General features: G+C 67.6%; 109 protein-coding genes (1 of these 109 only partly in view). 38 read left to right on the top strand and 71 right to left on the bottom strand.

Translation table 11 applies throughout. The features are described 5' to 3' along the window. The 16 genes from BN948_RS01940 to BN948_RS01865 form a co-directional block, all read right to left on the bottom strand. Positions 1–470 carry the 5' portion of an MlaA family lipoprotein gene (locus BN948_RS01940; protein WP_009516466.1) on the bottom strand. The gene continues 265 nt to the left of window position 1, outside the view, so the window shows 470 of its 735 coding nt (coding positions 1–470); it begins with the start codon at positions 468–470; its stop codon lies beyond the left edge, outside the window. 29 nt (positions 471–499) lie between these two features. Next, on the bottom strand, positions 500–988 hold the full coding sequence (gene mlaD / locus BN948_RS01935; protein ID WP_009516465.1) for an outer membrane lipid asymmetry maintenance protein MlaD: 489 nt from the start codon (positions 986–988) through the stop codon (positions 500–502). A gap of 20 nt (positions 989–1,008) precedes the next feature. Beyond that, positions 1,009–1,794: a lipid asymmetry maintenance ABC transporter permease subunit MlaE gene (gene mlaE / locus BN948_RS01930; RefSeq protein WP_009516464.1), complete on the bottom strand. Its 786-nt coding sequence runs from the start codon at positions 1,792–1,794 to the stop codon at positions 1,009–1,011. Continuing rightward, positions 1,794–2,609, bottom strand: a complete 816-nt coding sequence (locus tag BN948_RS01925; protein ID WP_169803271.1) for an ABC transporter ATP-binding protein — start codon at positions 2,607–2,609, stop codon at positions 1,794–1,796. The genes mlaE and BN948_RS01925 overlap by 1 nt, the downstream gene beginning before the upstream one ends. Before the next feature lie 95 nt (positions 2,610–2,704). Then, positions 2,705–4,171 carry a glutamate synthase subunit beta gene (locus BN948_RS01920; protein ID WP_009516462.1) on the bottom strand — a complete coding sequence of 489 codons (1,467 nt, stop codon included), beginning with the start codon at positions 4,169–4,171 and terminating at the stop codon, positions 2,705–2,707. A gap of 39 nt (positions 4,172–4,210) precedes the next feature. Further along, positions 4,211–8,989, bottom strand: a complete 4,779-nt coding sequence (locus BN948_RS01915) for a glutamate synthase-related protein (protein ID WP_009516461.1) — start codon at positions 8,987–8,989, stop codon at positions 4,211–4,213. Positions 8,990–9,174: 185 nt separating this feature from the next. Then, positions 9,175–9,882, bottom strand: coding sequence for an REP-associated tyrosine transposase (locus BN948_RS01910; protein ID WP_009516460.1), 708 nt, complete (start codon positions 9,880–9,882; stop codon positions 9,175–9,177). A gap of 37 nt (positions 9,883–9,919) precedes the next feature. Beyond that, positions 9,920–11,113 (bottom strand): MFS transporter, encoded by a 1,194-nt coding sequence (locus BN948_RS01905; RefSeq protein WP_009516459.1) that lies wholly within the window; start codon positions 11,111–11,113, stop codon positions 9,920–9,922. Beyond that, on the bottom strand, positions 11,110–12,273 hold the full coding sequence (locus tag BN948_RS01900) for a deoxyguanosinetriphosphate triphosphohydrolase (RefSeq protein WP_009516458.1): 1,164 nt from the start codon (positions 12,271–12,273) through the stop codon (positions 11,110–11,112). Before BN948_RS01900 ends, BN948_RS01905 begins: the two co-directional genes overlap by 4 nt. A gap of 60 nt (positions 12,274–12,333) precedes the next feature. Beyond that, positions 12,334–13,458 (bottom strand): 3-dehydroquinate synthase, encoded by a 1,125-nt coding sequence (gene aroB / locus BN948_RS01895; RefSeq protein ID WP_009516457.1) that lies wholly within the window; start codon positions 13,456–13,458, stop codon positions 12,334–12,336. A gap of 45 nt (positions 13,459–13,503) precedes the next feature. After that, on the bottom strand, positions 13,504–14,067 hold the full coding sequence (locus BN948_RS25990) for a shikimate kinase (protein ID WP_081921855.1): 564 nt from the start codon (positions 14,065–14,067) through the stop codon (positions 13,504–13,506). Then, positions 14,068–16,197 (bottom strand): type IV pilus secretin PilQ, encoded by a 2,130-nt coding sequence (locus BN948_RS01885; protein WP_009516455.1) that lies wholly within the window; start codon positions 16,195–16,197, stop codon positions 14,068–14,070. Next, complete coding sequence (locus tag BN948_RS01880) at positions 16,194–16,736, bottom strand: pilus assembly protein PilP (protein ID WP_035620168.1); 543 nt, start codon at positions 16,734–16,736, stop codon at positions 16,194–16,196. Before BN948_RS01880 ends, BN948_RS01885 begins: the two co-directional genes overlap by 4 nt. Further along, on the bottom strand, positions 16,733–17,404 hold the full coding sequence (locus tag BN948_RS01875; RefSeq protein ID WP_009516453.1) for a type IV pilus inner membrane component PilO: 672 nt from the start codon (positions 17,402–17,404) through the stop codon (positions 16,733–16,735). Before BN948_RS01875 ends, BN948_RS01880 begins: the two co-directional genes overlap by 4 nt. Before the next feature lie 14 nt (positions 17,405–17,418). Continuing rightward, the gene (locus tag BN948_RS01870; protein WP_009516452.1) at positions 17,419–18,036 is read right to left on the bottom strand and encodes a PilN domain-containing protein; all 618 of its coding nucleotides are present in this window, start codon (positions 18,034–18,036) and stop codon (positions 17,419–17,421) included. Further along, entirely contained in the window at positions 18,033–19,112 is a 1,080-nt protein-coding gene (locus tag BN948_RS01865; protein ID WP_035620287.1) for a pilus assembly protein PilM, read from the bottom strand. Before BN948_RS01865 ends, BN948_RS01870 begins: the two co-directional genes overlap by 4 nt. A 266-nt stretch (positions 19,113–19,378) precedes the next feature. Between BN948_RS01865 and BN948_RS01860 the strand changes: the two genes are divergently transcribed. Further along, complete coding sequence (locus BN948_RS01860) at positions 19,379–21,799, top strand: penicillin-binding protein 1A (protein ID WP_050980592.1); 2,421 nt, start codon at positions 19,379–19,381, stop codon at positions 21,797–21,799. Here the strand turns inward: BN948_RS01860 and cyaY are convergent. Then, positions 21,789–22,118 (bottom strand): iron donor protein CyaY, encoded by a 330-nt coding sequence (gene cyaY / locus BN948_RS01855; protein WP_035620284.1) that lies wholly within the window; start codon positions 22,116–22,118, stop codon positions 21,789–21,791. The two genes, BN948_RS01860 and cyaY, sit on opposite strands and share 11 nt — an antisense overlap. Here cyaY and lptM point away from each other — a divergent pair. Together lptM and lysA are read left to right on the top strand one after the other, a co-directional pair. Next, on the top strand, positions 22,000–22,323 hold the full coding sequence (gene lptM, locus BN948_RS27530) for an LPS translocon maturation chaperone LptM (RefSeq protein WP_335589143.1): 324 nt from the start codon (positions 22,000–22,002) through the stop codon (positions 22,321–22,323). The genes cyaY and lptM overlap by 119 nt on opposite strands. Next, complete coding sequence (gene lysA / locus BN948_RS01850; RefSeq protein WP_009516448.1) at positions 22,286–23,551, top strand: diaminopimelate decarboxylase; 1,266 nt, start codon at positions 22,286–22,288, stop codon at positions 23,549–23,551. Before lptM ends, lysA begins: the two co-directional genes overlap by 38 nt. Here the strand turns inward: lysA and BN948_RS01845 are convergent. From BN948_RS01845 to BN948_RS01825, 5 genes are all read right to left on the bottom strand, one after another. After that, positions 23,521–24,162 carry a protein-methionine-sulfoxide reductase heme-binding subunit MsrQ gene (locus BN948_RS01845; protein ID WP_009516447.1) on the bottom strand — a complete coding sequence of 214 codons (642 nt, stop codon included), beginning with the start codon at positions 24,160–24,162 and terminating at the stop codon, positions 23,521–23,523. The two genes, lysA and BN948_RS01845, sit on opposite strands and share 31 nt — an antisense overlap. An 88-nt stretch (positions 24,163–24,250) precedes the next feature. Continuing rightward, positions 24,251–25,237 carry a protein-methionine-sulfoxide reductase catalytic subunit MsrP gene (msrP, locus tag BN948_RS01840; protein WP_009516446.1) on the bottom strand — a complete coding sequence of 329 codons (987 nt, stop codon included), beginning with the start codon at positions 25,235–25,237 and terminating at the stop codon, positions 24,251–24,253. 94 nt (positions 25,238–25,331) lie between these two features. Beyond that, on the bottom strand, positions 25,332–26,699 hold the full coding sequence (gene ccsB, locus BN948_RS01835) for a c-type cytochrome biogenesis protein CcsB (RefSeq protein WP_009516445.1): 1,368 nt from the start codon (positions 26,697–26,699) through the stop codon (positions 25,332–25,334). Between the two features lie 4 nt (positions 26,700–26,703). Beyond that, positions 26,704–28,863, bottom strand: coding sequence for a cytochrome c biogenesis protein ResB (locus BN948_RS01830; protein ID WP_009516444.1), 2,160 nt, complete (start codon positions 28,861–28,863; stop codon positions 26,704–26,706). Positions 28,864–29,041: 178 nt separating this feature from the next. Next, positions 29,042–29,656 (bottom strand): c-type cytochrome, encoded by a 615-nt coding sequence (locus tag BN948_RS01825; RefSeq protein WP_009516443.1) that lies wholly within the window; start codon positions 29,654–29,656, stop codon positions 29,042–29,044. A gap of 101 nt (positions 29,657–29,757) precedes the next feature. On the opposite strand from BN948_RS01825, the gene yihA reads away from it, so the two are divergent. Beyond that, positions 29,758–30,459, top strand: coding sequence for a ribosome biogenesis GTP-binding protein YihA/YsxC (gene yihA, locus BN948_RS01820; RefSeq protein WP_009516442.1), 702 nt, complete (start codon positions 29,758–29,760; stop codon positions 30,457–30,459). Between the two features lie 82 nt (positions 30,460–30,541). On the opposite strand, the gene BN948_RS01815 is transcribed toward yihA, so the two are convergent. Together BN948_RS01815 and BN948_RS01810 are read right to left on the bottom strand one after the other, a co-directional pair. After that, positions 30,542–31,465, bottom strand: coding sequence for an LpxL/LpxP family acyltransferase (locus tag BN948_RS01815; protein WP_009516441.1), 924 nt, complete (start codon positions 31,463–31,465; stop codon positions 30,542–30,544). Further along, positions 31,465–32,295, bottom strand: a complete 831-nt coding sequence (locus tag BN948_RS01810; RefSeq protein WP_009516440.1) for a lysophospholipid acyltransferase family protein — start codon at positions 32,293–32,295, stop codon at positions 31,465–31,467. The genes BN948_RS01815 and BN948_RS01810 overlap by 1 nt, the downstream gene beginning before the upstream one ends. Positions 32,296–32,443: 148 nt before the next feature. On the opposite strand from BN948_RS01810, the gene metK reads away from it, so the two are divergent. The 5 genes from metK to groL all read left to right on the top strand — a co-directional run bounded on the left by metK (position 32,444) and on the right by groL (position 38,748). Beyond that, positions 32,444–33,628 (top strand): methionine adenosyltransferase, encoded by a 1,185-nt coding sequence (gene metK / locus BN948_RS01805; protein ID WP_009516439.1) that lies wholly within the window; start codon positions 32,444–32,446, stop codon positions 33,626–33,628. Between the two features lie 173 nt (positions 33,629–33,801). Then, on the top strand, positions 33,802–35,820 hold the full coding sequence (locus tag BN948_RS01800; protein ID WP_035620163.1) for a PAS domain-containing sensor histidine kinase: 2,019 nt from the start codon (positions 33,802–33,804) through the stop codon (positions 35,818–35,820). A gap of 44 nt (positions 35,821–35,864) precedes the next feature. Then, the gene (locus BN948_RS01795; RefSeq protein WP_009516437.1) at positions 35,865–36,629 is read left to right on the top strand and encodes an SDR family oxidoreductase; all 765 of its coding nucleotides are present in this window, start codon (positions 35,865–35,867) and stop codon (positions 36,627–36,629) included. A gap of 149 nt (positions 36,630–36,778) precedes the next feature. Beyond that, entirely contained in the window at positions 36,779–37,069 is a 291-nt protein-coding gene (gene groES, locus BN948_RS01790; protein ID WP_009516436.1) for a co-chaperone GroES, read from the top strand. Positions 37,070–37,101: 32 nt separating this feature from the next. Beyond that, the gene (groL, locus tag BN948_RS01785) at positions 37,102–38,748 is read left to right on the top strand and encodes a chaperonin GroEL (protein ID WP_009516435.1); all 1,647 of its coding nucleotides are present in this window, start codon (positions 37,102–37,104) and stop codon (positions 38,746–38,748) included. Between the two features lie 106 nt (positions 38,749–38,854). Here groL and tal read toward each other — a convergent pair whose 3' ends face one another. Next, a complete protein-coding gene (tal, locus tag BN948_RS01780; RefSeq protein WP_009516434.1) occupies positions 38,855–39,796 on the bottom strand; it encodes a transaldolase in 942 nt (313 codons plus the stop codon). Positions 39,797–39,859: 63 nt separating this feature from the next. Between tal and BN948_RS01775 the strand changes: the two genes are divergently transcribed. Beyond that, complete coding sequence (locus BN948_RS01775) at positions 39,860–40,708, top strand: MurR/RpiR family transcriptional regulator (protein WP_009516433.1); 849 nt, start codon at positions 39,860–39,862, stop codon at positions 40,706–40,708. Between the two features lie 3 nt (positions 40,709–40,711). On the opposite strand, the gene BN948_RS01770 is transcribed toward BN948_RS01775, so the two are convergent. The 7 genes from BN948_RS01770 to BN948_RS01740 all read right to left on the bottom strand — a co-directional run bounded on the left by BN948_RS01770 (position 40,712) and on the right by BN948_RS01740 (position 49,309). Next, positions 40,712–41,725, bottom strand: a complete 1,014-nt coding sequence (locus BN948_RS01770; protein WP_009516365.1) for an ABC transporter ATP-binding protein — start codon at positions 41,723–41,725, stop codon at positions 40,712–40,714. Beyond that, positions 41,722–42,690, bottom strand: coding sequence for an ABC transporter ATP-binding protein (locus BN948_RS01765; protein ID WP_009516366.1), 969 nt, complete (start codon positions 42,688–42,690; stop codon positions 41,722–41,724). The genes BN948_RS01770 and BN948_RS01765 overlap by 4 nt, the downstream gene beginning before the upstream one ends. A gap of 2 nt (positions 42,691–42,692) precedes the next feature. Continuing rightward, on the bottom strand, positions 42,693–43,604 hold the full coding sequence (locus tag BN948_RS01760) for an ABC transporter permease (protein ID WP_035620160.1): 912 nt from the start codon (positions 43,602–43,604) through the stop codon (positions 42,693–42,695). A gap of 119 nt (positions 43,605–43,723) precedes the next feature. Then, positions 43,724–45,298 (bottom strand): ABC transporter substrate-binding protein, encoded by a 1,575-nt coding sequence (locus tag BN948_RS01755; protein ID WP_009519997.1) that lies wholly within the window; start codon positions 45,296–45,298, stop codon positions 43,724–43,726. Next, the gene (locus BN948_RS01750) at positions 45,295–46,584 is read right to left on the bottom strand and encodes a M20 aminoacylase family protein (RefSeq protein WP_009519998.1); all 1,290 of its coding nucleotides are present in this window, start codon (positions 46,582–46,584) and stop codon (positions 45,295–45,297) included. The genes BN948_RS01755 and BN948_RS01750 overlap by 4 nt, the downstream gene beginning before the upstream one ends. 88 nt (positions 46,585–46,672) lie before the next feature. After that, a complete protein-coding gene (locus BN948_RS01745) occupies positions 46,673–47,653 on the bottom strand; it encodes an ABC transporter permease (RefSeq protein ID WP_009520000.1) in 981 nt (326 codons plus the stop codon). A gap of 63 nt (positions 47,654–47,716) precedes the next feature. Beyond that, positions 47,717–49,309: an ABC transporter substrate-binding protein gene (locus tag BN948_RS01740; protein ID WP_009520001.1), complete on the bottom strand. Its 1,593-nt coding sequence runs from the start codon at positions 49,307–49,309 to the stop codon at positions 47,717–47,719. A 267-nt stretch (positions 49,310–49,576) separates the two neighbouring features. Between BN948_RS01740 and BN948_RS01735 the strand changes: the two genes are divergently transcribed. Beyond that, on the top strand, positions 49,577–49,879 hold the full coding sequence (locus tag BN948_RS01735; RefSeq protein ID WP_009520002.1) for a ComEA family DNA-binding protein: 303 nt from the start codon (positions 49,577–49,579) through the stop codon (positions 49,877–49,879). Between the two features lie 81 nt (positions 49,880–49,960). Here BN948_RS01735 and BN948_RS01730 read toward each other — a convergent pair whose 3' ends face one another. Beyond that, positions 49,961–51,034 (bottom strand): porin, encoded by a 1,074-nt coding sequence (locus tag BN948_RS01730; protein WP_009520003.1) that lies wholly within the window; start codon positions 51,032–51,034, stop codon positions 49,961–49,963. A gap of 116 nt (positions 51,035–51,150) precedes the next feature. Between BN948_RS01730 and BN948_RS26495 the strand changes: the two genes are divergently transcribed. Continuing rightward, complete coding sequence (locus tag BN948_RS26495) at positions 51,151–51,315, top strand: hypothetical protein (protein WP_156037819.1); 165 nt, start codon at positions 51,151–51,153, stop codon at positions 51,313–51,315. Here BN948_RS26495 and BN948_RS01725 read toward each other — a convergent pair. Then, positions 51,303–52,304, bottom strand: coding sequence for a porin (locus BN948_RS01725; RefSeq protein WP_009520004.1), 1,002 nt, complete (start codon positions 52,302–52,304; stop codon positions 51,303–51,305). The genes BN948_RS26495 and BN948_RS01725 overlap by 13 nt on opposite strands. A gap of 231 nt (positions 52,305–52,535) precedes the next feature. On the opposite strand from BN948_RS01725, the gene coq7 reads away from it, so the two are divergent. Beyond that, positions 52,536–53,198, top strand: coding sequence for a 2-polyprenyl-3-methyl-6-methoxy-1,4-benzoquinone monooxygenase (gene coq7, locus BN948_RS01720; RefSeq protein WP_009520005.1), 663 nt, complete (start codon positions 52,536–52,538; stop codon positions 53,196–53,198). Positions 53,199–53,206: 8 nt separating this feature from the next. Here the strand turns inward: coq7 and BN948_RS01715 are convergent, their stop codons facing one another. Further along, complete coding sequence (locus BN948_RS01715) at positions 53,207–53,656, bottom strand: OsmC family protein (protein ID WP_035620156.1); 450 nt, start codon at positions 53,654–53,656, stop codon at positions 53,207–53,209. A 210-nt stretch (positions 53,657–53,866) separates the two neighbouring features. On the opposite strand from BN948_RS01715, the gene ilvA reads away from it, so the two are divergent. Both ilvA and BN948_RS01705 read left to right on the top strand, forming a co-directional pair. Further along, positions 53,867–55,432: a threonine ammonia-lyase, biosynthetic gene (gene ilvA / locus BN948_RS01710; RefSeq protein WP_009520007.1), complete on the top strand. Its 1,566-nt coding sequence runs from the start codon at positions 53,867–53,869 to the stop codon at positions 55,430–55,432. A 7-nt stretch (positions 55,433–55,439) separates the two neighbouring features. Continuing rightward, positions 55,440–56,546, top strand: coding sequence for a nicotinate-nucleotide--dimethylbenzimidazole phosphoribosyltransferase (locus tag BN948_RS01705; protein ID WP_009520008.1), 1,107 nt, complete (start codon positions 55,440–55,442; stop codon positions 56,544–56,546). A gap of 13 nt (positions 56,547–56,559) precedes the next feature. Here the strand turns inward: BN948_RS01705 and BN948_RS01700 are convergent, their stop codons facing one another. From BN948_RS01700 to BN948_RS01690, 3 genes are read right to left on the bottom strand one after another with little or no spacing between them, the layout of a single operon-like run. Next, positions 56,560–57,213: a 3'-5' exonuclease gene (locus BN948_RS01700; protein ID WP_009520009.1), complete on the bottom strand. Its 654-nt coding sequence runs from the start codon at positions 57,211–57,213 to the stop codon at positions 56,560–56,562. Beyond that, complete coding sequence (locus BN948_RS01695; protein WP_009520010.1) at positions 57,210–59,132, bottom strand: DUF294 nucleotidyltransferase-like domain-containing protein; 1,923 nt, start codon at positions 59,130–59,132, stop codon at positions 57,210–57,212. Before BN948_RS01695 ends, BN948_RS01700 begins: the two co-directional genes overlap by 4 nt. A 19-nt stretch (positions 59,133–59,151) precedes the next feature. Continuing rightward, positions 59,152–59,667: a type II secretion system protein N gene (locus BN948_RS01690; RefSeq protein ID WP_009520011.1), complete on the bottom strand. Its 516-nt coding sequence runs from the start codon at positions 59,665–59,667 to the stop codon at positions 59,152–59,154. Between the two features lie 62 nt (positions 59,668–59,729). Here BN948_RS01690 and gspG point away from each other — a divergent pair, with 62 nt between their 5' ends. From gspG to BN948_RS01620, 14 genes are all read left to right on the top strand, one after another. Beyond that, a complete protein-coding gene (gene gspG, locus BN948_RS01685; protein ID WP_009520012.1) occupies positions 59,730–60,182 on the top strand; it encodes a type II secretion system major pseudopilin GspG in 453 nt (150 codons plus the stop codon). Positions 60,183–60,217: 35 nt separating this feature from the next. After that, positions 60,218–60,682: a prepilin-type N-terminal cleavage/methylation domain-containing protein gene (locus BN948_RS01680; protein WP_009520013.1), complete on the top strand. Its 465-nt coding sequence runs from the start codon at positions 60,218–60,220 to the stop codon at positions 60,680–60,682. Then, positions 60,679–61,047 carry a type II secretion system minor pseudopilin GspI gene (gene gspI / locus BN948_RS01675; RefSeq protein ID WP_009520014.1) on the top strand — a complete coding sequence of 123 codons (369 nt, stop codon included), beginning with the start codon at positions 60,679–60,681 and terminating at the stop codon, positions 61,045–61,047. The genes BN948_RS01680 and gspI overlap by 4 nt, the downstream gene beginning before the upstream one ends. Before the next feature lie 12 nt (positions 61,048–61,059). Then, complete coding sequence (locus BN948_RS27125) at positions 61,060–61,782, top strand: PulJ/GspJ family protein (RefSeq protein WP_158515823.1); 723 nt, start codon at positions 61,060–61,062, stop codon at positions 61,780–61,782. Continuing rightward, complete coding sequence (gene gspK, locus BN948_RS01665) at positions 61,779–62,777, top strand: type II secretion system minor pseudopilin GspK (protein ID WP_009520016.1); 999 nt, start codon at positions 61,779–61,781, stop codon at positions 62,775–62,777. Before BN948_RS27125 ends, gspK begins: the two co-directional genes overlap by 4 nt. 111 nt (positions 62,778–62,888) lie before the next feature. After that, on the top strand, positions 62,889–64,172 hold the full coding sequence (gene gspL, locus BN948_RS01660) for a type II secretion system protein GspL (RefSeq protein ID WP_009520017.1): 1,284 nt from the start codon (positions 62,889–62,891) through the stop codon (positions 64,170–64,172). Between the two features lie 5 nt (positions 64,173–64,177). Beyond that, the gene (gene gspM, locus BN948_RS01655; protein WP_009520018.1) at positions 64,178–64,708 is read left to right on the top strand and encodes a type II secretion system protein GspM; all 531 of its coding nucleotides are present in this window, start codon (positions 64,178–64,180) and stop codon (positions 64,706–64,708) included. A 2-nt stretch (positions 64,709–64,710) separates the two neighbouring features. Next, a complete protein-coding gene (gspN, locus tag BN948_RS01650) occupies positions 64,711–65,505 on the top strand; it encodes a type II secretion system protein N (protein ID WP_009520019.1) in 795 nt (264 codons plus the stop codon). A 23-nt stretch (positions 65,506–65,528) separates the two neighbouring features. Beyond that, on the top strand, positions 65,529–67,757 hold the full coding sequence (gene gspD / locus BN948_RS01645) for a type II secretion system secretin GspD (RefSeq protein ID WP_009520020.1): 2,229 nt from the start codon (positions 65,529–65,531) through the stop codon (positions 67,755–67,757). 10 nt (positions 67,758–67,767) lie between these two features. Further along, the gene (gene gspE, locus BN948_RS01640; protein ID WP_009520021.1) at positions 67,768–69,210 is read left to right on the top strand and encodes a type II secretion system ATPase GspE; all 1,443 of its coding nucleotides are present in this window, start codon (positions 67,768–67,770) and stop codon (positions 69,208–69,210) included. A 10-nt stretch (positions 69,211–69,220) separates the two neighbouring features. Next, positions 69,221–70,453: a type II secretion system inner membrane protein GspF gene (gene gspF / locus BN948_RS01635; protein ID WP_009520022.1), complete on the top strand. Its 1,233-nt coding sequence runs from the start codon at positions 69,221–69,223 to the stop codon at positions 70,451–70,453. 1 nt (position 70,454) lies between these two features. Beyond that, the gene (locus BN948_RS01630) at positions 70,455–71,351 is read left to right on the top strand and encodes a 5'-nucleotidase (protein WP_009520023.1); all 897 of its coding nucleotides are present in this window, start codon (positions 70,455–70,457) and stop codon (positions 71,349–71,351) included. Positions 71,352–71,362: 11 nt separating this feature from the next. After that, entirely contained in the window at positions 71,363–72,271 is a 909-nt protein-coding gene (locus BN948_RS01625) for a D-hexose-6-phosphate mutarotase (protein ID WP_009520024.1), read from the top strand. Further along, positions 72,268–74,046 (top strand): ABC transporter ATP-binding protein/permease, encoded by a 1,779-nt coding sequence (locus BN948_RS01620; RefSeq protein WP_009520025.1) that lies wholly within the window; start codon positions 72,268–72,270, stop codon positions 74,044–74,046. Before BN948_RS01625 ends, BN948_RS01620 begins: the two co-directional genes overlap by 4 nt. 29 nt (positions 74,047–74,075) lie before the next feature. Here BN948_RS01620 and bla read toward each other — a convergent pair whose 3' ends face one another. Further along, the gene (bla, locus tag BN948_RS01615; protein ID WP_009520026.1) at positions 74,076–74,951 is read right to left on the bottom strand and encodes a class A beta-lactamase; all 876 of its coding nucleotides are present in this window, start codon (positions 74,949–74,951) and stop codon (positions 74,076–74,078) included. 98 nt (positions 74,952–75,049) lie between these two features. Here bla and gcvA point away from each other — a divergent pair, with 98 nt between their 5' ends. Further along, positions 75,050–75,913, top strand: coding sequence for a transcriptional regulator GcvA (gcvA, locus tag BN948_RS01610; RefSeq protein WP_009520027.1), 864 nt, complete (start codon positions 75,050–75,052; stop codon positions 75,911–75,913). A gap of 13 nt (positions 75,914–75,926) precedes the next feature. Here gcvA and BN948_RS01605 read toward each other — a convergent pair whose 3' ends face one another. From BN948_RS01605 to BN948_RS01585, 5 genes are all read right to left on the bottom strand, one after another. Next, complete coding sequence (locus tag BN948_RS01605) at positions 75,927–76,391, bottom strand: GNAT family N-acetyltransferase (protein ID WP_009520028.1); 465 nt, start codon at positions 76,389–76,391, stop codon at positions 75,927–75,929. Next, positions 76,388–77,107, bottom strand: a complete 720-nt coding sequence (gene queC, locus BN948_RS01600; protein WP_009520029.1) for a 7-cyano-7-deazaguanine synthase QueC — start codon at positions 77,105–77,107, stop codon at positions 76,388–76,390. Before queC ends, BN948_RS01605 begins: the two co-directional genes overlap by 4 nt. A 17-nt stretch (positions 77,108–77,124) precedes the next feature. Beyond that, positions 77,125–77,628 (bottom strand): GNAT family N-acetyltransferase, encoded by a 504-nt coding sequence (locus tag BN948_RS01595; protein WP_009520030.1) that lies wholly within the window; start codon positions 77,626–77,628, stop codon positions 77,125–77,127. Positions 77,629–77,644: 16 nt separating this feature from the next. Further along, positions 77,645–77,890 (bottom strand): hypothetical protein, encoded by a 246-nt coding sequence (locus tag BN948_RS26490; protein ID WP_050980719.1) that lies wholly within the window; start codon positions 77,888–77,890, stop codon positions 77,645–77,647. Between the two features lie 303 nt (positions 77,891–78,193). Next, positions 78,194–78,601 (bottom strand): GNAT family N-acetyltransferase, encoded by a 408-nt coding sequence (locus BN948_RS01585; protein WP_009520032.1) that lies wholly within the window; start codon positions 78,599–78,601, stop codon positions 78,194–78,196. Positions 78,602–78,671: 70 nt separating this feature from the next. On the opposite strand from BN948_RS01585, the gene BN948_RS01580 reads away from it, so the two are divergent. Both BN948_RS01580 and BN948_RS01575 read left to right on the top strand, forming a co-directional pair. Further along, positions 78,672–79,169, top strand: coding sequence for a helix-turn-helix domain-containing protein (locus BN948_RS01580; protein ID WP_009520033.1), 498 nt, complete (start codon positions 78,672–78,674; stop codon positions 79,167–79,169). Beyond that, positions 79,156–79,866, top strand: coding sequence for a nucleotidyl transferase AbiEii/AbiGii toxin family protein (locus BN948_RS01575; RefSeq protein WP_009520034.1), 711 nt, complete (start codon positions 79,156–79,158; stop codon positions 79,864–79,866). The genes BN948_RS01580 and BN948_RS01575 overlap by 14 nt, the downstream gene beginning before the upstream one ends. Positions 79,867–79,873: 7 nt before the next feature. Here the strand turns inward: BN948_RS01575 and BN948_RS01570 are convergent, their stop codons facing one another. From BN948_RS01570 to flgB, 14 genes are all read right to left on the bottom strand, one after another. After that, positions 79,874–81,073, bottom strand: coding sequence for an HDOD domain-containing protein (locus BN948_RS01570; RefSeq protein WP_035620146.1), 1,200 nt, complete (start codon positions 81,071–81,073; stop codon positions 79,874–79,876). Between the two features lie 53 nt (positions 81,074–81,126). Continuing rightward, complete coding sequence (gene flgL, locus BN948_RS01565; RefSeq protein WP_009520036.1) at positions 81,127–82,350, bottom strand: flagellar hook-associated protein FlgL; 1,224 nt, start codon at positions 82,348–82,350, stop codon at positions 81,127–81,129. A 5-nt stretch (positions 82,351–82,355) separates the two neighbouring features. Further along, positions 82,356–84,269: a flagellar hook-associated protein FlgK gene (flgK, locus tag BN948_RS01560; protein ID WP_009520037.1), complete on the bottom strand. Its 1,914-nt coding sequence runs from the start codon at positions 84,267–84,269 to the stop codon at positions 82,356–82,358. Between the two features lie 13 nt (positions 84,270–84,282). After that, positions 84,283–85,137, bottom strand: coding sequence for a flagellar assembly peptidoglycan hydrolase FlgJ (gene flgJ, locus BN948_RS01555; protein ID WP_009520038.1), 855 nt, complete (start codon positions 85,135–85,137; stop codon positions 84,283–84,285). Positions 85,138–85,142: 5 nt separating this feature from the next. Then, positions 85,143–86,258: a flagellar basal body P-ring protein FlgI gene (locus BN948_RS01550; RefSeq protein ID WP_009520039.1), complete on the bottom strand. Its 1,116-nt coding sequence runs from the start codon at positions 86,256–86,258 to the stop codon at positions 85,143–85,145. A 118-nt stretch (positions 86,259–86,376) separates the two neighbouring features. Next, entirely contained in the window at positions 86,377–87,075 is a 699-nt protein-coding gene (locus BN948_RS01545; RefSeq protein ID WP_009520040.1) for a flagellar basal body L-ring protein FlgH, read from the bottom strand. Positions 87,076–87,083: 8 nt separating this feature from the next. Beyond that, positions 87,084–87,866 (bottom strand): flagellar basal-body rod protein FlgG, encoded by a 783-nt coding sequence (flgG, locus tag BN948_RS01540; protein WP_009520041.1) that lies wholly within the window; start codon positions 87,864–87,866, stop codon positions 87,084–87,086. Between the two features lie 26 nt (positions 87,867–87,892). After that, positions 87,893–88,630 carry a flagellar basal-body rod protein FlgF gene (gene flgF, locus BN948_RS01535; protein ID WP_035620139.1) on the bottom strand — a complete coding sequence of 246 codons (738 nt, stop codon included), beginning with the start codon at positions 88,628–88,630 and terminating at the stop codon, positions 87,893–87,895. 188 nt (positions 88,631–88,818) lie between these two features. Then, on the bottom strand, positions 88,819–89,415 hold the full coding sequence (locus BN948_RS01530) for a DUF6891 domain-containing protein (RefSeq protein ID WP_009520043.1): 597 nt from the start codon (positions 89,413–89,415) through the stop codon (positions 88,819–88,821). A gap of 66 nt (positions 89,416–89,481) precedes the next feature. Next, entirely contained in the window at positions 89,482–90,531 is a 1,050-nt protein-coding gene (locus BN948_RS25440) for a DUF6891 domain-containing protein (RefSeq protein WP_009520044.1), read from the bottom strand. A 143-nt stretch (positions 90,532–90,674) separates the two neighbouring features. Next, complete coding sequence (gene flgE, locus BN948_RS01520) at positions 90,675–91,889, bottom strand: flagellar hook protein FlgE (RefSeq protein WP_009520045.1); 1,215 nt, start codon at positions 91,887–91,889, stop codon at positions 90,675–90,677. A gap of 29 nt (positions 91,890–91,918) precedes the next feature. Further along, positions 91,919–92,581, bottom strand: a complete 663-nt coding sequence (locus BN948_RS01515) for a flagellar hook assembly protein FlgD (RefSeq protein ID WP_009520046.1) — start codon at positions 92,579–92,581, stop codon at positions 91,919–91,921. 22 nt (positions 92,582–92,603) lie between these two features. Then, positions 92,604–93,008 carry a flagellar basal body rod protein FlgC gene (gene flgC / locus BN948_RS01510; protein ID WP_009520047.1) on the bottom strand — a complete coding sequence of 135 codons (405 nt, stop codon included), beginning with the start codon at positions 93,006–93,008 and terminating at the stop codon, positions 92,604–92,606. A gap of 16 nt (positions 93,009–93,024) precedes the next feature. Continuing rightward, on the bottom strand, positions 93,025–93,423 hold the full coding sequence (gene flgB / locus BN948_RS01505) for a flagellar basal body rod protein FlgB (protein ID WP_009520048.1): 399 nt from the start codon (positions 93,421–93,423) through the stop codon (positions 93,025–93,027). Between the two features lie 239 nt (positions 93,424–93,662). Here flgB and BN948_RS01500 point away from each other — a divergent pair, with 239 nt between their 5' ends. The 4 genes from BN948_RS01500 (at position 93,663) to BN948_RS01485 (ending at position 96,246) form a co-directional block, all read left to right on the top strand. Next, positions 93,663–94,652 (top strand): hypothetical protein, encoded by a 990-nt coding sequence (locus BN948_RS01500; protein ID WP_009520049.1) that lies wholly within the window; start codon positions 93,663–93,665, stop codon positions 94,650–94,652. Positions 94,653–94,755: 103 nt separating this feature from the next. Then, entirely contained in the window at positions 94,756–95,481 is a 726-nt protein-coding gene (gene flgA / locus BN948_RS01495) for a flagellar basal body P-ring formation chaperone FlgA (protein WP_009520050.1), read from the top strand. A 112-nt stretch (positions 95,482–95,593) separates the two neighbouring features. Then, a complete protein-coding gene (gene flgM, locus BN948_RS01490) occupies positions 95,594–95,899 on the top strand; it encodes a flagellar biosynthesis anti-sigma factor FlgM (RefSeq protein ID WP_009520051.1) in 306 nt (101 codons plus the stop codon). Between the two features lie 5 nt (positions 95,900–95,904). Further along, on the top strand, positions 95,905–96,246 hold the full coding sequence (locus tag BN948_RS01485; protein WP_009520052.1) for a hypothetical protein: 342 nt from the start codon (positions 95,905–95,907) through the stop codon (positions 96,244–96,246). A 22-nt stretch (positions 96,247–96,268) separates the two neighbouring features. Here BN948_RS01485 and BN948_RS01480 read toward each other — a convergent pair whose 3' ends face one another. After that, the gene (locus BN948_RS01480) at positions 96,269–97,387 is read right to left on the bottom strand and encodes an acyltransferase family protein (protein ID WP_009520053.1); all 1,119 of its coding nucleotides are present in this window, start codon (positions 97,385–97,387) and stop codon (positions 96,269–96,271) included. A gap of 114 nt (positions 97,388–97,501) precedes the next feature. Continuing rightward, positions 97,502–97,909 carry a VOC family protein gene (locus BN948_RS01475; protein WP_009520054.1) on the bottom strand — a complete coding sequence of 136 codons (408 nt, stop codon included), beginning with the start codon at positions 97,907–97,909 and terminating at the stop codon, positions 97,502–97,504. Between the two features lie 170 nt (positions 97,910–98,079). On the opposite strand from BN948_RS01475, the gene BN948_RS01470 reads away from it, so the two are divergent. Both BN948_RS01470 and BN948_RS01465 read left to right on the top strand, forming a co-directional pair. Continuing rightward, a complete protein-coding gene (locus BN948_RS01470; RefSeq protein WP_138820011.1) occupies positions 98,080–98,820 on the top strand; it encodes a hypothetical protein in 741 nt (246 codons plus the stop codon). A gap of 3 nt (positions 98,821–98,823) precedes the next feature. Next, positions 98,824–100,131 carry a hypothetical protein gene (locus BN948_RS01465; RefSeq protein WP_009520057.1) on the top strand — a complete coding sequence of 436 codons (1,308 nt, stop codon included), beginning with the start codon at positions 98,824–98,826 and terminating at the stop codon, positions 100,129–100,131. Between the two features lie 21 nt (positions 100,132–100,152). Here the strand turns inward: BN948_RS01465 and BN948_RS01460 are convergent, their stop codons facing one another. The 11 genes from BN948_RS01460 to flhD form a co-directional block, all read right to left on the bottom strand. Then, complete coding sequence (locus BN948_RS01460) at positions 100,153–100,872, bottom strand: RNA polymerase sigma factor FliA (RefSeq protein ID WP_009520058.1); 720 nt, start codon at positions 100,870–100,872, stop codon at positions 100,153–100,155. Positions 100,873–100,874: 2 nt separating this feature from the next. Beyond that, on the bottom strand, positions 100,875–101,636 hold the full coding sequence (locus BN948_RS01455) for a hypothetical protein (RefSeq protein WP_009520059.1): 762 nt from the start codon (positions 101,634–101,636) through the stop codon (positions 100,875–100,877). After that, positions 101,629–103,137 carry a flagellar biosynthesis GTPase FlhF gene (gene flhF, locus BN948_RS01450; RefSeq protein ID WP_009520060.1) on the bottom strand — a complete coding sequence of 503 codons (1,509 nt, stop codon included), beginning with the start codon at positions 103,135–103,137 and terminating at the stop codon, positions 101,629–101,631. The genes BN948_RS01455 and flhF overlap by 8 nt, the downstream gene beginning before the upstream one ends. 32 nt (positions 103,138–103,169) lie before the next feature. Then, positions 103,170–105,248 carry a flagellar biosynthesis protein FlhA gene (flhA, locus tag BN948_RS01445; protein WP_009520061.1) on the bottom strand — a complete coding sequence of 693 codons (2,079 nt, stop codon included), beginning with the start codon at positions 105,246–105,248 and terminating at the stop codon, positions 103,170–103,172. Then, positions 105,245–106,399 (bottom strand): EscU/YscU/HrcU family type III secretion system export apparatus switch protein, encoded by a 1,155-nt coding sequence (locus BN948_RS01440; RefSeq protein ID WP_009520062.1) that lies wholly within the window; start codon positions 106,397–106,399, stop codon positions 105,245–105,247. Before BN948_RS01440 ends, flhA begins: the two co-directional genes overlap by 4 nt. A 457-nt stretch (positions 106,400–106,856) precedes the next feature. Beyond that, the gene (locus tag BN948_RS01435) at positions 106,857–107,468 is read right to left on the bottom strand and encodes a protein phosphatase CheZ (RefSeq protein ID WP_009516292.1); all 612 of its coding nucleotides are present in this window, start codon (positions 107,466–107,468) and stop codon (positions 106,857–106,859) included. Between the two features lie 21 nt (positions 107,469–107,489). Continuing rightward, positions 107,490–107,876: a chemotaxis response regulator CheY gene (cheY, locus tag BN948_RS01430; protein WP_009516291.1), complete on the bottom strand. Its 387-nt coding sequence runs from the start codon at positions 107,874–107,876 to the stop codon at positions 107,490–107,492. 42 nt (positions 107,877–107,918) lie between these two features. Beyond that, positions 107,919–108,914, bottom strand: coding sequence for a flagellar motor protein MotB (motB, locus tag BN948_RS01425; protein ID WP_009516290.1), 996 nt, complete (start codon positions 108,912–108,914; stop codon positions 107,919–107,921). Positions 108,915–108,924: 10 nt separating this feature from the next. Beyond that, positions 108,925–109,788 carry a flagellar motor stator protein MotA gene (motA, locus tag BN948_RS01420; RefSeq protein ID WP_009516289.1) on the bottom strand — a complete coding sequence of 288 codons (864 nt, stop codon included), beginning with the start codon at positions 109,786–109,788 and terminating at the stop codon, positions 108,925–108,927. Positions 109,789–109,913: 125 nt separating this feature from the next. Beyond that, entirely contained in the window at positions 109,914–110,453 is a 540-nt protein-coding gene (gene flhC / locus BN948_RS01415) for a flagellar transcriptional regulator FlhC (protein WP_009516288.1), read from the bottom strand. A 125-nt stretch (positions 110,454–110,578) separates the two neighbouring features. Beyond that, positions 110,579–110,920 carry a flagellar transcriptional regulator FlhD gene (gene flhD, locus BN948_RS01410; protein ID WP_009516287.1) on the bottom strand — a complete coding sequence of 114 codons (342 nt, stop codon included), beginning with the start codon at positions 110,918–110,920 and terminating at the stop codon, positions 110,579–110,581. Positions 110,921–111,165 lie beyond the last annotated feature (245 nt).

The raw sequence follows: 111,165 nt of genomic DNA, 5'->3' as shown, positions 1-111,165 counted from the left end.
GTGGACGGACCGAAGAATGGCAGCACCAGGTAGGCGCCCGAGGGTACGCCCCAGCGGCCCAGGGTCTGGCCGAAGTCGATACGGGTTCGCTCGATGCCGGCCTCGCTGGCGATGTCGAGCAGGCCACCGAAGCCCAGCACGGTGTTGACGCCGAAGCGCAGCAGGTTGTCGGCGGTTTCGCGGGGGCGCAACTGCAGGCCGGCGTTGACGGCGGACCACAGGTCCCCCAGGTTACCGAAGAAATTGTTGACCCCGGTGCGCACGGGACTGGGCGTGATGTCGACGTAGGCCGTGGCCACGGGCTTGAGGACCGCCGTGTCGACCGCGTCGTTGAAACGGTAGACGCCGCGGTTGAAGGGCTCCAGCGGGTCCTTGGGGTTGGCGTCGGGGCCGGTGGCGCAGCCGGCCAGCAGCGCCAGGGCCGCGGCCGCCGCCAGCGCGGGGCGGGGGGTGAATCGTGGGGTGGTCATGGGGCGAACTCCCGGGGGGGACGAGGGGCTTATTGGGTGCCCGCTTCGGGTTTCTTTTCGGCGCCTTCGGCCGCGCGGTTGAACAGGAACTGGCCGATCAGGTTTTCCAGCACCAGCGCCGACTGCGTCTGCGTCACCAGCGCGCCATCGGCCAGGTTCTCCGGGTCACCACCCGGCTCGATACCCACGTACTGCTCGCCGAGCAGGCCGCTGGTGAGTATCTTCATGGAGCTGTCGCGCGGGAAGGCGTAGCGCTTCTCGAGCGTGAGCGCGACACTGGCCTGGAAGGTCTTGTCGTCGAAGCCGATGGTTTCGACCCGGCCCACCACCACACCCGCCGAGCGCACCGCGGCACCGGCCTTGAGGCCGCCCGCGTTGTCGAAGCGCGCGACCACACGGTAGGTGGGCTCGAAGCTGATCTGCAGCAGGTTGGCCGACTGCAGCGCGAGGAACAGAATGGCCGCGCCGCCGATGAGCACGAACAGGCCGACCCAGAAATCGTTTTTGGAAGAAGTCATGGTGGTTCTCCGGTGAACCCTCAGATGCTGAACATCATGGCGGTGAGCACGAAATCGAGGCCCAGCACGGTGAGCGAGGCCATCACCACCGTGCGGGTGGTGGCGCGCGACACGCCCTCGGGCGTGGGTTGCGCCAGGTAGCCCTGCAGCAGGGCGATGAAGGTGACGGCGAAGCCGAACACAACGCTTTTGATGACGCCGTTGCCGACGTCGGCCCAGACATCGACGCCGCCCTGCATCTGGCTCCAGAAGGCGCCGCCGTCCAGGCCGATGAGACCGACACCGACGACCCAGCCGCCGATGACGCCGACCGCGCTGAACACGGCGGCCAGCAAGGGCATGGCGATGACGCCGGCCCAGAAGCGCGGAGCCAGCACGCGGCGCACCGGGTCCACGGCCATCATCTCCATGGCGCTGAGCTGCTCCCCGGCCTTCATGAGACCGATCTCGGCGGTAAGCGAGGTGCCCGCGCGGCCGGCGAACAGCAAGGCGCTGACCACGGGGCCCAGTTCGCGCACCAGCGAGAGTGCCACCAGCAGGCCCAGCGCCTCGGTGGCGCCGTAGATGCGCAGCGTGTAGTAGCCCTGCAGTCCCAGCACGAAGCCCACGAAGAGGCCCGAGACGCCGATGATGGACAGAGAGTGGTTGCCCAGGAAATGGATCTGGTCACGCACCAGGCCGAAACGGCGCATTGCGCTCCCACCCAAGGCGAGCAAGCGCAGGAACAGGCGAGCGCCATACCCCAGCGCAGTGATCTGCTGGCGCACGGCGCGGCCGACGTTGGCGGGGTACAGGGCCTTGAACATCAGACGCCGTCCTTGCCGAAGTCCTCGGCCAGCGTGGGGGCTGGGTGGTGGAAGTGCACCGGGCCGTCGGGCCGGGCGTTGACGAACTGCGACACCAGCGGATCGGTGCTGTGGCGCACCTCGTCGGGCGTGCCCTGCGCGGCGATCTTGCCGTTGGCCAGCACGATCACCTGGTCGGCGATGCCGAAGGTCTCGTCCAGGTCGTGCGACACCACGATGCTGGTGAGGCCCAGGGCGCCGTTGAGTTCGCGGATCAGGCGCGCGGCCGTGCCGAGCGAGATCGGGTCCAGGCCAGCGAAGGGCTCGTCGTACATGACGAGATCGGGGTCGAGCGCGATGGCACGCGCCAGCGCCACCCGTCGCGCCATGCCGCCAGAGAGTTCGCTGGGCATCAGGTTGCGCGCGCCGCGCAAGCCCACGGCGTTGAGCTTGAGCAGCACGATGTCACGCACCAGCGCCTCAGGCAGTTTCGTGTGCTCGCGCAGCGGAAAGGCCACGTTGTCGAACACGCTCATGTCGGTGAACAGCGCACCGAACTGGAACAGCATGCCCATGCGGCGGCGTGCGGCGTAGAGCGCGCGCTGGTCCATGGTGGTGACGTCGGCACCGTCGAACAGGGTCTGACCGCGCTGGGCGCGGATCTGGCCGCCGATGAGGCGCAGCACCGTGGTTTTGCCGCCGCCCGAGGCGCCCATGAGCGCCGTGACCTTGCCGCGCGGCACGGTCAGCGAAATGTCGTCGAGGATGACCCGCGCGCCGTACCCGAAAGTCAGGTTGCGCAGTTCGACGAGGGGGGTGGACGGTGTGGTGCTCATCAAGCAAAAGCCGGGCATGGACCCGGCCGCCGCATGATACGGGATCCCGACTTACCGGAATCCCGTCGCACCCTTACGTTTTGGTAATGGAGTGTTCAGCGCGGCAGGTCCGAATACCCCATGAGGAATTCATCCACCGAGCGGGCCGCCTGACGGCCTTCGCGGATGGCCCAGACCACCAGCGACTGGCCCCGGCGCATGTCGCCGGCGGCGAAGACCTTGGACACGTTGGTCGCGTAACCACCGGTGAAATCGGTCGTGGCCTTGGCGTTGCCGCGAGCGTTCTTGTCGACACCGAAGGCCTCGAGCACGGTGGCCACGGGGTTGGTGAAGCCCATGGCGAGCAGCACCAGATCGGCCTGGTACTCCTTCTCGGTGCCAGGCACCTCGACGAACTTACCGTCCTTGAACTCCACGTGCACGGTCTTCAGGCCGGTGACCTTGCCGTTCTTGCCGACGAATTCCTTGGTGGACACCGCGAACTCACGCACGCAACCTTCTTCATGGCTGGAGCTGGTGCGCAGCTTGAGCGGCCAGTAGGGCCACACCAGGGGCTTGTTCTCCTGCTCGGGCGGCTGGGGCATCACCTCGAACTGAGTGACGCTGAGCGCGCCGTGGCGGTTGCTGGTGCCCACGCAGTCGGATCCGGTGTCGCCGCCGCCGATGACGATGACGTGTTTGCCGTCGGCGCGCAGTTGGCCCTTGAGCTTGTCGCCCGCGTTCACCTTGTTCTGCTGCGGCAGGAACTCCATGGCGAAGTGGATGCCGTCGAGGTCACGGCCAGGCACGGGCAGGTCGCGGCTCTGCTCCGAACCGCCGGTGAGCAGCACGGCATCGAACTCGGCCTTGAGCTCCTCGGCGCTGACGGTTTCCTTGGCCCAGTTGGTGACCTTGCTGCCGGCGGGCAGAGCGCCCACCAGCACGCCGGTGCGGAACACCACGCCTTCGGCCTCCATCTGCGCCACGCGGCGGTCGATGTGCGACTTCTCCATCTTGAAGTCGGGAATGCCGTAGCGCAGCAGGCCACCGATGCGGTCGTTCTTCTCGAACACGGTCACGTCGTGGCCGGCGCGCGCCAGTTGCTGCGCGGCGGCCATGCCAGCCGGACCGGAGCCCACCACGGCCACCTTCTTGCCGGTCTTGTGCTTGGGCGCTTGCGCCGGCACCCAGCCTTCGGCCCAGGCGCGGTCGATGATGGCGTGCTCGATGGACTTGATGCCCACCGGATCGTCGTTCACGTTGAGCACGCAGGCCGCCTCACAGGGCGCCGGGCAGATGCGGCCGGTGAACTCGGGGAAGTTGTTGGTGCTGTGCAGCACCGTGATGGCATTCTTCCAGTCGCCCTGGTACACGAGGTCGTTGAAGTCCGGGATGATGTTGTTCACCGGGCAACCGCTGTTGCAGAACGGCGTGCCGCAGTCCATGCAGCGCGCGCCCTGGACCTTGGCCTGCTGGTCATCGAGCCCGACGACGAATTCCTTGTAGTGCTTCAGGCGATCGGGCACGGGCGCGTAGCCCTCCTCGATGCGCTCGTATTCCATGAAGCCGGTGACTTTTCCCATGGTGCTGTCCTGTATCTCGTGGGGCTGTATCTCGTGGGCTTATTTGGCGGGCGCGATGGCCTTCTTGGCCGAGCCCTGCGCCTTGGTGGTCGCGGCGGCGGCCGTCTGCTTCGCGGCCATCTCACCCAGCGCGCGCTTGTACTCGTTCGGGAACACCTTCACAAACTTGCCACGCGCCGTGGCCCAGTTGTCCAGCAGTTCGCGGGCGCGCTTGCTGCCGGTCCAGCGGTTGTGGTCTTCCAGCAGCTTCTTCAGCAGGGCTTCGTCGGTCTGGCCGCGGTGCCAGGCGCCGGCGGCGGACGCGGCCTCCTGCTCCTTGGCAGGGAGCACGGGCTCCAGGCTCACCATGGCGGTGTTGCAGCGCTCGGCGAAGCGGCCGTCCTCGTCGTAGACGTAGGCCACACCGCCGCTCATGCCGGCGGCGAAGTTGCGGCCGGTCTTGCCCAGCACCACCACGGTGCCGCCGGTCATGTACTCGCAGCCGTGGTCGCCGGTGCCTTCCACCACCGCGGTGGCGCCGGACAGGCGCACCGCGAAGCGCTCGCCGGCCACGCCGGAGAAGTAGGCCTCGCCCGTCGTCGCACCATAGAGCACGGTGTTGCCGACGATGATGTTGCGCGTGGCCTCGCCGCGGAAGTCGATGCTGGGGCGCACCACCACGCGACCGCCCGACAGGCCCTTGCCGGTGTAGTCGTTGGCGTCGCCGATCAGGTACATCGTGATGCCCTTGGCCAGGAAGGCGCCGAAGGACTGGCCGCCCGTGCCTTCGAGCTGGATGCGGATGGAGTCGTCCGGCAGGCCTTCGGGGTGGTGCTTGGTGAGCTCGCCCGAGAGCATGGCGCCCACGGAGCGGTTCACGTTGCGGGCGACCTCGATGAACTGCACGCGCTCGCCCTTCTCGATGGCGGGGCGGCACTTCTCGATCAGCACCTTGTCCAACGCCTTCTCCAGGCCGTGCTCCTGCTGCTCGGTGTGCTTGCGCGGCACCTCGGCCGGCACGGCGGGCAGGGCCAGCAGGCGGCTGAAGTCCAGGCCACGCGCCTTCCAGTGCGCGATGCCGGCGCGCGTGTCGAGCAGATCGGCGCGGCCGATCAGTTCGTCGAACGTGCGGATGCCCAGCTGCGCCATGATCTGGCGCGCCTCTTCCGCGACGAAGAAGAAGTAGTTGACGACGTGCTCGGGCTTGCCCGAGAACTTCTTGCGCAGCACCGGGTCCTGCGTGGCCACGCCCACCGGGCAGGTGTTCAGGTGGCACTTGCGCATCATGATGCAGCCCTCCACCACCAGCGGCGCGGTAGCGAAGCCGAACTCATCGGCACCCAGCAGGGCGCCGATGACCACGTCGCGACCGGTCTTCATCTGGCCGTCGGCCTGCACGCGGATGCGGCTGCGCAGGCGGTTGAGCACCAGGGTCTGCTGGGTCTCGGCCAGGCCGATCTCCCAGGGACTGCCGGCGTGCTTGATGGACGACCAGGGCGAGGCGCCCGTACCACCGTCGTGACCGGCAATCACCACGTGGTCGGCCTTGCACTTGGCCACGCCCGCGGCGATGGTGCCCACACCCACTTCCGACACCAGCTTGACGCTGATGCTGGCGTGCGGTGCCACGTTCTTCAGGTCGTGGATGAGCTGGGCCAGGTCCTCGATGGAATAGATGTCGTGGTGCGGCGGCGGGCTGATGAGGCCCACGCCGGGCACCGAATAGCGCAGCTTGCCGATGTAGGTGGACACCTTGCCGCCAGGCAATTGGCCGCCCTCGCCGGGCTTGGCGCCCTGGGCCATCTTGATCTGCACCTGGTCCGCGCTCTGCAGGTATTCCGCGGTGACACCGAAGCGGCCCGAGGCCACCTGCTTGATCCTGGAGCGCAGGCTGTCGCCGGCTTCCAGCGGCAGGTCGACCTCGACCACGTCCTCGCCGATGATGCTCTTGAGGGTTTCGCCCTTGGTGATCTTGATGCCCTTGAGCTCGTTGCGGTAGCGGCGCTCGTCCTCACCGCCTTCGCCCGTGTTGCTCTTGCCGCCAATGCGGTTCATGGCCACGGCCAGCGTCGCATGGGCCTCGGTGCTGATGGAGCCCAGCGACATGGCGCCCGTGGCGAAGCGCTTGACGATCTCTTTGGCGGACTCCACCTCGTCGATCGGAATCGCCTTGCTCGGGTCCAGCTTGAACTCGAACAGGCCGCGCAGCGTCATCTGGCGGCGGCTCTGGTCGTTGATGATCTGGGCGTATTCCTTGTAGGTATTCCAGCTGTTGGCGCGCGTGCTGTGCTGCAGCTTGGCGATGGCATCGGGCGACCACATGTGCTCCTCGCCGCGCGTGCGCCAGGCGTATTCGCCGCCGGCATCCAGCATGCTGGCCAGCACCGGGTCGTCGCCGAAGGCGGCCTTGTGCATGCGGATGGCTTCCTCGGCGATCTCGAACACGCCGATGCCTTCCACGCGGCTGGCGGTGCCGGTGAAGTACTTGGCCACCGTGTCGCTGTTGAGGCCGATGGCCTCGAACAGCTGGGCGCCGCAGTAGCTCATGTACGTGCTCACGCCCATCTTGGACATGATCTTGGACAGGCCCTTGCCGATCGCCTTGGTGTAGTTGTAGATGGCCTTGTCGGCGCTGAGATCGCCCGGCAGATCCTTGTGGATGGCGACCAGGGTCTCCATCGCCAGGTAGGGGTGCACGGCTTCGGCACCGTAGCCGGCCAGCACGGCGAAGTGGTGCACCTCGCGCGCGGTGCCGGTCTCCACCACCAGGCCGGCGCTGGTGCGCAGGCCCTCACGCACCAGGTGCTGGTGGATGGCCGAGAGTGCCAGCAGCGCGGGAATGGCCACCTGCGCCGGGCCGACACCGCGGTCGCTGATGATGAGGATGTTCTTGCCGCCCTTGATCGCGTCCACCGCGGCCGCGCACAGCGAGGCCAGCTTGGCCTCCACGCCCTCGCGGCCCCAGCTTGCGGGGTAGGTGATGTCCAGCGTGACGCTGCGGAACTTGCCCTGCGTCACGGCTTCGATGTTGCGCAGCTTGGCCATGTCGGCGAAGTCCAGCACGGGCTGGCTCACCTCCAGGCGCATGGGCGGGTTCACCTGGTTGATGTCGAGCAGGTTGGGCTTGGGCCCGATGAAAGACACCAGCGACATCACGATGGCTTCGCGAATCGGGTCGATCGGCGGGTTTGTGACCTGCGCGAACAGCTGCTTGAAGTAGTTGTAGAGCGGCTTGTTCTTGTCCGACAGCACGGCCAGCGGGCTGTCGTTGCCCATGGAGCCGATGCCCTCCTCGCCATTGGCGGCCATGGGGCTCATGAGGAACTTGATGTCCTCCTGCGTGTAGCCGAAGGCCTGCTGACGATCCAACAGCTCGGGCGAGACGCGCTCCATGCCGGCCGACTGCGGCTCGGTCTGGGCCACGGGGAGCTCCTGGGCGTCCTCGCCAGCGACGGGATGTTCCACGTCGTCCAGGCGGATGCGCAGGTTGTCGATCCACTGCTTGTAGGGCTTGCTGTTGGCGAGGTTGGCCTTGAGCTCCTCGTCGTCGATCATGCGGCCCTGCTCCAGGTCGATCAGGAACATCTTGCCGGGCTGCAGGCGCCACTTGCGCACGATCTTGTTCTCGGGCACGGGCAGCACGCCGGATTCCGAGGCCATGATGACCAGGTCGTCGTCGGTGACGCAGTAGCGCGAGGGGCGCAGGCCGTTGCGGTCGAGCGTGGCGCCGATCTGGCGACCGTCGGTGAACACGATAGAGGCCGAGCCGTCCCAGGGCTCCAGCATGGCCGCGTGGTATTCATAGAACGCGCGGCGGCGCGGGTCCATGGTGGTGTGCTGCTCCCAGGGCTCCGGGATCATCATCATCACGGCCTGCGACAGCGGGTAGCCCGCCATGGTGAGCAGTTCGAGGCAGTTGTCGAAGGTGGCGGTGTCAGACTGGTGCGCGAAGCTGATCGGGTAGAGCTTCTGCAAATCGGCGCCCAGCACGGGCGAGCTCATCACGCCTTCGCGCGCCTTCATCCAGTTGTAGTTGCCCTTGACCGTGTTGATCTCGCCGTTGTGCGCGACGTAACGGTACGGGTGCGCCAGCGGCCACTCGGGGAAGGTGTTGGTGGAGAAGCGCTGGTGCACCAGGCCCAGGGCAGACACGCAGCGCGGGTCCTGCAGGTCCTTGAAGTAGGTGCCCACCTGATCGGCCAGCAGCAGGCCCTTGTAGACCACGGTGCGGCTGCTCATGCTCACCACGTAGTACTCCTTGGAGTGCGTGAGCTTGAGGCGCTGGATGGCCGCGCTGGCGGTCTTGCGGATCACGTACAGCTTGCGCTCCAGCGCGTCCTGCACGATGACGTCGTTGCCACGGCCGATGAAGACCTGGCGGATGATGGGTTCCTTGGCGCGCACCGTGGGCGACATGGGCATGTCCATGTTCACCGGCACCTCGCGCCACCCCAGCAGCACCTGGCCTTCGGCGGCGATCGCGCGCTCCATTTCCTGTTCGCAGGCCAGGCGGCTGGCGTGCTCCTTGGGCATGAAGATCATGCCCACGCCGTATTCGCCGGCGGGCGGCAACGTCACGCCCTGCGCGGCCATTTCCTCGCGGTACAGCGCGTCGGGCATCTGGATCAGCAGGCCCGCGCCGTCGCCCATGAGCTTGTCGGCACCCACCGCACCGCGGTGGTCGAGGTTCTCGAGGATCTTGAGCGCCTGCTCGACGATGGCGTGGCTCTTCTCGCCCTTGATGTGCGCCACGAAGCCGACGCCGCAGGCGTCGTGCTCGTTGGCCGGGTCGTACAGACCGTGCTGTTGCAGGTGCTCTTTTTCAGCGGCCGTGTTCATGGCGCTCGTCCTTCTCGTCTGTGGGGCAAATCCGTCGGGATCGGGAGCTTATTGCATTGCACCATGCGTGCCAAGCATTTTAAATAGGGTCAGATTCCATTTATTTTCTGATTCGTTTGACCAACATTTAAATGGGGACATATTAAAAGCAGGCGCAGCGTCGCAAGAGCAAGCTCGTGGCCGCCTCAGGTACCGGCTTTGTCCACGGGCACTGCGGCTGGGCGCCCCTTAGCAGCACGCGACACCCGACGGCTGGTCTGCTTCTGCAGTTCCCCCGCAAAACCCTCGTCGCCCAGGGCCCAGCCATGCAGCGCGGCGTCCGTGATGGCCTTCTGCTGCTGCGCGCTGAGGCCCGAGCGCACCCACTCAGCGTAGGCGGCTTCGCGGGCGAAAGGGGTGTTGCCCAGGGCCCAGTACACGGGGTGGGCGCTGAGGTAGCGGTCCACGCGCTGACCAATGTGGTGCAGGTGGCTCGACCAGGGGTACTGGCGCGGCTCGGCCACCATGCCGGCGCGCACCGGATTGAGCTCGATGTAGGCCATACAGGCCAGGAAGTAGCGCTCGGTCTGGATCAAGGTGGACTTGTAGCGGCCTTCCCACAGGGTGCCGGAGCGCTGGTGGCGGTCGTTGAAGCGGCGCACGTAGCTGCGGCCAACGTCCTGCATCCACCGCGGCACGCCCTCGGCCGTCTCGGGCGTGGCCAGCAGGTGGAAGTGGTTGTCCATCAGCACCCAGGCGTGCAGCGCCACGCCGTGTTGGCGCGCCCGGGTCGTGATCAGCTCCAGCAGGGCCTCACGGTCTTCGTCGTCGCGAACGATGGCCTGGCGGTTGTTGCCGCGCTGGATGATGTGGTGCGGGTAACCGGCGACGGTCAGGCGCGGCAGTCGGGCCATGGGGCAAGAAACCTGGAATCTGACCCCAATTAAAGCATCAGGCCGGCAGGGTGCGTTGGATGCGGTGCGCGACCCAGAGGCCGAGCAACGAAGCGGCGCCGGTGACGACCCAGGTGAGTTGCCAGCCGCCCATCTGCGTGGCCACCCAGGCCACGAAGGGCGGCCCGACGAACTGACCGAGGGCGGAGAACTGCTGCATCCAGCCCACGGTGGTGGAGATGGTGTCCTCGCCCGGCGCCAAACGGATCGCCAAGCCGAACAGCGTGCCCGGGATGAGACCGCCCAGACCGGAGAACGCGAGGATGGCGAGGTACTGCACCACCGGCACGTCCCGCAGACCGAAGGCCAGCATCGCGCCGAACCCCATGGCGAGGTAGGCGAACCCCATGACGAAGCGGGGACGCCCACCGCGCGCGATCCATCGGCCGGCACCGATGTTGCCAGCCATGTTAACTGCGGCGGCGCCCGCGCTGAGCACGCCGGCCGCCAGGCCCCCAAAGCCCGCCTGTGACAGGATGGTGGGCAGAAATCCCACGACGGCCAGCCACTGTCCCGAATACAGGAAGAACGCCAGGGCGACGAGCCAGGGGCCGGGCGCTGCGAGCGTGCGGCGCACCCGGGGGCCCAGGGGCGCGCCCTGCCCTGCCAGCGCCATGTCGGGTGGCAGGCCGCGCCACAGTGCGACGAGCGCCAGCAGCGAGCACGCGGTCAGGCCCAGCCACACGGCGCGCCACCCCAGCCATTCGATCACTGGCGCCCCCAGCAGCAGCGCCAGCGCGGTACCCAGGGGCATGTAGGCCCCCCACCAGCCCAGGGCTTTGGCCAGCAGGCGCTGATCGGCCACGTGGCGGCGAATCAGGCCCGGCGCCGGCAGCACGGCTAGCAGGAAGCCCAGGCCCTCCAGGGCCCGCGACGCCAACAGGTCGGTGGGTGACAACGCCATCGCGCCCCAGGCACTCCCCACGGCCAGCCCCATCAATCCGAACAACATCACCCGACGCGGCCCGAGGCGGTCGGCAGCCAGGCCCACGAAGAGGCCCAGGGCCATGCCCGCCAGTTGCACCAGCGACAGCAGGAACCCCGCCTGCACCAGACTCACGCCCAGGCCGGATTGCAGGGCGGGAATGGCGACGGGCAGCTTGCCGATGTGCAAGGCGCAGGTGACGCCCACGGCCACCACCAGGGCGGCGGCGCGGACGGCGGCGGGCGAAGACGGGGGCAGGGATGTCATGGGAAGAGAACCGCGCCGAACAGGCGCTCGTGCTCGCGGATGGCGAATCGGTCGGTCATGCCAGCGATGTAGTCCGCCACCGCGCGCTCCAGGTGGCGGCGCTGGCCGTGAGCGTCGGGCATCTCGCCGGGGTCGACGAGGTAGCGGTCGAACAGGTCCTGGATCACCCGGCGCGCGCGGCCGGTGGTTTCGACCACCTGAGGATGGCGGTAGAGGTTGCGGAAAAGGAAGGTTTTGAGCGCCTGGCTGCGCTCACGCATCGAATCCGAGAACGCCACGAGCGCTGGCAAGGCACGCGCTTCGTCGGCGCTGTGCACGCCCGAGCACTCCAGCCGATCGCGCGTCGCCGCGATTACGTCGTACACCTGATCGCTGAGCATGCGCCGGATGCTTTCGAACAGCAACCGCCGTCCCTGCAGGTGAGGGTGTTCCTGCAGAGCCTGGCGCCGGTAGTGGTCGAACAGCTCCACGGTCTCGAGCTGCTCCAGCGTGAGGAGGCCGGAGCGCACGCCGTCGTCAATGTCGTGCGCGTTGTAGGCGATCTCGTCGGCCAGGTTGCACAACTGCGCTTCCAGCGAGGGCGAGCCACCGCGCAGAAAGCGCGTGGCGACGCCGCCTGGCTCCAGACGCTCCAGCCGCTCGGCGTTGCGGCGCGAACAGTGTTTGAGGATGCCCTCGCGCGTTTCAAAGGACAGGTTCAAGCCATCGAACGCGGGGTATCGCTCCTCGAGTTCATCTACCACGCGCAGGCTCTGCAGGTTGTGCTCGAAACCCCAGCCATCGGGAGCGCGACCATCAGGGCTCAGCGCCTGCAGGGCCTCATGCAGCGCGTCCTGGCCCGCGTGGCCGAACGGTGTGTGCCCGAGGTCGTGCGCCAGCGCCACCGCCTCGACCAGGTCTTCGTTGAGACGCAGCGATCGGGCAATGCTGCGGCCGAGTTGGGCGACTTCCAACGAGTGCGTGAGGCGGGTGCGAAACAGATCACCCTCGTGGTTGAGGAAAACCTGCGTCTTGTAGACCAGCCGGCGAAAGGCGGTGGAATGGATGACCCGGTCACGGTCGCGCTGGTAGTCGGTGCGCGTGGGCGCAGGCGGCTCCGGGTGACGCCGTCCGCGGCTGCGCGCCGGGTCGCTCGCGTACGGCGCGAGGTCAAAGTTCACCGAAAGACCTCCGTGCTGCGCACTGCGGAGCTGAGCGCCCTGGGAACGGCCCGGCGGCACTCATGCTGGCTGGCAACTGCGCGCAATCACGTCGGCCACCACTGCGTCGCTGGCCGGCCTGAGCGAAGCATGACCCGGCGGGTCGATCAGTACGAAGCGGATCTCGCCTGCCTCGGCCTTCTTGTCGACGCGCATGAGTTCCAGGTAGCGATCGGCGTTGCGCGAAGGGTCGAGCACCGGTGCGACCACCGGAAGCCCGGCCCGCTTGACCAGGGTGTTCAGCCGCGTCACGAAGGCCGCATCGACCAGGCCCAGGGCCTGCGACAGCCGCGCGGCCATCACCATGCCACAGCCCACGGCCTCACCATGCAACCAGGCGCCATACCCCATGCCGGCCTCGATCGCATGGCCGAAGGTGTGGCCGAAGTTCAGGACGGCGCGCACACCTGACTCACGCTCATCGGCCCCCACCACCTGGGCCTTGATCTCACAGCTTCGCCGCACGGCGTGCGCCAGGCTCATCGGATCGCGCAACATGAGCGCATCGATGTTGTCTTCGATCCAGTCGAGGAAGGCCATATCAGCGATCGGCCCGTACTTGATGATCTCGGCCATGCCGGCACTGAACTCGCGATCGGGTAGCGAACGCAGCACGTCCAGGTCGCACACCACCTTCAAGGGTTGGTGGAAGGCGCCGATCATGTTCTTGCCCATGGGGTGGTTGATGCCCGTCTTGCCTCCCACCGACGAATCCACCTGCGCCAGCAAGGTGGTGGGCACCTGAACGAAGGACACGCCACGCATGTAGCAGGCAGCTGCGAACCCGGTCATGTCGCCCACCACGCCGCCGCCGAGCGCGTAGAGCACGGTCTTGCGGTCGCAACCGGCCTCAAGCAGGTGATCAAATATGGTCTGCAAGGTGAGCCACTGCTTGTGAGACTCGCCATCGGGCAGTACCACGTTCAGCACGCGCTCGTGGCGCGACTGAAGTGCCCCACGCAGGGTCGACAGGTACAAGGGCGCCACCACCTCATTGGTAACGATCACACCCGTACTCGCGCGGGGCACATCGGCGAAGGTTTCGCTCCGACCGATCAGGTCGGCACCGATGTCAATGTCGTAGCTGCGATCGCCCAGGTCGATGCGAACGCGTTGTGTCTTGGTGATCGGAGCAGCGGGCAGCATGTTCCGAGTGTATGCCGGCCCTCGTCGTGCCCCGATGCGAGACGTTCAAGGAGCCGGCGGCTGGCCGCTGTGTGAGCCGTTGGACACCCATCCGGCCAATTCCAGCTGCATCAGGATCATGTTGACCAGTGTCGCCACGGAAGGGCGACCCGTGTCGATGGCAAAGTGCGACGTCTCGGCATACAGAGGATGCCGCAGGGTGTACAGATCCTTGAGCCTGACCAGAGGATCGGCCACTTGCAGCAGGGGGCGGTGACGATCATTGCGCAAGCGGCGGAAGAGATCTTCCGGCGTTGAGCGCAAGTACACCACACGACCGCGGTCGTGCAGACAGGCACGGTTTTCCGGACGCAATACGGCACCGCCGCCAGTGGCCACCACCGCCTGGGGGCCACCGGTGACTTCGTCAATGACCTGAGCTTCAAGGTCCCGGAACGCCGCCTCCCCTTCACGATCGAAATACGCCCGGATGCTCGATCCGATGCGCTGTTCGATCACCTGATCGGAGTCGATGAAGGGCAAACCCAGTCGACGGGCCAGTTGGCGCCCGACGGTGGATTTGCCTGATCCTGGCAGCCCGACCAGAAAAACCGACTGCGAGGCGTTCAATTAGTTGATGGCGGTGCGCCCCAGAACGCGCGGGGTGATGAAGATCAGCAACTCGGAGCGCTGATCCAGCTGGTTGCGCGACTTGAACAGGTTGCCCACGCCAGGGAGGTCGCCCAGCAGCGGCACCTTCTGGATCTCGTTGCGCTCGGTACGCTCGAAGATGCCGCCGATCACTACCGTACCGCCATTCTCGACCAGCACTTGCGTTTGCACATGTTTGGTATCGATCGCAATACCTTCCGCCGTGGTCTCGCCTCGGGTGTCCTTGTTCACGTCGAGGTCGAGAATGATGTTGCCTTCAGGGGTGATCTGCGGCGTCACTTCGAGCTTGAGGTTGGCCTTGCGGAACGCGATGGCCGTCGCGCCACTGGAGGTGGCCGTCTGGTACGGGAATTCCGTGCCCTGCTCGATGAGCGCCTTGACCTGATCGGCCGTGACTACGCGGGGGCTGGACACCACTCGCCCCTTGCCGTCGGATTCGAGGGCCGAGATCTCCAGGGCCAGGAAGCGCGACGCGTTCGGGCTGAACAGCGACAGGGCATAGGACGCGGCTTGGCCGGACGGCGGCAGAGCAGGCAGATTCACAAAGGGCGAGGACGTCAGCGCTGGGCCGGTTGTCACGGCCGAGTAGTTGCTGCCGAAGTTGCCCCGCACGGGATTGCCATTGGCGGAGCCGGCGCTGAAATCTCGGACGCCGCCGCCCAGGCGCACACCGATGGACTTGCTGAAGTCGTCGTCGGCCTCCACGATGCGCGCCTCGATCAGCACCTGGCGAATCGGGATGTCAAGTTTGGTAATCAGCCCCTGTACCTGCTCCAAGCGCGAAGGGATGTCCGTCACAAACAACTGATTGGTGCGCGGTTCGGCGATCACACTGCCCCGAGGAGACAGAATGCGCGCATTGCCAGAGCCGCTCGATGAACCACTGGCGGACCCCGTCCCTGAGGTCAGTTGCGTGGCGATATCAGCCGCCTTGGCGTAGTTCATCTGGAACGACTGCGTACGGACTTGCTCCAGGCTCTCCACCGTGGCGCGCGCCTCAAGTTCTTGCTTCTCTCTCGCCGCGATCTCGTCGCGCGGTGCAATCCATAGCACGTTGCCCGACTTGCGAAGACCCAGACCTTTGGCCTGCATGATGATGTCAAGCGCCTGATCCCAGGGCACGTCCTTCAGGCGCAAGGTCACCGAACCAGAGACGGAGTCGGACGTCACGATATTGAAGTTCGTGAAATCGGCGATGACCTGCAACAAGGCGCGAACCTCGATGTTCTGGAAATTCAGCGACAGCTTCTCGCCTGTGTAACCGGGACCCTGGCTGAGCTTGTTCGGATCGACCCGCTGCTCGCGCACCTCGAGCACGAACTGGTTGTCGCTTTGGTACGCTGAGTGCTCCCAATTACCCACCGACGACACCACCATGCGCACACGATCACCGGTCTGCGTGGTCGTCACCGATTGCACCGGCGTACCGAAGTCGGTCACGTCCAGCCGACGACGCAAACCCTCAGGCAGGGAGCTCTTCAGGAACTCCACGACCAATCCAGTACCTTGTTGCCGAATGTCAACGCCCACCTGGTTGTTCGGCAACTCGACCACCACGCGGCCGGTGTTGCCGGTACCGCGACGGAAGTCGATGTCGCGCAAGGCGCTAACGTCCAGATTGCGGCTCTCCGCAAAATGGGTCGGCGGATTGGTTTGCGCCGTAACCGCCTCCGGACGCTCCATCACCACGAGCAGACTGCTGCCTTCCACGCGCGTCTGGAACTGCGCGGGTTGCTTGAGGTTGATCACCACGCGCGTGCGGTCACCGGCCTGGACCACCGTGGCAGAGCGGAGATTGCCCTCGTTGATGTCCACCGTGCTGCGCCCCATGGCATTGGCGACGCCCGGGAAATCAAGCGCAATGCGGGCTGGTGATTGCACCGAAAAACTCGACGGCGTCGCCTTCAGTGGTTCCGACAGATTGATCCGGATCACCTCGGCACCACTCTGGATGCCACCGGTCACGGACTGGATGGCGGTTTGCGCCTGAGCCCAGCACGCCGACAAGACGAGACCGAGAACCAGCCCCCCCTTGACCATCCTCCGCCCCCACGCTGTTCCAGCGGTCGCCTGTTCTGGCTTGTTCATTTAGCGTCCTCTACTAACTGCAGCGCCGTGGGGCGCTCGATCCATTCACCCGACGGGTCTTGAACGATTTCGCGCAAGGCAATCTCGGTTTCGGTGATGCGGGTCACGCGCCCGAAGTTCTGTCCAAGGTACTGCCCCTGACGAACTTGGTACAGCAAACGATCCACTTTGATGAGCGCCACCAACTGGCCAGAGCGGTCCAGGCTGCCGACCATGGTCATGGAGTCCAGGGGAAATGCTTCAAGCGGTTGCCGCCGGCGTGCCAGTTCCGGTTCGATCAGCGCGGCGTTCGCTGCGGTTGCCGTTTGTGTACCGCGCAGCAAGCTGGCCAGCTTCTCCGTGCTGAACGGCGGGGTCTCACGTTCAACACTATACGGCTGGGGCTCGAAGCGCGTGGGCTCGGGAATGGGTTTTACCGAAGGTTTGATTGAATTGCGCTCAGCCTGCATCCAGGACCGCAACTCGTCCTGACCGGACGACGTGCATCCGGCAAGAACAACGACCGAAGCACACAGGAAGTACGGTGCGAGGCGCTTCACTTCTTCGCCCCTTTCGCTTTTTGCTGCGCGGCCACTTCCTCGGGATCGAGATACCGGAAGGTCTTGGCCACGCCATCCATCGTCAGATACCCCTCGCGATTGGCAATGGGCGCGAGGCTGAGGTTGTTCAAGGTGACGATTCGAGACAGATTGGCGATATCCGCAGCAAAGAGGCCGATGTCGTGGTAGCTCCCGGTAACGCGAATGGCAATGGGGAGTTCGGCGTAGTACTCCCGCACCACGATCTGCCCCGGACGGAACAACTCGAACTGCAGGCTGCGGCCAAGGCCAGCCTGGTTGATATCGGAGAGCAAGGCATCCATTTCGGCTTTGCTGGGCAGTTGCTTTTCCAACTGCGTCACGTACTGCTGCACCTGCTCCAGTTGCTTGCGCAGGGCGTCCAGGTTGACCGCTTGCACCAGCTTGCTTCGATAGGAGGTGCGCAGCTGTTCCTCCCGCGCCTTCTCCGCGACCAGCTCCTCGTCAACCCCTTTGAGCCAGAAGAACCAGAGTGCCGCCACAACGCCCACGCAGACCGCCACGAACAGCAGATTGCGTGGCAGCGCTGGCCACATGGACGGGTCGTTCGGATCAAGCCCCGTGAACTGGGCGCGCAGCCTGTCCTGCACGCCCTTCAGGTCAATATTTATGTTCGGTTTCTTCGCCATTACGCCACCCTGGATCAGACTTTGCCTGCGGCAGGCGCCGTGGCTGGCGTTGCGGGCGTCGCCGGCGCTGCCGCTGGTTTGCGCAATGTCACGCGCATGGTGAAGTTGGCCACGCGGCGCGCATCGGCGCCACTGATGGCGGCATTGGCCGATACGATTTCCACCAACTCGGGGCGAGTCAAGGCCGGGCTGTTGTTCGAGAGGTTCCGCAGGAGTTCGGAAACGCGCTCCTGGGACTGTGCAGTTCCAGTCATGAGCACGCTCATGTTCTCCTGCTTCATCGAGCGCAGAAAAACACCTTCGGGCAACTGACTGACGAGTTCTTCCAACAAGTACACAGGCAGGTTTCGCCCGGCCTGCAGGTCCTCCACTGCTGTCTGGCGCGCACGCAAGGACGCAATCTGCTGCTGCAAGGTCGCGATGTCCTTGATCTCCGCGTCCAGCTTGGCGATCTCCTGGGTAAGAAACAGGTTGCGTTCCTGCTGCGAGGAGATCTGCCCCTGATACCACGTGAAGATGGCGCCACCAATGATGCCGCCCAGCAAGGCCGACAGGCCCAGTTGCGTGTAGAACTGCTCTTTCTGTCGCTTGCGCGCTGCCTCACGGTGAGGCAGCAGGTTGATGAGGATCATTGGTAGAACCTCCGCAGCGCCAGGCCGGTGGACGTCAGATAGGCTGGCGCTTCGCGAGAGATCTTTCGCGCCTGAATCGAGGAACCCAGTTCCATGGCATCAAACGGATTGATCAGCATGCACGCGAACGAGGTCTGATGCGTCACCGCTTCGGTCAACCCCAGCAAGGCGGCACTGCCGCCCGCCAGCAGGATGTGATCGATCTTGTTGTATGGCGTGCTCGTGAAGAAAAACTGCAGGGCACGTCCGACCTCCTGGGACATGCTCTCGATGAAGGGTTCGAGCACGGCGCTCTGATAATCCTCGGGCAGATCCCCCGACCGCTTCTTGGCTTCCGCCTCATCAGGGGAAAACCCGTACTGGCGGATGATGAGCTGAGTCAGTTGCCCGCCGCCGAAGGCTTGGTCACGCTCGTAGAGCACCTCATCGTTGCGAATGACCTGAAGGCTGGTGGTCATCGAGCCGATTTCGAACAATGCCACCAGTGCGTCAACGCCCTGGTTCGGCAATGTCTCGATGACCCGGCCAGCGGCCAAGCGGGAAGCGTAGGACTCCACATCCATCACCACCGGCTTGAGCCCGGCCGCCTCAGCCAGACCTTGGCGATCGGAGACCTTCTCCTTGCGAGAGGCAGCGATCAACACTTCGACGTCGCCCACGGAAGTGGCGCTGGGACCGACCACGCAGAAATCGAGGCTCACCTCATCAAGTGAGAACGGGATGTACTGGTTCGCTTCCGACTCGACCTGGGCCTCAAGCTCCTTGTCGCTCATGCCACCAGGGAGGACGATTTTTTTGGTGATCACGGCCGAGGCGGGAAGGGCCAGTGCCACGTTCCTGGTCTTGCTGCCGCTCTTGCGGACCACACGCCGCACGGCATCGGCGACCTCATCGAACTTTTCGATGTTGCCATCGGTGATCCAACCGCGTTCCAGCGGCTCCATGGCACACCGCTCCAGCACGAACTCGCCCGCGCGGTTGCGACTGAGTTCCACGAGCTTGACGCTCGACGTGCTCACGTCAATGCCCAGCAAGGGCGCCGGTTCTCGGCTGAAAAGCGATCCCATTGAGATCAAGATGGCCCCCAAATCGCGTGGCGCGTTACCACACCAGACTTAAGAAATCACTTCAATGCTAGCAGTAAGCCCATTGAGCGGCAAAGATTTATTGCCAAACGCACAATTCGAAACGTTGTCAAAAGCCGACGGGACAAGCGCCCGACATGACGGACTGAACGCCCTTCGACAAACCTGATCCGACACCCACATCCACCCGTTCCGGTGATTCAATGTCGGCGTCCAGGCCGACTTCTAAAATGCGGGACGTTTCAGTTTCAGTTCGCATGCCCCAAGAATCCAAGTCCTCTCAAGCAGGCACTGCGAAGGCAGTATCTGCGGCCCCTCGCACACTCATCTGGATCGGTCGCTTGGTGGTGGCTGTAGCCGGACTGGCGGCGGCGGGTGTTGCAGCTTTGTTGGTGGCCGTTGGAATCGCTCTGGCGGTGGCCTATCCCAACCTGCCCGACGTCACCGGCCTGGCCGACTACCGCCCCAAACTTCCCTTGCGTGTGCTCGCGGTGGATGGGCAACTCATCGGCGAATTCGGCGAAGAGCGACGCAACCTGCTGACGATCGACCAGATCCCCGATGTGATGAAGAACGCGGTGCTGGCCATCGAGGATGCGCGCTTCTTCGAGCACAGCGGTGTGGACTACCGCGGCATGGTGCGGGCTGCGTTGGCCAACCTGCGTGAAGCCAAAAGCCAGGGGGCCTCCACCATCACGATGCAGGTGGCACGCAACGTGTACCTGTCCGCAGAGAAGAGCTACACGCGCAAGATCTACGAGGTGCTGCTTACGTTCAAGCTGGAGCACATGCTCACCAAGGAGCAGATTCTCGAGATCTACATGAACCAGATCTTTCTGGGCCGGCGGGCCTATGGCTTCGCCTCGGCATCGCAGATCTACTTCGGCAAGCCGCTGCAGAACGTGACCATCGCCGAAGCCGCGATGCTGGCGGGCCTGCCGCAGGCACCCTCGGCCTACAACCCGGTGCGCAATCCCAAGCGCGCCCGCGCGCGCCAGCTGTACATCATCGATCGCATGGTGGAGAACGGCTTCATCACGCCCGACCAGGCCGAGCAAGCCAAGGCGCAGGAGATCAAGCTGCATCGTGGCGCGCAGGAAGAAGGCCTGCACGCGGAGTTCGCCGCCGAAATGGTTCGCCAGGCAATCGTGGCCCAGTATGGCGAGGCCGCGTACACGCGAGGACTCGTGGTGTCGACGACCATCGATCCCCGAGCACAGGAGGCTGCGTACCGTGCGGTGCGCCAGGGCGTTCTGGACTACGAGCGTCGGCAGTTCTACCGCGGCCCCGAGCTGTTCATCAATCTGCCGGAAGACCCGCAGGAGCGCGACACGGCCATCGACGAGGCCCTCGCCGAGCGCCCCGACAACGGCGATCTGCTGTCGGCGGTGGTACTGGAAGCGAGTGCGCGCAAAGTCGTGGTGATGCGCCAGGACGGTGAGCCGATCGAGATCACCGGCGAAGGCCTCAAGCCGGTGCAAAGCGGCCTGTCGGACAAGGCAGGGCCCAACATCAAGCTGCGCCCGGGTGCGGTGGTGCGCATCGTCAGGGTCGGCGACAAATCCTGGCGCGTGACGCAACTGCCCGAGGTGGAATCCGCTTTCGTGGCGCTGGATCCGCGCAACGGCCGAATCGCAGCAGTCATCGGCGGCTTCGATTTCAACAAGAACAAGTTCAACCACGCCACCCAGGCCTGGCGTCAACCGGGGTCGAGCTTCAAGCCTTTCATCTACTCCGCCGCGCTGGAAAAAGGCCTCACGCCGATGACGGTGGTCAACGACGCGCCATTGTTCTATTCCGCAGCGGAAACCGGTGGCAAGCCCTGGGAGCCGAAGAACTACGATGGGCAGTTCGATGGTCCGATGTCGGTGCGCCGCGCGCTGGCGAAGTCGAAGAACATGGTATCGATTCGCGTCCTGCAGTTGGTGGGCACACAGAACGCCCAGAGCTGGGTGACGCGCTTCGGCTTTGATGCGGAAAAGCATCCACCCTTCCTCACGATGGCCCTGGGCGCGGGCGCAGTAACGCCGCTGCAGATGGTCTCGGCCTATTCAGTGTTCGCCAACGGCGGGCATCGCGTCTCACCCGTACTCATCACGCGGGTGACCGACGCACGGGGCCGCGTGCTGTTCGAGGCACCGCAGACCACACTGGACAACGCGCCGCGCGCGATAGAGCCGCGCAACGCATTCATCATGAACAGCCTGCTGCAAGAAATCACCCGGTCGGGCACGGCCGCTCGCGCGCAGGCCATCCTCAAGCGGCCCGATCTGTACGGCAAGACCGGTACCACGAACGACGCGGTAGACGCCTGGTTCGTCGGCTACCAGCCCACGCTCGCCGCCGCAGCCTGGGTGGGCTACGACACGCCACGCAACCTGGGCAGCCGCGAAACCGGTGGCGGCCTCGCATTGCCGATGTGGATTTCCTTCATGCAGGAGATGCTCAAGGACGTGCCCGTGACCACCTACAGCGCACCGCCGGGTGTGGTCAACATCGGTGGCGAGTGGTACTACGAAGAGTACGGTCCGGGCAACGGGGTACACGGCTTGGGCCTGGCGGACCCTTGGCCGGGGGCGCCCAACGGCACTACGGTCGATCCCAATGGCGTGCCCGTTCCGGCACCGCTGCCACCGGTGGAGAACCGGCGCAGCATCCTCGACCTGTTCAGAAACTGAAGTTCAGCGGCTCGCCCGATTGCTCGCTCGCGTAGCGCGAGAGATTGGCGAAGAATTCGCCATTGCCCTTCGTGTCCATCCAGGCGCGCCCGTCGTGTTTGTAGTGGAAGCCCCCGGCCCGCGCGGCCATCCACACCTCGTGCAGCGGCTTCTGCAGGTTGATGACGATCTGGCTTCGGTTGGCGAAGGTCAGGGTGATCATGCCGCCCACGCGCTGGTTGTCGATGTCCGCGTCGGTGTCTTCGTTGATGCGATCGCAGTTCAGCTCGATGGCGCGCAACAGGGCCTCGGCGCGATCCTGGTATTCGAGGTCGGTCATTACAATGCGCAGGATGTTTGGGTGGCTGCGCATTCTAGGTTCCTGCTCCGGCCCCGCTCGGGTCATGGCCTTGTCGCTGGTGCTGTCGGGCTTGGTGGCGTGCGGACAAAGGGGCCCGCTGTACCTGCCGCCCGCCAAAACCCCCGAGTCCACACCCAAGCCCGCCAATGCCCCTGCCCGCCTTCCTGACACAACGCCACGGTGAACTGCACGTCGAGGACGTGAGCCTCGACGCCCTGGCCCGGGCCCACGGCACCCCGCTCTTCGTGTACAGCAAGGCCGCCATGCTGCAGGCCCTGGGTGCTTACCAGCGCGGCCTCGCAGGGCGAGCTCACCTCATCTGCTACGCCATGAAGGCCAATTCGTCGCTGGCCATTCTGCAGACGCTGGTGCGCGCGGGCTGCGGGCTCGACATCGTCTCGGGCGGTGAGCTGGAGCGCGCGCTCGCGGCTGGCTGCGCGCCGGAGCGCATCATCTTCTCGGGCGTGGGCAAGACCCGTGCCGAGATGCGCCGCGCACTGGCAGTCGGCATCGGCTGCTTCAACGTGGAAAGCCGCGCCGAGCTGGCCGTACTCGACGAAGTCGCGCGCGCCGCCGGCCGACGCGCCCGCGTGAGCATCCGCGTCAACCCCGATGTGGACGCGCGAACGCACCCCTACATCTCCACCGGCCTGAAGGACAACAAGTTCGGCATCGCGCACGACGAGGTGATCGACACCTACCGCCAGGCCGCAGCCTGTGAAAGCCTCGACGTGGTCGGCATCGACTGCCACATCGGCTCGCAGATCACGCAGGCCGGGCCGTACCTGGACGCGCTCGAGCGCGTGCTTGACCTGGTCGAAGCGATCGAGCTCACGGGCACCCGCCTTCATCACATCGACTTCGGCGGTGGTCTGGGCATCGACTATCACGGCGACACGCCGCCTGCTGCCGATGAACTGTGGGCGAAGCTGCTGCAGCGTCTGGATGTGCGTGGCTTTGGCGATCGCCAGATCATGATCGAGCCGGGCCGCTCTATCGTGGGCAACGCCGGCGTGTGCCTCACCGAGGTGCTTTACCAAAAGCCCGGCGAGCACAAGAACTTCCTGATCGTGGATGCGGCCATGAACGATCTGCCGCGCCCCGCGATGTACCAGGCCTACCACCGCATCGAACCAGTTCGATCGCGGACCGATACCACCGCGCTCACCTGGGACGTGGTGGGCCCGGTCTGCGAAAGCGGCGACTGGCTGGGACGCGATCGCGAGCTGGCCGTGCAGCCGGGCGACGTGCTCGCCGTGCTGTCGGCTGGCGCCTACTGCATGAGCATGGCCAGCAACTACAACACGCGCGGCCGCGCGGCCGAGGTGCTGGTCGACGGCGCCCAGGCCACGGTGATCCGCCAGCGCGAAACGGCTGCCGATCAGATGCGGCTGGAGACGCCCCTGCCCTGATGCGCGCGCCAGCGCCGCCAGGCGCGCCAACCCAGCAGCGTGCCCAGGATGGCCGCGTACACCGCGACCTCGTTGAAGTCGTTCTTGCCTGCCCGCATCCAGAAGAAATGCAGGACCGCGAGCCCGGCCACTGCATACACCAGGCGGTGCAGCCGCTGCCAACGCGGGGCCCCCAGGGCACGGATGGCGCGGTTGAAGGAGGTGGCTGCCAAGGCCAGCAACATCAACCAGGCCAGCGTGCCCACCAGGATGAAGGGCCGCTTGGGGATGTCGGCGACCACCTCGGCCCAGTCGAAACCCATGTCGAACCAGACGTAGGCCAGCCAGTGCAGCGTGGCGTAGAAGAACACGAACAGGCCCAGCATGCGCCGAAAGCGTGCCAGCGCCGGCCAACCCAGCGCCACGCGCAGCGGCGTCACCAGCAGCACCAGCACCAGGGCGCGCAAGGTCCAGTCACCCAGGGCGCGGATCAGCGCCTCGGCGGGGTTCGCGCCCAGGCGATCGGCCACTGCGGCCCAGACCAGCCAGGCGAAGGGCAGCAGCCAGACCGTGAACACCAGCGGCTTGGCCAGTGGGTGCAACAAGGCCCGCTGGACCTCGGCTCGGCTCATGAGATCCGGCGCAGGGCGGCCCCAAGCCGGATCAGCTCCCTCGGGGGCAGCGACCCGCGCAGCGGCTCAGCGTGTGGGTTCATGATGCTCAGTAGAACTTGCGCAGGTCCATGCCCGCGTAGAGCTGGCCCACCTGCGCCTCGTAGCCGTTGAACATGAGCGTCTCGCGGCGCTTGGCGAACAGGCCGCTGCCTTCGCCAATGCGCCGCTCGGTGGCCTGACTCCAGCGCGGGTGCGCCACCGTCGGGTTGACGTTGGAGAAGAAGCCGTATTCCTGCGGCGCCGCGAGGTTCCACGAGGTGCGGGGCATTTGCTCCACGAAGCGGATCTTCACGATGGACTTGCCGCTCTTGAAACCATACTTCCACGGCACCATCAGGCGCACGGGCGCACCGTTCTGGTTGGGTAGCACCTCGCCATACATGCCGAAGGCCAGCAGCGCCAACGGGTGCTGCGCCTCGTCCAGGCGCAGGCCCTCCACGTAGGGCCAGTCGAGCACGTTGGAACGCAAGCCGGGCATCTGCTGCCGGTCGGCCAGGGTCACGAACTCCACGTACTTGGCGCTACCCTGCGGCTCCACGCGCTTGATGAGTTCGGCCAGCGAATAGCCCTGCCAGGGAATCACCATGGACCAGCCCTCGACGCAGCGCAGGCGGTAGATGCGCTCTTCCATGGGAGCCAGCTTGAGCAGTGCGTCGAGGTCGAAGCGGCCGGGCTTGTTCACCAGCCCCTCGACCTCAACCGTCCAGGGCCGCGGCTTGAGCTTGCCGGCGTAGGCCACCGGGTCGCTCTTGTCGGTGCCGAATTCGTAGAAGTTGTTGTAGCTGGTGACGTCTTCGTAGCTGGTGGCCTTCTCCATCGTGGTGGCGCCGGCCACCGTGGACGCCTTGCCCGGCAGCGGCGCCAGCTTGCCGGGCCGCTGGGCAGACTGTGCCCAGGCGTCGCGCGAGGCCCAGGCCACGCCCGCGGCGGCCAGGCCGGCCAGCCACTGCCGGCGCTGCAGGTAGGCGCCGCGCGAGGTGATCTCGCTGCTGCGCGGGTGGACGAAACCGTCCCGGTCGGTTCGGATGATCATGGCAGTGTTCCCCGAAAGAGCGCGGGCGCGAAGGATGCCGCGCCCGCTGACCCATCAGTCGTCTGATCCGTCGAAACCTTACGCGGTTCCGGAATCAGAGTTCGCCGTAGCTGTGCAAACCCGACAGGAACATGTTGACGCCCAGGAAGGCGAAGGTGGTGATGACCAGGCCCACCAGCGCCCACCAGGCGGCCACGGTGCCGCGCAGGCCCTTCATCAACCGCATGTGCAGCCAGGCCGCGTAGTTCAGCCAGACGATCAACGCCCAGGTCTCCTTCGGGTCCCAGCTCCAGTAGCCGCCCCAGGCCTCAGCGGCCCAGAGAGCGCCTAGCACGGTGGCGATGGTGAAGAAGGCGAAACCGACCGCGATGGCCTTGTACATCACGTCGTCGAGCACCTCGAAGGCGGGCAGACGCGCCGCGATGCGCCCGCGCACCGACAGGATGCCCCCGACGATGAGGGCCGACACGCCGAAGTAGACGAACCAGTAGACACCGCCCTTGTCCGTGGCGCCCTGGCGGAACACCAGCGGCTCGAAGCACAGAACCACGCCCAGCAGCCACAGCGGCGCCAGCTTGTACCAGCGCGTCTCACCAGCGCTCTGCTTGATGAGGTAGGCGAAGGCCAGCATGGCCGCGATGGCGAAGGTGCCGTAGCCGATGAAGTTGGCCGGCACGTGCAGCTTCATCCACCAGCTCTGCAGCGCAGGCACCAGGGGCTGGATCTCGTGCGCCTCGCGAACCACCGTGTACCAGAGCAGAAAGCCCACGGCTGCGCTCACGATGAGCATGGCAAAGGCGCCCATGCGGCGCGTGTCGTACTGATCTTCGTAATACAGGTAGAAGGCCGCCGTCAGCCAGCAGAACAGCACGAACACCTCATAGAGGTTGCTGACCGGGATGTGGCCGATGCCCGGGCCGATCTGATGGCTTTCGTACCAGCGCACCAGCGAGCCGATGAGCGCCAGGCCCACCGCCACCCAGGCCAGGCGCGAGCCCAGGGCCTCGAAGGTGTCGCCCGCGCGGGTGAACATACCCAGCCAGTAGAAGGCCGTGCTCATGAAGAACAGCACGCTCATCCACAGGATGGCCGACTGGCTGGAGATGAAGTACTTGAGTAGGAAGACCTGGTCGCCGCGCGCCAGGTCGGCCCCGCCGCCGGGCGCCTGATAAAGCCAGATGGCCAGCAGGGCGAAAGCCGCCACCACCACCGACAACAGGCGCAGCGGGCGCCAGAACCAGCCCAGGCAGGCCAGGCTGGGCACGGCGCCGGCGAGGATCCACTTCTCGTAGATGTCCATGGCGCCGCCGTAGCGCTGGAAGGCCAGCAGGCCGCCGGCCAGCACGAGCGCGGCGAACAGCCAGTCCCAGCGGTCGCGGCGCGCGAAATAGCCCGGGGCCAGTGCGGCGCCGCCGGACGCCTTCTTGAGCTCGATGGTCTGGGAAGCGGTGGTGGTGTTCATGCGGTCACCTGGAGAGCAATCGGGTCTTGAGCTGGTCGAACTCGCGGTCGGCGTCCAGCGTCTTGCGGTTGGTGGACAAGGCCATGGCTGCCTGAGCGCCCTGCCCGGCCGGCGCCAGCCAGACCCACAGGCGGCGCTCACGGACGTAGAGCATGGCAAAGACGCCGATGATGAGCAACAGGCAGCCAAGGTAAACGACGGTCTTGCCCGGTGCGCGCGCCACCTGGAACACGCTGGCCTGCACGTGCGTGAAGTCCGCGAGCTGGAAGGCCATGGGCGCCGGGTAGAAGAAGGTGTCGGACAGGCTGATGACGGCCTGCGTCATGAAGCGCTGGGCGGGTTCGTCGCGCGGCAGCGGCGCCAGGCCGGCCTTCTCGCGGCAGAGCTGCAGCAACTCGAACAGGGTGCCGTTGAGAATGCGCACCAGCACGTCGCCGGCGCGCTCGCGCTCCGCGTCGGGCACGTTGGACTGCAGGAAGGCGGCCACGGCCTGCAGTCCGCCCTTGGGGTCGCTGCCGGCGGCGCCGTTCGCACCATTCGCACCATTCACGCCGGTGGCCGCATCGGCCACCGCGGTAACGCGCTCCGCGCCCGCGAAGAGCGCCAGCGCCCGCGAGGCCGAGGCCACCAGGGCCTGTTCCAGGTCGGCACGCCCCGGCTCCACCGACTGAGCGGCGTAGCGGCGCACAGCCTCCGCGCGCATGGCCGGGTCGTCGAGCGCGGCGCGCAGCCGCACGAAGCCATCCAGGCTGTCGTTCTCGTCGGCCGGCACGCGCAGGTAACGGAAGCTTTCCTGCGGCGTGTCGCGCAGGCCCAGCAGGTACACGCGCTGGCCGTCGAGTTCGACAGGCAGCATGTAGTTGTGGTACTCCACCGCCTGGCCCGCCGCATCGCGCAGCTTGTAGGTCACGCTGGGGCCCACGTTGCGCAGGGTTTTCTCGGTCACGGTCTTGTGCGCGGCGCCCAGGCGGCTTTCGATGGACTCGCGCAGATCGACCTTGCGCACGTCGGCCCCGCCGCCCGTGGCCGAGAAGTTCTCCACATTGATGACGCGCAGGCTGGTGAATTCCAGGCCCAGCTTCTCATCGCCGTTGCTGAGCTCGGTGGAGCCACCGATATTGCCTTCCACCTCGAACGACCGGGCGTGGCCGTTGATGGGCACGGCCTTGAGCTTCACCCGCGAGCCGCCGTCGTCGAAGCTGGACTGGTAGATGGCGACGCCGCGATGGAAGGCCGGGTGGTTCACCTCCACACGGGCTTCCTTTGTCTCGCCGGTCTCGCGGTCGTGGATCACGATCTCGCTGGCGAAGAGGCGCGGCATGCCGGTGTCGTAGTACTCGACAATGAATTTCTTGAGTTCGACGGAGAACGGCAGCTCCTGCAGCAGCACGCCGCCGGGCTGAGTGAGGATGGCCGTGCTGGAGGCCGTGCCTTCGGTGACCAGCAGGTTGCCGCGGAACGTGGGGTTGCTGGTGGACAGGCGGTGCTGCGCCGGCACGTCGGCGATCATCCCGCCGCCCTCATAGATCTGCTTGCCATTGAACCAGGTTTGGGCACGCACCATGAGGTCGCCATCGAGCAGGCCGCCCACGCACACCAGCACGATGGCGCTGTGCGCCGCGATGTAGCCCCACTTGTTGGCCGCGCCGGTTTTGGCGGCCACCATCCAGCCCATGCCCTGCGGCGTCTCGCGCGACTGCAGCTTGACCTTCCAGCCCGCGCCGAGCAGGGCCTGCCCCATCCGGTTCGCGGCGGCTTCGGGCGCTTCGGACAATTCGGCCTGCGCCTTGTGCGGGAAGGCCTTGAGGCTCTGCTCGCGGATGTTTTCCTTGTAGGCCTTGAGGTCGACCAGGATTTTGGGCGTGTTGCGCGCGATGCAAAGGCTGGTGCTGATCACCAGGAAGGCCAGGATCAGCAGGAACCACCAGGCGCTGTAGACGGTGTAGAGGTTCGCCGCCGCGAACACGTCGGCCCAGAACGGCCCGAACTGGTTGACGTAGTTATTGAAGGGCTCGTTCTGCTTGACCACCGTGCCGATGACCGAGGCGATGCAAATCACCGTCAGCAGCGAGATGGCGAAGCGCATCGACGACAGCAACTCGACCCATTCGCTCAGCCGCCGCGAAACGGAGCGCAATTGCAGGCCTTGGGTGGAGACGGTCATGACGAAAGCGTGGGGGGCAGAAAAAAAGGCGCGTCCCGAAACGGAAAGCGCCCTGTTCAGATGGGATTCGAGGCCGGCGGTTCAATTCACCAGAGGGCGGGCCGCATTGTGGGGCCAAACATCAACTGGTGCTTATATCCCGGACGGGCCGAGGGGGCGCGGACAGGCCGCGCGACGCTCAGCGCAGCCCGGCAATGTAGTCGGACACCGCCTTGATTTCGCGGTCGGTCATCTTGGCGGCAATGCCCATCATCTGGGCGTTGTTGGCGCGCGTGCCGTCGCGGAAGTGGCGCAGCTGCGTGTCGGTGTATTCGGCGTGCTGACCGGCGATGTGCGGGAACTGCGAGGGGATGCCGGCGCCGTTGGGGCTGTGGCAGCCCGCGCAGGCGGCGATGCCGCGGTCGGCCAGGCCGCCGCGGTAGATGCGCTCGCCCAGCTTCACGAGTTCGGCGTCGGAGGCGAAGCCCTCCTTGGCTTTCTGCGAAGCGAGCCAGTAAGCGATGTTGCGCATGTCGTCATCGGACAGCGAAGCCGCCATGCCTTGCATGATGGCGTTCTTGCGCTTGCCAGACTTGTATTCCTGCAATTGCTTGACGAGGTACTCGGGGTGCTGCTGCGCCAGCTTGGGGTTGGCCGGCGTGGTCGAGTTGCCGTCGGCAGCGTGGCAGGCCACGCACACGGCGCCGTAGGAAGCTGCGCCCTTGGCCAGGTCGGGCTTGGCCGACTGCGCGTTTGCGCTCAGGGACAGGGCGGCGGCCGCGGCAGCGACCAGGAGGGAGGCATGCAATTTCATGTCGGGCTGTCGTTGCGGTCGACGGATACGTGGGGGCCGAATCGATGTTCGGCTGGACAAAACCGCCGGATTTTACAATGCACCCCCAACCCGGTTCCCCAATGACCCACAACCCTGCTGCAGACCCCGGCCGAGACCCGCGCCTGGCCCATGGCTGGCTGCACACCGCCCGCTTCCTCACCACCGCCCCGCAACTGGAGCACCTCCCGGCCTTGGAGGTGCCCGAGATCGCCTTTGTCGGGCGCTCGAACGCGGGCAAATCCACGGCGATCAACACGCTCACTCAGCAAAAGCGCCTGGCCTTCGCCTCCAAGACGCCCGGGCGCACACAAGCCATCAACCTGTTCTCGCTGGGCAAGCAGGGCGTCACCGACGCGGTGCTTGCCGACCTGCCGGGCTACGGCTACGCCGCGGTACCCCGCGAGGCCAAGCTGCGCTGGCAGCGCGTGATGGGCAACTACCTGCTCACGCGGCCCAATCTGGCGGCGGTGGTGCTGCTGGTGGACCCGCGCCTGGGGCTGACCGAGCTCGACGAGACCCTTCTGGAAGCCATCCGCCCGCGCGTTGAGCAGGGGCTGAAGTTCCTGCTGCTGCTCACCAAGGCCGACAAGCTCACCCGCACCGAAGCCAACAAGGCGCTGGCCATCGCCAAGCTGCAGTCGGCCGGTGGCGAGGCGCGGCTGTTCTCAGCGCTGAAGAAGCAAGGGCTGGACGAGGTGGCGACGCTGCTGTGGCGCTGGTCTCACGAGCCGGCTGCCACGGCCGACGGGACCGACAACGACGAGCCGGACGCAGTGGACTGACCCGGAGACACCGCGGAACCGGCTTTGCCGGGCCGCAGGTGTCGCCCCCTTGAGGGGGTCGCGCAAAGCGCGGCGGGGGTGGTCACATCAAATAAAAAGGCGGCGCCCCCGGCGGGCGCGTCTTGAAGCGCTTGTGCACCCAGTAGTACTGCTCGGGCATGTCGGCGATGAATGCCTCCAGCCGGCGGTTCATCTCGGCGGTATCGGCGGTCACGTCGCCCGTGGGGTAGTCCAGCCAGGGGGAGTGCACCGTGACCTCGTAGCCGTCGGGCACCAGCCGCGCCGTCACCGGCACCACCTGGGCGCCACCCAGACGCGCCAGCCGCGGCAGCGACGTGAGCGTGGCCGCCGGCACACCGAAAAACGGCACGAAGACCGCGTCGCGCTCGCCATGGTCCATGTCGGGCAGCAGGTACAGCGGCAGGCCCTCGCGCAGGGCGGTGGCCAGTGCGCGCAGGCCCTGGCGCTTGCCCACCACGTGCGGGTTGCCGAAGCGCTGTCGGCCCTCGGCCATCCAGCGGTCCACGTCGGCGTTGAGCTGCTCGGCGTACAGGCCGCAGAAGCGGCGCGAAAGGTGCGCGGTCAGCGCCGTCCAGCCGGCGTCCATGCCCACGAAATGCGGCGCGAAGATCACCGTGGGTGACTGGCCTTCCAGGGCGTCCAGGTCGCCGCGCAGCAACAGGCGGTGCCTGACCACATGGCCCGGCGCCTCCCAGAGCCAGCTGCGGTCCAGCCAGGCCTGGGCGAAATAGACGAAATGGCGCCGGATGGCGGCGTCGCGCTCGGCCTCGGAGTGATCGGGGAAGCAGGCCGCCCAGTTGGTGCGCGCGATCCGGCGGCGGCGCGCGGCGACCGCATGCAGCACGCTGCCCAGCGCCCAGCCCAGGGCGCGTACCCACGACAGGGGCAGGCGCGCCAGCAGGCGCATGACGCCCAACCCCAGCCGGTTGCTCAGGCGGGCCTGCGGCGCGGTGTCTGGCGCGGGGGACGGGGTGGAAGACGGCATCAGCGCGGCTGCTTGTAGCGGTCGTACGACCACAGGTACTGGGCGGGCGATTCTCGCACCAGGGATTCCATGGCCGCGTTGACGGCGCAAGCCGCCGCCAGGGGATCGGCCGGCAGCGGTTCGGCCAGCGGGCGCACGTGCACCACGTAGCCCTGGCCCCAGGGCAGGCGCTCGCCCCAGCTCAGCAGCACCTGGGTGTCGGCCGAGCGCGCCAGGCGGGCCGACAGGGTCATGGTGTAGGCGTCGCGCCCGAAGAACGGCGCCCAGACGCCCAGGCCCCTGGGCGGCACCTGATCGGGCAGCAGCCCCACGGCTTCGCCCGACTTGAGCGCCTGCACCAGTTGGCGCACGCCCGACAGCGTGGTGGGTGCCGTGCGCAGGCCTGGCCGCTCGCGCGAATGGTCCACCAGCTCGCGCAGCCAGGGCTGTCGCGCGGGGCGGAACAGCACTGTCATGGGTCGATCGGCGCCGAAGCGGGCGGCATAGGCCTGGGCGGTGATCTCGAAACAGCCCAGGTGCGGCGTGAGGAACAGCAGCCCGCGCCCGGCGGCCATCGCGATCTCGATGTGCTCGACGCCGTTCCAGCGCACCGGTACCGGCGCGCCCAGCCAGAGTCGCGGCAGTTCGGTCACGAGTTTGCCCGCCTCGGCCACCGACCGCCAGGCCACGCCGGCCGGCATACCGGCCTGGCGGGCGTTGGCCATCAGGCGCCGCCGGTAGCGCGGCGACAGCAGGAAGCTCAGCCAGCCCAGCAGCAGCCCCGCGCCGTGCAGCACGGGCAGTGGCAAGCGGCTGCCGAGTGTGAAGAAAAGACGGATCAGCGTGGCCAAGGAGGGGTGCCAGCGCGACCGGCTGCACTAGAATCGCCGGATCGCCGAGTTGATGAACTGATTGCGGGGCGATTCACAAATACCGCTAAAGCGTTCGCCGACTTCTGACAGACCGGCAACGCCGATCCGACAAACCTCAGGAGTTTAAATGGCGAGCGATTTCCTCTTCACGTCCGAATCCGTGTCCGAAGGCCACCCCGACAAGGTGGCGGACCAGATTTCCGACGCCATCCTCGATGCGATCTTCGAACAGGACCCGCGCAGCCGCGTGGCCGCGGAGACCCTGACCAACACCGGTCTCGTGGTGCTGGCCGGCGAGATCACCACCAACGCCCACGTCGACTACATCCAGGTCGCGCGCGACACCATCAAGCGCATCGGCTACGACAACACCGACTACGGCATCGACTACAAGGGCTGCGCGGTCATGGTCTGCTACGACAAGCAGTCCAACGACATCGCCCAGGGCGTGGATCACGCCTCCGACGACCACCTGAACACCGGCGCCGGCGACCAGGGCCTGATGTTCGGCTACGCCTGCGACGAGACGCCCGAGCTGATGCCGGCGCCCATCTACTACGCGCACCGTCTGGTCGAGCGCCAGGCGCAGTTGCGCAAGGACGGCCGCCTGCCCTTCCTGCGCCCGGATGCCAAGAGCCAGGTGACCATGCGCTACGTCGATGGCAAGCCGCACAGCATCGACACCGTGGTGCTCTCCACCCAGCACTCGCCCGACCAGAGCGAGTCGCCCACCAAGATGAAGGCCAGCTTCAACGAGGCCATCATCGAAGAGATCATCAAGCCGGTGCTGCCCAAGGAGTGGCTCAAGGACACCAAATACCTGATCAACCCCACCGGCCGCTTCGTCATCGGCGGTCCTCAGGGCGACTGCGGCCTGACCGGCCGCAAGATCATCGTGGACACCTACGGCGGTGCCTGCCCGCACGGCGGCGGCGCATTCTCCGGCAAGGACCCGTCCAAGGTGGACCGATCAGCCGCCTACGCCGCGCGCTACGTGGCCAAGAACATCGTCAAGGCCGGCCTGGCTCGTCAGTGCCAGATCCAGGTCGCCTACGCCATCGGCGTGGCGCGCCCCATGAACATCACGGTCTACACCGAAGGCACGGGCGTCATCCCCGACGAGCAAATCGCCCAACTCGTGCAGGAACATTTCGACCTGCGCCCGAAAGGCATCATCCAGATGCTGGACCTGCTGCGCCCGATCTACGGCAAGACCGCCGCCTACGGTCACTTCGGCCGGGAAGAGCCGGAGTTCAGCTGGGAAAAAACCGACAAGGCAGCCACGCTGCGAGCCGCCGCCGGCCTGAAGTAAGCCGAAACGCTTCACACCAAGCCCCGCCGGCGAGAGCCCGCGGGGCTTTTTCGTGGAGAAATGCGCTGGAAACACCCCGCTATTGCTGGGCGGACTGGCTGAATTTTTCCGTTTGGCATCCGATATCTACCGGCAAGGACCCCTTTCGCCGAGTCAACCGTATCGGAGCCTCCATGGAGATCGACCTGCCCCTCACCGGCCCCGCCTGCGACAGCGCTGACGGCCTGTTCGACCATGCCCCCTGCGGCTTGATCGCACTGGACGCCGAGCTGCACTGCCTGCGCGCCAATGGCACGCTGCTGCACTGGCTCGGCCACGCCGACGCACCGGCCCACGCCCTGGCGGACGTGTTCGAGCCCGCCGACCATGGCAGCCAGCAGCAGGTTCGCCTGCACCTGGACCTGCTGCGCCAGACCGGTGAAACCCAGACACTCGACCTGAGCCTGCGCCGTGCCGATGGCAGAGTGTTCCGGGCGCGCATGACCTCGTCGGCCAGACTCGACACCGATGGCCATTTCCTGCACAGCAGCAGCCTGGTGGTGCCCGCCCCCGAACCCTCGCCCCCCACGGACACCGTCGCCTCGCCCACCGAAGCCTTGCTGCGCGGCGTGACCGACCGCATCCCCGCGCGCCTCGCTTACTACGACAAAGACCTGGTGTGCCGCTTTGCCAACCTGGCGCACGCCGCACGCTACGGCAAGCGGCCCGATCAGATGGTGGGCTCGCACCTGAGCGATGTGGTCCGACCCGACGTGCTGCCCGAGATCCTCCCGCGCGTGGCGGCCGCTCTCAGTGGCCAGCGCCAGACCTTCGAAGCCGAGCGCCTGGACGCCGGGGGGCAGCGCTGCTATTTCGAGATCCACTACATCCCCGACCAGCAGGGTGAGGAGGTCCGGGGCATCTTCATCGAACTGCACGACATCAGCGAGCGGCGCCGCACCGAAGAACTGGTGCTCAACGCCAACCGCGACCTCGAGGACCGCGTGCGCGAACGCACCAGCGAGCTCTACGACAGCGAGCAGCGCTATCGACTCATGGTCGATGCGCTGCAGGACTACTGCATTTATTTCGTCGACGATGGCGGCCGCATCACCGAATGGACCGAAAGCGCGCAGCGTCTGCACGGCCACGCGCGCCCACAGATCCTGGGCCAGAGCTTTGCCGCGCTGATGAGCAGTGACAACGCTGGCGAGGACGAGGTCGATCCCGCCCAGGTGCTGCGCCTGGCCAAGTCGCACGGCCAGTGGGAATCGCGCGGCTGGCGACTGCGCGAGGACGGCTCGCGCTTCTGGGCCCACTCGGTGGTGACCGCGCTGCGCAACGAGCAGGGCGAGCTGCGCGGCCTCTCGTGCATCACGCGCGACATGACCGCGGCCAAGAACCTTGAAGACGTGATGAACGACCTCAATCGGGAGTTGGAAAAGCGCGTGGCCGAGCGCACGCGCCAGTTGGTGGCCGCGAACAAGGACCTGGACGTCTTCTCGCACATGGTCTCGCACGACCTGCGCGCGCCGCTGCGCCACATCTCCAGCTTCACCGGCCTGCTCAACGAGCAGCTCGGTGAGTCGGAGGACGCCATGGTCCAGCAGTGCTTGCAGTCCATCGGCAAATCGACCAAGCGCATGAGCCAGATGATCGAGGGCCTGCTGGAGTACGCGCGGCTTGGCCGCGTATCGGTGGAGTCGCAGCCCGTGCCGCTGAGCCCGCTGCTGCATGGCGTCATCGCCCACCTGCGCCAGGAAAACGCGCAGCGCCAGATCGAGTGGGTCATCGAGCCCGATCTGCCTATGGTGCGCGGCGACGCCATGCTGCTGGCCCAGGCGTGGGGCAACCTGCTCGACAACGCCGTGAAGTACACGCGCAAGCACCCCAAGGCGCGCATCGAGGTGGGGTGCAAGGTCAACCCGGTGGGTGGGCACATGTTCTACGTCAGCGACAACGGCGCGGGCTTCGACCTGGAGAAGGCACACAACCTGTTCGTCATGTTCCAGCGCCAGCACCATTCGATGGATTTCGAGGGCAACGGCACCGGCCTGGCACTGACGCAGCGCATCATCGAACGCCACGAAGGCCGTATCTGGTGCGAAACCGCGCCGGGCCGCGGCTGCACCTTCTATTTCACGCTGCCCTTTGACGGCCCGGAGCACGCGCCCGAGTTCACCGCCTCGGCCATGGCCGCGCTGGCGGCCTGAGCGCGGCACTGGCCCACCGTGGTGGGCCGGGATAATCCCCGGCCATGCCCTCCCCCGCCACCCTGTTCGATCTCGGGGCGCGCACCGCCCTCGTCACCGGCGCGGCGCGCGGCCTGGGCCGGGCCATCGCCCAGGGCCTGGCCGCTCACGGTGCGCGCGTCTGGCTCGGTGGCCGCGACGAAGCCGCCCTGCAAGCCGTGGCCGAGACCATCGGCCCGAATGCCCGCCCGCTGCCTTTCGACGTGACCGACCATGCCGCCACCAGCGCCGCCATCACCCGCGTGCTGGCCGAGGGCAGCCGACTCGACATCGTGGTCAACACCGTGGGCCAGCGCCGCCGTGAACCGCTGCAGGCCCTGCCCGCCCAGGCGCTGCGCGAGATGCTGGAAACCAACCTGGTGGCCGCCTGGCACCTCTGCCGCGAGGCCAGCGAGCCCATGCGGCGTCAGGGCCACGGCCGGCTGATCAACATCACCTCCATCGCCGGCCCGCTGGCGCGGGCCGGCGATGCGGCCTACACCACCAGCAAGGGCGGCCTGGAGGCCATGACCCGCGCGCTGGCGGCCGAGCTGGGGCCGCACGGCATCACGGTCAACGCCATTGCGCCGGGCTACTTCGCCACGGAAACCAACGCGGCCATGGTGGACGACCCCGGCGTGGCCGACTGGCTGCAGCGGCGCACGTCCATCGGCCGCTGGGGCCGACCCGAGGAAATCGCCGCTGCCGCGGTGTTCCTGGCCTCGGACGCCGCCAGCTACGTCACCGGCCAGGTGGTGGCGGTGGACGGCGGCTACCTGGCGCATTTTTGAGAGGCGTCCATGTGGCGCCGCCTTGAAAACCCCGGACCCGGCCTCCACCATTAGCACTCGCTGGCGCTGAGTGCTAACATCCGCGCCCGTGCCCCGGCTCAGTGCCGTGGCCCCCCTTTTCCTAGCCCCTTTTCCATTCAGGAGATGCAATGAAACTTCAGCCTCTCGGCGACCGCGTGATCGTCAAGCGCGTGGACAGCGAAACCAAAACCGCCTCGGGCATCGTCATCCCCGATGCCGCTGCCGAGAAACCCGACCAGGGCGAAGTCCTGGCCGTGGGCCCGGGCAAGACCAACGACAAGGGCGAGATCAAGGCACTGACCGTCAAGGTCGGCGACCGCGTCCTGTTCGGCAAGTACAGCGGCCAGACCGTCAAGGTCGATGGCGACGAGTTGCTCGTCATGAAGGAAGACGACCTGTTCGCGGTCGTCGTGAAGTAAATCCCCCCTGATTCGTATTGAAGGAGCCAAACATGGCAGCTAAAGACGTGGTTTTCGGCGGCGAAGCGCGCGCCCGCATGGTCGAAGGTGTGAACATCCTGGCCAACGCAGTGAAAGTGACCCTGGGCCCCAAGGGCCGCAACGTGGTGCTCGAGCGCTCGTTCGGCGCACCCACCGTCACCAAGGACGGTGTATCGGTCGCGAAAGAGATCGAACTCAAGGACAAGCTCCAGAACATGGGCGCGCAGATGGTCAAGGAAGTCGCTTCCAAGACCAGCGACAACGCCGGTGACGGCACCACCACCGCCACCGTGCTGGCCCAGGCCATCGTGCGCGAAGGCATGAAGTACGTGGCCGCCGGCATGAACCCCATGGACCTCAAGCGCGGTATCGACAAGGCCGTCGAGGCCCTGATCGCCGAGCTCAAGAAGGCCTCCAAGGCCACCACCACGAGCAAGGAAATCGCCCAGGTCGGCTCTATCTCCGCCAACTCCGACGAGTCGATCGGCAAGATCATCGCCGACGCCATGGACAAGGTCGGCAAGGAAGGCGTGATCACCGTTGAAGACGGCAAGAGCCTGCAGAACGAACTCGACGTCGTCGAGGGCATGCAGTTCGACCGCGGCTACCTCTCGCCCTACTTCATCAACAACCCCGAGAAGCAGTCCGCCCTGCTGGACAACCCCTTCGTGCTGCTGTTCGACAAGAAGATCAGCAACATCCGTGACCTGCTGCCCACGCTGGAGCAAGTCGCCAAGGCCGGCCGTCCGCTGCTGATCATTGCCGAAGAAGTCGAGGGCGAAGCCCTGGCCACCCTGGTGGTCAACACCATCCGCGGCATCCTCAAGGTCGTGGCCGTCAAGGCGCCTGGCTTCGGTGACCGCCGCAAGGCCATGCTGGAAGACATCGCCATCCTCACCGGCGGCAAGGTCATCGCTGAAGAAGTGGGTCTGACGCTCGAGAAGGTCACCCTGGCCGACCTGGGCCAGGCCAAGCGCATCGAAGTGGGCAAGGAAAACACCACCATCATCGACGGTGCCGGCGCCGCCGCCGACATCGAGGCCCGCGTGAAGCAAGTGCGCGTGCAGATCGAGGAAGCGACCAGCGACTACGACCGCGAGAAGCTGCAAGAGCGCGTGGCCAAGCTGGCCGGTGGCGTGGCCGTGATCAAGGTTGGCGCCGCCACCGAGGTCGAGATGAAAGAGAAAAAGGCCCGCGTGGAAGACGCCCTGCACGCCACGCGCGCTGCGGTGGAAGAAGGCATCGTGGCCGGTGGTGGCGTGGCCCTCCTGCGCGCCCGCCAGGCCGCTGGCGCCATCAAGGGCGACAACCCCGACCAGGACGCCGGCATCAAGCTGGTGCTGAAAGCGATCGAAGCGCCCCTGCGCGAGATCGTGGCCAACGCCGGTGGCGAACCGAGCGTGGTGGTCAACGCCATCCTGGCTGGCAAGGGCAACTACGGCTTCAACGCCGCCAACGACACCTACGGCGACATGATCGAGATGGGCATCCTGGACCCCACCAAGGTGACCCGCACCGCGCTGCAGAACGCTGCCTCGGTGTCCAGCCTGATGCTGACGACCGAAGCCATGGTCGCCGAGTCCCCGAAGGACGACGCACCGGCCATGCCGGGTGGCGGCATGGGTGACATGGGTGGCATGGGCGGAATGGGTATGTAAAACCCTTGGCCTGTGGAAGCGCTCCGGCGCTTCCCGCGCGCCAACAAAAAAGCCCCGCGAGCAATCGCGGGGCTTTTTAATTTATGGCGTTCGCCGCCCGCAGGCTTCAAACCATCAGCGCTTCAAGCTTGACCGTGTCGGCCGCAAAGGCACGGATGCCTTCGGCGAGCTTCTCGGTGGCCATGGCGTCCTCGTTCAGCGCGTAGCGGAACCCCGCCTCGTCGTACCGCACCGGCGCAATGTCCAGGCCTTTGGCGGCCTGGGCATCAAGCGCACGCGACAGCGGCGCCTCGCTCGCCGCCAATTGGGCCAGCAGCTCGGGACTGATGGTGAGCAGGTCGCAGCCCGCGAGCGCGGTGATCTGGCCCACGTTGCGGAAGCTCGCACCCATCACCTCGGTGGCGATGCCATGGCGCTTGTAGAACTCGAAGATCCGCCGCACGGAACGCACGCCAGGATCATTGGCCTCGGCGTTGGCGGTCTCGTCCCATTGAGCGCCGGCCTGCTTCTTGTACCAGTCGTAGATGCGGCCCACGAAGGGGGAGATGAGGCGCACGCCGGCCTGGCCGCAGGCCACGGCCTGGGGAAAGGAGAACAGCAGGGTGAGGTTGCAGTGGACGCCCTCGCGCTCCAGTTGCTCGGCCGCGCGGATGCCCTCCCACGTGGCCGCGATCTTGATCAGGACTCGGTCGCTGTCCACGCCCTCGGCCCGGTACAGCGCGATCAGCCGGCGCGCGCGCGCCAGCGTGGCCTCTGTGTCGAAGCTCAGGCGCGCATCGACCTCGGTGGACACGCGCCCGGGGATGAGTTGCAGGATCTCGACCCCGAAGCGCACCAGCAGTCGGTTCATCAGCTCCACCTTGTCGGCCACCCCATGCTGCGCGATGGCCTCGGCCAGCAGCGGCGCGTACTCGGGCTTCTGCACCGCTTTCAGGATGAGCGAGGGATTGGTGGTGGCATCCTGGGGGGCGTAGGCCGCCAGTTGCTTGAAGTCGCCGGTGTCGGCGACCACGGTGGTGAACTGTTTGAGGGCGTCGAGCTGGTTCATGGCCGGATTATCGCCTCCGGTGGCAATAAAATTTCAGTCCTTCGGACCACTGGGTAACACGCCATGCTCGACCGCATCAAGGCCTCGCTGCCCTCGCTCGCCCCGGCCGAACAGCGCGTGGCCAAGCTCGTGCTGCAGGATCCGCGCAGCTTCGCGGGCCTGCCGGTGAGCGAGCTCGCCGAGCGCGCTCACGTGAGCAAGCCCACGGTGGTGCGCTTTTGCCGCAGCATGGGCTACGACGGGCTGTCGGACTTCAAGCTCAAGCTGGCGGGCACGGTGAGCGAGGGAGTGCCCTTCATCCACCGCAGCGTGGACGCCGACGACAAGACCAGCGACGTGATGGTCAAGCTGATCGACAACACCGTGGCCGCCTTCCTCAAGTACCGCAACGACGCCTCCCACCACGCGATCGAGCGCGCGGTGGACGCGCTCATGGCGACGTGGAAGGGCAAGGGCCGCATCGAGTTCTATGGCGCCGGCAACTCCGGCATCGTGGCGCAGGACGCGCAGCACAAGTTCTTCCGACTGGGCATCAACGCCGTGGCCTACAGCGACGGTCACATGCAGGTAATGGGCGCGTCGCTGCTGAGCCCGGGCGACTGCCTGGTGATCGTGTCGAACTCCGGCCGCACGCGCGACCTCATGGACGCCGCCGACATCGCGCGTCGCCACGGCGCGACGGTGATCACCGTCACCACCAGCGGCTCACCGCTGGCGCAGGCGGGGCACATCCACCTGTCTGCCGACCACCCCGAAGGCTACGACCGCTACAGCCCCATGACCTCGCGCCTGATGCACCTGATGGTGATCGACATCATGGCCACCTGCCTGGCGCTGCGCATCGGTGGCGCCAAGCTGCAGCCGCTGTTGCGCGAGATGAAGAACAACCTGCGGAACAAGCGCTACGCCTGAAGCTCAGATCCGCCCTTCCTCCACCGCGTGGCAGGCGATGCGGATGCCGCCCAGGTCCAGCAAGGCCGGGCGCTCGTTGCGGCAACGGTCGTTGGCGTGCGGGCATCGCGGGTTGAAGGCGCAGCCACTCGGCGGGTTCAAGGGGTTGGGCACTTCGCCCTGCACCGGCGTGCGCGCCTTGCCGGTGTCGTGCATCTTCGGAATCGCGTCCAGCAGCATGCGCGTGTAGGGGTGACGCGGGCTGTCGAACAGCGTGTGCTTGGGCGCCAGCTCCACCAGGCGGCCCAGGTACATCACGCCCACCTGGTCGCTCACGTGGCGCACCACGGCCAGGTTGTGGCTGATGAACAGGTAGGTCAGGCCGCGCTCGCGCTGCAGGTCCTTCATGATGTTGAGCACCTGCGCCTGCACCGACACGTCCAGCGCGCTGGTGGGCTCGTCGCAGACCAGGAAGTCCGGCTGCGTGGCCAGGGCGCGCGCGATGGAGATGCGCTGGCGTTGGCCCCCGCTGAACTGGTGCGGGTACTTCAGGCTGTCGTGCGGGCTCAGGCCCACCGAGCGCAGGAGGTCTTCCACGCGCTCGCGCAACTTCAGGGGATCGGTTTCGATCTCGTGCTCGCGCAGCGGCTCGGCGATGATGTCCTCCACGCGCCAGCGCGGGTTCAGGCTGGCGTAGGGGTCCTGGAAAATCATCTGGATGCGCCGACGCAGCACCCGCCCCGCCGGCGTCTTGAAGGCCGCGTGCGCGTCCTGCTGGTCGAACTGGAAGCCGCCACGCGTGGGCTCGTACAGGCCCACCAGGAGGCGGGCCACGGTGCTCTTGCCACAGCCCGATTCACCCACCAGCGCCAGCGTCTGCCCGCGCGGGATGTCGAAGCTCACGCCGTCCACGGCGCGCAGCAACTGACGCGGCTTGCGTTCGAGCACGCGGTTGAGCCAGGGCGGCGAGACGTCGAAGGTCTTGGCCAGGTCGGTGGCGCGCACCAGGGGGGTGGCGTCGGCGATGGTCTCGCTCATGCCGCCGCTCCTTGCTGCAGCCAGCAGGCCGCGCGCGTGGCGCCGGCGTCCATCAAGTCGGGGCGATCGACATGGCAGCGGTCGAACACGTGCTCGCAGCGCGGGTTGTAGGCACAGCCCTTGGGAATGGCGTTGAGGCGCGGCATGGCGCCATCGATCTGGTGCAGGCGCTCGCGCTCTTGCGTCATATCGGGGATGCAGGCCATGAGGCCACGGGTGTAGGGATGGGCCGGATGATTGATCACCTCGTGCACCGGGCCGATCTCGGCGACGCGCCCGGCGTACATCACGGCCACGCGGTCACAGGTCTCGGCGATCACGCCCATGTCGTGCGTGATGAGCATGACGGCCGCCCCGCGCTGTTTGCAGATGGTCTTGAGCAGCGTGATGATCTGCGCCTGGATGGAGACGTCCAGTGCCGTGGTGGGCTCGTCGGCCACGATGAGCTGGGGCTCGGCTGCCAAGGCCAGCGCGATGACCACGCGCTGGCGCATGCCGCCGCTGAACTGGTGCGGGTAGTGGTCGATGCGCTGCTCGGCCGCCGGGATGCCGGTGTCGCGCAGCAACTGGATCGCGCGTTCGCGCGCCTCGGCCGCGTTCACCGGCAGGTGCGTGGTGATGGTCTCGGTGAGCTGGCGGCCCACGGAGTACAGCGGGTTCAGCGAGGTCAGCGGGTCCTGGAAGATGGCGCCGATCTTGCGGCCGCGGATACGGCGCATTTTCTCGTGCGGCAGATTGTCGACGCGCTGGCCTTCGAGCAGGACCTGCCCCGAGGCGATGCGCCCCGGCGGCTCCAGCAGGCCGATGATGGACGCGCCCGTGAGCGATTTGCCCGCGCCGGACTCGCCCACCACGCCCAGGATCTCGCCGGGTGCGATGTCGAATGAGATGTCGTCGAGCGCGCGAAGGGTGCCGCGGCGCGTGGGGAATTCAACGACGAGGTTCTTGACTTGCAACAGGCTCATGGTCAGCGCAGCCTTGGGTTGAGGGCGTCGCGCAGCCAGTCGCCCAGCAGGTTCACGCTGAGCGCGATGAGGATGAGCATGAGGCCGGGGAAGATGGTGATCCACCACTCGCCGGAGAAGAGGTAGTCGTTACCGACGCGGATGAGCGTGCCCAGCGAGGGCGAGGTGGGCGGCGCGCCCACGCCGAGGAAGGACAGCGTGGCCTCGGTGATGATGGCCGTGGCCACCTGGATGGTGGCCAGCACCAGGACCGGGCCCATGACGTTGGGCAGCACATGGCGGCCCATGATGCGCAGCGGCGCCACGCCGGTGACGCGAGCGGCCTGCACGTATTCCTTGCTGCGCTCAACCAGGGTGGAGCCACGCACGGTGCGCGCGTACTGCACCCAGCCGGCCAGGGTGATGGAGATGATGAGCACGCCGAAGGCGAGCGTCTCGTGCGCGTTGGGAAACAGCGCGCGGCCCACGCCGGCAATCAGCAGCGCAATGAGGATGGGCGGGAACGACAACATCACATCGCACAGGCGCATGAGGAAGGCGTCGATCCAGCCACCGAGAAAGCCGGCCAGCAGCCCGAAGGTGACGCCAATGACCACGGACAGCACCACCGAGGCCAGGCCCACCGCGAGCGAGATTCGCGCGCCGTACATCAGCGCGGAGAGGATGTCGCGACCCTGGTCGTCCGTGCCCAGCACGAACTCGGGGTTGCCGCCTTCCTGCCACACGGGCGGCAGGCGCGCGTTCATCAGATCCAGCGTGGCCAGATCAAAGGGGTTGTGGGGAGCGATCCAGTTGGCGAAGAGCGCGCAGACCACACAGATGAGCGCGATCACCGCCGCCACGATGGCCGTGGGCGAGGTGCGAAAGCTGTACCCGACATCGCTGTCAAGCGCGCGGCGAAGGATGGCAATCAAGAAAACGTCCTGGAGAGTGAAGCGATGCGCAGACCCAGGGCCAGCGCGGAACCGGCTCCGCCGGGCCGCTGCTGGCGCCCCTTGGGGGGGAGACGCCGCAGGCGGCGCGGGGGATAGCCCTATTTCACCGACATGTAGCGGAACGGCATGAAGTTGTCAGCCAGTTGGGCCAGGCTCACGTTATTGGCCACGCCCCAGGCCAGGGCCTGCTGGTGCAGAGGGAGGTGACCGACATCGTCCGAATGGATCTTGAAGGCTTCGCGGATCATGGCGTCGCGCTTGCTCTTGTCGGTCTCGGACTGGATCTGCTTGGTCAGCTCATCCACCTTGGGGTTGCAGTAGGAGCCCAGGTTGAACTGGCCCGAACCCGAATCGTCCACGCAGCGCATGAGCGCGTTGAGCGCGTTGTGCGAATCGTAGGTGCCCGGCGTCCAGCCCAGCATGTAGAAGCTGGTGTCGCGGCGCAAGATCTTCGGAAAGTAGGTGCCCTTGGTCTCGGCCTGCAGGTTGATCTTCACGCCCACTCGCGCCAGGTTGGCGGCCACGGCTTGGCAGATGTTGCCATCGTTGACGTAGCGGTCGTTCGGGCAATTCATCGCCACCTCGAAACCGTTCGGATAGCCGGCCTCGGCCAGCAGCTTCTTCGAGGCCTCGGGGTCGTAGGGCAGGCGGGTGTTCAGGCTGGCATCGAAGCCGTTGATGCCGGGGCCGACCATCAACGCCGTGGGCGCCGACGCACCGCGCATCACAGTGCGCTGGATGCCCTGGATGTCGATGGCCTGGTAGAAGGCCTGGCGCACGCGCTTGTCCTTGAAGGGGTTCTTGCCCTTCACGTTCGAGTAGAGCAGTTCGTCGCGCTTCTGGTCCATGCCCAGGAAAATGGTGCGCAATTCGGGGCCCTGCATCACCTTGGACTTGCCGCTGCCGTTGATGCGCGCGACGTCCTGCAGCGGTACGGGTTCGATCACATCGACCTGACCCGACAGCAAGGCAGCGACGCGCGTGGAATCGTTGCCGATGGGCGTGTACTCCACCGTGCTCACGTTGCCTTCGATCTTGCCCCAGTAGTTGCCGTTGCGCTGGAAGGTCGTCTTCACGTTGGGCTGGCGCTCGCGCAGGCGGAAGGGGCCGGTGCCGTTGGCGCGGAACGAGGCCGCGTTCTCGATGCCCTTGCGGCGGTCCACGGGGCGCGTGGCCTGGTTGTCCTCGCACCACTTCTTGCTCATCACGTAGAGCAGCGAGAGCACGTCGGGCAGGATGGGGAACGGGCCCCTGGTTTCGACGTCGACGGTGTGCGAGTTCACCTTGCGCACGTCCTTGACGTCGTTCACGTAGCTCTTCATGTCCGAGCCTTCACCCGCGGCGCGCGCGAAGGTAAACAGCACATCGTCGGCAGTGAAGGGCGTGCCGTCGTGGAATTCCACGCCTTTGCGCAACTCGAAGCGCCAGACGGTGGGCGAGGTTTGCTTCCAGCTCGTGGCCAGGCCGGGCACCAGCTTGAGGTTGCGGTCGCGCGCCACCAGCGGCTCGTAGACGTTGCCCGTCACGGTGAGCTGTAGGGACTCGTTGAGCGAATGCGGGTCCATCGACAAGGCATCGCCCTGGTTGCCGATGCGCACCGTCTGGGCGCTGGCGACGCCGGTGGCCAGGGCGGCGGCCACTAGCAGGGCGGCCGAGGATTGCTTGAGGTTCATGCTTCGCTCCTTGCGGGGGTGGGGGAAGGGGTGGACTGAGGGGTGGACTGGCGCAGCGCCGCGTGAGGCTCGCCCAGCGGCATGCCCTGCTCGATCAGGCTGGCGTGCAAGGCGGCGCCCAGTGGCAGCACCTCGTCGTTGAAGTCGTAGCGGCTGTTGTGCAGGAAACAGGCTCCCTGCCCGTTCTCGGCACCCTGGCCCAGGCGCAGGTAGGCGCCGGGCTTGACCTGCAGCATGAAGGAGAAATCCTCCGCGCCCATGCTCGGGTCCATGTTGCGGTCCACGTGCTCGTGGCCCACGAGCTTTTGCGCCACTTCCATCGCAAAGCGGGCTTCGTCGCGCGTATTGATGGTGGCGGGGTAGATGCGTTCGTAGTTCAGGTGCGCCGAGGCCCCCAACCCCAGCGCCACGCCGGAGCAGACCTCGTGCAGGCGCTTCTCGACCATGGCCTGGACCTCCGGGTTGAAGGTGCGCACCGTGCCGATCAGCCGCGCCGTGCCGGGAATCACGCTGAAAGCGCCCGGGTCGCCGGCCTGCATGGCACACAGGCTGATCACGGCGCTGTCGATTGCGCGCACGTTGCGCGAGACGATGCTCTGCACGGCTGTGATGATGTGGGCCGCCACCAGCACCGGATCGACCGCAGCGTAAGGGTGCGCGCCGTGGCCGCCCTTGCCGGTGATCTCGATGGTGATGCGATCAGCCGAAGCCATCATCGGCCCCGGGTTCACGCCCACCATGCCTGGGCGCATCTGCGGCCAGTTGTGCATCGCAAAGACCGATTGCACCGGAAAGCGCTCGAACAGGCCGTCTTCGATCATGGCCTTGGCGCCGGCGAAGCCTTCTTCGCCGGGCTGAAAGATGAGCACGGCCGTGCCATCGAATTGGCGCGTTTCGGCCAGGTAACGCGCGGCGCCCACCAGCATGGCGGTGTGCCCATCGTGGCCACAGCCGTGCATCATCCCGGGCTTGGCCGACTTCCAGGCGAAGTCGTTGTGCTCGGTCATGGGCAGCGCGTCCATGTCGGCGCGCAGCCCGATCATGCGGCCGCTGCCATTCTGGCGGCCGCGGATGATGGCCACCACGCCGGTCTTTCCGATGCCGGTGTGGATCTCGTCCACGCCGCACACCTTGAGCGACTCCGCCACGCGCTTGCTGGTGTATATCTCTTCGAAGCCCAGTTCGGGATGGGCGTGCAGGTCGCGTCGCAGCGCGGTGAGTTCGGGGTGGAAGGCCGCGATGTGCGCAAACGCCGGGCCATGCACCTTGTAGCGGGACTTGTTCATGAGGCCTCCCGCCGGGCCGCCCCAAGGGAGGCCTGCACCCCCTCGGGGGGCAGCGAATACACGAAGTGATGAGCGTGGGGGTTCATGATCAATGTCCTCCGGACTTTTCCACGCGCAGGCGCGGATCGACCGCAAAGTACAGCAGATCGACGACGAGGTTGATCACCACGAAAATCAGCGCGATCAGACACAGGTAGGCGGCCATCACCGGGATGTCGGCGAAGGTCACGGCCTGGATGAACAGCAGACCCATGCCCGGCCATTGGAACACCGTCTCGGTGATGATGGCGAAGGCGATCAGGCCACCAAGCTGCAGGCCGGTGATGGTCATCACCGGCACCAGCGTGTTCTTCAGCGCGTGGCCGAAGTGAACGGCGCGGTTGGTGAGACCACGCGCACGAGCGAACTTGATGTAGTCCGTGCGCAGCACCTCCAGCATCTCAGCGCGCACCAGCCGCATGATGAGCGTGAGCTGGAAGATGGCCAGTGTGACCGCCGGCAGCGTGATGTGGATCCACCCCCTCGTGGTGAGCAGGCCCGTGCTCCACCAGCCCAGGTTGACCACGTCGCCACGGCCGAAGCTGGGGAACCAGCCCAGGTGCACTGCGAACACCAGGATCAGCAGGATGCCGATGAGGAAGGTGGGCAACGACACACCCAGCAGCGAGACTGTCATGAACACCTGGCTGAGAAAGGTGCCGCGCTTGAGGGCCGCATACACACCCATGGGAATGCCCACCAGCAGCGCCAGCACGGCAGCCACCATGGACAACTCAAGCGTCGCCGGGAAGCGCTCGGCGATCAGGCGCGACACCTTGGCACCCTGGCGCAAGCTCAACCCGAACTCACCCTGCGCGGCGTTGACGAGGAAGTGCCAGAACTGCACGAAGAACGGCTGGTCGAGCCCCAGGTCGGCGCGCAAGGCCCGCACCTGTTCCGGCGTCGCGTCCTGCCCCAGCAGGAACACCACCGGATCCCCGACGTACTGGAACAGCATGAATGCGATCAGCGCCACGCTGACCATGACGATCACCGCCTGCGCGAGGCGTCGGAGAATGAAAGCGAACATCGATGAAAAAGCAAGAGAGGGTCGCGCCCGGACGGAGGCGACCCTCTTTGGTCTATACCCGGGTCAGTTTACCGTGATGAGCCGCCAATCGAGGCGGTTGTCGGCGCGGTGAACCACGTTGATGCTCTTCTTCATCGCCCAGGGAATGATCTGGTTGTGCAGCGGCAGGTGCGACACGTCGGCGTTCGACAGCTCAAGCGCCTCCGTCAGCAGGCGATTGCGGATCAGCAGGTCGGTCTCGACCTTCGCGCGGTCGATGATCTGGTCCATCTTGGGGTTGCTGTAGCGGCCCACGTTGTAGTTGCCGTCACCGCCCTGCCCTACGCTGCGCACCAGCGACTGCAGGCTGTACATCGCGTCAAAGGTGGGCACGCCCCAGCCCAGCATGTAGATGCTCGCCTCGTAGCGTTGAATCATCGGAAAATAGGTGGACAGCGGCAGCGTGCGCAGCTTGGCCTTGACGCCGACACGCGCCCACATGGCTGTCACGGCCTGGCAGATCGCCTCGTCATTGATGTAGCGGTTGTTCGGGCAGGCGAAGTCGACCTCGAAGCCGTCCTTGTAGCCGGCATCGGCCAGCAGCTTCTGCGCCGCGGCCACGTCGAACGGGTAGCGCTGGTGCACGCCCTCCGTCCAGCCCGTCACCTGCGGCGCGATGATGGCGCCCGTGGGCTGGCCCAGGCCGCGCAGCGTAACGCGCGCGATCGCGTTCATGTCGATGGCCTGGTACAGCGCCTTGCGCACGCGAACGTCCTTCAGCGGGTTCTTGCCCTTGATGTTGCTGCCGACCAGTTCGTCGCGGTGCTGGTCCATGCCGAAAAAGATGGTGCGGTTCTCGACACCGTCCATGACCTTCAGGTTGCCGTCCTGGCGCAGGCGCGGCAAGTCCTGCGGGCTCGGGTCGAGCACGAAGTCGACCTCGCCCGACAGCAGCGCGGCCATGCGTGTGGCCGTGGCCTTGACGGGCGTGTACACAACCTCGGTTACGTTCGTCTCGGTACTCCCCTTGCCCCACCAGTTGGGGTGGCGCGTGAGCACCATCTTCTGGTCCTGCGCCCACTCCTTCAAAACAAAGGGACCGGTACCCATCGCATTGCGGTGCGCGAAGTTTTCGTCCTGCGTCTTGATGTCTTTGGGTGCGGTGGAGTTGTTCTTCTCCGCCCAGGCCTTGCTCATCATTCGCAACTCGGTGAGCTGGTTCACCAGCACCGGGTTGGGGCCTTTGGTGAAGATGTCGATGGTGTTGTTGTTGACCTTGACGACGCGGTCGATGCCCTGGATGTATGGCGTGAAGTTCGAGGTGGGCGCCATCGCGCGCTGCAGCGAGAACACCGCGTCGTCGGCGGTGAAGTCCGAGCCATCATGGAATTTCACGCCGGTGCGCAGTGTCAGGCGCAACTGCGTGGGCGACACCTGATTCCAGCCCGTGGCCAGCAGCGGCTCGGGTTTGAAGGTGCGGCTGTTGTAGTAGACGAGCGACTCGTACACCGCGGCGTGAATGCCGTTCGCCAGCGCATTGTTCTGGGAATGAATGTCCCAAGTCGGGATGTCACTGGCGCTCGTCCACTTGAAGGTCTTGGCTTGAAGACCACCGGTCGTGACAGCCAAGGCTGCCCCCAGCACGACCGCCTGCATGGGCACGGAGAACGATTTCATCGTTGACACCTGAAATAAATGAAGGTGCCGCGACTATGCAACAAGCGTTCCTGCGCCAGCGACGGGACTTACCCGTACCAAGTATCTGGCGCGCGAGTAGCGCCACAAACCATGACGCATCCATGACCTCTGCACGTCGTTTCCGGACGCAGTGCCAGACATCATTTGTCCGTCATTTCAAATAATTCTTTATGGCTATATTTGAGTCGCCTATCGCTCTGGAAGATAGGCCTTTCAACCAACTTAAACACTGAAACGCTCATCGTTATGAAGAAACTCCTCATCGCCGCCCTCTTCTCCCTTTGCGCTGCCACGGGCTTCGCCGCCGTCGACGTCAACAAGGCCTCGGAGGCCGATCTCGACAGCGTCAGAGGCATCGGCCCCAGCACCACGAGCAAGATCCTCGAGCAGCGCAAAGCCGCACCATTCAAGAGCTGGGGCGACCTCATTGAGCGCGTGCCGGGCATCGGCGACAAGCGCGCCGCGAAACTGTCGCAAGAAGGCCTGACGGTCAACGGCGACGCCTTCAAGCCGACCGGCGCACCCGCGGAAGCCAAGCCCAAGCAATAAGCGCGGTCCAGCGACACGCACAATGAAAAAAGCCGCCCGGCATGCCGGGCGGCTTTTTTTGAGCAGCGCTCGTTCTGAAGATCAGAAGTTGTGCTGGATGCCCAGGCCGAAGAGGGTGCTCTTGGCTTCGTCGCCAGGGGTCGTCTCATCTTCGATCTTGGTGCGGTTGAACGCCGCGTACAGGAAGGTGCGCTTGGACAGCGTGTACTTCGCACCGATGCTGAAGCCGGTGGCGGTGGTCAGGTCCACACCACTGCTCTCGGTCTTGGAACGGGCCAAGCCAACACCGACGTCAAAACCAGCACCCACGGGAACGTCCACACCCAGGTTCCACTCATTGGCCTTCACATCGGCGAAACCGTCAGGAGACACTTTCACTTGGTTCACGCCGCCAACCAGTTTCAGGAAACCAAAGTCGTACGAACCATTGAGCAGGTTGTAGGTGGTCTTGCCGGTGGTGGCCAGACCGGTCAGCACGCCAGTGCTGTCGAAACTCGCGAGGATGCCAGCAACTCCGCTTTCGACCTTCTGGTTCTGATGGGCAAAGCCCGCGACGATGGGGCCGTTGGCGTAGTTCAGGCTGAACGACGTCAGGCTGCTGGAACTGTTGGTCGGCGAAGCAGCGCGGTCTTCACCCAGCGAATATGCCAATGCGCCCGAGAATCCGCCGAAGTTGGGCGTGTTGTAGCGGATGGTGTTGTTCGGATTGTCTTCGTAGAACTGCCACGTGGTCCACGACGCGGCGAAGTTCGCGTTGAACGTGTCGTTGGCCATCGCGCGGGTATCGTCGTACGGCGTCCACGGCTTGCCCAGTTGCACTTCACCAAAACCACCCGACAGACCGACCCACGACTGGCGGTTGAAGCTCAAGCCACCGTTAGTGCCGGTGTCCATGGCCAGCGCGGCTTCGAGGTTGAAGTTGGCTTTCAAGCCACCACCCAGGTCTTCGGAGCCTTTGAAGCCCAGACGGCTGGTGTTGAAGCCACCACTCTCGAGAACGGAGGTGCTGGCAGAAGTCGACACACCACCAATGGAGGCATCCGCCTTCGTGCGACCGACCCACACGTCGGCCATGCCGTAGAGCGTCACGCTCGATTGAGCCATGGCGGCACCGCAAGAGGCCAGGACGGCCAGAGCGATCAGACTTTTCTTCATGGGGAGAATCCTTTTCCTTTGGAACGGTTTGGAAGCGTTTCACGCGACTGAAACTAAACGGATGGTATCCAGCGCTCGACCGGTTTACGGGTTACTCCTTAGGGTTTTACACCGATATGCCGCACATCGTTGCGAGTAAGCAACAGGCCGACCACCACGCCTCCAATGCAATCTTCACGCCAGCAGTGCTCATCTTCGGCAACAAAAAAGCCACCGCCGAGGCGGTGGCTTTTGGCCTTGGATGCCAGCGGGACAAGCCCGCGAAGCATCAGAAGGAGTGACGCACGCCGATTTCGAAGCCGCGGCGCTTGTACTCAGTTGCAGCCAGCAGGCCGGCATCGGCGCTGATGCGGGCGAAGTTGCCGTACAGAGCGGTGCGCTTGCTCAGGCCGTACTCGTAGCCGATAGCGATCTGATTGCCGTCAACTTCCGCACCACCAGCAGGTTCAGCCTCGGTACGGGTGTACGAAGCCTTGATCAAGCCGGGGCCAACAGGCGCCGTCAGGCCAATCATCAGGTTGGTGGCCTCGTTGCCGGTCGTGTCGTCTTCCGCGGTCGTGTAGTTGAACATCGGCTTGATGAAGCCGAAGTCGTACGAAGCACCGATGTTGGAACGCTTCGAATCAGCAGCACCCACGTTGCCTTCCGAGGCGGTCGCGAAGGCCACGGACAGCGGGCCGGCGGCATACACCACGCGCAGACCCTGGTAGTCGCTGGCGCTGGTACCCGTGTCGACTTCCTTGAAGCCGTACGTGAGCTGGGCCTGGAAGCCGCCCATGTTGGGCGTGAAGTAGGAGATCAGGTTGTTCGAGCGCACGTTGGTGGCGATGTATCCACCCGACACGGTGCCCCACATGTTGATCGAGCTGCCCAGACCGTTGGTGCCGAACGGGTCGTACACCGTGTGGTTCCAGAAGGTCGGCGTGTAGTCACGACCCAGGCGGACTTCACCGAAACCACCGGACAGGCTCACGGTGCTGCGGCGCTGGAAATTCAGGCCGCCGACGGTACCGGTGTCGGGGTTCAGGGCGCCTTCCAGCCAGAAGCTGGCGCTCATGCCGCCACCCAGATCTTCCACGCCACGGAAGCCGAGACGGCTCGAGGCGGTACCGTCTTGCGCCATTTCCGTCAGCGAGACGTCCGTACCGTTGGCTTCGGTCTTCGTGTGGCGGACGTTCACGTCCATGATACCGAACAGGGTCACCGACGACTGGGCCAGTGCTGCGCTGGAGGCTGCCACGGCAGCCAGAGCGATCAGGGTCTTTTTCATCGAGGAATTCTCCAAGGTTTGGGTTAAGAGGCCGGAAGTCTGTGCCCCCGAGCCGACCTCCATTGAGGAAGCTGGGGGCATTGCATCAGAAACGACTTGCAACCGCCATGTTTGTCGGCCGCAACTTGCCCCAGGGTGGTGCTGTTGTTGCAGCCTTGCCACGATTCCCAGGGGTTACCCCTAGTCCCGCCGCATGGCACGATAGGCCGACGCTTCGATCGAGAGAACACCATGAACCCATTCAGTGATGCCCTCGTGGGCGCGGCCGATTCGGCCCTTCGCACCTTGTTCGCCGCGCCGCGGGCCAGCCAGGCCTGTCCCACCGTGCCCGAACATCACGACGATGGTGCACTGAGCACCGAGGAGCGGCATCTTTCTGGTGCATTGATGCGCGTGAACCATGTCGGCGAGGTGTGCGCCCAGGCTCTATACACGGCGCAGGCACTGGCGGCCCGCTGGCCCGGGCGGCGCGGCAAGGCGCCGAACGAGACCCTGGCTCGCCAACTTGAAGAGGCCGGCCGGGAGGAAACCGATCACCTGGCCTGGACCAAAGCCCGTCTCGACGAGTTGGGCAGCCGACCTTCGCTGCTCAACCCGCTCTGGTACGCGGGCGCCTTCGGGCTGGGTTTGCTGGCCGGGCGCCTGGGTCAGGGTCCGAGCCTGGGCTTCGTGGTGGAAACCGAGCGACAGGTGGAGGCCCACCTGGCCAGCCACCTGGACCGGCTGCCGGCCGAGGATCACGCCTCACGGGCCATCGTGGCGCAGATGAAGCTCGACGAAGCCCGTCACGCGCGTTTGGCCCAACAGGCCGGCGCGGTTGAACTGCCGGCCCCGGTCAAGGGGCTGATGCGGATGGCGGCCAAGGTCATGACAACCGTGGCACACCAGATCTGAGGAGGGCCTCAGCCCTCCAACAGATCGAAGCTGGTGGTGATCTCGGCTGTCTTGGCCAGCATGATGCTGGCCGAGCAGTACTTTTCGTGGCTCATGGCGATCGCCCGCTCGACCGCGTTGGCGGGGATGCCCTTGCCCGTGACCGTGAAGTGCATGTGGATCTTGGTGAACACCTTGGGATCGACCGGCGCACGCTCGCTCGTGAGCTTGACCGAGCAGCCGCGCACGTCGTGGCGACCACGCTTGAGAATCAGCACCACGTCATAGGCCGTGCAGCCCCCTGTGCCGGCGAGCACGGTTTCCATGGGGCGTGGCGCCAGGTTGGCTCCGCCGTTCTCGGGCTTGTTCGCGTCGGGCGCGCCGTCCATGGCGAGCACATGCCCGCTGCCGGTTTCGGCGACGAACCCCATGGCCGAGCGGGTGCCGCTGGCGCCGGTCCAGGTGACGGTGCATTCCATCAGACAGTTCTCCGTGACAAAGCCCATGACTTCTAAGGGCTTTGCTCTAAAAATGAGGGCAAAGAACGCCAGGTTGTTGCAACGCAGCAATCCGGCGATATACTTGCGTCATTGTATTTACGGTTGTCTCCTCTACCCTCCACGGGTGGATTCAAACCCGGACCAGCTTCGTTGGTCCGGGTTTTTTTTCGCCACCGATAATGCGAAGCGATGAACGCTGCCGCCTCTCACCTCACACCCGCCGACTACCTCAAGAAGATCCTGACAGCCCGGGTGTATGACGTGGCGGTGGAGTCGAACCTCGAGCCTGCCCGCGCGCTCTCGAAGCGCGTGCACAACACGGTGCTGCTCAAGCGGGAAGACCAGCAGCCCGTGTTCAGCTTCAAGTTGCGCGGGGCCTACAACAAGATCGCGCACCTGAGTCCCGAGCAATTGGCCAAGGGCGTCATCTGCGCCTCCGCGGGCAATCACGCTCAGGGCGTGGCGCTCAGCGCGCGCAAGCTGGGCATCCGCGCGGTGATCGTGATGCCGGTGACCACGCCGCAGCTCAAGATCGACGCGGTGCGGGGCTTCGGCGGCGAGGTGGTGCTGCATGGCGACAGCTACACCGACGCCTACAACCACGCGGTGGGGCTGCAGAAAAAGCAGGGACTCACTTTCGTCCACCCCTTCGACGATCCGGACGTGATCGCGGGCCAAGGCACGATTGCGATGGAGATCCTGCGTCAGTTGCAAAGCCTGGGCTCCAACCAGCTCGACGCGGTGTTCGTCGCCATCGGCGGCGGCGGCCTGGTCAGTGGCGTGGCCAACTACATCAAGGCCGTGCGGCCAGAGATCAAGGTCATCGGCGTGCAGATGACCGACTCCGACGCCATGATGCGCTCGGTCAACGGCAAGGAGCGCGTGACGCTGCCCGACGTCGGCCTGTTCGCCGACGGCACAGCCGTCAAGCTGGTGGGCGAGGAGACCTTCCGCATCGCGCGGGAGCTGGTGGACGAGTTCATTGCGGTCGACACCGACGCCGTGTGCGCCGCCATCAAGGACGTGTTCGTGGACACGCGCAGCATCGTCGAGCCCTCGGGTGCGATGGCGGTGGCCGCGATCAAGCAGTACGTGGCCACGCACAAGACCAAGGGCCAGACCTACGCGGCCATCCTGTGCGGCGCGAACATGAACTTCGACCGCCTGCGCTTCGTGGCCGAGCGTGCCGAGGTCGGCGAGGAGCGCGAGGCCCTGTTCGCCGTGACCATGCCCGAGGAACGCGGGAGCTTTCGCCGCTTCTGCGAAGTCATTGGCTCGCTCCCTGGCACGGCGCGCAACGTCACCGAATTCAACTACCGCATGCACGACAGCGCCCAGGCGCACGTGTTCGTGGGCCTCACAACGGCGGGCAAGGGCGAGTCCACCAAGATCGCCCAGCAGCTCGTGCGCCACGGCTTCAAAACGCTGGACCTCACGCACGACGAGCTCGCCAAGGAGCATCTGCGCCACTTGGTGGGCGGGCACTCCGCCCATGCCCAGGACGAGCGCCTGATGCGCTTCATCTTCCCCGAGCGGCCGGGCGCCCTGCTCAAGTTCCTGAGTCTCATGCGCCCCAACTGGAATATCAGCCTGTTCCACTACCGCAACCAGGGCGCCGACTACGGCCGCATCCTTGTAGGCCTGCAGGTGCCGGCCAAGGACGACAAGGCCTTCGCCAAGTTCCTCGACACCCTCGGCTACCCGTACGTCGAGGAAACGCAGAACCCGGCCTACCGGCTGTTCCTGCGCAGCTGAACCTGCCATGGCGCGCGATCCCGCTCTCCAGCCGATCAACGCGACGCGCCCGTTCGCGCCCGTCGAGGGTTTGAAGCTTCCCGCCATCGCCAGCACAGCCGACGCCATGCTGGAGCACGCCCTGCACCGCCGCCTGCAGCCCGAGGGCCAGCCCGCCAACGCCCTGGGCCAGTTGCAGTGGCTGGCCGGGCAGCTCGCACGCATCCAGCACAGCAGCGCCCTGCCCTTCGACCTGCTGGTGTTCGATTCCCCGCAACTGGTGGTGTTCGCCGCCGACCACGGCCTGGCCGTGGAGGGCATGAGCGACCTGCCGCAATCCACCACCTGCGAGCTGGTGAACCAGTTGCTCAGCGGCCGGGCGCCGGTGAGCACACTGGCGCGCCAGCACGGCTTTGACGTCACGGTGGTCGATGCGGGCGTGGCCACGCCGATCACCCAGCCACCGGCACCACGCGGCCGCCCGCCAGCCACGCTGCAACCGCGCAAGATCGCCTACGGCACGCGCAACTGCCTGCTGGGGCCGGCCATGTCTCTCAAGCAGACGGTGGCAGCACTGCACGCGGGCATGGACGTGGTGCGTCACCTGCCGGGCACGGTGCTGGCGCTGGGCGAGGTGGGCGTGGCCAACCCCGCCAGTGCCGCGCTGCTGCTGTCGCGCCTGTGCGGCGTGCCCATGGTGGACGCCCTGCCGCGCGACGATGGTCCCGGCTCGGCCTTTGACGACACCGTGCACTTCCAGCGCCTGGACAAGCTCACCGCCGCCGCTCAGCGGCACGCGCAGGCGGTCTCGCCCATCCACGCGCTCGCGGCCTTCGGCGGGTTCGAGATCGCGATGATGGCCGGCGCCATGCTGCAGGCCGCCAGCGAGCGGCGGGTGGTGCTGGTCGACGGCTTCGTGGCCGGCGCCGCGGCGCTGGTGGCGCGCGGCCTGAGCCCGGCCGTGGCCGACTACCTCGTCTACGCCCAGCGCTCGCCGGCCACCGCGCACCGGCTCATGCTGATTCACCTGCAGGCCATGCCCCTGCTCGACCTGGACTTGCACATCAACCAGGGCACGGGCGCTCTGCTGGCTTGGCCGCTGCTGCTGGCCACGCAGTCGCTGCTCGAGGCCTGAGCGACGCACCCGCCTAGGCGGACGCCAGCCAGCGGCGCCGCGCAGCCACCGTCCGCACGTCGCGCCAACTGCGGCACTCCCCCGCCAGGGCCGGCCAAACGCGCTGCAACAACTCGCATTCGGCCAGCGTGTCGGCCGCGGCCTGGTGCCGCCGCGGGCAGACGATACCGAAATACGCCATCCACTCGTCCAGCGAGCGCGCCCGCACCTGGGGATGCGTGACGGCGCACAGGTGCTCGATGTCCACCCAGGAATTGGCCAGCCGATGACCGAGGTACCGGCGCACATGCCTGCCGATCAGGGCCTCGTCGAAAGCGCTGTGGAACGCCAACAGCGGCGCGGCGCCAACGAAGGCCTCGAAGGCGCGCAGCGCCGCCACCGGCTCGAGCCCGTCGCGCTGGCTCTGCGCGCCGATGCCGTGCAGCAGGATGTTGTCGCGACTGGACACCTCGTCCTGGCGCAGCACCACCTCGAAGCTATCGCCCAGGCGCACGTCCAGCCGACCGCGCGTCCAGTCCACGCACAGCCCGATGGCGGCGATCGCCAACAGGCGGTCGCGCGCCACGTCCAAGCCGCTGGTCTCCACGTCCAGCGCCACCCAGCGCTCAGTGGCCGCCGGGAGCGGGTCAAGGGCGCGGCCGAACCAACCCGACCACCAAGCGCTCATCGGTCGTAGTCCAGCTTGAGCCGCTGCTGCAGCGCGCGCAGCACGCGCAGCGTTTCCTTGAGGATGCGGCGGTCGATGTCGTTGAGCGTGTCCACCGCGATCCGGTTCGGGTTGTCGCCCACGGTGGTGCCGTCCAGCTGCGCGTGCAGCCGCAGCAGTTGCAGATAGTCGAAGCCGCCAATCCAGGCCTGGGCCTCATGCGCCGGCACGCCCAGCAGCGGCCCCACGGTCTCCAAGCGCTCGCGTGTGTTGGTGGCTGACACACCGTGCGCCAGCGCGTACAGGCGGGCCACGTCGACGAAGATCGCGGTACCCTGCAGTTTGATGTCGAGCGTGTCGTGTCCGCCTACCGCGGTCGTGTCGATGTTGCCCAGCCAATTGAGTGGCGCCTCGTGCGCCAGGCCGTTGAGCGCGAGCTGTTTCAGGAAACGCGGCGTGGTGCGGGCGTGCTCCATCATCTCCTCGCGCAGCGCCTGCGCCAGGGTTTCATCGCCCGCCAACGGACGGAAGTCGAAGAAAATGCTGGCATTGAGCAGGTCTTTCGGCGAGCCGTGTTCGATCCAGAGGGCGAAACGCTCGCGCCACTGCGACAGCGTCAGGCACAGTTCGGGATTGCCGGCCATCACACCGCCCTTGCACAGGGGGTAGCCGCAATCGTCCAGCGCCTGGTTCACCTCGCGCGCGAAGGCCAGGTAGTGCGACGGATCGCTGCCCTCGGGGCGAATCAGCGCGTTGTCCTGGTCGGTGGCGATGGTCTGCTCGCTGCGTCCCTCCGAGCCCAGCGCCAGCCAACACGCGCCCGCCAGGGAAAGGCCGTGCCGTTCGGCCACCAGCTCGATCAGGCGCGTGGTGAGCGCGTCGTTCAGGTGGCTGATCAGCGCCGTGAGCTGACGTGCCTGCACGCCCTGGCCCAGCAGGGTGCGCGCGAAACGCCGGATGTCGTGCGCCACCACCCGCAGCGTGTCCACGCTGGTGGCGTTGCGGATGCTGGAGCTCACCTGCTTCAGGCTCAGCCGCTGCAGCGCGAACAGATCGCGCTCGGACACGATGCCCACCAGGCGCCCACCGCGCGTGACGGGCACGTGGCGAATGCCGTGCGTGGACATGGCCAGCGCCGCATCCTGCGCGGTGGCGTCGTGCGGCAGGCTGTGCACGGGTTGCACCATGACGGCCGACACGGGCGCGTCCAACGGCACCTGCGGCAGCGCGACGCGGCCCAGCACGTCGGAGCGCGTGAGAATGCCCATGGGCGCACCCACGCCATCCACCACCAGCATGGAGCCGATGCGCCGCTCGTGCATCTGCCCGAGCACCTCGCGCAACGGCGTGTGCGGCGCGCAGCTCACTGGCGCCTTGTGGCCAACCAGCTCGACCAGCGGCGTCTCCAGCGATTGCTCGGCCAGCGCCTGCGAGGAGTAGGCCACCTGCAGCGCAGCACGCGAGAGCTCCAGGAACTTCAGAATGCGCCGGTTGAGGAAATCCCCGAAGGGCGGGCTGCGCTGGGCCAGGGCGCGCATGTCCTCGGCGGCGATGACCAGCACGAAGGTGTCTTCAGTGGCGTGGTACAGCGTGGTCGGCGCGCGCTGCGCCAGCACGGCGCTGATGGGGAACAGGTCGCCCGCCTCATATTGAAAGGCACCGCCCGAGACCTCGGACAGCCCGCGCTTGCCGGTTACCGCGCCGCGGCGGATGAAGAACAGCTCGCGCACCGGGCCGTCCTCGGGTGCCACCACCGGCTCGCCGGGGGCGTAATAGGCTTGACGCGACGCCGCCACGAAGGCGCTCACGTGCGCGGGGTCCATCTCGTCGAACGGCGGGTGACGCCGCAGCTCGTCGCTCAGGTTGGCCAGCAGGCTGCCCGACGGGCGCAGCGCGTCCGGTGTCGGCGTTTCGGTCGTCGTGGCACCGCGTTGGGCCATGGCCTCGTCGCCAGCGACCTCAGGAGGATTCGCCCGGGGGCTCGGGCAGGGTGAGGTCGAAGCCCGAGGCGCCGCCACCCGAGGGCGCCAGCCGAACCGAGCGGCGCTGCACCGACTCGAGCACCACACCGCCGTCCAGCTCCGCGCCCACGCGGTAGGGCTTGGGTGGCTGGCCGTCGATGGCGATCAGGGCGGCGCCGCCGGCGCCGCCGGCCGCCACCACACCCAGCAACTGGAAGCGCGAGGCCAGCGGAGGCGGCGCGCTGGCTGGCGCATCCACGGCGGCCACCTGCACGGCACCCAGCACCCGAGCCACGGATGCGGCGTCGGGCGCGGGCGGTGTCACCGCGGGCGCGGCCACCGGCGTGAGTGGCGAGCGACCCAACGTCTGCAACACCCAGTAACCCACACTGAGCCCGGCAGCCAGCCACAGGAACACCGCCAGCACACCCGGCGCGCGCCGAGGCGCGCCGCCGGACGCCGCAGCGCCCTCGCCGAGGAAGACGGAGTGCCCGAAAGTGGATGGCCGACTCATGCGCGCATTATGATCGACCGACCCCCCTGCGGGGCCTTCACCACCCGGTGCCGGAGACCCGATTGACACGCTCCCTCCCCCCCTTCTTCGCTCCCGCCCGGCGCGCGCTTCGCCGGGGTTTCACGCTCATCGAGCTCATGGTGGTGCTGGTCATCATCGGCGTGCTGGCCGCACTCATCGTGCCCAATGTGCTCGACCGCACCGATGACGCCCGCGTGACCGCCGCACGCACCGACGTAAACAACCTGATGCAGGCGCTCAAGCTCTACCGCCTGGACAACCAGCGCTACCCCACCACGGAACAGGGCCTGGGCTCGCTGGTCAACAAACCCACCGTGGGCACCGTCCCGCCCAACTGGCGCCGCTACCTCGACAAGCTGCCCAATGACCCCTGGGGGCGGCCGTACCAGTACCTCAACCCCGGCGTGCATGGCGAGATCGACGTGCTCTCGCTGGGCGCCGACGGCCAAGCCGGCGGCGAAGGCGCCAACGCCGACGTCGGCAGCTGGCAGTGAACCGGCCGGCCCGCTGACGGCCCGCCACCATCACCATGCACCGCGCCCACCACCGGGGCTTCACTCTGCTCGAACTGATGGTGGTCGTGGCCATCATCGCCATGGCCACCGCAGCCGTCACCTTCGCGCTGCGCGATGACAGCGGCACGCGGCTCGAGCGCGAGGCGCTGCGCCTGTCGGCCATGCTCGAATCGGCGCGCGCGCAATCGCTCACCAGTGGCCTGCCCGTGGTGTGGCGCGTGCGGCCCCAGGGCTTCGAATTCATTGGTCTGCCGCGCGCGCGCGCCGGTGACGGGCCCACGCCGTCCGAGGGCCAGCACCAGTGGCTGAACGCCGACACCGCCGCGCTGGTGCTGCAACCACCCGGCGCCACCGCCCTGGTGTTGGGGCCAGAGCCGCTCATTCCCGCCCAGCGCATTGCCCTCGGCCTGGGCGATCGCCGCCTGGTGCTGGCCACCGATGGCCTGGGCCCCTTCCGCGTGGCCACGGACACGCCATGAAACGCACCCGCGGCTTCACCCTGATCGAGGTTTTGGTGGCGCTGGGCGTGGTGGCGCTCACCCTCACCACCGGCCTGCAGGCCAGCAGCGCGCTCACGCGTACCGCCGAGCGGCAGACCGAGCAATGGCTGGCCACCCTGTGCGCCGAGAACGCGCTCACCGCCCTGCGCCTGCAGCGACAGCTGCCCGGCACCGGCGACACCGAGACCGTGTGCGAGCAGGCCGGCCGCGCCCTGCGCGTGCGTGTGTCGGTGCTGCCCACGCCCAACCCCAACTTCCGCCGCGTCGACGCCACCGTCATTCGCGGCACCGACGCGACCGGGACGCGGCTGTTGACCTTGTCGACGGTTCAAGGCCGCTACTGATACATGAAGCCCATGACGCGCACACGTGGCTTCACCCTGATCGAGCTGCTCGTGGCGCTGGCCATCCTGTCCACGATCGCGATCCTGGCCTGGCGCGCGATCGACGGCATGAGCCGCACGCAGACCATCACCCAGACGCGCGCCGACGACTTGCGGCGCCTGCAGGCCGCGCTGGGGCAGTGGACAGCCGACCTCGACGCCATGATCGACACGCGCGAGATCGCGCCGATCGACTTCAACGGCCAGTTGCTGCGTCTCACGCGGCGCGACGCGATGGAGACCGGGCTGGATAGCCGCGGCATCCGCGTCGTCGCCTGGGCCCTGCTGAACACGCCCGAGGGCCCGCGCTGGTCGCGCTGGCAGTCGGGCCCGCTGCGCCAGCGCGACGAACTCGCGCGCGCCTGGCAGCGCGCGGCCGAATGGTCCGGTGGCCGCCTGGCTGTGGCCGGGGACGGCGGCAACCCGTCCAACGCGCTCACCGCCCCCACGGCCGACAGCGCCATCGCCCTGGTGCCGGCCCTGGGCTGGCAGCTCTACTACCACCGGGGCGAGGCCTGGACCAACCCGCAGTCCGCCGCCGACACCCAACAGCCCCCCACCCAGGACGGCTATGCACCCAACCTGAACCTGCCCAACGGCGTGCGCGTGCTGCTGGAGCTGCCTGCGTCCGGCGCGGCCCTGCAGGGTGTGCTGCAGCGCGACTGGGTGCGACCCACGCTGGAGGCCGCACCGTGAACGCCAAAAGGCGCCAGCAAGGCGCCGCCCTGCTGCTGGCCATGCTCACCGTCACCCTGGTGGCCGCGCTGGCCGCCAGCGCGCTGTGGCAGCAGTGGCGCGCCCTGGAAATCGAACGCGCGGAGCGCCAGCGCGCCCAGGCCGCCTGGATCCTGGCCGGGGCGCTCGACTGGGCCCGCCTGATCCTGCGCGAGGACGCGCGCGGCAACCAGACGAATGGCAACCCCGACCACCTCGGTGAGCCCTGGGCGCTGCCGCTGGAAGAAGCCCGGCTGTCCAGCTTCCTCGCCGCCGACCGCGACAACAACGCCGACAGCGCGCTCGAGGCCTTCCTCTCGGGCGAAATGACCGACCTGCAGTCGCGCCTGAACTTCAACAACGCGGTGCGCCAGACGGTCGGCCAAGGGTCGGGCCAGGGACAGGGCCCGGGTACGCGCCAGGTCGAAATCTCCGAGCCCGACCTTGACATCCTGCGCCGCCTCTACGAACAGCTCGGCCTGCCCGTCAGCGAGCTCGACGCCGCCGTGAACGAGCTATTGGCCAGCACCCGGCTCGCGCTCAGCGACCCGCTGCCCTCGCGCACAGCGCTGCTGCCAGCCAAGCTCTCGCAACTGTCCTGGCTGGGCCTGTCGCCCCAGAGCCTGGCCCGACTGGAGCCGCACCTCACCGTGCTGCCGCAGCGCACCACGCTCAACCTCAACACCGCCAGCGCCGAGGCCATCGCCGCGTCGCTGCCCGGGCTGGACCTGGCCCAGGCCCGCCAGCTCGTCTCGGCGCGGGAGCGCAAGCCGTTTCGCGCCATCGCAGAGGCCCAGCGCCTGCTGCCCGAAGGCCCCGTCACCCTGAGCGACCAGTACCACGGCGTGCGCAGCGCCTACTTCGAGGTGCGCGGCCGCCTGCGGCTGGACGACACCATCATCGAAGAGCGCTCGCTGGTCGTGCGCCAGGCCCTGGACGTGCGCATCGTCTGGCGCGAACGCTTCACGCGCCGCTGAGGCGCCCCGGGTGGCCGCTGAAGCCGCCACGCAACGCCCTAGGGCGCATGGCTGGGGGTTTGCCATGCACCCTCTCTAGAATGGCCGGTCCCATCTGCTGAAATCCCGTCCGTGCTCATCGTCACGCCCATCGACCACCAGGCCGCGTCTTCGGCCGCGGCCACGCTCATGCGTTGGGTGCGCAGCACCGATGGCCAGTACCCTGCCGAGGACGGCGAATCCGCCATCTCCCTGCTGCCGCGCGACGACGAACTGGTGCTGGCGCTGCCGCCACGCGCGCTCTCCTGGCACCGCGTGGCCCTGCCGCGCGTGAGCGGCCCGCGCCTGCGCGCCGCGCTCGACGGCCTGCTCGAGGACCAGGTGCTGTGCGACGTCGGCACCTTGCACCACGCCCTGGAGCCCGGCGGCCGCGCGGGCCAAACGGTCTGGATCGCCAGCACCGACCGCGACCGCCTGCGCGACTGGCTGCGCGCGCTCGAATCCGCCGGCCGGCCCGTGGCGCGCATCGCACCGCTCATGTGGCCTCTGGTGCCGGCGCGCGTGCCCGGCGCCGCCGGGGCCACGCGCAGCTTCGCCATGGACTCGCCCGGCCAGTTGCACTGGGCCCACATCGACGGCGACCAGGTCTGGCTCGCCAGCGCCAGCGTGCTCGGCGTGAGCAACGTGCCCCTGCAAGACGGCCAGCCCCTGCCGCTGGACGCCCTGCTGCCCGGTGCGAACGGCAACGAACTGCGCGCCACCGACGCCCTGGACGTCTGGCTGGCCGACCCGCTGGTGAGCGAACTCGCCGAGCGCGTCCTCCAACGCCCCTTCGACCCCGTGCCGCCGGCTCAATGGCTGCTGCGCGCCGGCCAGACCGACTGGAACCTCGCGCAGTTCGACCTCAGCCTCTCCTCGGGCGCGCGACGCGGCCAGCGCTGGCGGCGCGCGTGGCGCCAATTCCGCAGCGCCCCGCAGTGGCGCGCGGCGCGCTGGGGCCTGGCGGCCCTGCTCGCGGCCCAGCTCCTTGGCCTGAACCTGGTGGCCTGGCAGGAGCGCCAGAGCCTGCAAGCCAAACAGGACGCGGTGCGCAACACGCTCACCACCACCTTCCCGCAGGTCCAGCTGGTGCTCGACGCGCCCGCGCAGATGCAGCGCGAGGTGGCGCGGCTGCAGCAGGCCAGCGGCCAGCTCGCCGCCAGCGACCTGGAAACCCTGCTTGCCGCGGTGGACCGGGCGTCCGGCAGCGAGCCGCTCTCCCCCACCCGCATCGGCTACGACAACGGTGCGCTGCGCCTGTCCGGCTGGCGTGCGGGTGAGGAGCAGGTGCGCGCACTGCAGCAGGCCCTTCAGGGCGGCGGTTGGCGCGCGCAATTCGACGGCAATGAACTGGTGCTGCAGGCATCTCAACCCTGACCACCATGGCCGCCAATCCCCCGCCCTCCCCCGTCCAGCGCGCCCGCGCCAACGTCGCAGCCTGGTACGGCGCCCTGGCCGAGCGTGAACGACGCCTGGTGCTGATCGCCGCGCTGATCGTGGGCCTGGCCCTGCTGTGGTGGCTCGCCATCGCCCCCGCCTGGCAGACGCTGCGCGCCGCCCCCGCCCGCCACGCCACGCTGGACGCGCAACTGGCACGCATGCAGCAACTCGCACAGACCACCGAAGGCTTGCGCGCCGGCTCCACCGGCCAGCCTCCGGGCCGCGACGAGGCCCTGCGCGCACTGGAAGCCGCCACGGGCGCACTCGGCGGCACCGGCCAGGTCGCCGTGCTGGCCGACCGCGCCACCCTCACGCTGCGCCAGACCGAGGCTGTGGCCCTGGCCGGCTGGCTGCAGCAGGTGCGCGTTAATGCGCGGCTGTTGCCGCTCGAATCGCAACTCAACCGCGACGGCCCGGGCACCACCTGGAGCGGAACGCTGGTCTTGAGCGGGCCACCGCTCGCGGGGAATTGAGCATGGCTGCGACCACCGTGCGCCGCCTGGCCTTCGTCGCCGCCGTGCTGGGCCTGCTGCTGGCCCTGCTCCTGTTCGCGCCGGCCCGCTGGCTGGCCGCCGCGCTCGGCCAGGCCAGCGGTGGGCAGGTGCAGCTCGTCAACGCGCGCGGCAGCGTCTGGTCGGGCCAGGCCGACCTGCTGCTCACCGGCGGTGAAGGCAGCCGCACCCGCAGCGCCCTGCCCGAAGGCCTGCGCTGGCGCCTGCGCCCGGCCTGGCACAACGGGGGCCCCGCCCTCGCGCTGGCCCTGCACGCCCCGTGCTGCACCCCGCAACCGCTGAATCTGCACCTGCGCCCCGGCCTGGGCGAAACCGCGGTCGACATCGCCGGCTTCGACAGCCGCTGGCCGGCCGAACTGCTCGCCGGACTTGGAACGCCCTGGAATACCCTGCGCCTGCAGGGCACGCTCGCATTGCGCAGTGACGGCTTCCGGGTGGCGCTGGCCAGCGGCCGCGCGCGCCTGCAGGGCGGGCTGGACATCGACGCGCTCGACGTCGCTTCGCGCCTGTCCAGCATCCGCCCCCTGGGCAGCTACCGCGCCACGCTGCGCGCCGAGGCCGATGGCGACACCGCCCGCCTGGACGTGCAAACCCTCAGCGGCGCCCTGCTGCTGCAGGGCAACGGCCAATGGGTCGGCGGGCGCCTGCGCTTCGCCGGAGATGCCCAGGCCGCGCCCGGCAACGAAGAAGCGCTTGCCAACCTGCTCAACATCGTGGGCCGCCGACAAGGCGCCCGTTCGGTCATCACCATCGGGTGAGGCTTAGACGTAGGATCGCCATCATGTTTGCCCTCTCCCCCCTGGCCGGCCGCCGCAGCGCACTCGCGCTGGCCTGCGCACTGGCGCTGAGCCTGACGGGCGCACCCACGGCCACCGCGCAGAACCGGCCGTCCGAGCCCGTCACCCTCAATTTCGTGGGCGCCGAGATCGAGGCCGTCGCGCGCACCATGGCCACCATCACCGGCCGCAGCGTCGTGGTCGATCCGCGCGTGCGCGGCACCATCAACCTCTCCACCGACCGGCCCGTGGCACCGGCCGCCGCGCTGAACCAGTTCGCCGCCGCGCTGCGGCTGCAGGGCTTCGCGCTGGTCGACACGGGTGGCCTGTACAAGATCGTGCCCGAGGCCGACGCCAAGCTGCAGGGCAATGTGGTGAGCGCCGGTGCCGTGTCGGCGCTGCCGTCGTCCAACACCGTGGTCACGCAGATCTTCCGGCTCAACCACGAGAACGCGAACAACCTGGTGCCGGTGCTGCGCCCGCTCATCCCGCCCAACAACACCATCAACGTCAACCCGGGCAACAACTCGCTCGTCATCACCGACTACGCCGAGAACCTGCAGCGCATCGGCCGCATCGTCGCGGCGCTCGACATCCCCGGCGCAAGCGACATCGAGATCATCCCTCTGCAACACGCCGTGGCGGCCGACATCGTGCCGCTGATCCAGCGTCTGATCGACCCCACGGCCACGGGGGGCGCGGCCGGTGGCGCCGGTGCCGGCGACGCCTCCTTCCGCACCACCATCGTGGCCGAGCCGCGCAGCAACGCCCTGGTGCTGCGCGCGGCCAACCCGGCGCGCCTGGCCCTGGTCAAGTCGCTCGTGGTGCGGCTCGACCAGCCCTCGGCCACCGTGGCCAGCGGCAACATCCACGTCGTCTACCTGAAGAACGCCGATGCGGCCTCCCTGGCCACCACGCTGCGCGCGGCCATCGCGGCGGGCGAGTCGGGCGGCGGCGGATCCCTCGGTGGCAGCGGTAGCAGCAACGCCAACGGCGGTGCCCTCTCGCGCGCCAGCACCTCGGCCATCAACCTCAGCGGCGGCAACACCGGTGGCGGCATGGGCAGCGCCGCCAGCACCCCGGTGGCGGCCAGCGCCCAGCCCTCCACCGGCGGCATGATCCAGGCCGACCCGGCCACCAATTCGCTCATCATCACCGCGCCCGAGCCGCTGTACCGCCAGTTGCGCGCCGTCATCGACCAGCTCGACTCCCGCCGCGCCCAGGTCTACGTGGAAAGCCTCATCGCCGAGGTGAACGACGACAAGGCCGCCGAGTTCGGCATCCAGTGGCAGGGCGCCTCGGGCAGCTCGGGCGACCGCGTCATCGGCCTGCTCGGCACCAATTTCGGCGACAGCAGCCGCAACATCTTCAGCCTGGCGCAGGGCGAAACCGCGCCGGCCGCCGGTCTCAACATCGGCCTCGCTCGCCGCACCAACGGCGTCTACGTGCTGGGCTTCCTCGCGCGCTTTCTGCAGGAGAACGGCGCCGGCAACATCCTGTCCACGCCCAACCTGCTCACGCTCGACAACGAAGAGGCCAAGATCGTCATCGGCCAGAACGTGCCCTTCGTGACCGGCCAGTTCACCAACACCGGCGGCGGCAACAACGGCTCGGTCAATCCCTTCCAGACCATCGAGCGCAAGGACGTGGGCATCACCCTGCGCGTGAAGCCGCAGATCAGCGAGAACGGCACCATCAAGCTGACCATCTACCAGGAGGTCAGCAGCGTGGCGCCGGCCTCGGTCAACTCCAGCACCGGCCTGATCACCAACCTGCGCAGCATTGAAAGCACGGTGCTCGTGAACGACGGCGCCATCGTGGTACTCGGCGGCCTGCTGCAGGACGAATACGCCCAGAACCAGGACAAGGTGCCGGGCCTGGGCGACGTGCCCGTGCTCGGCGGCCTGTTCCGCAGCGAGACGCGCAGCCGCCGCAAGACCAACCTGATGGTCTTCCTGCGCCCCGTGGTGCTGCGCGACGAGCGCGACACCGCCAACCTCGCGCTCGACCGCTACGAGCAGATGCGCGCCATCCAGCGCGAGTTGCAGCCCACACCCAGCAGCGTGCTCAAGATCAACGAGACCCCGGTGCTGGGCCCGCAGGCCCTGCCCTACGTGCGCCAGGCGCCGCGGCCCACGCCGCTGGGTGCGCCCGAGGGATCGCCCAACACCGTGCCCGCCGCCACGCCGCCGGCCGCGCCGGCCCCAGCACCTGCGCCCGCGCCCGCGCAGTGAGGCCGCACCCATGAAGTACCCGCTGCCCTACGCCTTCGCGCGCGAGCACCACTGGCTGCTCGAGGAAGACGCAGGCCGGCTCACCCTGGTCGGCAGCCGCACGCCCGCGCCCGACGCCCAGGCCCAGGCCAAACGCCTGTCCGCGCTGTCCGAAATCCTGCGCACGCACCCGCTGCTCGACCTGCAGTGGGAAGACGGCGAGCTGCTGCGCCAGCGCATCAGTCAGGCCTATTCGCAGGGCGAAGGCAGCGCCGCCGCCGTGGTGAGCGAGGTGCAGAGCGATGCCGACCTCAGCCGCATGATGCAGGAGCTGCCAGCCATCGAAGACCTGCTCGAGACGGCCGACGACGCGCCCATCATCCGCATGCTCAACGCGCTGCTCACGCAGGCTGCGCGCGACGGCGCCAGCGACATCCACATCGAGCCCTTCGAGCGCCACTCCAGCGTGCGCTTCCGCGTGGACGGCACGCTGCGCGAGGTGGTGCAGCCCAACCGCGCGCTGCACGCCGCGCTCATCTCGCGCCTGAAGATCATGGCCGAGCTGGACATCTCCGAAAAACGCCTGCCGCAAGACGGCCGCATCAGCCTGCGCATCGGCACGCGCGCGGTGGACGTGCGCGTCTCCACCCTGCCCAGCGCGCACGGCGAACGCGCCGTGCTGCGCCTGCTCGACAAGAGCGAGAGCAAGCTCGAGCTCGAATCCGTGGGCATGCAGGGCGACGTGCTCGCGAGATTCCTGCGCCTGATCACGCAGCCGCACGGCATCATCCTCGTCACCGGCCCCACCGGCTCGGGCAAGACGACCACGCTCTACGCCGGCCTGCAGCGCCTGGACGCCGGGCGCCAGAACATCATGACGGTCGAGGACCCGATCGAATACGAGCTGCACGGCGTCGGCCAGACCCAGGTCAACCCCAAGATCGATCTGACGTTCGCCAAGGCGCTGCGCGCCATCCTGCGACAGGACCCGGACGTCATCATGATCGGCGAGATCCGCGACCACGAAACCGCGCAGATCGCCATCCAGGCCTCGCTCACGGGCCACTTGGTGCTGGCCACGCTGCACACCAACGACGCGCCCAGCGCCGTCACCCGCCTCACCGACATGGGCGTCGAGCCCTTCCTGCTCAGCAGCTCGCTGCTGGGCGTGCTGGCCCAGCGCCTGGTGCGCAAACTGTGTGTGCATTGCCGCCGGCAGGACGCGCAAGGCCGCTGGCACCCGGTGGGCTGCGAGCACTGCAGCCACAGCGGCTACAAGGGCCGCACGGGTATTTACGAGCTCATGGTGGCCGACGACCAGATCCGCGCGCTGGTGCACCAGCGCGCCGCCGAAAGCCGCCTGTTCGCCGCCGCCGAGAAGGCCGGCATGCGCACCATGCGCGAGGACGGCCAGCGCCTGATAGAAACCGGTATCACGTCGGTCGAAGAGGTGATGTCGGTCACCAGGGAATAGCGGTTTTCGCATGCCCGCCTACACCTTCGAAGCCGTCGACGCCAACGGCGAAACGCACAAGGGCGTGATCGACGCCGACACCGCGCGCGCCGCGCGCGGCATGCTGCGGGCCCGCTCGCTGGTGCCGCTGGCAGTGGAGCCGGCCGCCCAGTCGGCGCAGGGCGGCGGTGGCGGCAAAGGCTTGAACGTCACCCTGTGGGGCGGGCGCGTGTTCAGCGCCACCGCGCTGGGCGTGTGGACGCGCCAGCTCGCGGGCCTGGTAGCCGCCGGCATGCCGCTGGAGCGCGCACTCAGTGCCCTGGCCGACGAGGCCGAGAACGACAAGCTGCGCAACCTCGTGGCCACGCTGCGCAGCGAGGTCAACGCCGGCTCGGCCTTCGCGCGCGCGCTGGCGCAGTTCCCGCGCGAGTTCTCCACCAGCTACAGCGCCGTGGTGGCCGCTGGCGAACAGAGCGGCCAGCTCGGCACCGTGCTGGAGCGCCTGGCCGACGACCTGGAAGGCCGCGAGGCCCTGCGCAACAAGCTCATCGCGGCGGCCCTGTACCCGGCCATCGTCACCCTCGTGGCCATCGTCATCGTGGTGTTCCTGGTGAGCTACGTCGTGCCGCAGGTGGCCGGCGTATTCGAGGGCAGCGAACGTGCGCTGCCCACGCTCACAGTCATCATGATGGGCATCAGCGCCTTTGTGCGCGCATGGGGCTGGTACGTGCTGGCCGTACTGGTGCTTGGCGTGATCTGCCTGGTGATCGCGCGTCGCCAGGAATCGGTGCGCCTGCGCATGGACGCCGCCGTGCTGCGCCTGCCTGTGCTGGGCCGCCTGGCGCGCGGCTTCAACGCCACGCGCTTCGCCGGCACGCTGGCCATGCTCGCGGGCTCGGGCGTACCCATCCTGCGCGCGCTGCAGACGGCCGCCGAAACACTCAACAACCGCGCCCTGCGCGAGGACGCGCTGGACGCCCTGGTGCGCGTGCGCGAGGGCGCGCCCCTGGCCTCGGCCCTGGCCAGCAAAAAGCGCTTTCCACCACTGCTGAGCATGTTCGCCCGCCTGGGCGAGCAGACCGGCCAATTGCCGCAGATGCTGCAGCGCGCGGCCGACCAGCTCGGTGCCGAAGTGCAGCGCCGCGCCATGTCCCTGGCCACGGTGCTGGAGCCTCTGCTCATCGTGGGCATGGGCCTGATCGTCATGCTCATCGTGCTGGCGGTGTTGTTGCCGATCATCCAGCTCAACCAACTCGTCACCTGACATGCCTGTCACCCTCGACGGCAAGCTCGTCGTTGCCATCTCCTCCCGCGCCCTGTTCGACTTCGAAGAAGAGAACCGCCTCTTCGAGCTGGGCGACGACAAGGCCTACATGCGCCTGCAACTGGAGCGGCTGGACACGCCCGCCGCGCCCGGCGTGGCCTTCTCGCTGGTGCACAAGCTGCTCGCATTCAACGACGCCAACGCCCAGCGCGTGGAGGTCGTGATCCTCTCGCGCAACGACCCGGTCTCGGGCATGCGCGTGTTCCGCTCGGCCCAGCACTACGGCCTGCCCATCCAGCGCGGCAGCTTCACCCGCGGCCAGTCGCCCTGGCGCTACCTGCGCCCGCTGCGCGCCAACCTGTTCCTCTCGGCCCACCTGGCCGACGTGCGCGCCGCGCTCGACGCCGGCGTGCCCGCCGCGCAGGTCTACCCCACCTCGGTGCGCGCCAGCGACGCCCACCCGCACGAGGTGCGCATTGCCTTCGACGGCGACGCCGTGCTCTTCTCCGACGAGGCCGAGCGCGTGTACCAGGCGCAGGGCCTCTCGGCTTTCCAGACCCACGAATCGAGCAAGGCCACCACACCGCTGGAAGGCGGGCCCTTCAAGCCGCTGCTCGAAGCCCTGCACCGCCTGCAGAGCGAGGGCACCCCGCTCATGCGCGTGCGCACTGCCCTGGTCACGGCCCGCAGCGCGCCCGCACACGAACGCGCCATCCGCACCCTGATGAACTGGAACATCGAGGTGGACGAGGCCATGTTCCTCGGCGGCCTGCCCAAGGGTGAGTTCCTGCGCGAGTTCGAGCCCGATTTCTTCTTCGACGACCAGACCGGCCACATCGAATCGGCCGCGCAGCACGTGCCGGCGGGGCACGTGGCCTCGGGCATTTCAAACCCCTGAGCGCACCCACCGTGCAGCACCCCGACCGGCCCGCCTCCGCCACCGTGCGCCCCGTGGCCGGCCCGGGGGGTCTGCCGGTGCTAGAGGTGAACAACCCGCTGGCCCGCGCGCAGGTCTCGCTGCAGGGCGCGCAACTGCTGTCCTTCCAGCCGCACGGCCAGCCCGACTGGCTGTTCCTCAGCCCGCGCGCGCGCTTCGAGCCCGGCCAGCCCATCCGCGGCGGCGTGCCCGTCTGCTGGCCCTGGTTCGGCCCCGATCCCGGCGCCCAGGGTCGCCCGGCGCACGGCTTCGCGCGTCAGCGGCCCTGGACGCTGCGCCAGAGCGCCGACGACAGCGACGGCACCACGCGGCTCACCCTGGCCCTGAGCGACGACGACGCCACGCGCGCTCTGTGGCCACACGCCTTCGAGCTGCGGCTGGACATCCGCGTGGGCCGCACGCTGCGGCTGAGCCTGAGCACACGCAACACCGGCGACACGGGCTTCACCATCACCCAGGCGCTGCACAGCTACTTCGCGGTGGACCACATCGATACCGTGCGGGTGCTGGGCCTGGAAGGCAGCGGCTTCATCGACAAGCTGCCCGGCGCGCCCGCGCAGGGCCAGGCCACGGGCGAAGCCCTGCGCTTCAGCGGCCGACTCGACCGCATCTACCAACCGGCGCCAGAGCGCCTGCGCATCCTCGGCGCGGCCGGGAACCAATGCCTGGACCTGCGCAGCGAAGGCAGCCGCACCGCCGTGGTGTGGAACCCCGGCGCCGAACTCGTCGCCACCATGGCCGATCTGGGCCCCCACACGCACCAACGCTTCGTCTGCGTCGAGACCGCCAACGCGGGCGACGACACCATCACGCTGCCACCCGGTGGCCAGCACCGCCTCACCGTCGAGATCGCGGCCCAGGCCGCCGGAGTCCTTTCATGACCGAGCCAAGGATCAGCAAGTGGCGCGCCTTCCGTGAATTCGCCGGCAAGGCCTGGCGGCTGTCCACGCCCTACTTCCACTCCGAGGACAAGTGGAAAGCGCGCGGCCTGCTGCTGGCCATCGTGCTGCTCAACCTGGGCGCGGTCTACATGCTGGTGCTCATCAATGAGTGGAACCGCGTGTTCTACGACGCCCTGCAGAACAAGGACGCCGCCGTGTTCTGGCGCGAACTCGGCCGCTTCACCTACCTGGCCTTCGGCTTCATCGTCATCGCGGTCTACCGCTTCTACCTCACGCAGTTGCTGGAGATGCGCTGGCGCGAGTGGATGAGCCACCACTACCTGGACCGCTGGCTGAAGAACCACCGCTTCTACCAGATGGAGCTCGCTCGCTTCTCGCGCAGCGGGGACGCGCCGCCCGACAACCCGGACCAGCGCATCGCCGAAGACATCAACCTCTTCACCACCTACACCGTGGGCCTGTCCATGGGCCTGCTCAACGCGGTGGTCACGCTGCTCAGCTTCATCGGCATCCTCTGGACGCTGTCGGGCAGCTTCGGCTTCACCATTCAAGGCCAGCAATACGACATCCCGGGCTTCATGGTCTGGATGGCGGTGATCTACTGCGTGGCGGGCAGCGTCATCACCCACTACATCGGGCGACCGCAGATCGCGCTCAACTTCCAGCAGCAGCGCTACGAGGCCGACTTCCGCCACCACCTGGTGCGCGTGCGCGAGTACAGCGAATCCATCGCGCTGGACAAAGGCGAGCCCGTGGAACGCCGCCAGCTCGGCCTGCGCTTCGGCGACGTGCTGCGCAACTACCTGCAGCTCATCCGCGCGCAAAAGCGCCTCATCTGGTTCAGCACCGGTTTCGGCCAGGCCGCCGTGGTGTTCCCCTTCATCGTCGCCGCGCCGCGCTTCTTCAGCGGCGCCATCCAGCTCGGCGAGCTGATGCAGATTGCCTCCGCCTTCGACCGCGTGCAGACGGCCCTGTCGTGGTTCGTCGAGAACTACCAGTCGCTGGCCGCCTGGCGCGCCACCACCGATCGCATTACCAGCTTCGAGGAAAGCTTCGCCGCCCTGCAGGCCGACGACCGCGCCACCGCCAGCGAGATCAACGCCGAGGACGCCATCGCGCTCGACGGCATGGACCTCGCCCTGCCCGGCGGCGCGGCCTTGCTCGCCGTGCAGGGCGCGCGCATCGCGCCCGGTGATTCGGTGCTGGTGCAAGGCCCTTCGGGCAGCGGCAAGTCCACGCTTTTCCGCGGCCTGGCCGGCATCTGGCCCTGGGCCAAGCGCCGCCTGCGACTGCCGGCCGACTTCGACGCGCGCGCCATGTTCCTGCCGCAGCGGCCCTACTTCCCCAACGGCCCCCTGCGCGACGCCCTGGCCTACCCCGAACCCACCGAGCGCTACCGCGACGAGGAACTGCGGGCCGCGCTGCGCGACGCCCTGCTGCCCGACTTGACCGCGCGCCTGGACGAGCACGACGCCTGGGGCCAGAAGCTCTCCGGCGGCGAGCAGCAGCGCCTGGCCATCGCCCGCGCCCTGCTCAAGAAGCCGCGCTGGCTGTTCGTCGACGAGGCCACCAGCGCGCTCGACGAAGCGGCCGAGGCCACGCTCTACGAGCGCCTGCAGGCCCTGGTGAAGGCACAGGACGGCGCCATGGTGTCGATCGCCCACCGGCCCGGCGTGGCGGCGTACCACGCGCGGCGCTGGGTGCTGGAGCCCGGTGGCGGCGACGGCCCGCGCTACCGAGTGGCCGCGGGCTGAGGCGTGGCCTCGTCACCGGTCACCACCGTTCACCAGGCCGCGAGCAGACGGCCCACACCGGCCAGCGTCCGCTCGCGCACGGCGGCACTCGCGGGGCTGTCGGCCAGGTAGGCGCTCACCAGAATCGGCGCCGCCCCTGGCGGCCAGACGATGCCCGCGTCGTTCGCGCTCGGGCCGGCGGTGCCGGTCTTCTCGCCGATGCCCCAGCTTGGCGGCACGCCCGCGCGCAGGCGCTTGTCGCCCGTGGTGTTGGCCTTGAGCCAGGCCGCGAGCTGCTCGCGTGAGGCCGGCGACAGCGCCTCACCCAGCAGCAGCGTGCGCAGGCTGCGCGCCATGGCACGCGGCGTGGTGGTGTCCAGGTCTTCACCGGGCGAGGGCTCATTGAGCTCGGGCTCGGTGCGGTCCAGCCGCGTGACCGGGTCGCCGATGCGGCGCAGGAAGGCGGTCAGTGCAGCGGGGCCACCCACCTCGCGCAGGATCAGATTGGCCGCCGTGTTGTCGCTGGTGGTGATGGTGGCTTCGCAGAGCTGCGCCAGGCTCAGGCCCTGGCCGCCCACGTGCTTCTCGGTCACCGGCGACCACTGCACCAGGTCGCGCTGGTGGTAGCGCACGCGCTTGCTCAGCGGCGCCTTGCCCTGGTCGGCACGCTCCAGCACCAGCGCCGAGGCCAGGGTCTTGAAGGTGCTGAGCATGAGGAAGCGCTCGTCGCTGCGGTAGCCCCATTCGCGGCCGTCCCCCGTGTCGATGAAATGCACGCCCAGGCGGCCCCGGGATTGCGATTCCAGTTCACGCACGGCTGCGTCCAGCTCGGGCATCTCGGTTCGACCCCAGACAAACTTCGGGCTCAGAAGGGCCGTGAGCGTGGTCAGGCCGGTGGTGGCGTTAAGGAACTGTCGTCTTTGCATGGATGGATCTCCTTGGGAAAACGCGAATGCTAGAGAGCACCCTTGCGCATTCAAACGGAAATAATCTCCCTCTGACCTAAGAAAAACTTCCATCTGCCATGGACCTTCCCCTCAATGCCTTGCGCGCCTTCGAAGTGTCGGCCCGCCACCTGAGCTTCACGCGCGCCGCGGAAGAACTGCACCTCACCCAGACCGCCGTCAGCCAGCACGTGCGCAAGCTCGAGGACCGCCTGGGCCGCCGGCTGTTCCGCCGCCTGCCGCGCGGCCTGGCCCTCACCGACGAAGGCCAGGCCCTGCTGCCCGTGCTCAGCGACGCCTTCGAACGCATGGGCGCCACCCTGGCCAGCCTGCAGACGCGCCAGCGCCGCGAGGTGCTGTCCATCGGCGTGGTGGGCACCTTCGCGGTCGGCTGGCTGCTGCCGCGCCTGCGCGACTTCCAGGCCCGCCACCCGCTGATCGAGCTGCGCCTGTTCACCCACAACAACCGCGTGGACCTGGCGGCCGAGGGCCTGGACGCGGCCATCCGCTTCGGCGACGGCAACTGGCCCGGCTGCGAGGCCGTGCCACTGATGGACACGCCGCTGGCCCCGGTCTGCGCCCCGGCGCTCGCGCACCGCATCCGCACCCCGGCCGACCTGGGCCGCGAGACCCTGCTGCGCTCCTACCGCGGCGACGAATGGCCCGCCTGGTTCGACGCCGCGGGCGTGCGCACGCCCTTGCTCACCGGGCCGCAGTTCGACTCATCGCTGCTGCTGGCCGACGCCGCCGCCCAGGGCGCGGGCGTCGCCCTGCTGCCGCTGCGCCTGTTCAGCCGCGACCTGCAGGCCGGCCGGCTGGTGCGCCTGTTCGACGTGGAGGTGGCCGTCGGCCGCTATTGGTTCACGCGGCTGAGCCGGCGACGCGCCTCGCCCGCACTGCAGGCGCTGCGGCGGTGGCTGGAAGAGCGCTTGAACGAGGCCTGAGCTCGCCGATGCCTCACAGATCCAGCCGCATGAACGCGCTGTGCGGATCGTCCCGGTAATCGGCGAACGGCCCGCAGGGCACGAAGCCAGAGGCCGCGTACAGCGTGCGCGCGGCGATGAAGTGCTCCGTGGAGCCGGTTTCCAGCCACAGCCGCTGCACGCCGTCAGCGCGCGCGTGGGCCAGGATGTGCGCAAGCATGGCGCGCGCCACGCCGCGCCGCTGGTGGCGCGTGGCGGTGCGCATGGACTTGATCTCGCCGTCGTGCTCGCCCAGGCGTTTGAGCGCACCGCAACCGAGCAGTTCGGAGCCGTCCCACACGGTCCAGAAGGCAATCGCCGGGTGGCGCAGGCGGTCGAGGTCGAGCGCGTGCACGCTGTCGGGTGGCGAAATGGCGCGCATGTGCGCAAGGTGCTCCTCCAGCAGCGCTCGGATCTCGGGGCCGCGCAGGTCGTCACGGCGGATGTTCAGCGCGCTCATGTCGACACTCCTCCGTGATAAGCGGCCCAGCCGCGCGCGCGCAGCTCGCAGGCCGGGCACTGGCCGCAGCCCCAGCCCCAGTCGTGGCGGTGCTCGCGGTCGCCCAGGTAGCAGGTGTGGGTGTGCTCGACGACGAGATCGATGAGCGCCTCGCCACCGAGCTCGCGCGCCAGCCGCCAGGTGTCAGCCTTGTCGATCCACATGAGCGGCGTATCGATCAGGAAGCGCTGGTCCATGCCCAGCGACAGCGCGAGCTGCATGGCCTTCATGGTGTCGTCGCGACAGTCGGGGTAGCCGGAGAAATCGGTCTCACACACGCCCGTGACCAGCACCGACAGCCCGCGCCGGTAGGCCAGCGCCGCCGCCAGCGTCAGGAAAAGCAGGTTGCGCCCCGGCACGAAGGTGTTGGGCAGGCCGTTGGCCTCCATGCGAAAGGCCATGTCGCGCGTGAGCGAGGTCTCGGACACGGCGCCCAGCACCGCGAGGTCGAGCACGTGGTCATCGCCCAGCTTCGCGGCCCAGGCGGGAAAGGCCGCGCGCAACTCGCGCAGCACGACCAGGCGCGCGTCGAGCTCCACGCGGTGGCGCTGGCCGTAGTCGAAGCCGATGGTCTCGACGTGGTCGAAGCGCGCCAGCGCGTGCGCGAGGCAGGTGGTGGAGTCCTGGCCGCCGGAGAACAGGACCAGGGCTCGGGTGTGGCGGGTGGGTTCGGGCATGGACTGGATGGTAGGGCTCAGCGGGGCCCGTCGCGCAGCAGCGCCATGGCGTGGCTATCGAAGGTCTCGCCATCCACCTGGAAGGTGCCGTACTGGCGGCCTTCGTGCTGGAACCCCAGGCGCTCGTACAGCTCGCGGGCGTTGTGGTTGTCGGCGCGCACCGTCAGCTCGATGCGCGTGAGGCCCTCGGCCCAGGCGCCGGCTATCGCGGCGTCCAGAAGGGCGCGGCCCAACCCCTGGTGACGCGCGCGCCGGACCAGGCCGATGCCCAGTGTCCCGACGTGGCGCCGGGCCTCGCCGAACACAGGCAGCACATCGCACCAGCCCACCACCTCGCCATCCAGCAGCGCCACGACATGCGGGTTGCGGTTGTTCAGACTGTCGCGCAGGAAGGCGAAGGTCTGCTCGCGCGGCGGCGCCTGCAGCATCGCCAGGTAGCGCTTCTCGCGCGCGACCTCGTCGAGCACCTGATGCAACTGGTGAAAATGGGCTTCGGTGAGGGGAACAACAACGGTGGCCATGGTGAGCGGTGGGCGGTCATGGGGTGTCGCGCAAGCGCCGCAGGATAGCGTCTGCCTCGCGCGGGTTCCGTGCCTCGAGCCACTGCAGGTGGGCGAACGCATCGCCGCCTCGCAGGGCCTCGAACTCGAGCTGGCGCCGGTGAAAGGTGCTCACGATCCACCAGAGGATGGAGTCGCGCGAGAGGAACGATCGGCGAAAGGTTTCGCGGTTGCCGTGAAACAGCGCCCGGCCCGACACGACGCGCGCGACGGTGCGCTGCAAGCCCCGCCAGAACACCCGGCAAGCCGAAGTTGAGCCAGACGATGGTGGTGGCGCGGCCCCAGAGCGCGTCCCGCGCGAGGCCGTAGTTGCCCGCGGCCACCCAGCGCTCGCCCTCGGCAGCGCGGGCGACCAGCGCGAGGAATTCGGCCTGTGGCTTGGGCGTCCAGTCCGGCGCCCAGTAGAGCTCGTCCAGCTCGATCAAGGGGCTTTCCCGGGACGCGGCGAGCGCCTGCGCGAAGGTGGACTTGCCGGCGCAACTCGATCCGATGACGACCACCCGGTAGGGGGTCGCGCGTGCGCCGCTCATGGCCACCCACCCCTTGGATCGGCACCCACGGACAGCCGCTTGCGCATCAGCGCGTTCGGCAAGGCAATGCCGCGTCGCACCGGCAGGCAGCGTTCCACCACCTCGAAGCCCCAGCGGCGAAAGAAGCGCTCGGCGCTCAGGCTGACATGGGCGTGCAACTCAGCGATCCCCCGCAAGGCCGCCTCTTCGTGAATGCGCCGCATCAACACCGCGCCCACGCCGCGCCCCGGGTGGTGCCCGGACACGTCCGGCAACCAGGCGCGAATCTGCTCCGGGGTGTAGTCCCGGCTGGCCACGCGTTCGATGGCCGAGCGGTGCACCGCGAACAAGGCGGGCTCGTCGCCGCGCTGGAAGCGGCGGACATGCCAGGGGCCAGGCGGGGTGGGCTCGACGGGCGTGGGCATGGCCGAAGTGTGCCCACATTGGGCCATCAGCAGATTGACTCTAAGATCAATCATCATAAAATTGATTCTTATGTCAATCTCTCAGTCTCTCGTGGACACCGTGCTGCACGCCGCCCAGGCCCAGGGCCTGGACCAGATTCGCTTGGCGCGCCGAGCGGGCTTGCGCGCGGAGACCGTGTCAAGGGCCAAGCACCGCGGCACCATCGACCTGGGTAGCCTGCAGGCGCTGGCTCAGGCCGTGGGCCTGGAACTCTCCCTCAGGCCCAGGCCGAACACCTCGCCTCTGCCCGCGACAGGCCAGCGATCCACAGGGCAGCGCTCGCCCCTGGCCGACCCGAAATGGGGCCTGGCCTGGTCCAATCCCGACGCACCGGCCGAGGCGCTGGTGCGCAATGCGCTGGCGCATGGCAACTTCGATCTGCTATTACAAGCCGTGCTCGGCCACGGGATGGACACCGTGCGGACGCAGTGGCGTCAGGTCGCCCCCACCCTGCCCTCTCGGGCCCGCCAGGAGGTCGAACGCAAGCTGCGCAACATCGAACAAGGCTTGAACGATGCTGAGAGCTGATACCCAAGCGCTGTGGGACGTCCTCAAGCACCAGAAGGCCTTGGGCGGTTTCGTCCTGATCGGTGGCACAGCGCTCAGCATGCACCTGAACCACCGCCTGAGCGAAGACTTGGACTTCGCCTTTGACGGACCCCGCCTGCCCCGCGCCCGCATCGAGGCCCTCAAGCGCCTGATGGACAACAAAGGTTGGCCTTTCACGCCCAACGATCCCTTGACGGCCTTGCAGGAATTCGAGGACACGGGGCTGGATCTGCACGACTACCAGCAGAACCACATCGTGGGCTCGCGCGTGAAGCTCACGCTGGTGGCGCCCGAGCACGAAGTGCGAGTGCAATTGCGCGCGGCCGCGCCCGATCACCCGCGCGTCGCCTCGCTGGAGGAGATCTTCCGGCTCAAATGCATCGCGTGCGCCAACCGCTCCAAGACACGCGACTGGCTGGACCTGTACCTGCTGCTGCGCGACGGGTACTTCCAGCCCATCGACATGCGCGCACCGTTCGAGGCCGCTGGCGTGATCCTGAAGTTCGACATCGCCATGCAACGCCTGTGCTCCGGCAAGCCCGAGGCGGGCGACGAAGGCTACGAAAGCCTGCTCGATGAGCCGCCCACGATCGCCCAGATGCGCGACTACTTCCTGGACATCCGGGACCGGATCGAACGGGAAGTCGCGCGGCGCGCCCGCGATCCGCGCGCTTGACGCGCACTCAGCTCACCAAGCGCTCCGATCGCTTGTTCGCGTGGTCCCGGCTCGTCGCCAGCATGCGCAGCAGCGCGCGGTTCACCTGTTCCAGCGTCAGCTCGTGCCGGCGGCACAGGGTTTCCATGCGGTCCATGCGCTCGGGATCGCCCATGGCGCGCGCGAGGTCGATGAGCGGGAAGTACGGCCCGTCGTGGCGCAGTATGGCGTCGGTCACGCGGCTGGCCAGGGGCAGGCGGTGCAGGAGGTCGGCCAGGGGCTGGTGCAGCAATTGGTCGAGCTGCGAGAGCAGCGCGGTCATGTGGACCTCGGCGCGCAACAGGTCCTCGGAACCCGTGGCCAGCAGGTGGTGCGCCAGGCGCGCGCGCATCACCATGGCGTAGCGCACGGGCTGCAGGTCGACGTCGGGTTCGGCCTCGGGCAGTTGCTCGGTGAGCCAGCGGCCCAGCTCGCGAAATCCCAGCATCATGATCGCGTGGCGCAGCGAGCCGATCTCGCGCCGCAGGCCGTAGGCCGCGGAGTTGACGAGCATGAGGATGCGGTAGACCAGCACCGGGTCCTGTCGCACCAGGCGCTCCAGGTATTCCACCGAGCACTCCTCGTCGTCGATGGCCAGCAGCACCTGCTGCACCACGCGCGGGTCGTAGCTCAAGGGCTGGTGCTTGTGCGCGCGCAGCACGTCGGCCGCGGGCCAGCCCAGCACGGCGGCGGCCTGGGCCTGGTCCAGCACCTGGTTCAGGCGTTCCTGCGTGTCCACGCCCTCCACCATCTGGCCTGGCAAGGGGGTGAGGCGGTCATCGGGGGTGATGGTGAACAGGTTGCGGTGGTCGACACCGGGCGTGGGAAGCCCGTGCAGCGCGCTCCAGTCGCCATGGCGCACCAGCAGGTGTCCGCTGCGCCGCGCCAGCGAGAGGCGATTCAACGTTTCCTGCGCGCCGAACATCGAGGCAGGTACCTCCAGGAAGGTGTTGCGCACGGGGGGGCAGGACAGCGCCTGCTGCAGCAGGCGCGGCGACTGCAGCGACAGCAGCAGGGGCGGCGCGCCCTCGGGCCAGTCCTCACCGATGGCTTCCAGCAGGTGCCGGGCGTCCACCCCCTCCGGGTGAATAGCGCGCACGCACAGGCGTACGCCCGCGAGCTCGCGCGCGCGGTTCCACAGCGGCACATAGGCCATGGCCACGCTGTCGAGGACGGTGTGTGCTGGCATCAACATGTCAAGACAATCTCACAACGAAGCGCGGCGGGGGTGCTTCATACGTTTTATTTGATGTAGTCGAACAGGGACATGCGCTGCACCGAGGCATAGGCCTGCAAGCCGGCGTTGAGCGCGAGTTCCTTGTTCTTGAAGTCGGAAATGCCCTTGACCATGTCCAGGTCCACCAGGCGCGACTCTTCCAGCTCCAGGTCCGTGCTGCGGTTGTTCATCAGCAGGTCCATCGAATCGGCCCGGTTGAGCCATTCGCCCGCCCGGCCGCGGGCGAGCAGCACGCGGTCGTGGCCGGCGTCCACCTCGGTGAGCGCACGTCCCAGCGCCTGGGTGCGCTGGGCCGACTCTCCATCGCCCTGGTAACGCAGGGCGTCGATGGCGCCTTGCACCACGGAGAAGATGTCGGTCGTGCCCGTGGTGGGTGCGAGGTCGATCCGGTCGCCCGCGTTGGGCTGGCCACTCATCTCGAAGGACAGGCCGTCGAAAGCCACGGTCTTGCCGGCCTCGTAGGGCACGCCCGCGTGGCCCGCTACCGGCGTGCCGGTGGTGGTGTTGGTGATCGTGTACTGGATGACCCCGCCCACATCGGCGAAGTCCACGCGGTAGTCGTCGCCGGTGAGCGCAGTGGCGTCGGTCACCTGGCCCAGGCTGGTGCTTACGCCACCGGTGTTGGTGGTGGGCAGGCTCATGGTGAACGTGCCGTTGCCCTGCGGGATACGCATCCAGATGGCGTCGCCGTCCAGGGATTGCGGCAGGGTCGTGTTGCCGGCGGCGGGCTGGCCGCGCTGGCCTTCGAACTGCACGCCGTTGCCGCTGGGCCCATAGACGTCCACGAAGGGGGTGGGCGCTCCGCCCAGGCCACCGTAGAGCGTGCGGCCGTTGCTGTCGGTTCGGTTGGCCACGGCCAGCAGCTGTTCGCGCAGGCCTTCGAGCTGACGGGCCACGTCCTCGCGCTCGGCGTCGGTGAAGCTGGCGTTGCCGGCGCTCACCAGCAGATCGCGCACGCGCTGGATGAGCTCGCCCGATTCGGCCAAGCCCGACTCGGCCTGCTGCAGGCTGGTTTTCGAGGCCTCCAGCGCGCGCAGGTCGGCCTGCACGCGCGTCATGCGGTTGTGCGCCGACTCGGCCAGGGTGGCGGCCACGGGGTCGTCGCTGGCCTTCATCACGCGCTTGCCGGTGGAGATGCGCTCCTGCTGTTTGGCCAAGTCGTACTGGCGCTGCGCGAGCTGGTCGATCGTGCGGTCGAACTGGTTGGCGGTGGCGATGCGATAGGTCATGGCGTTCAGCGTCCCACGGTTTGCAGCAGGCTGTCGAAGGTGCTTTGCGCGATCTGCAGGAACTTGGCCGAGGCCTGGTAGGCCTGCTGGAACTGCAGCAGCCGCGCGGCCTCCTCGTCGAGGTTGACGCCGGCCACGTTGGCGCGCGCCTGCTCGGCCGCGGTGGCCACGCCGGCCGAGAAGTCGGCCGCGAACTGCGCGCCCTGCACGCGCGTGCCCAGGTCGGAGAACAGGCTGACGTAGCCGTCGGACAGGGGCACGCCGTCGAAGGTGGCGAGGTCGCGCAGGGCCAGCATGCCGTTGGCGTTGCCCGCGCTCTGCGCGATGGCGTTGGACGGCGACGCGCCGATGGAGAAGCTGTCGCCCGCGGTGGGGTTGCCGCGCAGCGTCATGCTCCAGCCGTTGAGCACGATGGGCTCACCGGGTTTGAAGTTGTAGCTGGGGGGCGGGCCGGGGTTGTCGGGCGGCGGGTTGCCGGGGCCCAGGCCGGTGGCGCTGAAACTGCCGTCGGCGTTGAAGGTGATGGTGACGGGGTCGGTGAGGTTCGCGGAGTTCTCCACCGCGAACAGCGACTCCACGCTCAGGCTGCCCGAGTTGGTGGTGGCTGGCGTGACCATGACGGGGCTGGCCACCGCCAATTGCTCGGGCGCGTCGATGGCGACCTTCAGATTGCGCGCGGCGGATTCGAAGGGCCGGATGCGGAAGCGGTCGCCCGCCACCGCGCCGGCCGCGTCCACCTGAAAGGTGAGGCCGTCCACGTCGGCCGGCAGCGCGCCCACGCTGGTGGTGTTGCCGTCGCTCAGGCGCACGATGCTGAAGCCACCGGCTTCCACGCGCACCTCGTAGTCGGAAGCGATCAGCGCCTGCGGGTCGCTCACCACGGCGCTCATCTGACCGGTGCCGCCGTTGGCCGGCGATGCGATGCCCTTGGCGGCTGCGGGCGGCACGAAGAAGTTCTGGCCCGGGTTGCCATTGAGGTCCATGCCCAGGGCATGTTGCTCATTCATCAAACTGGCCGTGGCCAGGGCGATGCGCCCGAGCTGGTTGGTCGCCGCGGCCAGGTCGTCGTTGAGGAAGCGCACCACGCCGGCCAGTTGGCCACCGGCCAGCGCGCTGTCGGCCAGCGGCGAACTCACGCCGCCCTGCACGAAGTTGATGCTGATGCGCGAGTTGTCCATGGGATCGGTCTGCGCGGCCAGCTTGGCGGCCTGAGAGCCCAACACCAGCGGCTGGCTGCCGCCCACGAAGACGTTGACCGCACCGGCCTCGCCGGGCACGGTGGTGATCTGGACGCGCCCGCTGAGTTCGGCCAGCAACTGATCGCGCTGGTCGAACAGGTCGTTGGGCGTGTGCGCGGTGCCCGCGGTCTCGACGATGCGCTGGTTGACCTTGGCCAGGTCCTGCGCGAGGCGGTTGATGTCGTCGGTGATGGACTTCACCTGCTGCTGCGTGGAGTTGCGCAGCAGGTCGAGCTGGCCCGCGCTGTCGCGCAGGCGGCTGGCGAATTCGTCGGCCCGCGCGATGACGACCAGGCGCGCCGTGGAGTTGCCCGGCGCCGAGGTGAGGTCGGTCCAGGAGTTGAGCATGTCGTTGAGCGCCACGCCCAGCCCCTTCTCGCCCGTGGGGAACACGGTCTCGAGCTGCTCCAGGCGGGCCAGGCGCGCGGCGTCGGACGCGGCCACCGAGCCGGTCTGACGCGCCTCGCGCGTGAGGTACTCGTTGTGGGCGCGCTCCACCGTGGTCATCTCCACGCCCTTGCCGAAATAGCCGCCACCGGTGAATTGATAGCCCGCGCTGGACAGCACCACGTTCTGGCGCGAATAGCCCGGCGTGTTGACGTTGGCGATGTTATGGCCGATGACCTGCAGCGCCGCGAGGTTGGTATTGAGCGCGCGGGTGGCGATGTTCAACGAGGACATGTGTGGTGCTCCCTCAGCCTTGTGCCCGCTGCAGGTTCAGCGTCGTGTTGATGGCCCGACCGAGCTTCTCGGCGTAGGACGGGTCGGTGGCATAGCCGGCGCGCTGCAGGCCCTGGGCAAAGCCCTTCACGGAGTGCAGTTGCTCCATCACGCCTTCGTAGCGCGGGCTGTTGCCGATCAGGCGCGCGTAATCGCGAAACGAGTCTTCGTAGGAGTCGTAGGCGCGGAACTTCGCCGTCACCTTGCGCGGCTCGCCATTGATGTATTCGGTGGTGGTGATCTCGGCGACCTTGCCCGTCCAGCCGCCAGTGGCCTTGATGCCGAACAGGTTGTGCGCGGGCGAGCCGTCGGCGTGGCGGATCTCGCCACGGCCCCAGCCGCTCTCGTGGCCGGCCTGGCCCAACATGAACGCGGCGGGAATGCCGGATTCGCGCGCCACCGCCTGCGCGGCGGCGCCGTGTTGCGACACGAAGGCCGTCTGGCGTTCTCCCGCACCGGCACCGGCGCTCGCACGGCCCACGGTGCTGCTCAGGCCGGCGTTGTCCGGCAGGGGATCGGTGCCCGCCACGCGCCCTGCGAGCTGACGCTCAATGGCCTCGGACAGGCCACCCGGCAGACCGGTGAGCTGCTGCGCGAACTGCTGGTCCAGCAGGTCGGTGCCCAGGTTCTCGCCCTGGCTTTCGAACAGGCCGCTCTTGCTCGTGGCCTCGCGCATGCTCTTGATCAGCTCGCGCATGAAGAGGGCCTCGAACTGCTTCGCGGCCTCCTTCAGCGCGGCCTTGCTGTCGCCCGCGCCCTTGAGCCCGGCCAGCGCGTTCGGGTCCGCAGCCAGGCCGCTCGGAGACGTGAAGGCGGTGTTGCCGATCATGGCCGTCAGATGATTTCCAGCTCGGCGTTGAGCGCGCCCGAGGCCTTGATGGCCTGCAGGATGGCGATCAGGTCCTGCGGCGTGGCGCCCAGGGTGTTGAGCGCCTTCACCACGTCGGCCAGCTTGGCGGCAGGGCCCATGTGGATGAGCGCGCCCTTGTCCTGGCTGATCTGGATGCTGGCCTGCTCGCGCACCACGGTCTCACCACCGGAGAACGGCGCGGGCTGGCTGATGACGGGGGTGCTGCTCACGCTCACCGAGAGGTTGCCGTGCGCCACGGCCACCGAGCCGAGTGTGACGGCCTGGTTCATGACGATGGAACCGGTGCGCGCGTTGATCACCACCTTGGCGCTGGGCACGCTCGATTCGATGCGCACCTCTTCGACGCGCGCGAGAAAGGCCACGCGCTGCGAAGGATCGGCGGGCGCGTTCAGGCGCACCACGCGGCCGTCGATGGCGCTGGCGGTGCCGGCCCCCAGGGCCTTGTTGATGGCGTCGGTGACGCGGCTGGCGGTCTGGAAGTCGTTGCTGTTGAGGCCCAGGTCCAGCGTGTCGCCCGTGTGCAGGGGGGTGGGCACGGCGCGCTCCACCTGGCCGCCGCCGGGAATGCGACCCGCGCTGAGATGGTTGATCTGCACCTTGCTGCCGCCGGCCGCGGCGCCCGCGCCGCCGACCATGAGGTTGCCCTGTGCGAGCGCGTAGATTTCGCCGTCGGCCGCACGCAGCGGCGTGACGATGAGCGTGCCGCCGCGCAGCGACTTGGCGTTGCCCATGGAAGAGACGGTGACGTCGATCGACTGGCCCGGCTGCGCGAACGGCGGCAGTTCGGCGGTGACCATGACGGCGGCCACGTTCTTGAGCTGTGGGTTGGCACCGGGCGGCAGCGTCAGGCCGTACTGCTGCAGGAAGTTGGCCATGCTCTGCCCGGTGTAGGGCATCTGCGTCGTCTGGTCGCCGCTGCCGTCCAGGCCCACCACCAGGCCGTAGCCGGTGAGCATGTTGCTGCGCACGCCCTGCACCGCGGCGATCTCCTTCACGCGCACGCTTTGTGCGGTGGCGGAGAAGCTCGCCAGCGCGCAGCAGATCAGCATCAAGTTGCGCAGGCAGTGGACGATATTCATTTCAGTGGCCAGTGGTCAAACCCAGTGATACCGCGGAACCGGCTTTGCCGGGCCGCAGGTGTCGCCCCCTTGAGGGGGTCGCGCGGAGCGCGGCGGGGGTGTTCCATGATCGCCATCTTCAGAACGGCAGAACGCTCAAAAAGAAGCGCGCCAACCAGCCAATTGACATGGCTTCGCCCTGTGCGCCGCGGCTGCGCGACTCGATGCGGGCATCGGCCACCTGGGTGGACGGCACCACGTTGCCCGGGCGCAGGTGGCGCGGATCGACCGTGCCGGAGAAGCGCAGCACGTCGACGTTGGCGTTCACGCCGATCTGCTTTTCGCCCACCACGCGCAGGTGGCCGTTGGGCAGCACCTCCTGCACGGTGGCGGTGATGGCGCCGGTGAAGGTGTTGTTGCTCGTGGTGCGGCCGTCGCCCGAAAAGTTGTTGTCGCTCTGCGCGCCAAGGCTGGAGCGGGCCCAGGGGCCCGAGCCGCCGAACAGCGGGATTGCGTCGATGCCGGCCGAGGCGTCGGCGCTGCGCTCGATCGAGGCCGAGTTGCTCTGGCTCGCGGTCACGCGCTCGGTGATCTGGATGGTGACGATGTCCCCGGGCAGCCGCGCGCGCGGGTCTTCGAAAGCGGGCCGGTAGGTGACGGCGCGAAACAGGCTGCCGGTGGGCGGCGCGCTCGCCGTTTGCACGGCCTGCGCCTGCTGCACGTACTGAACGGGCTGTGCGGGCACCAGGTCCACCACGGGTTCGTTGCGCAGTGTCTGGCAACCGCTGGCCAGCACGGCCAGGGCCAAAAGGGCAAAGAGGGGAGCGATGCGCATCATGGCGGTCCTTACAGCTGCGACAGCTTCTGCAGCATCTGGTCCGAGGTCTGGATCGACTTCGAATTCATCTCGTAGGCGCGCTGGGTCTGGATCATGTCCACCAGCTCCTGCACCACGTTCACGTTGGACTGCTCGGTGTAGCCCTGCATCAGCACGCCCATGCCGGTGGTGCCGGGCATGCCGTTGACCGGCGCGCCCGAAGCCACGCTCTCGCGGAACAGGTTCTGGCCCATGGGCTCCAGGCCGGCCGGGTTGATGAAGTTGGCCAGTTCGATCTGCCCCACCTGCTGCGGTTGGGTCTGGCCCGGCAGCTTGGCGGTGACGATGCCGTCGCTGGACACCGTGATGCTCTCGGTCTCGGCCGGCAGCGTGATGCCGGCCGTGAGCGGGAAGCCGCTGCTGGTCACCAGGCGGCCCTGCGCGTCGAGCTGGAAGCTGCCGTCGCGCGTGTAGGCGGTGGTGCCGTCGGGCATCTCGATCTGGAAGAAGCCCGAGCCGTTGACGGCCACGTCCAGCGCATTGCCCGACTGCTGCAGACTGCCCTGCGTGAAGTTGCGGCTGGTGGCCACGGTGCGCACGCCCAGGCCCACCTGCAGGCCGGTGGGCAGCTCGGCCTGCTCGGCCGCGTTGGCGCCCACCTGGCGCAGGTTCTGGTACATGAGGTCTTCGAACACCGCGCGCGAGCGCTTGAAGCCGAAGGTGCTGACGTTGGCCAGGTTGTTCGAGATGACGTCGAGCTGGGTCTGCTGCGCCGTCATGCCGGTCTTGGCGATCATGAGGGAGTTGATCATGGTCTTGTCCTTTTCGGTTCGGCGGATCAGCCGTTGGCGCTGAGCAGTTGCGAGGCGCTGCGGTCGTTGCCCTCGCCGTTCTGCAGCATGCGCATCTGGTACTCGAACTGGCGCGAGGCCGCGATCATTCCGACCATGGCCTCGACCGGGTTGACGTTGGAGCCTTCGAGCGCGCCGTCGTGCAGGCGCGCCACTTCGCTGTTGGGCAGGGGGTTGCCCTCGGGGCCGCGGAACAGGCCGTCGTCGCCGCGCGCGAGCGGGTTGTCGGCGTCGGGCACCACCATCTTCAGGCGGCCCGCCACCTGGCCGGGCTCGTTGCCCACGCGCGTGCTGATGGTGCCGTCGGCACCGATGTCCACGCGCGCGTTTTCGGGAATCACGATCGGGCCGCCGTCGCCCAGCATGGGCAGGCCGGCCGCGTTCACCAGCGTGCCGTCGGCGTTGACCTGCAGCGCGCCCGCGCGCGTGTAGGCCTCGGTGCCGTCCAGGCCCTGCACCGCGAACCAGGCGTCGCCCTGCGCGGCGATGTCCAGGTTGCGGCCGGTCTGCTGAACGGAGCCCGGCAGGCTGGAATGGCCGGCGGTGGCTTCGAGCGCGAACACGCGCGTGCTGGCGCCGTCACCGCGGATTGGCACGGCGCGGAACGTGGACAGCTCCGCGCGAAAGCCCGTGGTGGACACGTTGGCCAGGTTGTTCGACAGCACCTGCTGGCGGTGCGCCGCCGCGCTGGCGCCCGTCATGGCGGTGTAGATGAAGCGGTCCAAGCACAAATCCTTTCGCTCGCCACTCGCGCCAGCAGGGCTGGCCATGAGGGCTTGGAAAGGATTGTGAAAATTCTTGAGGGTGGGCGATGCCCGGAACAGCAGGGGTCAGGCCGTTCTATTCCTCGCTTCAGGCGCCTCGGCGGTGGGGGCGCGGCGGGCGGCGCGCACGGGCCGCCTGCGCGAGCCCGTCAGGCCGGTGTGCGGCGCTGCCAGCGCAGCCGGGGCACGCGGATCCGGTGGCGCCTCGTGCCATTCCACTCGGTTTCCAGGCCTTCGTGGTTCAACGCTTCGCACACCAGGCGGCCCACGCGCTCGTCATCCTCGTCCTCGTCGGACTCCAAGCTGCCGAACGCCAGCAACAGGCCCTCACCATTGAGGGCGTCGTCGATGTCCTGTGCGTGATAGAAGCAGCAGCCCCTATACCCCTCAGGCGGGGCGTCCTCGGCGTTCATCGCGGCCACCACGGCGGCCTCACCGTGCTGCATGGTGTAGCCCGACTCGGGAAACTGCACCACACACAAGCCCTGCGCCCGCAGGCGATCGAAGACCCGGTCGAGCCGGTCGCAGTCCGTGACAGGCGGCCAATCCGCTTCACTGGCCCGCTTGTCCTTCAGCACCGTCGCCGCGTAGGCCTTCACCCGCTCGATGTCAAAGTCGTGCCCGTCCTGGAAGTCGCCGTCGATCTGCGCATCGAGTTCGTCGACCGAGTGGAAGCCGTACCAGACCCATCCGTCGACGAGGCCCATCAAGGTTTCGGTCATGTTGTCAAAGGCGGCGGAGTTCACGGCTTTTCAGGCCCGGGGAACGGGCGCAAGGGTTGGAAGGGCGTGCGGCGGCGCAGCGTTCCTGTGTCAATCGGGCTGCGGCGTGCGGCGCTGCCAGCGCAGCCGGGGCAGGTTGATGCGGCTGTCGGCCGTGCCCTTCCAATCGGTCTGCAGGCCTTCCCGCTGAAACGCCTCGCAGACCAGGCGACCGATGCGCACGGCGTCTTCGTCCTCGTCGGAATCGACGGGGCCAAAGGCCAGCATCAGGCCCTCGTCGCCCAGGGCACGGTCGATGTCCTGGCTGTGGAAGAAGCAAAAGCCCTGGTAACGGCCTTCTGGAACGCCCTCGTCGTTGATGGCGTCGCTCACCGATTCCATGCCTTCACTGATGGTGTTGCCGGCCCATTGCAAGGCGCAGATGCCCTGTTCGTTCAGGCGACCGAACGCGTTGTCGAGCCGGTCACAGTCCGTCTCCTGCGGCCACGTGGCCTCGGCGGCGCGCTTCTTCTCGAACACCGCCGTGGCGTAGGCCTTGATCCACCCGTGGTCGAAGCCACCGCCCTCGGCGGCACCCTCGTCGATCCACCGCAGGATCGCGGCGGCGGTGTAGTAGCCGTACCAGACCCACTCGAGAACCTGGACCCGCATGTCCTCGGTGGCATCGGTGCTCTCGCCTTCGTCAGGCAGGTAGCTGTCGTGCAGGGGGTGAACCGGGCGATCGAGGTAAGTCTCGTTGTCGCCCGTTCCGGCGGCCGTGACGTCCGTGATCACCCACTTCTGCTCGAAGTGCTTCTTGCCGTATCGGCGCACGCCGATCTGGCGCAGAGCCGCATCGAAGCACAGGAAATGGCCCATTTTGTAGGGTTGCACCTCCTGCCGCCCATCCTTGTCGGTACCGGCTTGTGGCAACAGGTAGGCGCTCGCGTGGATGTTGAAGCGCCCGTCGTGGGCCGCCGCCAGCGCGAGGCACTCGCGCAGCACGCGGTCGATGGTCTCTGGCTCAGGCTGCGGGCCGATGAAGTAGACATTGACCACGTACTGCTTCTCGTGCGGCAGGTAGTGGAAGTACTCGACCTCGGCGCCGACGCGCTCGGCGGGCGGGAAGGACAGGTCGACAGCGGTGATGAACGAGGACACGGTGCGGCGGTGGGTGTGGCGAAGCCGGCGATGCTAGCCTCGCCGCACGCCCCGCGCACTCGGTCCGTTGCCCGAACCCAACCGCTACTGCACAGGCGGTATTGCGCCGCGCACGGCTTTCGCCACAACGCCGGCGCTCGCCATCAACGCATGTTCAGCAGCGTGCTCAGCACCTGGTCCTGCGTCTTGATGGTCTGCGCGTTGGCCTGGTAGGCGCGCTGCGCGGTCATCATGTTCACCAGCTCGGCGGTGATGTCGACGTTGGAGTCCTCGGTAGCGCCGGCGCGCAGCGCGCCGAAGTTGCCGGTGCCGGGCTCGCCGCGCAGCGGGTCGCCCGAAGCGTAGGTGGCCGTCCAGTTGCCGCCGCCCGTGGGCTGCAGGCCCTGCGCGTTGCGGAAGTTCACCAGCGCGATCTGGCCGGCGGCGCGCGTTTCACCGTTGGAGTACTGGCCGGTGATGACGCCGTTCTCGCCGATCTTCAGGCCCAGGAACTGGCCGGGGCGGTAGCCGTCGGGGTCGAGCTCGGTCACGCCGAAGGCGGTGCCGGTCTGCGTGACGTTGACGAAGTCGAGCGTGACGGGGAAGGTCAGCGCGGGGTCGTTGGGCGAGGCCACCGTGAGCGGGGGAATCACCGTGGCCGGGTCCAGTGCGCCGTTGTCGTCGAAGGTCAGCGTGAAGGGCGTGGACAGCGCGGGGTCGGCACCGTTGACGCCGGTGTATACCTCCCAGGTGTTGTTGCCCACCTTGCGGAAGGCCATGGACACGGGAATCTCCAGGCCCTGGTCATCGAAGGCGACGAAGGACGTGCCATAAGTGGACAGCGGCGTGGGCGGCGTCACGCTGTTCCACACCGGCGCGCGGGCGTCGAGGTTGAACTCGGCCGTGACGTTGGTGGTGCGCTGCGCGGGAATGGGCGCGCTGGTGGGCAGCGTCAGGGGCACCGTGTCGAAGCTCAGGCGGTTGCCCTCGGGGTCCGTCGGGTAGCCCATGAGCTGAGCGCCCTGGTGGTTGACGATCTCGCCCTGGTCGTTGAGCTTGAACATGCCGGCGCGGCTGTAGGCCGTGCTGCCGTTGGGCATGGTGAGCTCGAAGAAGCCGGCGCCGTTGATGGCCACGTCCAGGTCATTGCCGGTGATGGTGATGTTGCCCTGGGTGAAGCTCTGCGTGACGGCCGAGACCGACACGCCGATGCCCATGTTGACGCCGCCGGCCGCGTTGACCGAGCTCGCGTAGACCTCGGCGAACTCGGCGCGCGAGGACTTCATGCCCACCGTGTTGCCGTTGGCGATGTTGTGGCCGATGACGTCGAGGTTCTTGCTCGCGCTGTTCAGGCCGGAGAGTCCTTGCTGGAATGCCATGGTGTGTCCTTGCTCGCGATGTCGCGGGGTTACATGAACGTGGTGATCTTGTCGTAGCCGACCGTGCTGCCGTTCTGCAGCTGCAGTTGCATCTGGCCGTCCTTCATGCCGACGGACGTCACCGTGAGGCGGCTGTACATGAACGAGCCCACCGGCGTGCCGCCGTTGGAGGCGCGCACGCGGTAGCTGGCCACGTCGTTGGGGTTGAACTCGCTGCCGTCCCAGTTGAAGGAGTGCTGGCCCGCCGTGAGCGCGCCAAAGTCCAGCGTGTCGATCACCTGGCCGGCCTTGTCGAGCACGTCGACCTGCACGCTGTCGGCGGGCGAATCGATGCGGAAGGCGGCCTTGCCGACGGTGCCGTCGAAGCCGAAGGTCTTGCCCTCCACCAGGGCCTCGCGGCCGATGAGCGACAGGCCCTGCAGGTTCTGCATGGCCGTGAACTGCGTGGCCATGCCCTTGAGCGTGGTGTTGAGCGACTCGATGCCCGCGACCGTGTTGATCTGCGTCATTTGCGTCGTCATCTGCGCGTTGTCCATCGGGTTCATCGGGTCCTGGTTGTTCAGCTGCGCGACGAGCAGCTTGAGGAACCGGTCCTGCGTGGCCTCGGCACCGGTGGCGGTGGTGCCGGACTTGGTGGACGCGCCCGGCGTGTTGCCGAGGGCGGAGAGGTCGAACGGGTTGGAGAACATCATGGCGAAGTGCCTCTGTGTGGAATCACTGGCCCATCTGCAGCGTCTTCTGCAGCAGGTTCTTGGCGGTGTTCATCACCTCGACGTTGTTCTGGTACGAACGCGAGGCAGAAATCATGTTGACCATCTCCTCCACCGGGTTGACGTTGGAGTGCGTGACGTAGCCCTCGGCGTCGGCGCTGGGGTGCAGCGGGTCGTGCACGCGGCGGCCGGGGGCGTCGCTTTCGGTGATGGTCTGCACCTTCACGCCCGCGCTGCCGGCATCGCCCATGGCAACCGTCTGGAAGTGGATGTGGCGCGACTTGTAGGCCTGACCGTCGGGCCCGGCCACGGCGTCGGCGTTGGCCAGGTTGCTGGCCACCACGTTCAGGCGCTGCTGCTGCGCGCTGATGGCGCTGCCGGAGACATTGAAGATGTTGAACATCGACATGGCGTTGTCCTTTCAATCACTGCCCGGTGATGGCACTGAGCATGGTCTTGACGTGGCCGTTGATGAAACGCAGCGTGGACTCGTAGCGGATGGTGTTGTCCACGAAGTTGGCGCGCTCGCGGTCGAGGTCGACGGAGTTGCCGTCCTGGGAAGGCTGGGTCTGCACCGTGTAGGCGAGCTTGGGATCGCCCGGGTGGGCGCCGACGCTGCTGAAATGGCGTGCATCGGTGGTGACGGCCTGGCCCGTTCCGCTGCCGCTGGCGCTCTTGAGCGCGGCGGCGAAATCGAAGTCGCGCGCGACGTAGCCCGGCGTGTCGGCGTTGGCAATGTTGCTGGCCAGCACCTGCTGGCGCTGCGAGCGCAGCGTGAGCGCCTGGGCGTGGAAGTCCAGCCGGCCGGTCATCTGTTCGAGCATGCGCACCCCCTGCGTGCGGGTTGTCGTGGCCGGCCCGGGAACATGCCCGGACCGGGGCGTGGAACGATTGTCAAAAGACTTGAGGGTGGGCGAAGCGCGGAACAAAGGGGGGGAAAGGCGGCAATTCCTTCCTTCATTGGCCGGGAGCGCATGACGCGGGAACAGATTCACGCGAGGCCGGCACACAGGCCGCTTCCGACCGGGGCGGCGCCCGGCCATCCACCAGCACGACCCTCACCATGCAAAGGCACAGCACGCTCCACCGAACCGACCTCAAGCAGCTCATTCCGAGCCTTATCCAGTGGGCGGCGGCGCAAGAGCCGCGCAAGCGGGTCTACGCGCAACCCCAGGGCGCGACGGCCATCCTGCTGTTTGCCCGCGACGGCCTCGGGCCTATCGGCTGCGGGCGCGACACCCTCCCGAGCTGGCAGCACACGGGCAGCGCCGCCACCGTGTGCTTCCTGAGCGCCCTGTTGAACCGCGTGCAAGACGATCCACATCTCGCCTGCCAGCGGCAGGGTGCCTTGGTCGTCCACGACCTGACCTGGCTGGCCATGGGCCAGCCGCTGTGCCAAGGCATCACCGCCGACGAACTCCGTTGCGGTCTGCACAGCCTGAACCGATGGCTGGAGCAGCAGCCACAAGCGGTCTACCTGGACCAATCGGTGGAGATGGAGGTGACACCCGTCGCGGTGCAAGCCCATGCACACGCCCCCGTGCTCGACGACGTGCTGCGTTCCGCCAACGACCACCCGACGGCCAAACTGATGCACGACGCCTTGTGCCAACACCTGCAGGTCCAGGGCGACGACGCCGAGCACACCGTGCAGGACTTCGCCAGCCTGACCCAACTGCTCGACGACGACCTGCGCGCCCCGTCGCACGCACTCGACCTGGGCAAGGTCGACATCGATCTGCTCGGCGAATTCGAGCGCATGGGCCTGTGGACTCTCTATTTGGGGCACCGCCAGGCGCTGAAGCCGCCGCTCACGGCCCTGGCGCTGCCGCCCTCGCTCGACGGCGTGCCGGACTACCTGGCGGCCTCGCTGCCTCAGCTGACCGAGATCACCCTGCCCGACTATCAGGGTCCTCCGTCGGACGTGGGGGCCTTCTCCGGCCTTTGGCGCGTGGTCATTCCGGGCCAGTCGGCGGAGCGCTCGCCGGGGGAGCTGGGCCTGCCCCCGGGCGGCGCGCTGGTGCAGACCATCGACATGGACCTGTCGGACTGAACCGAGCCCGTGAACTGAGGGCGGATTCCTCCTCATTTCGGGCTTTGGCCACCCGGCCATCCCCCTACAGTGCCCCACTGACACCGTGTCTCTGGAGCCCGCCATGAACCGCCCCGCCCTTCGCCTGCTGATCACCGTCGCCTTCGGCCTCGCGCTGCTCGGCGCGGTCGCCAGCGCGCGCGCGAACGACAACAGCGGCCTCGAACAGCTCGCACGCGATTTCCTGCTGCCTGCCGTGGACCAGGCCCTGGCCGAGCAGGCGGGCGTGCCCCTGCGCGCCGAGGTGCAAATGGGTTCGCTGGACAACCGCCTGCGCCTGGCGCCGTGCAAGGCCATCGAACCCTTCCTGCCACCCAACGGCCGCCTCTGGGGCCGCAGCCGCGTGGGCCTGCGCTGCGTCGACGGCCCGACCCGCTGGGCGGTCTACCTCCCCGTCACGGTGCAGGCCTTCGGGCCGGCCTGGGTGCTGAAGACCCCCGTGCAGTCCGGCGAGACCCTCACTCAAGAACACGCCGAACGCGCCGAAGTGGACTGGGCGGCTCACCCGTCGATGGTGTTGGCCCTGCCCGAGCGCTGGGTCGGCCAGCAGGCGGCCTACGCGCTCACGCCGGGCCAGGTCATCCGCGAGAACATGGTGCGCGCGCCCCAGGCCTTCGAAGCCGGCACGCCGGTGAAGGTGAGCGCGGGCGGCCCCGGTTTTGCCATCACGGTCATCGGCCAGGCGCTCAACGCCGGCCTGGTGGGCCAGAGCGCCCGGGTTCGCCTGCCCAGCGGCAAGGTGGTCACCGGGCAGGTGCGGGCCGATCAGGTGGTGGAAGTGCCCCTCTGACGGGCGCTTTGACCGATGAACGGCAGAAAAACCGCCTCAAAACACTAAAGTTCCAGGGATCGAGGTCGATACAACGTGCACATGACCCTGCCATCAGGGTTTGGAGCGTGACATGAAAGTCGATTCGTCAACGGATTCCTACATCGGCTCGGTGGCCGGTGGCCCCGCCAAGGCGCCCGTCGCCCAGGGCGAGGCCGTGGCCAAGCCCGCCGCCGGCGCGCCGCAGCCCGGCGTGACCGTGACCCTGTCCTCGGCCGCGGCCGTGGGCGGCGCCTCGGACAGCGCGGTGTTCAACGCCGAGAAAGTGGCCGCCGTGAAGCAGGCCATCGCCGACGGCACCTTCCAGGTCAACCCCGAGGCCATCGCCGACAAGCTTCTGGCCAACGCGGCCGAGATGCTCAACGCCGGCCGCGGCTGAAGCCCATGACCGAGGCCCGCGTCCCCCACCCCTGGATCGCGCTGCTGCACGAGCGGCTCGATGCCCTGGAGCGCGCGCTGTTGCAGGGCGACGCCCCGGCCGCGGAACTGGCCAGCGGTGCGGTGCAGGCCGCGCTGCAGCAGGCCCCACGCACCCTCGAACTGAAAGACGGCCACACGCGGGACCTGCACGCGGCCGCCCAGCGTTTCACCCAACTGCGCGCCGCCACCCTGCGCGCCGCCGCGCTCAACGAGCGCGCCCTGGGCAGCCTGCTGCCCGACCACCTGCAAAAGCCCACCTACCAAGGCCTGGGCAAGCCGGGCGCGCGCCGCTACGCGGGCGCCTGAACCCTTCTCCCCTCCCGCGCCGTCAGAGCGTCGAGGCCACCGCTTCGCGCGGCCGGGCCGTTTCGCGCGCCAGCGAGAAGGGCCGCTCCACCGCCAGGAACAGCGCGGCCGAGGGCACCAGGGTGATGGTGAACATCACCGGCATCAGGACCCAGAAGAACCACGAATCGAACGCCGCGCCGGGCATGAGCGTCGACATGACCAGGAACGCCGCCTGCAGCGCCAGCCCGTGGATGAGGTAGTACGAGTAGCTCATGTTGCCGAGCCAGCGCATCGGCGACCAGGAGAACAGCCGCGCCAGCGGGGCCAGCGGCGCGCGGAAGCAGGCCAGGCACAGCAGGAAGAAGCTCACGCACAGCAGCAGGGTGTTGAGCGAGCCGCCCATGGGGCCCTCCCACGGCAACAGGGTGCCCAGCAGGCCCACCACCAGCGCGATCCCGCCCACCGCACTGGACGGCGTGGGCACGCGCGGCGCGTTCATCGCCTCGTGCAACAGGATGCCTGCGATGAACAGGGCCAGCCGCACGTGCCCGCCCGCCAGGGCGCACCAGACCAGCAGCGACACGCCAGCGCTGGCGAAGAACACGGCGCGCCAGGCCACGCTGCGCTCGCGCAAGCCCAGGGCGCCGATCACCAGCGGGATCACCAGGTAATAGAAGAGCTCATAGCTCAGCGACCAGGCCACGGTGATCATGGGCTCGACGGGGAACAGGCCGGGCAGCAGCAGGAAGTTCTGCAGCAGGTAGACCCATGCCTCGCCGGCGTCGGGCGGGATCTTGCTTTCGGACGGAAACAGGAAGGACAGCGCCACGTACAGCACGAACACCACCGTGAAGGCCGGGTACAGGCGCTCGATGCGCCGCGCCATGAAACGCGCGAAGGGCTGGCGCCGCGCGATCAGCGAGCCGTAGATGAGGTAGCCGCTGAGCACGAAGAACAGGTCGACACCGGTATTGCCCACCGTGTGCAGGGCCTCCGCCAAGTGCAGCGCGGCGGTGTCCGTGTCCAGCCAGTGCTCGACCAGCGTGGCGTAGTGCACCAGGAACACCAGGAACACCGCGAAGCCGCGCAGGCCTTCCATGGGCCGCACGTTGTGGGCGCTGCCGCGCGAGAGTTCGAAGTAGTGGCTCAGCCAAGGCATGGGGCGTCCTGGTCGCATGCAAACAATGGGCGCGATTGCATCAGCATTCGCCCGGCGGCGGCAGGCGCATCGCCCCCAGGGAAGGGGACACGTCGAGGACGATCGTGAAATACCTCACGCGCGCGGCGGCCCCTTCAGTTCGACCACATTGCCCTCCGGGTCGTCCAGGTAGATCGACGGCCCCTCGCCTTCGGCGCCGTAGCGCTGCTCCACCGGCCCGGCCTCCACGCCGTGGCGGGCCAGTTGCGCGCGGATGAGCGCCTCGTCGAAGGGCTCCACGCGCAGGCAGAAGTGGTCGAGGTTGCGCCCCTCGCGCCCGGGCGGCGCACCACCGGCGCGGCCCAGCGGACCATTCACCGGCACCAGGTCGATCAGCGCGTCGCCCGCGCGCAGTTGCAGCAGGCCGATGCCGGCTTGCCGCCGCTCGACCGTGCAGCCCAGCACGTCGCAGTAGAAGCGCTGCATGCGGTCGAGGTCGACAACGCGCAGGACGAGGTGGTCGAGGGTGAGGGGGCGGAACATGCGGCCTCCTGGGTCGATGAGCGACGGCCATTGTGTGGCCTGTGAAGGCCTATCACCAAGTCGCCGTGAGACAACCAAAAAGATGTGTGCGCAACGACCCTTGCCAAACACGCACTTAGCGCCGGTGGCCACACGCCTCACTTCATGCCATTTGTTCCACTCACTTGCACATGATCTCGAACAGCCCTCGCCCTGGTCGCGCCAAATTCGAACAGCTCACGCAATTCCTGGCGGCGCCAACGCCCCAGAGCCTGCTGGAACCAGGGTTCGGACGTCGTTGCGACAAACACCGCGTCTCCGCGGAGCGCCAAGACGACGGCACATTCGTCCTCTTCGCACGCTCGCCAACACATCGGTCTGGGAAAACCATCCCGATGGGCGATCTGGAAGCGTTCCTGGACGGCCTGATCCAGGAAGTGAAGGACACCAGAGACGACGACATTTCTGACGCGGTGGGAGCGTTTCGCCAATCGATTCACCGCTGGAGCCAAAACCGCCAGGCGCCGACAGTCGCCGATTTGCGTGCACGGATCGCGCGCCTGAGCGCTCCACCCCCATCGGAGTTGGAACTGGGCAACCGCGCGAGATCGCGGACCAATCAGTTCGAGCAGGCGCTGAAGAAGATCCTCGACGCACTGCCAGAGAAAGACCCGCAACGCCACGCTCTGGAAAAGGCAGGAGACCGGTTGGCCGACATGCTTTTCATGCCCGGTGCCACGCTGCCGCTGGAAGACCTCTCAAGCGAGACGATAGATCTGCTGCTGGACACCGGTCTGCTTGCCCGCTTCGCGGATCTGCGCGATGGGGTCAAGCCCTCGCTTGAACAGGTGGTCCTGCCTGCCAACGCGCAGCACCTGCTCCATCGCCTGCAGGCGCTGTTTCCCACCATCCCCTCCTGGACCGTTCACTGAGCCATGCTCCGCTCCACGCCCTCGAAGAAGGCACCGCCCCTCACGCTACCCACCCTCACGCGGTTCCTGGCCACCCAGCCAGCGCAGGCGCGCGTACATCTCGCGGAAACGCCACGCAGCGATGGCGAATGGCTGTACACCAGCATTCCGGGCCAGGAACCCGACAATGCCATGCGGGCCCGCCTGCTCGCGGCGCAACAAAAGCGAGACGGGAAGCGGGCGGTCGATTTCATCGAGAACCAATGCCGCGAGGTCCTGTCCAACGACGCAGTCTCAGGTCAGGCGGGCGTCCAGCAGGCCTTGGGGTTTTTGCAGGGCGTTCTGGCGTCCGCCGAGCACGACCCGGAACTCTGCGTGGGCGAGATCCGGGACTCCCTGCTCACCATCGCCACAGCCATCGAAGACGCCCGTGGCACGTCCGCGCCGCCAGCCACCGGCCCCGTGCATGCGGATCTGAAACCCGCGCTGGACAAATTGCTGGCGGCGGCGGGCGATGCCGCCAGCGCCGACGCGAAGGCCGCCCGTGCCCTTGTGCAGCACCTGAGCGCCGCCTTGCACGAGCCCGCTGCCACGCTGGATCTGAGCCAGCTGTCCACAGATGCGCTGGACCGGTTCGTTCAATACGGCGGCATGCGGGCCTTCGTGCGTGCCCGCGCCGCCCTGGCACCCGCGCTGGTCCGCCTGCACACCCCGCCGTTCTGGGAGGTGCTGCCGCGTTGGCCACGGACCCTGCCGCACCTCACGGAACTCGTGATCACGCAATGGCGTGGGGGCCCGCTCGATGCGAAACCCCTGGTCCGCCTGGCCAGGCTGATCCTGCGCAGCCCCCGAAACGACAAAGGCTTCACCGTTCAGTTGGCCCGCGCCACGGTGGCCACGGTGGAAACGACATCGAACGAGACCGTCCCGCCCATCACCGTCGAGCAGTCCACGCCGCAGGAAGACATCGCCTGGTGGTTCAGGGACCTGCGCGGCCTGCTGGACCAGCAACTCGCGATCATCGCAGCCGATAGAGGTTCACCCCTGACGTCGACGCAGGACGCCCGGCTGGAGGTGCTCAGGGAGTTGACCCGGTACCGCTGGTGGACGTGTCAGGCACAGCAGGGCGAGGTGGTGGCGTGGCTTCGCCAGCGCACCGAAGAGGAACGACAGCAATGGCGATCGACCGCGCTGTGGGTGGCGATGGACGATCGGATGGGGCAGATCAGCGAGCTGAGCAAGGTGTACGCCTCTCACGACCCGGCGCATTTCGACCTCGACGCCCTGGCCGCGCAGGTCATGAAAGAAGACGCCCCGACGACCGCGCACTGAGCGGCGCTCAGCGCCCCGCGCTCAGTGTTCGCGCATCTTCGAGCGCAGTCGCGCGATCGACTGGCTGTGCAACTGGCACACGCGCGATTCGGTCACGCCGAGCACGGCGGCGATTTCCTTCAGGTTCATGTCGTGCTCGTAGTACATGCTCATGATGTGCTGCTCGCGCTCGGGCAAGGTCTTGATGGCCTCCACCAGCGCCAGGCGCATGCGGTGGTCCATCAGCATGGCTGAGGGGTCGGCCTCGTGGTCGCCCATGTGGCGGTCCAGGAAGCCGTCCTCGTCGTCGCCCGCGCCACCGCCGATGTCCTCCAGGTACACGAGCTGGGTGCCGCGCACCTTGGCCAGCAAGGCCTGGTAGTCGGCCAGGGTCAGGCCCATCTCGGCCGCGATCTCGCTCTCGCGCGGCGCGCGGTGCAGCTTCTGCTGCAGGCGGTGCACGGCCTGTTCGATGTCCTTCTGGCTCTTGCGCGAGCCGCGGCTCATCCAGTCGCCGTCGCGCAGTTCGTCGATCATCGCGCCGCGGATGCGCTGGCTGGCGAAGGTCTCGAACTGCACGCCCTGCGAGGGCTCGTAACGCGCGATGGCCTCGGTCAGGCCGATCATGCCGACCTGGATCAGGTCGTCGAGCTCCACGCTCGGGGGCAGCTTGGCGATCATGTGATGCGCCAGGCGACGGACCAGGGGGCTGTACTTGCGCAGCTGGTCCTCGCGGTTGAGCGTGCCTTTGGCGGTGTACATCGTCAGCTCCAGAAGGGAATGGCGGCCCCGGCGTGCGCGCCGCGGGCGGGTGAGCGGTAGGGAACGAAGGCCGGCGCGTCGGCGCAGACCAGGGCGGCGTCGGGCACGCGCTGGCCCCAGGCGGCGCGCGGCCACACGGGCGCTTTCAGTTCGAGGTGGCGGCGCGCGCAGTCGACCACGTTGGACAGCACCTGCGTGTGCGCCTCCAGCGGCGCGAGCACCGGGTGCAGCCCCGCGCCGTGCAGCCACTTGAGCGCGCCATAGGCGTCGATGCTGGCCTGCGGCTGTGGCACCACGGGCACCATCACGCGCGCCTTCACACCGGCCAGCAGGCTGGCCAGCATCTGCGCGGGTGCGTACAGCAACAGCAGCGCGCCAGACGCGAAGGGGGCGAACAGGCGCGTGAGCGCGGTGTCGGCACCCGCGGCGTTGGCCGTGGCCACCAGGCTTTGCAGTCCCTGGGCACCGGGCATCACCACCCAGTCCGTGCCATCGCCGGGCAGGGAATCGGCGCCCAGGTGGGCCACGCCGGCGTCGGCCAATGCGTGGCTCAGGCCACCGCTGTCGCCGCGCTCCGTGGCGCAGGCGTCGATGACAACCACGCGCTGGCCGGCCTCGGTGAGGTCCATGGCCAGGCGGCAGAGCCATTCGAAGCCGCGCGAGGGCATCGCGGGGCTGGCCAGCGGCATCAGCGCGGGCCCGCCGTGGCGGGCCTTCGCTTCGAGTCGCAGGCCGGCGGCCTGGTCGACGCCGAAATCAAACATGCAGGCCCCCGAGCGGCATGCCGCGGCCACCGGACTGCGCGAAGTAGAAGCCCATGTCGGCGCTGGCGGGGTCGAAGGCCGACTTGCCGGCCGAGCCCATGCTCAGCCTCACCAGTGTGGCGGCGTCGGCGTTTTGCCAGTCTTCGGGCACGCGCTGGCCGTTGGCCACGCCGCGCACCGTCACCTGGTGGCGGATCGCCGCGTCCAGCGCGGGACCCAGTTTCACGGCCTCGTCCACCTTGGACAGCAGCACGCCGTGCAGCTTGTCGGCCTTGAAGGCGGCCAGGGTTTCGTCGATGGCGTCGCCCTGCGCGCCGGCGTTGAGCACCAGCACCTTCTTGAGCGCGGGCACCTCCAGCACATCGAGCATGTCCTGCACGCGCTGGTCGCGCTGGCCCAGGCCGGCGGTGTCGATGATGACCAGGCGCTTGCCCGAGAGCAGGCCCAGCAGGTCTTTCAGCGCGGCGCGGTCGTGCGCCAGGTGCGCCACCACGCCGAGCATGCGGCCGTAGGCGCGCAGTTGTTCGTAGCCCGAGACGCGGTAGCTGTCCAGGGTGATGAGGCCGACGCTGCCGGCGCCGAACTGCTTGACGCACTGCGCGGCCAGCTTGGCGGCGGTGGTGGTCTTGCCCACACCGGTGGCGCCCACCAGGGCGACCACGCCGCCCTCTTCGGCCAGGCTGGCGCCGGTGGCGGCCACGCGCAGGTTGCGCTGGATCGCGTCCATCACCCAGCGCAGCGACTCGCCCGCGCCGGCGTCGGCGGGCAGGCGCTCCAGCAGGGCGCGCGCCAGTTGCGGCGAATAGCCGGCGCGGATGAGCTTGTGCATCAGGCTCGACTGGATCGGGTTCTGCTTGCTCGAGCCCAGCCAGGCCAGCGTGTTGAAGCGCTCCTCGATCATGTCCTTGAGCGCGTTGAGCTCGACGGCCATGCGGTTGTCTTCCTGCGTGGCAAAGCGCGCGGGCGGCACCGAGTCCTCGAAGGCGGTCTCACGCGTGCGGATCGGTGCCTGCGTGCGGCGGGCGGGCACCGCCATCTCGGGCGGCTCGTTGTGGCGCTGCACCGGCACCATGATCGGGTCGGCCGGTTCTGCGAGGAAGGGCTTGGCGGGCGCGGTGGGTGCCGCCTTCGCGGCGGGCGCGGCGCCCTCGCCCATCTGCTCGCGGCGCTTGCGCAGCATGCGCTCGCGCACGTATTCCTGGAACGACAGGGTGCTCATCGCCATGGCTTCGGTGTCGCTGCCCACCGAACTGCCCAGGGCGGCCTTCTGCGCGCTTGCCAGCTGATCGGCCTTGGCCACCGCCGCGGCCACCGCGGGCGCGGGCGACAGGGACTGCCCCGCCTGCGCGATGCCTGCCAGGCTTTCCTCGGCGGCGGCCATCACCTCGAAACCGTCCGCCGTCTGGCGCGTCGAGAGGATCACGGCGGTGTCGCCGAACTGGCGGCGCGCCTTGGACATGGCCTCGCGCGAGGTGGGGGCGATGAAGCGTTGGATGTTCATGAGGTCGGTCCTGGAAAGATGCGGTCAGGAAATCAAGCTGCCAGTTGGCCGAGGATCGGGCCGATGCGGATCAGATGCGTTTCGGGAATCTCGCTGTGCGCCAGCACCTGCAGGCGCGGCGCAGCGCGGCGCAGCAGGCGCGCCATGGCACTGCGGATGGCGTCGGGCACCAGCAGGCAAGCGGGCACGCCCTTCTCTTCCTGCTTGTTGGCGATGTCGGTGGCGGACTGGCTCAGCATCTCGGCCACGCCGGGGTCCAGCGCGCCGGCGTTCTGGCCGGACAGGGCCTGCATCAGCAGCCGCTCCAGGCCGGGCTCGATGGCGATGACCTCGAGCTCCTTCACCGGGCCGTAGATCTGCTGCACGATGGCCGGCGACAGCGCCATGCGAACGCGGCGGGCCAGCTCGTGGGGTTCGGTCACGTGCACGGCGTGCTCGGCGATCGATTCGATGATGGTGCGGATGTCGCGCACGTGCACACCTTCCTCCAGCAGCAGCTGGAGCACTTTCTGGAAGGTGGCAACCGAAACCATCTTGGGCACGACTTCTTCGATCAACTTGGGGGCCAGGCGGGTCACGTGTTCGACCAGTTCCTGGGTCTCCGTCCGGCTCAGCAACTTGGCCGCCTGGACTTGCATCAAGTGTGAAAGATGGGTCGCCAGCACGGTCTCGGAATCAACGACGGTGAAACCGGCCATTTGCGCCGTTTCCTTCTGGCGTTCGTCGATCCAGTGCGCGGGCAGGCCGAACGCCGGGTCAGTGGTGGGCGTGCCGATGAGGGGCGTGTTGATCCCGCCAGGGTCGATGGCCAGCCACATGCCGGGGAAGACCTCGCCCTCGCCCACCACCACGCCGCGCAGGGTGATGCGGTAGGCGCTGGGGTGCAGTTCCAGGTTGTCGCGCACGTGCACGGGTGGCGGCAGGAAGCCCACGTCCTGCGCGAACTTCTTGCGCACGCCCTTGATGCGCGTGAGCAGGTCGCCCTGGCGGTTCTTGTCCACCAGCGCGATCAGGCGGTAGCCCAGCTCCAGGCCCAGCAGGTCCACGGGCTGCAGGTCGTCCCAGCTCGCCTCGCCGTCGTTGGCGGGCGCGCCAGCCGAGGCCGCGGCAGGGTCGGGCTTGGGCGCGCGTTCCTGTTGGCGGCGCCAGTACGCCAGGCCACCCAGCAGCGCCGCGAACAGCAGGAAGAACAGGTGCGGCATGCCCGGAATCACGCCCAGCAGGAACAACACCGCGGCCGCGATACCCAGCACGCGCGAAGACACGAACATCTGCTGCGCCACCAGCTCGCCCAGATCCTCGTCCTTGCCCACGCGAGAGACGACCATGGCCGCGGCCACCGAGATCAGCAGGCCGGGAATCTGCGCCACCAGCGCATCGCCCACGGCCAGCAGGATGTAGTTGTCCGCCGCCTGGCCCGCCGACAGGCCGTGCTGCATCACGCCGATGGCGAAGCCGCCAATGACGTTGATGATCAGGATCAGGATGCCGGCGATGGCGTCGCCGCGCACGAACTTGGACGCACCGTCCATGGAGCCGAAGAACTCGGCCTCCTCGCCCACCTCGGCGCGGCGGCGCTTGGCTTCCTTCTCGTCGATCAGGCCCGCGCCCAGGTCGGCGTCGATGGCCATCTGCTTGCCCGGCATGGCGTCCAGGGTGAAGCGCGCCGACACCTCCGCGATGCGCTCCGAACCCTTGGTGATCACGATGAAGTTGATCACCACCAGGATCACGAACACGATGAGGCCGACCGCGAAGTTGCCACCGATGAGGAAGTGGCCGAAGGCCTCGATCACCTCGCCGGCCGCGCCGGGGCCGGTATGGCCTTCGAGCAGCACCACCCGCGTGGACGCCACGTTGAGCGACAGGCGCAGCAGCGTGGTGAGCAGCAGCACCGTGGGAAAGACCGAGAAGTCCAGCGGGCGGCGCATGTAGGCCGCCACCATCATCACCACCAGCGACAGCGCGATGTTGAGCGTGAAGAAGGTGTCCAGCATCCACGGCGGCAGCGGCAGCACCATCATCGACAGGACGGTCATCACCAGCATGGGCGCGGCCAGGCCACCGGCCAGCGCGCCGTTGCGCTTGAACCATTGCTGCAGGGCGTTCATTGCTCAGCCTCCTGGGGCTTTTTCTTGAAATGGGGATCGAGTTCGGGCGGCACCGTGGGCTGCGGGTCGGCCGGCATGCGGCCCTGGCCGTTCATGGCCGCCTTGAACTGGTACACCCAGGCCAGCACCTGGGCCACGGCGGTGTAGAGCGCGCCGGGAATTTCCTGGTCGATCTCGGCGTGCGCGTAGAGGGCGCGCGCCAGCATGGGCGACTGCAGCACCGGCACGGCGTTGGCCTTGGCCACGTCGCGGATCTTCATGGCCAGCAGGTCGGTGCCCTTGGCGATCACGCGCGGCGCGGCCATGGTGGCCTCGTCGTAGCGCAGGGCAACGGCGTAGTGGGTCGGGTTCATCACCACCAGGTCGGCCTTGGGCACGGCGCGGATGCTCTGGCGCTGCGCGAGCTGGCGCTGTCGTGCGCGGCGTTGGCTCTTCACGTGCGGGTCGCCCTCGGCTTCCTTGTGCTCGCGCTTGATCTCGTCGTGCGACATGCGCAGGCGGTGCTTGTGCAGGAAGCGCTGGGTGGGCAGGTCGATGGCGGCCACCACGCCGATGACCAGAAGCAGCAGGCCCACACCCACCGCCAGCCACTGCGCGAGCTGGCCGATGCCGGCCTCCAGCGGGCGCATGAGCAGGGTGGCGAAGGCCTCGGCGTGGTTGACGATGAACTGTCCGGCCACCAGCAGCACCACGGCGGTAATGCCCACCAGCTTGAAGGTCTCGATGACCTGCTGGCGCGAGAACAGGCGCTTGAAGCCCGACAGCGGGCTGATGTTGCTCAGCTTGGGCTCGATGGGTTTGGTGCTGAGCGCGACGCTGCCGGCCGCGATGAGGGCCACCACCGCCAGAGCGATGACCAGCAGGCCGAGCGGGAGGTAGACGATGAGGGCCTGGGCGGCGTTGTCGGACAGGCGCTGGAGCATGAGCTCTGGCGCGCGCACGCTGGCGTTGTCGAAGCGCAGTTGGCCGGCAAGGGAGTCGCGCATGCGCGCAAAGCCGGTGGGCGCGAGGCCGGCCAGAACCAGCATGCCGCCGCCGAGCACGACGAGGTTGGACAGGTCTTTGGAGCGCGCAACCTGGCCGTCGTCGCGCGCCTTTTTCAGGCGCTGCGGGGTGGCTGGGAGGTTTTTGTCTTGGCTCGAGGAGTCCACGGTTCAGGCTCGGGGAAAGTGAGCCTGATTGTGGAAAGCGGGTCGGAAAACTAAAGGGCGATAAGGCGGAGGGAAACCGCGCTTATTCCCTCTGCTGCTGGTTCAGGAGAACTTTCTTCTTTCTCCGGTCTGTCTGGCTGTCTCTTTTCTTTTTTTCTTTGCTCTCCGGAGGGTCCGGTCATCGGCGCTCGGGTGTCCGGCTCCGCGACTGTCCCCCGGAACGAAGCGCTGGCGCGCTCCGTTCCTCCTCCTTTATGTCGCTACGCCGGACACCCGATCACCGACGACCTCGTTGGCACTCGGTCTGTTGGCGCGCCACTGCTTCTTCGGCTCGCGGACGCTGGGTGCACTGCGTAGCGAAATAAAGGAGGAGGACGGCGCAGCCGTCCGGGGGACATTCGCGGAGCAGTGCACCCAGCGGCCGCGAGCGACGCGAGGTGCGACGAGCGAAAGGTATTCAGAACCCCAGCGAAGCCAGCAGATCGTCCACCTGCTGCTGATTGGTCACCACGTCCGTGCGGCCCTCGGCGTTCACCACCGGCCCCGCCAGCTCGTGCGCCTTGTCCTGGCCCGGCTGTCCCGTCGGCACCGACTCCAGCAACAGGCCCAGCAGTTGCTCCTCGATCGTCCCGGCCAAGCCCACCACACGCGCAATCACCTGCCCGGTGAGGTCGTGGAAATCCTGCGCCATCATGATCTCGGTCAGGCGCGCGTCGGTTTTCTCGGCCAGCGCCACCACGTCGGTGGACCACTCCAGCAACTCGGGCATGGCCTTGGCCAGCGCCGGCACGCGCCGGATGGTGTCGGCCAGTTCTCGGCCGCGCTGCGCCAGCTGCTCCTGCTCCTTCTTGCCCTCTTCCACCTGGCTCAGCACCTTCTCGGCGGCTTCACCGGTCAGCTTGGCGATGTAGGTCAGGCGGCTCTGCGCATCGGGCAGTTGCTCCACCGTGCCTTGCAGCTTGTCGGCGTAGCCCAGCTCCTTCATCGCGTCGTGCAACTGGCGCGTGATGGCGCCCAGCTTGCGGAACATGTCCGGGTTGGTGCCCTGCGTATCGGGGGTGTCGTTCATGACCTTGTTCTCCCGATGCCCTTACAGGCCCAGTTTCTTGAAGATGTTCGCGAGCTTCTCTTCCAGCGTGGCCTTGGTGAAGGGCTTGACGATGTAGCCCGCCGCGCCGTTCTGCGCCGCCAGCACGATGTCTTCCTTGCGGGCTTCGGCCGTCACCATCAGCACCGGCAACTGCTTGAGCTTCTCGTCGGCCTTGATCGCGGCCAACAGCTCGAAGCCGTTCATGTTCGGCATGTTGATGTCGGTGACGACGAAGTTGAAGTTGCCGGCCTTGAGCTTGCCCAGCGCGATCGCGCCGTCCTCGGCCTCGTCGGCATCGGCGTGGCCGATCTCCTTGAGCAGGTTGCGCACGATGCGGCGCATGGTGGAGAAGTCGTCAACGATCAGGAATTTCATCGGCGTGGACATGGCAGCCTCCGCGGAGGTGGGGGTCGGAAAAGGTCGGGCCGCTCAGCGCGTGCTCGTCTCGGGTGTTTTCGTCAGTTCAGGGGAAATCTGTAGGGTGGAGGCGGCCACGGACGTGGCCGGTCCCTCGACAGGCGCCGGCAGCAGGCCCAGCACCGGTGCGGCAGGCAGCGCGGGCGGGAACATGCGCTCCTCGTAGTCGCGCGTCATGATCACGATGCTGATGCGCCGGTTGCTCGGGTCCAGTGGCTGATCGGGCAGCAGCGGCACGCTGGCGGCCAGGCCTTCCACGCGGCGCAATTTGTCGTCGGGCAGGCCACCGGCCACCAGCTCGCGACGCGAGGCGTTGGCGCGGTCGGCCGAGAGCTCCCAGTTGCTGTAGCCGCGCTCGCCGCTGCCGTAGGGCTTGGCGTCGGTGTGTCCGGCCAGCGAGATGCGGTTCTCTACACCCCCCAGCGAGCCGCCAATGGCGTGCAGGATGTCGCGCATGTAGGGCTTCACCAGCGCGCTGCCGGTGTCGAACATGGGCCGGTTCTGGTCGTCCACGATCAGGATGTGCAGCCCGTCGGGCGTCTTGATCATGCGGATCTGCGAGCGGTACTCACCCAGCTTGCTGTCCGTCTCGATCATGGTGTTGATCTTGCGCTCCAGCGCGTCGATGCGCTCCTGGTCCTTGCGTGCCAGCTCGGCGCGCGCCATCTGGGCACCCAGTTCCTTCACCGTGCGCTGGGTGTCGCCCGAGTCGCGCTGGCCATTGGCGGCCGAGAGATCGCGGCCGCCGCCGGGAATGATGCTGGTGCTGTTGCCGGTGCCGTCGCCCCCCATCAGCGAGACCTTCACGGGGTTGGTGAAGTAGCTGGCGATGCCCTGCAAATCGCCCTTGGCGGTGGAACCCAGCAGCCACATGAGCAGGAAGAAGGCCATCATGGCCGTCACGAAGTCGGCGTAGGCGATCTTCCACGCGCCGCCGTGCGCCGCGTGGCCGGCCTTCTTCACCCGCTTGATGACGATCGGCTGCAGCTTCTTTCCATCACCCGCCATGGCGCATCCCTCAGGCCTTCTTGCCTTTGACGTGGCCTTCGAGTTCGCTGAACGTCGGGCGCACGTCGCTGAACAGCACCTTGCGGCCGAACTCGATGGCCGTGGCCGGGGCGTAGCCCTGCATGCTGGCCAGCAGCGTGGTCTTCACGCACTGGAATTCCTTGCTGCTCTCTTCCATCTTCTGCTCCATCAGACCGCCGATGGGTTCAAACACGCCGTAGGCCAGCAGGATGCCGAGGAAGGTGCCCACCAGGGCCGAGCCGATCATGGCGCCGAGCACGGCGGGCGGCTGGCCCACCGAACCCATGGTGTTGACCACGCCCAGCACGGCAGCCACGATGCCGAAGGCCGGCAGGCCGCCGGCCAGGCGCGCGATGGCGGCCACGGGCGCGTGCGCCTCCTGGTGGTGGGTCTCGATCTCGCTGTCCATCAGCGACTCGATCTCGTGCGCGTTCAGGTTGCCCGAGACCATCATGCGCAGGTAGTCGGTGATGAACTCGACCACATGGTGGTCGGCCGCGATCGTCGGGTACTTCTTGAACACCGCCGATTCGTGCGGGTTGTCCACGTCCTGCTCGATGGCCATCAGGCCTTCCTTGCGCGCCTTCTGCAGCAGGTCGTACAGCAGGGCCATGAGCTGCATGTAGCGCTCCTTGGTGTAGCGGCTTCCCTTGAAGCAGCCGGCCATGCCTTTGAAGGCGGCCTTCACCACCTTCATCTGGTTGTTGATGAGGAAGGCGCCCAGCGCCGCGCCCAGGATGGTGGTCATCTCGAACGGCAGCGCCTTGAGCACCACGCCGATGTTGCCCCCGTGCGCGATGAACACGCCGAAGATGCAGAGCATCGAGACCACGAAGCCGATGATGACGAACATGTTCTTGGCCGAATGAATGGATACAGGACTTATCGACCGACTCTAGGGGCGATGAAGATCCCCAGAAACGCGAAAAGGGCCCCCGCAAGGGCCCTTTTCCGGCTTTGACGGCGGGGAGTGAGGTTTCAGTGCAGGCGGAGCGAGCCGGCAGCGCTTCCTTTGCCCGCGCGGGCCGGCGGCTGGCACAGGCCGCACACGAAGTGACGGGCGTTCTCGTAGGGTTCGGTGACGAAGTGGCCACCGCAGCAGGAGCACTTGGTCAGCGTGAGCATGCCGCTGTCGACAAACTTGATGAGGCGCCAGGCGCGGGTGATGGACAGCAGCGGCTCGATCGCGCTGGCGGTCATCTGTTCGCTGTACAGGCGGAAGGCCTTGATGACGGTGTCGATGTCCTCCAGGGCGCTGGACTTGGACAGGTACTCGTGGATGTTGAGGAACAGCGAGGCGTGGATGTTGGGCTGCCAGGTCAGGAACCAGTCGGTGGAGAACGGCAGCTGCCCCTTGGACGGGCTCTTGCCCGCGACTTCCTTGTACAGGCGCAGCAGGCGCTCGTAGGACAGGCTGGTTTCGTACTCCAGCACCTGCAGGCGCGCGCCCAGCTGGATCAGGGCCACCGCGCGTTCGATGTCGCGCGACTCGTTGAGAATGCTTTTGCCAGCGGCCATGTCGAACTCCAGATACAGATGAGAGAAGAACGTGTCTTGATCCAGCGCACACCACGGAACCGGCTTTGCCGGGCCGTCGGTGTGGCCCCCTTGAGGGGGTGACGCCGAAGGCGGCGCGGGGGTGGTCAATGAGCGGTCGCGGCCATGGACTCGGCGTACTTGCCGGCCATGAGGATGCTGGCGTGCAGCTGGGTGGTGGTGCTGTTGTCCACCTTCTTCACGTTGTGGCTGGTCAGCAGGTTCCACACGAGGTCGTCGTCGACGCGGAAGCGGCACAGCAGCATGTTGCTGGAGGCGATCTTGAGCAGTTGGGCGGTGGAGAGCATGCCGAGCAGGTCGGCGGCTTCCTCGGTCAGGCCGAGGCGGAACAAGGCTTCGGCGCGGTCCTTGCGGATCAGGTTCTGCGCCAGCATCAGGTAGGTCAGGTTGGCTTCGCGGATCTCGGCCAGAAGTTGTTCGCTGTCCATCATTCGCTCCTTGAACACATCGTTCGTCGGTTGAGGGCCGTCGCGCTTGCTGTGCTTGACCCGATGTGAGGAATTGTGTCGAGTGGTGAACAAACTTGAATCGGGAAACGTCTGTGCGTGCTGTCGGGAATACCGGTAGGGGGTGTCGGCGCAATGCCTACAACCTAGGTTCTAGTTGTTGCGATTTTTCACGCTCGTGGGGGTTGGGGGACCGCCTGTCGGTGGTTGGGGGGTTCCTTTCCGGG

This window comes from Hydrogenophaga intermedia (assembly GCF_000723405.1).
Taxonomy (GTDB): domain Bacteria; phylum Pseudomonadota; class Gammaproteobacteria; order Burkholderiales; family Burkholderiaceae_C; genus Hydrogenophaga; species Hydrogenophaga intermedia.
This window is presented reverse-complemented; position numbering and strand designations above follow the sequence as displayed.

Excerpts from the sequence above, each read along its gene's own strand:
- mlaD (WP_009516465.1), bottom strand. The coding sequence starts at position 988 with ATGACTTCTTCCAAAAACGATTTCTGGGTCGGCCTGTTCGTGCTCATC.
- mlaE (WP_009516464.1), bottom strand. The coding sequence starts at position 1,794 with ATGTTCAAGGCCCTGTACCCCGCCAACGTCGGCCGCGCCGTGCGCCAG.
- BN948_RS01925 (WP_169803271.1), bottom strand. The coding sequence starts at position 2,609 with ATGAGCACCACACCGTCCACCCCCCTCGTCGAACTGCGCAACCTGACT.
- BN948_RS01920 (WP_009516462.1), bottom strand. The coding sequence starts at position 4,171 with ATGGGAAAAGTCACCGGCTTCATGGAATACGAGCGCATCGAGGAGGGC.
- BN948_RS01915 (WP_009516461.1), bottom strand. The coding sequence starts at position 8,989 with ATGAACACGGCCGCTGAAAAAGAGCACCTGCAACAGCACGGTCTGTAC.
- BN948_RS01910 (WP_009516460.1), bottom strand. The coding sequence starts at position 9,882 with ATGGCCCGACTGCCGCGCCTGACCGTCGCCGGTTACCCGCACCACATC.
- BN948_RS01905 (WP_009516459.1), bottom strand. The coding sequence starts at position 11,113 with ATGACATCCCTGCCCCCGTCTTCGCCCGCCGCCGTCCGCGCCGCCGCC.
- aroB (WP_009516457.1), bottom strand. The coding sequence starts at position 13,458 with ATGCTGCCCGCTGCTCCGATCACCAAGACACAACGCGTTCGCATCGAC.
- BN948_RS01885 (WP_009516455.1), bottom strand. The coding sequence starts at position 16,197 with ATGAACAAGCCAGAACAGGCGACCGCTGGAACAGCGTGGGGGCGGAGG.
- BN948_RS01875 (WP_009516453.1), bottom strand. The coding sequence starts at position 17,404 with ATGGCGAAGAAACCGAACATAAATATTGACCTGAAGGGCGTGCAGGAC.
- BN948_RS01870 (WP_009516452.1), bottom strand. The coding sequence starts at position 18,036 with ATGATCCTCATCAACCTGCTGCCTCACCGTGAGGCAGCGCGCAAGCGA.
- BN948_RS01860 (WP_050980592.1), top strand. The coding sequence starts at position 19,379 with ATGCCCCAAGAATCCAAGTCCTCTCAAGCAGGCACTGCGAAGGCAGTA.
- lptM (WP_335589143.1), top strand. The coding sequence starts at position 22,000 with ATGCCGCCCACGCGCTGGTTGTCGATGTCCGCGTCGGTGTCTTCGTTG.
- cyaY (WP_035620284.1), bottom strand. The coding sequence starts at position 22,118 with ATGACCGACCTCGAATACCAGGATCGCGCCGAGGCCCTGTTGCGCGCC.
- lysA (WP_009516448.1), top strand. The coding sequence starts at position 22,286 with ATGCCCCTGCCCGCCTTCCTGACACAACGCCACGGTGAACTGCACGTC.
- BN948_RS01845 (WP_009516447.1), bottom strand. The coding sequence starts at position 24,162 with ATGAGCCGAGCCGAGGTCCAGCGGGCCTTGTTGCACCCACTGGCCAAG.
- msrP (WP_009516446.1), bottom strand. The coding sequence starts at position 25,237 with ATGATCATCCGAACCGACCGGGACGGTTTCGTCCACCCGCGCAGCAGC.
- ccsB (WP_009516445.1), bottom strand. The coding sequence starts at position 26,699 with ATGAACACCACCACCGCTTCCCAGACCATCGAGCTCAAGAAGGCGTCC.
- BN948_RS01830 (WP_009516444.1), bottom strand. The coding sequence starts at position 28,863 with ATGACCGTCTCCACCCAAGGCCTGCAATTGCGCTCCGTTTCGCGGCGG.
- BN948_RS01825 (WP_009516443.1), bottom strand. The coding sequence starts at position 29,656 with ATGAAATTGCATGCCTCCCTCCTGGTCGCTGCCGCGGCCGCCGCCCTG.
- yihA (WP_009516442.1), top strand. The coding sequence starts at position 29,758 with ATGACCCACAACCCTGCTGCAGACCCCGGCCGAGACCCGCGCCTGGCC.
- BN948_RS01815 (WP_009516441.1), bottom strand. The coding sequence starts at position 31,465 with ATGCCGTCTTCCACCCCGTCCCCCGCGCCAGACACCGCGCCGCAGGCC.
- metK (WP_009516439.1), top strand. The coding sequence starts at position 32,444 with ATGGCGAGCGATTTCCTCTTCACGTCCGAATCCGTGTCCGAAGGCCAC.
- BN948_RS01800 (WP_035620163.1), top strand. The coding sequence starts at position 33,802 with ATGGAGATCGACCTGCCCCTCACCGGCCCCGCCTGCGACAGCGCTGAC.
- BN948_RS01795 (WP_009516437.1), top strand. The coding sequence starts at position 35,865 with ATGCCCTCCCCCGCCACCCTGTTCGATCTCGGGGCGCGCACCGCCCTC.
- groES (WP_009516436.1), top strand. The coding sequence starts at position 36,779 with ATGAAACTTCAGCCTCTCGGCGACCGCGTGATCGTCAAGCGCGTGGAC.
- groL (WP_009516435.1), top strand. The coding sequence starts at position 37,102 with ATGGCAGCTAAAGACGTGGTTTTCGGCGGCGAAGCGCGCGCCCGCATG.
- tal (WP_009516434.1), bottom strand. The coding sequence starts at position 39,796 with ATGAACCAGCTCGACGCCCTCAAACAGTTCACCACCGTGGTCGCCGAC.
- BN948_RS01775 (WP_009516433.1), top strand. The coding sequence starts at position 39,860 with ATGCTCGACCGCATCAAGGCCTCGCTGCCCTCGCTCGCCCCGGCCGAA.
- BN948_RS01770 (WP_009516365.1), bottom strand. The coding sequence starts at position 41,725 with ATGAGCGAGACCATCGCCGACGCCACCCCCCTGGTGCGCGCCACCGAC.
- BN948_RS01765 (WP_009516366.1), bottom strand. The coding sequence starts at position 42,690 with ATGAGCCTGTTGCAAGTCAAGAACCTCGTCGTTGAATTCCCCACGCGC.
- BN948_RS01755 (WP_009519997.1), bottom strand. The coding sequence starts at position 45,298 with ATGAACCTCAAGCAATCCTCGGCCGCCCTGCTAGTGGCCGCCGCCCTG.
- BN948_RS01750 (WP_009519998.1), bottom strand. The coding sequence starts at position 46,584 with ATGAACAAGTCCCGCTACAAGGTGCATGGCCCGGCGTTTGCGCACATC.
- BN948_RS01745 (WP_009520000.1), bottom strand. The coding sequence starts at position 47,653 with ATGTTCGCTTTCATTCTCCGACGCCTCGCGCAGGCGGTGATCGTCATG.
- BN948_RS01740 (WP_009520001.1), bottom strand. The coding sequence starts at position 49,309 with ATGAAATCGTTCTCCGTGCCCATGCAGGCGGTCGTGCTGGGGGCAGCC.
- BN948_RS01735 (WP_009520002.1), top strand. The coding sequence starts at position 49,577 with ATGAAGAAACTCCTCATCGCCGCCCTCTTCTCCCTTTGCGCTGCCACG.
- BN948_RS01730 (WP_009520003.1), bottom strand. The coding sequence starts at position 51,034 with ATGAAGAAAAGTCTGATCGCTCTGGCCGTCCTGGCCTCTTGCGGTGCC.
- BN948_RS26495 (WP_156037819.1), top strand. The coding sequence starts at position 51,151 with ATGCCGCACATCGTTGCGAGTAAGCAACAGGCCGACCACCACGCCTCC.
- BN948_RS01725 (WP_009520004.1), bottom strand. The coding sequence starts at position 52,304 with ATGAAAAAGACCCTGATCGCTCTGGCTGCCGTGGCAGCCTCCAGCGCA.
- coq7 (WP_009520005.1), top strand. The coding sequence starts at position 52,536 with ATGAACCCATTCAGTGATGCCCTCGTGGGCGCGGCCGATTCGGCCCTT.
- BN948_RS01715 (WP_035620156.1), bottom strand. The coding sequence starts at position 53,656 with ATGGAATGCACCGTCACCTGGACCGGCGCCAGCGGCACCCGCTCGGCC.
- ilvA (WP_009520007.1), top strand. The coding sequence starts at position 53,867 with ATGAACGCTGCCGCCTCTCACCTCACACCCGCCGACTACCTCAAGAAG.
- BN948_RS01705 (WP_009520008.1), top strand. The coding sequence starts at position 55,440 with ATGGCGCGCGATCCCGCTCTCCAGCCGATCAACGCGACGCGCCCGTTC.
- BN948_RS01700 (WP_009520009.1), bottom strand. The coding sequence starts at position 57,213 with ATGAGCGCTTGGTGGTCGGGTTGGTTCGGCCGCGCCCTTGACCCGCTC.
- BN948_RS01695 (WP_009520010.1), bottom strand. The coding sequence starts at position 59,132 with ATGGCCCAACGCGGTGCCACGACGACCGAAACGCCGACACCGGACGCG.
- BN948_RS01690 (WP_009520011.1), bottom strand. The coding sequence starts at position 59,667 with ATGAGTCGGCCATCCACTTTCGGGCACTCCGTCTTCCTCGGCGAGGGC.
- BN948_RS01680 (WP_009520013.1), top strand. The coding sequence starts at position 60,218 with ATGCACCGCGCCCACCACCGGGGCTTCACTCTGCTCGAACTGATGGTG.
- gspI (WP_009520014.1), top strand. The coding sequence starts at position 60,679 with ATGAAACGCACCCGCGGCTTCACCCTGATCGAGGTTTTGGTGGCGCTG.
- BN948_RS27125 (WP_158515823.1), top strand. The coding sequence starts at position 61,060 with ATGACGCGCACACGTGGCTTCACCCTGATCGAGCTGCTCGTGGCGCTG.
- gspM (WP_009520018.1), top strand. The coding sequence starts at position 64,178 with ATGGCCGCCAATCCCCCGCCCTCCCCCGTCCAGCGCGCCCGCGCCAAC.
- gspN (WP_009520019.1), top strand. The coding sequence starts at position 64,711 with ATGGCTGCGACCACCGTGCGCCGCCTGGCCTTCGTCGCCGCCGTGCTG.
- gspD (WP_009520020.1), top strand. The coding sequence starts at position 65,529 with ATGTTTGCCCTCTCCCCCCTGGCCGGCCGCCGCAGCGCACTCGCGCTG.
- gspE (WP_009520021.1), top strand. The coding sequence starts at position 67,768 with ATGAAGTACCCGCTGCCCTACGCCTTCGCGCGCGAGCACCACTGGCTG.
- gspF (WP_009520022.1), top strand. The coding sequence starts at position 69,221 with ATGCCCGCCTACACCTTCGAAGCCGTCGACGCCAACGGCGAAACGCAC.
- BN948_RS01630 (WP_009520023.1), top strand. The coding sequence starts at position 70,455 with ATGCCTGTCACCCTCGACGGCAAGCTCGTCGTTGCCATCTCCTCCCGC.
- BN948_RS01620 (WP_009520025.1), top strand. The coding sequence starts at position 72,268 with ATGACCGAGCCAAGGATCAGCAAGTGGCGCGCCTTCCGTGAATTCGCC.
- bla (WP_009520026.1), bottom strand. The coding sequence starts at position 74,951 with ATGCAAAGACGACAGTTCCTTAACGCCACCACCGGCCTGACCACGCTC.
- gcvA (WP_009520027.1), top strand. The coding sequence starts at position 75,050 with ATGGACCTTCCCCTCAATGCCTTGCGCGCCTTCGAAGTGTCGGCCCGC.
- BN948_RS01605 (WP_009520028.1), bottom strand. The coding sequence starts at position 76,391 with ATGAGCGCGCTGAACATCCGCCGTGACGACCTGCGCGGCCCCGAGATC.
- queC (WP_009520029.1), bottom strand. The coding sequence starts at position 77,107 with ATGCCCGAACCCACCCGCCACACCCGAGCCCTGGTCCTGTTCTCCGGC.
- BN948_RS01595 (WP_009520030.1), bottom strand. The coding sequence starts at position 77,628 with ATGGCCACCGTTGTTGTTCCCCTCACCGAAGCCCATTTTCACCAGTTG.
- BN948_RS01585 (WP_009520032.1), bottom strand. The coding sequence starts at position 78,601 with ATGCCCACGCCCGTCGAGCCCACCCCGCCTGGCCCCTGGCATGTCCGC.
- BN948_RS01580 (WP_009520033.1), top strand. The coding sequence starts at position 78,672 with ATGTCAATCTCTCAGTCTCTCGTGGACACCGTGCTGCACGCCGCCCAG.
- BN948_RS01575 (WP_009520034.1), top strand. The coding sequence starts at position 79,156 with ATGCTGAGAGCTGATACCCAAGCGCTGTGGGACGTCCTCAAGCACCAG.
- BN948_RS01570 (WP_035620146.1), bottom strand. The coding sequence starts at position 81,073 with ATGCCAGCACACACCGTCCTCGACAGCGTGGCCATGGCCTATGTGCCG.
- flgL (WP_009520036.1), bottom strand. The coding sequence starts at position 82,350 with ATGACCTATCGCATCGCCACCGCCAACCAGTTCGACCGCACGATCGAC.
- flgK (WP_009520037.1), bottom strand. The coding sequence starts at position 84,269 with ATGTCCTCGTTGAACATCGCCACCCGCGCGCTCAATACCAACCTCGCG.
- flgJ (WP_009520038.1), bottom strand. The coding sequence starts at position 85,137 with ATGATCGGCAACACCGCCTTCACGTCTCCGAGCGGCCTGGCTGCGGAC.
- BN948_RS01550 (WP_009520039.1), bottom strand. The coding sequence starts at position 86,258 with ATGAATATCGTCCACTGCCTGCGCAACTTGATGCTGATCTGCTGCGCG.
- BN948_RS01545 (WP_009520040.1), bottom strand. The coding sequence starts at position 87,075 with ATGATGCGCATCGCTCCCCTCTTTGCCCTTTTGGCCCTGGCCGTGCTG.
- flgG (WP_009520041.1), bottom strand. The coding sequence starts at position 87,866 with ATGATCAACTCCCTCATGATCGCCAAGACCGGCATGACGGCGCAGCAG.
- flgE (WP_009520045.1), bottom strand. The coding sequence starts at position 91,889 with ATGGCATTCCAGCAAGGACTCTCCGGCCTGAACAGCGCGAGCAAGAAC.
- BN948_RS01515 (WP_009520046.1), bottom strand. The coding sequence starts at position 92,581 with ATGATGTTCTCCAACCCGTTCGACCTCTCCGCCCTCGGCAACACGCCG.
- flgC (WP_009520047.1), bottom strand. The coding sequence starts at position 93,008 with ATGTCGATGTTCAACATCTTCAATGTCTCCGGCAGCGCCATCAGCGCG.
- flgB (WP_009520048.1), bottom strand. The coding sequence starts at position 93,423 with ATGCTCGAACAGATGACCGGCCGGCTGGACTTCCACGCCCAGGCGCTC.
- BN948_RS01500 (WP_009520049.1), top strand. The coding sequence starts at position 93,663 with ATGCAAAGGCACAGCACGCTCCACCGAACCGACCTCAAGCAGCTCATT.
- flgA (WP_009520050.1), top strand. The coding sequence starts at position 94,756 with ATGAACCGCCCCGCCCTTCGCCTGCTGATCACCGTCGCCTTCGGCCTC.
- flgM (WP_009520051.1), top strand. The coding sequence starts at position 95,594 with ATGAAAGTCGATTCGTCAACGGATTCCTACATCGGCTCGGTGGCCGGT.
- BN948_RS01485 (WP_009520052.1), top strand. The coding sequence starts at position 95,905 with ATGACCGAGGCCCGCGTCCCCCACCCCTGGATCGCGCTGCTGCACGAG.
- BN948_RS01480 (WP_009520053.1), bottom strand. The coding sequence starts at position 97,387 with ATGCCTTGGCTGAGCCACTACTTCGAACTCTCGCGCGGCAGCGCCCAC.
- BN948_RS01475 (WP_009520054.1), bottom strand. The coding sequence starts at position 97,909 with ATGTTCCGCCCCCTCACCCTCGACCACCTCGTCCTGCGCGTTGTCGAC.
- BN948_RS01470 (WP_138820011.1), top strand. The coding sequence starts at position 98,080 with ATGATCTCGAACAGCCCTCGCCCTGGTCGCGCCAAATTCGAACAGCTC.
- BN948_RS01465 (WP_009520057.1), top strand. The coding sequence starts at position 98,824 with ATGCTCCGCTCCACGCCCTCGAAGAAGGCACCGCCCCTCACGCTACCC.
- BN948_RS01460 (WP_009520058.1), bottom strand. The coding sequence starts at position 100,872 with ATGTACACCGCCAAAGGCACGCTCAACCGCGAGGACCAGCTGCGCAAG.
- BN948_RS01455 (WP_009520059.1), bottom strand. The coding sequence starts at position 101,636 with ATGTTTGATTTCGGCGTCGACCAGGCCGCCGGCCTGCGACTCGAAGCG.
- flhF (WP_009520060.1), bottom strand. The coding sequence starts at position 103,137 with ATGAACATCCAACGCTTCATCGCCCCCACCTCGCGCGAGGCCATGTCC.
- flhA (WP_009520061.1), bottom strand. The coding sequence starts at position 105,248 with ATGAACGCCCTGCAGCAATGGTTCAAGCGCAACGGCGCGCTGGCCGGT.
- BN948_RS01435 (WP_009516292.1), bottom strand. The coding sequence starts at position 107,468 with ATGAACGACACCCCCGATACGCAGGGCACCAACCCGGACATGTTCCGC.
- cheY (WP_009516291.1), bottom strand. The coding sequence starts at position 107,876 with ATGTCCACGCCGATGAAATTCCTGATCGTTGACGACTTCTCCACCATG.
- motB (WP_009516290.1), bottom strand. The coding sequence starts at position 108,914 with ATGGCGGGTGATGGAAAGAAGCTGCAGCCGATCGTCATCAAGCGGGTG.
- motA (WP_009516289.1), bottom strand. The coding sequence starts at position 109,788 with ATGTTCGTCATCATCGGCTTCGTGGTCTCGATGCTCTGCATCTTCGGC.
- flhC (WP_009516288.1), bottom strand. The coding sequence starts at position 110,453 with ATGGCCGCTGGCAAAAGCATTCTCAACGAGTCGCGCGACATCGAACGC.
- flhD (WP_009516287.1), bottom strand. The coding sequence starts at position 110,920 with ATGGACAGCGAACAACTTCTGGCCGAGATCCGCGAAGCCAACCTGACC.